The 109,791-nt window shown below is 65.0% G+C and carries 111 protein-coding genes and 1 pseudogene (2 of these 112 only partly in view); 62 read left to right on the top strand and 50 right to left on the bottom strand.

Features of this window, described 5'->3' with window-relative positions:
* From HNO51_RS03450 to aroQ, 6 genes are all read left to right on the top strand, one after another.
* A protein-coding gene (locus HNO51_RS03450; RefSeq protein ID WP_209538482.1) for an efflux RND transporter periplasmic adaptor subunit crosses the window boundary here: on the top strand, positions 1-971 show its 3' portion. Its footprint begins 241 nt before the window's first position; only the last 971 of its 1,212 coding nucleotides appear in the window; its start codon lies beyond the left edge, outside the window; the stop codon is at positions 969-971.
* Positions 972-1,070: 99 nt separating this feature from the next.
* Positions 1,071-4,244 (top strand): efflux RND transporter permease subunit, encoded by a 3,174-nt coding sequence (locus tag HNO51_RS03455; RefSeq protein ID WP_209538483.1) that lies wholly within the window; start codon positions 1,071-1,073, stop codon positions 4,242-4,244.
* Positions 4,237-5,715 (top strand): efflux transporter outer membrane subunit, encoded by a 1,479-nt coding sequence (locus HNO51_RS03460; RefSeq protein WP_242597193.1) that lies wholly within the window; start codon positions 4,237-4,239, stop codon positions 5,713-5,715. The genes HNO51_RS03455 and HNO51_RS03460 overlap by 8 nt, the downstream gene beginning before the upstream one ends.
* A gap of 294 nt (positions 5,716-6,009) precedes the next feature.
* Complete coding sequence (gene dbpA / locus HNO51_RS03465; protein ID WP_209538484.1) at positions 6,010-7,410, top strand: ATP-dependent RNA helicase DbpA; 1,401 nt, start codon at positions 6,010-6,012, stop codon at positions 7,408-7,410.
* Between the two features lie 17 nt (positions 7,411-7,427).
* Complete coding sequence (locus HNO51_RS03470) at positions 7,428-8,330, top strand: PA4780 family RIO1-like protein kinase (RefSeq protein WP_209538485.1); 903 nt, start codon at positions 7,428-7,430, stop codon at positions 8,328-8,330.
* A 53-nt stretch (positions 8,331-8,383) separates the two neighbouring features.
* Entirely contained in the window at positions 8,384-8,977 is a 594-nt protein-coding gene (gene aroQ, locus HNO51_RS03475) for a gamma subclass chorismate mutase AroQ (protein ID WP_209538486.1), read from the top strand.
* 12 nt (positions 8,978-8,989) lie between these two features.
* Here aroQ and HNO51_RS03480 read toward each other — a convergent pair whose 3' ends face one another.
* The 3 genes from HNO51_RS03480 to HNO51_RS03490 form a co-directional block, all read right to left on the bottom strand.
* Positions 8,990-9,769 carry a molybdopterin-binding protein gene (locus HNO51_RS03480; RefSeq protein ID WP_209538487.1) on the bottom strand — a complete coding sequence of 260 codons (780 nt, stop codon included), beginning with the start codon at positions 9,767-9,769 and terminating at the stop codon, positions 8,990-8,992.
* A complete protein-coding gene (locus tag HNO51_RS03485) occupies positions 9,753-10,622 on the bottom strand; it encodes a cytochrome b/b6 domain-containing protein (RefSeq protein ID WP_209538488.1) in 870 nt (289 codons plus the stop codon). The genes HNO51_RS03480 and HNO51_RS03485 overlap by 17 nt, the downstream gene beginning before the upstream one ends.
* A gap of 90 nt (positions 10,623-10,712) precedes the next feature.
* Positions 10,713-10,982 (bottom strand): hypothetical protein, encoded by a 270-nt coding sequence (locus tag HNO51_RS03490; protein WP_209538489.1) that lies wholly within the window; start codon positions 10,980-10,982, stop codon positions 10,713-10,715.
* A 203-nt stretch (positions 10,983-11,185) separates the two neighbouring features.
* Between HNO51_RS03490 and HNO51_RS03495 the strand changes: the two genes are divergently transcribed.
* A complete protein-coding gene (locus tag HNO51_RS03495) occupies positions 11,186-11,950 on the top strand; it encodes a response regulator transcription factor (RefSeq protein WP_111413070.1) in 765 nt (254 codons plus the stop codon).
* The gene (locus HNO51_RS03500; RefSeq protein ID WP_209538490.1) at positions 11,947-13,422 is read left to right on the top strand and encodes a sensor histidine kinase; all 1,476 of its coding nucleotides are present in this window, start codon (positions 11,947-11,949) and stop codon (positions 13,420-13,422) included. The genes HNO51_RS03495 and HNO51_RS03500 overlap by 4 nt, the downstream gene beginning before the upstream one ends.
* A gap of 15 nt (positions 13,423-13,437) precedes the next feature.
* On the opposite strand, the gene HNO51_RS03505 is transcribed toward HNO51_RS03500, so the two are convergent.
* Positions 13,438-14,187: an NAD(P)H-dependent oxidoreductase gene (locus tag HNO51_RS03505; RefSeq protein ID WP_209538491.1), complete on the bottom strand. Its 750-nt coding sequence runs from the start codon at positions 14,185-14,187 to the stop codon at positions 13,438-13,440.
* Positions 14,188-14,309: 122 nt separating this feature from the next.
* Between HNO51_RS03505 and HNO51_RS03510 the strand changes: the two genes are divergently transcribed.
* Both HNO51_RS03510 and HNO51_RS03515 read left to right on the top strand, forming a co-directional pair.
* Positions 14,310-15,350 (top strand): zinc-dependent alcohol dehydrogenase family protein, encoded by a 1,041-nt coding sequence (locus HNO51_RS03510; RefSeq protein ID WP_209538492.1) that lies wholly within the window; start codon positions 14,310-14,312, stop codon positions 15,348-15,350.
* 38 nt (positions 15,351-15,388) lie between these two features.
* A complete protein-coding gene (locus HNO51_RS03515) occupies positions 15,389-16,264 on the top strand; it encodes a LysR family transcriptional regulator (protein ID WP_209538493.1) in 876 nt (291 codons plus the stop codon).
* A gap of 4 nt (positions 16,265-16,268) precedes the next feature.
* Here the strand turns inward: HNO51_RS03515 and HNO51_RS03520 are convergent, their stop codons facing one another.
* Positions 16,269-17,081: an AraC family transcriptional regulator gene (locus HNO51_RS03520; protein ID WP_209538494.1), complete on the bottom strand. Its 813-nt coding sequence runs from the start codon at positions 17,079-17,081 to the stop codon at positions 16,269-16,271.
* Between the two features lie 94 nt (positions 17,082-17,175).
* Between HNO51_RS03520 and HNO51_RS03525 the strand changes: the two genes are divergently transcribed.
* The 3 genes from HNO51_RS03525 to HNO51_RS03535 all read left to right on the top strand — a co-directional run bounded on the left by HNO51_RS03525 (position 17,176) and on the right by HNO51_RS03535 (position 20,312).
* The gene (locus HNO51_RS03525; protein ID WP_209538495.1) at positions 17,176-18,378 is read left to right on the top strand and encodes an MFS transporter; all 1,203 of its coding nucleotides are present in this window, start codon (positions 17,176-17,178) and stop codon (positions 18,376-18,378) included.
* Positions 18,379-18,444: 66 nt separating this feature from the next.
* A complete protein-coding gene (locus HNO51_RS03530; RefSeq protein WP_209538496.1) occupies positions 18,445-19,248 on the top strand; it encodes an aminoglycoside adenylyltransferase family protein in 804 nt (267 codons plus the stop codon).
* Positions 19,249-19,304: 56 nt separating this feature from the next.
* Complete coding sequence (locus HNO51_RS03535; RefSeq protein ID WP_209538497.1) at positions 19,305-20,312, top strand: zinc-dependent alcohol dehydrogenase family protein; 1,008 nt, start codon at positions 19,305-19,307, stop codon at positions 20,310-20,312.
* On the opposite strand, the gene HNO51_RS03540 is transcribed toward HNO51_RS03535, so the two are convergent.
* Positions 20,309-21,118 (bottom strand): helix-turn-helix domain-containing protein, encoded by an 810-nt coding sequence (locus HNO51_RS03540; protein WP_242597194.1) that lies wholly within the window; start codon positions 21,116-21,118, stop codon positions 20,309-20,311. The genes HNO51_RS03535 and HNO51_RS03540 overlap by 4 nt on opposite strands.
* 115 nt (positions 21,119-21,233) lie before the next feature.
* On the opposite strand from HNO51_RS03540, the gene HNO51_RS03545 reads away from it, so the two are divergent.
* Positions 21,234-21,554: a DUF1330 domain-containing protein gene (locus HNO51_RS03545; RefSeq protein ID WP_209538498.1), complete on the top strand. Its 321-nt coding sequence runs from the start codon at positions 21,234-21,236 to the stop codon at positions 21,552-21,554.
* 15 nt (positions 21,555-21,569) lie between these two features.
* Here HNO51_RS03545 and HNO51_RS03550 read toward each other — a convergent pair whose 3' ends face one another.
* Positions 21,570-22,601 (bottom strand): AraC family transcriptional regulator, encoded by a 1,032-nt coding sequence (locus HNO51_RS03550; RefSeq protein WP_242597195.1) that lies wholly within the window; start codon positions 22,599-22,601, stop codon positions 21,570-21,572.
* Positions 22,602-22,742: 141 nt separating this feature from the next.
* Here HNO51_RS03550 and HNO51_RS03555 point away from each other — a divergent pair, with 141 nt between their 5' ends.
* The gene (locus HNO51_RS03555) at positions 22,743-23,927 is read left to right on the top strand and encodes an MFS transporter (protein WP_209538499.1); all 1,185 of its coding nucleotides are present in this window, start codon (positions 22,743-22,745) and stop codon (positions 23,925-23,927) included.
* 125 nt (positions 23,928-24,052) lie between these two features.
* Positions 24,053-24,256: a putative motility protein gene (locus HNO51_RS03560; RefSeq protein ID WP_197449660.1), complete on the top strand. Its 204-nt coding sequence runs from the start codon at positions 24,053-24,055 to the stop codon at positions 24,254-24,256.
* On the opposite strand, the gene HNO51_RS03565 is transcribed toward HNO51_RS03560, so the two are convergent.
* Together HNO51_RS03565 and HNO51_RS03570 are read right to left on the bottom strand one after the other, a co-directional pair.
* Positions 24,247-24,948 carry an aspartate/glutamate racemase family protein gene (locus HNO51_RS03565; RefSeq protein ID WP_209539160.1) on the bottom strand — a complete coding sequence of 234 codons (702 nt, stop codon included), beginning with the start codon at positions 24,946-24,948 and terminating at the stop codon, positions 24,247-24,249. The genes HNO51_RS03560 and HNO51_RS03565 overlap by 10 nt on opposite strands.
* Positions 24,949-24,999: 51 nt before the next feature.
* Entirely contained in the window at positions 25,000-25,701 is a 702-nt protein-coding gene (locus HNO51_RS03570; protein ID WP_209538500.1) for a DUF899 domain-containing protein, read from the bottom strand.
* A gap of 200 nt (positions 25,702-25,901) precedes the next feature.
* Here HNO51_RS03570 and HNO51_RS03575 point away from each other — a divergent pair, with 200 nt between their 5' ends.
* A complete protein-coding gene (locus tag HNO51_RS03575; RefSeq protein ID WP_209538501.1) occupies positions 25,902-26,801 on the top strand; it encodes an arylamine N-acetyltransferase family protein in 900 nt (299 codons plus the stop codon).
* A gap of 4 nt (positions 26,802-26,805) precedes the next feature.
* Here the strand turns inward: HNO51_RS03575 and HNO51_RS03580 are convergent, their stop codons facing one another.
* Positions 26,806-27,129 carry a hypothetical protein gene (locus tag HNO51_RS03580; RefSeq protein ID WP_197449663.1) on the bottom strand — a complete coding sequence of 108 codons (324 nt, stop codon included), beginning with the start codon at positions 27,127-27,129 and terminating at the stop codon, positions 26,806-26,808.
* 160 nt (positions 27,130-27,289) lie between these two features.
* On the opposite strand from HNO51_RS03580, the gene HNO51_RS03585 reads away from it, so the two are divergent.
* Positions 27,290-28,189 carry a LysR substrate-binding domain-containing protein gene (locus HNO51_RS03585; RefSeq protein ID WP_209538502.1) on the top strand — a complete coding sequence of 300 codons (900 nt, stop codon included), beginning with the start codon at positions 27,290-27,292 and terminating at the stop codon, positions 28,187-28,189.
* 50 nt (positions 28,190-28,239) lie between these two features.
* On the opposite strand, the gene HNO51_RS03590 is transcribed toward HNO51_RS03585, so the two are convergent.
* The 5 genes from HNO51_RS03590 to HNO51_RS03610 form a co-directional block, all read right to left on the bottom strand.
* The gene (locus HNO51_RS03590; RefSeq protein WP_197449665.1) at positions 28,240-28,437 is read right to left on the bottom strand and encodes a hypothetical protein; all 198 of its coding nucleotides are present in this window, start codon (positions 28,435-28,437) and stop codon (positions 28,240-28,242) included.
* 165 nt (positions 28,438-28,602) lie between these two features.
* Complete coding sequence (locus HNO51_RS03595; protein ID WP_197449666.1) at positions 28,603-29,214, bottom strand: cell wall hydrolase; 612 nt, start codon at positions 29,212-29,214, stop codon at positions 28,603-28,605.
* A 131-nt stretch (positions 29,215-29,345) separates the two neighbouring features.
* Entirely contained in the window at positions 29,346-30,326 is a 981-nt protein-coding gene (locus HNO51_RS03600) for an arsenic resistance protein (protein ID WP_242597196.1), read from the bottom strand.
* A complete protein-coding gene (locus HNO51_RS03605) occupies positions 30,323-31,387 on the bottom strand; it encodes a calcium/sodium antiporter (protein ID WP_197449667.1) in 1,065 nt (354 codons plus the stop codon). The genes HNO51_RS03600 and HNO51_RS03605 overlap by 4 nt, the downstream gene beginning before the upstream one ends.
* 72 nt (positions 31,388-31,459) lie before the next feature.
* Positions 31,460-32,203, bottom strand: a complete 744-nt coding sequence (locus tag HNO51_RS03610; protein ID WP_209538503.1) for a carbon-nitrogen hydrolase family protein — start codon at positions 32,201-32,203, stop codon at positions 31,460-31,462.
* A 189-nt stretch (positions 32,204-32,392) separates the two neighbouring features.
* On the opposite strand from HNO51_RS03610, the gene HNO51_RS03615 reads away from it, so the two are divergent.
* Positions 32,393-32,779 (top strand): gamma-glutamylcyclotransferase family protein, encoded by a 387-nt coding sequence (locus HNO51_RS03615; protein ID WP_197449669.1) that lies wholly within the window; start codon positions 32,393-32,395, stop codon positions 32,777-32,779.
* A gap of 19 nt (positions 32,780-32,798) precedes the next feature.
* Here the strand turns inward: HNO51_RS03615 and HNO51_RS03620 are convergent, their stop codons facing one another.
* Positions 32,799-33,467: a dihydrofolate reductase family protein gene (locus HNO51_RS03620; RefSeq protein WP_209538504.1), complete on the bottom strand. Its 669-nt coding sequence runs from the start codon at positions 33,465-33,467 to the stop codon at positions 32,799-32,801.
* A gap of 111 nt (positions 33,468-33,578) precedes the next feature.
* Entirely contained in the window at positions 33,579-34,091 is a 513-nt protein-coding gene (locus HNO51_RS03625; RefSeq protein WP_197449671.1) for an OsmC family protein, read from the bottom strand.
* Positions 34,092-34,256: 165 nt separating this feature from the next.
* Between HNO51_RS03625 and HNO51_RS03630 the strand changes: the two genes are divergently transcribed.
* The gene (locus tag HNO51_RS03630) at positions 34,257-34,997 is read left to right on the top strand and encodes a dienelactone hydrolase family protein (protein WP_209538505.1); all 741 of its coding nucleotides are present in this window, start codon (positions 34,257-34,259) and stop codon (positions 34,995-34,997) included.
* 401 nt (positions 34,998-35,398) lie between these two features.
* Here the strand turns inward: HNO51_RS03630 and HNO51_RS03635 are convergent, their stop codons facing one another.
* The 5 genes from HNO51_RS03635 to HNO51_RS03655 all read right to left on the bottom strand — a co-directional run bounded on the left by HNO51_RS03635 (position 35,399) and on the right by HNO51_RS03655 (position 38,511).
* Positions 35,399-35,647 carry a DUF2188 domain-containing protein gene (locus HNO51_RS03635; protein ID WP_209538506.1) on the bottom strand — a complete coding sequence of 83 codons (249 nt, stop codon included), beginning with the start codon at positions 35,645-35,647 and terminating at the stop codon, positions 35,399-35,401.
* Between the two features lie 103 nt (positions 35,648-35,750).
* Positions 35,751-36,365: a hypothetical protein gene (locus HNO51_RS03640; RefSeq protein ID WP_209538507.1), complete on the bottom strand. Its 615-nt coding sequence runs from the start codon at positions 36,363-36,365 to the stop codon at positions 35,751-35,753.
* 116 nt (positions 36,366-36,481) lie between these two features.
* Positions 36,482-37,498 (bottom strand): DUF2235 domain-containing protein, encoded by a 1,017-nt coding sequence (locus tag HNO51_RS03645; RefSeq protein ID WP_209538508.1) that lies wholly within the window; start codon positions 37,496-37,498, stop codon positions 36,482-36,484.
* Positions 37,499-37,646: 148 nt separating this feature from the next.
* Positions 37,647-37,916 (bottom strand): hypothetical protein, encoded by a 270-nt coding sequence (locus HNO51_RS03650; protein ID WP_197449675.1) that lies wholly within the window; start codon positions 37,914-37,916, stop codon positions 37,647-37,649.
* Positions 37,917-38,109: 193 nt separating this feature from the next.
* Positions 38,110-38,511 carry a RidA family protein gene (locus tag HNO51_RS03655; RefSeq protein WP_111413095.1) on the bottom strand — a complete coding sequence of 134 codons (402 nt, stop codon included), beginning with the start codon at positions 38,509-38,511 and terminating at the stop codon, positions 38,110-38,112.
* A 127-nt stretch (positions 38,512-38,638) separates the two neighbouring features.
* Between HNO51_RS03655 and HNO51_RS03660 the strand changes: the two genes are divergently transcribed.
* On the top strand, positions 38,639-39,232 hold the full coding sequence (locus tag HNO51_RS03660) for a TetR/AcrR family transcriptional regulator (protein WP_242597197.1): 594 nt from the start codon (positions 38,639-38,641) through the stop codon (positions 39,230-39,232).
* Positions 39,233-39,277: 45 nt separating this feature from the next.
* On the opposite strand, the gene HNO51_RS03665 is transcribed toward HNO51_RS03660, so the two are convergent.
* The gene (locus tag HNO51_RS03665; protein WP_197449676.1) at positions 39,278-40,195 is read right to left on the bottom strand and encodes a LysR family transcriptional regulator; all 918 of its coding nucleotides are present in this window, start codon (positions 40,193-40,195) and stop codon (positions 39,278-39,280) included.
* Positions 40,196-40,381: 186 nt separating this feature from the next.
* Here HNO51_RS03665 and HNO51_RS03670 point away from each other — a divergent pair, with 186 nt between their 5' ends.
* Positions 40,382-40,648, top strand: a complete 267-nt coding sequence (locus HNO51_RS03670; protein WP_197449677.1) for an EF-hand domain-containing protein — start codon at positions 40,382-40,384, stop codon at positions 40,646-40,648.
* A 115-nt stretch (positions 40,649-40,763) separates the two neighbouring features.
* On the opposite strand, the gene HNO51_RS03675 is transcribed toward HNO51_RS03670, so the two are convergent.
* Both HNO51_RS03675 and HNO51_RS03680 read right to left on the bottom strand, forming a co-directional pair.
* A complete protein-coding gene (locus HNO51_RS03675) occupies positions 40,764-41,114 on the bottom strand; it encodes a VOC family protein (RefSeq protein ID WP_209538509.1) in 351 nt (116 codons plus the stop codon).
* 103 nt (positions 41,115-41,217) lie between these two features.
* Positions 41,218-42,702, bottom strand: coding sequence for an SLC13 family permease (locus tag HNO51_RS03680; protein ID WP_242597198.1), 1,485 nt, complete (start codon positions 42,700-42,702; stop codon positions 41,218-41,220).
* Between the two features lie 266 nt (positions 42,703-42,968).
* On the opposite strand from HNO51_RS03680, the gene HNO51_RS03685 reads away from it, so the two are divergent.
* A complete protein-coding gene (locus HNO51_RS03685; RefSeq protein ID WP_209538510.1) occupies positions 42,969-43,808 on the top strand; it encodes a PhzF family phenazine biosynthesis protein in 840 nt (279 codons plus the stop codon).
* On the opposite strand, the gene HNO51_RS03690 is transcribed toward HNO51_RS03685, so the two are convergent.
* Both HNO51_RS03690 and HNO51_RS03695 read right to left on the bottom strand, forming a co-directional pair.
* Positions 43,805-44,272 (bottom strand): carboxymuconolactone decarboxylase family protein, encoded by a 468-nt coding sequence (locus HNO51_RS03690; protein ID WP_197449680.1) that lies wholly within the window; start codon positions 44,270-44,272, stop codon positions 43,805-43,807. The two genes, HNO51_RS03685 and HNO51_RS03690, sit on opposite strands and share 4 nt — an antisense overlap.
* A gap of 73 nt (positions 44,273-44,345) precedes the next feature.
* Positions 44,346-45,644 (bottom strand): NAD(P)/FAD-dependent oxidoreductase, encoded by a 1,299-nt coding sequence (locus HNO51_RS03695; RefSeq protein ID WP_209538511.1) that lies wholly within the window; start codon positions 45,642-45,644, stop codon positions 44,346-44,348.
* A gap of 165 nt (positions 45,645-45,809) precedes the next feature.
* On the opposite strand from HNO51_RS03695, the gene HNO51_RS03700 reads away from it, so the two are divergent.
* From HNO51_RS03700 to arsH, 4 genes are read left to right on the top strand one after another with little or no spacing between them, the layout of a single operon-like run.
* Entirely contained in the window at positions 45,810-46,700 is an 891-nt protein-coding gene (locus HNO51_RS03700) for an AraC family transcriptional regulator (protein WP_209538512.1), read from the top strand.
* A 31-nt stretch (positions 46,701-46,731) separates the two neighbouring features.
* Positions 46,732-47,151, top strand: coding sequence for a PadR family transcriptional regulator (locus HNO51_RS03705; RefSeq protein WP_197449683.1), 420 nt, complete (start codon positions 46,732-46,734; stop codon positions 47,149-47,151).
* Between the two features lie 49 nt (positions 47,152-47,200).
* Positions 47,201-48,367: an MFS transporter gene (locus HNO51_RS03710; protein WP_209538513.1), complete on the top strand. Its 1,167-nt coding sequence runs from the start codon at positions 47,201-47,203 to the stop codon at positions 48,365-48,367.
* Positions 48,364-49,110, top strand: coding sequence for an arsenical resistance protein ArsH (arsH, locus tag HNO51_RS03715; RefSeq protein WP_209538514.1), 747 nt, complete (start codon positions 48,364-48,366; stop codon positions 49,108-49,110). Before HNO51_RS03710 ends, arsH begins: the two co-directional genes overlap by 4 nt.
* 55 nt (positions 49,111-49,165) lie before the next feature.
* Here the strand turns inward: arsH and HNO51_RS03720 are convergent, their stop codons facing one another.
* Positions 49,166-49,885, bottom strand: coding sequence for an FMN-dependent NADH-azoreductase (locus HNO51_RS03720; protein WP_209538515.1), 720 nt, complete (start codon positions 49,883-49,885; stop codon positions 49,166-49,168).
* Positions 49,886-50,025: 140 nt separating this feature from the next.
* Here HNO51_RS03720 and gcvA point away from each other — a divergent pair, with 140 nt between their 5' ends.
* Positions 50,026-50,946 (top strand): transcriptional regulator GcvA, encoded by a 921-nt coding sequence (gene gcvA, locus HNO51_RS03725; RefSeq protein WP_209538516.1) that lies wholly within the window; start codon positions 50,026-50,028, stop codon positions 50,944-50,946.
* Here the strand turns inward: gcvA and sigJ are convergent.
* The 5 genes from sigJ to HNO51_RS03750 all read right to left on the bottom strand — a co-directional run bounded on the left by sigJ (position 50,941) and on the right by HNO51_RS03750 (position 54,458).
* A complete protein-coding gene (gene sigJ, locus HNO51_RS03730) occupies positions 50,941-51,813 on the bottom strand; it encodes an RNA polymerase sigma factor SigJ (RefSeq protein WP_209538517.1) in 873 nt (290 codons plus the stop codon). The genes gcvA and sigJ overlap by 6 nt on opposite strands.
* Complete coding sequence (locus tag HNO51_RS03735; RefSeq protein ID WP_209538518.1) at positions 51,813-52,145, bottom strand: putative quinol monooxygenase; 333 nt, start codon at positions 52,143-52,145, stop codon at positions 51,813-51,815. The genes sigJ and HNO51_RS03735 overlap by 1 nt, the downstream gene beginning before the upstream one ends.
* Before the next feature lie 125 nt (positions 52,146-52,270).
* Positions 52,271-52,708, bottom strand: a complete 438-nt coding sequence (locus tag HNO51_RS03740; protein ID WP_209538519.1) for a VOC family protein — start codon at positions 52,706-52,708, stop codon at positions 52,271-52,273.
* 189 nt (positions 52,709-52,897) lie between these two features.
* Positions 52,898-53,248 (bottom strand): antibiotic biosynthesis monooxygenase family protein, encoded by a 351-nt coding sequence (locus HNO51_RS03745; RefSeq protein ID WP_197449691.1) that lies wholly within the window; start codon positions 53,246-53,248, stop codon positions 52,898-52,900.
* 13 nt (positions 53,249-53,261) lie between these two features.
* On the bottom strand, positions 53,262-54,458 hold the full coding sequence (locus tag HNO51_RS03750) for a cytochrome P450 (protein WP_209538520.1): 1,197 nt from the start codon (positions 54,456-54,458) through the stop codon (positions 53,262-53,264).
* Positions 54,459-54,546: 88 nt separating this feature from the next.
* On the opposite strand from HNO51_RS03750, the gene HNO51_RS03755 reads away from it, so the two are divergent.
* A complete protein-coding gene (locus tag HNO51_RS03755; RefSeq protein ID WP_197449693.1) occupies positions 54,547-55,266 on the top strand; it encodes an ArsR/SmtB family transcription factor in 720 nt (239 codons plus the stop codon).
* On the opposite strand, the gene HNO51_RS03760 is transcribed toward HNO51_RS03755, so the two are convergent.
* Complete coding sequence (locus tag HNO51_RS03760) at positions 55,242-55,661, bottom strand: VOC family protein (RefSeq protein ID WP_197449694.1); 420 nt, start codon at positions 55,659-55,661, stop codon at positions 55,242-55,244. The two genes, HNO51_RS03755 and HNO51_RS03760, sit on opposite strands and share 25 nt — an antisense overlap.
* Before the next feature lie 301 nt (positions 55,662-55,962).
* On the opposite strand from HNO51_RS03760, the gene ada reads away from it, so the two are divergent.
* On the top strand, positions 55,963-57,138 hold the full coding sequence (gene ada, locus HNO51_RS03765) for a bifunctional DNA-binding transcriptional regulator/O6-methylguanine-DNA methyltransferase Ada (RefSeq protein ID WP_209538521.1): 1,176 nt from the start codon (positions 55,963-55,965) through the stop codon (positions 57,136-57,138).
* Here ada and HNO51_RS03770 read toward each other — a convergent pair.
* Complete coding sequence (locus HNO51_RS03770; RefSeq protein ID WP_209538522.1) at positions 57,033-57,587, bottom strand: Lrp/AsnC family transcriptional regulator; 555 nt, start codon at positions 57,585-57,587, stop codon at positions 57,033-57,035. The two genes, ada and HNO51_RS03770, sit on opposite strands and share 106 nt — an antisense overlap.
* Positions 57,588-57,654: 67 nt before the next feature.
* Between HNO51_RS03770 and HNO51_RS03775 the strand changes: the two genes are divergently transcribed.
* Together HNO51_RS03775 and HNO51_RS03780 are read left to right on the top strand one after the other, a co-directional pair.
* Positions 57,655-58,809, top strand: coding sequence for an MFS transporter (locus HNO51_RS03775; protein WP_234283605.1), 1,155 nt, complete (start codon positions 57,655-57,657; stop codon positions 58,807-58,809).
* A 29-nt stretch (positions 58,810-58,838) separates the two neighbouring features.
* Positions 58,839-59,180: a VOC family protein gene (locus HNO51_RS03780; protein ID WP_242597199.1), complete on the top strand. Its 342-nt coding sequence runs from the start codon at positions 58,839-58,841 to the stop codon at positions 59,178-59,180.
* A gap of 30 nt (positions 59,181-59,210) precedes the next feature.
* Here HNO51_RS03780 and HNO51_RS03785 read toward each other — a convergent pair whose 3' ends face one another.
* Positions 59,211-60,014, bottom strand: a complete 804-nt coding sequence (locus HNO51_RS03785) for a helix-turn-helix transcriptional regulator (RefSeq protein WP_209538523.1) — start codon at positions 60,012-60,014, stop codon at positions 59,211-59,213.
* A gap of 108 nt (positions 60,015-60,122) precedes the next feature.
* Between HNO51_RS03785 and HNO51_RS03790 the strand changes: the two genes are divergently transcribed.
* Positions 60,123-61,703, top strand: coding sequence for an MFS transporter (locus HNO51_RS03790; protein ID WP_209538524.1), 1,581 nt, complete (start codon positions 60,123-60,125; stop codon positions 61,701-61,703).
* Between the two features lie 32 nt (positions 61,704-61,735).
* Here HNO51_RS03790 and HNO51_RS03795 read toward each other — a convergent pair whose 3' ends face one another.
* The gene (locus tag HNO51_RS03795) at positions 61,736-62,767 is read right to left on the bottom strand and encodes an aldo/keto reductase (protein WP_209538525.1); all 1,032 of its coding nucleotides are present in this window, start codon (positions 62,765-62,767) and stop codon (positions 61,736-61,738) included.
* A 99-nt stretch (positions 62,768-62,866) separates the two neighbouring features.
* Between HNO51_RS03795 and HNO51_RS03800 the strand changes: the two genes are divergently transcribed.
* Positions 62,867-63,793 carry a LysR family transcriptional regulator gene (locus tag HNO51_RS03800; RefSeq protein WP_209538526.1) on the top strand — a complete coding sequence of 309 codons (927 nt, stop codon included), beginning with the start codon at positions 62,867-62,869 and terminating at the stop codon, positions 63,791-63,793.
* Positions 63,794-63,809: 16 nt separating this feature from the next.
* On the opposite strand, the gene HNO51_RS03805 is transcribed toward HNO51_RS03800, so the two are convergent.
* On the bottom strand, positions 63,810-64,427 hold the full coding sequence (locus HNO51_RS03805; RefSeq protein ID WP_197449705.1) for a TetR/AcrR family transcriptional regulator: 618 nt from the start codon (positions 64,425-64,427) through the stop codon (positions 63,810-63,812).
* 104 nt (positions 64,428-64,531) lie between these two features.
* Between HNO51_RS03805 and HNO51_RS03810 the strand changes: the two genes are divergently transcribed.
* Positions 64,532-65,272: an SDR family NAD(P)-dependent oxidoreductase gene (locus tag HNO51_RS03810; RefSeq protein WP_197449706.1), complete on the top strand. Its 741-nt coding sequence runs from the start codon at positions 64,532-64,534 to the stop codon at positions 65,270-65,272.
* A 52-nt stretch (positions 65,273-65,324) separates the two neighbouring features.
* Here HNO51_RS03810 and HNO51_RS03815 read toward each other — a convergent pair whose 3' ends face one another.
* Positions 65,325-66,029 carry an FMN-dependent NADH-azoreductase gene (locus tag HNO51_RS03815; protein WP_209538527.1) on the bottom strand — a complete coding sequence of 235 codons (705 nt, stop codon included), beginning with the start codon at positions 66,027-66,029 and terminating at the stop codon, positions 65,325-65,327.
* A gap of 160 nt (positions 66,030-66,189) precedes the next feature.
* On the opposite strand from HNO51_RS03815, the gene HNO51_RS03820 reads away from it, so the two are divergent.
* Both HNO51_RS03820 and HNO51_RS03825 read left to right on the top strand, forming a co-directional pair.
* Positions 66,190-67,119 (top strand): LysR substrate-binding domain-containing protein, encoded by a 930-nt coding sequence (locus HNO51_RS03820; protein WP_209538528.1) that lies wholly within the window; start codon positions 66,190-66,192, stop codon positions 67,117-67,119.
* A gap of 73 nt (positions 67,120-67,192) precedes the next feature.
* Positions 67,193-67,831 (top strand): LysE family translocator, encoded by a 639-nt coding sequence (locus tag HNO51_RS03825; RefSeq protein ID WP_209538529.1) that lies wholly within the window; start codon positions 67,193-67,195, stop codon positions 67,829-67,831.
* A 15-nt stretch (positions 67,832-67,846) separates the two neighbouring features.
* Here HNO51_RS03825 and trpA read toward each other — a convergent pair whose 3' ends face one another.
* Complete coding sequence (gene trpA, locus HNO51_RS03830; protein ID WP_209538530.1) at positions 67,847-68,692, bottom strand: tryptophan synthase subunit alpha; 846 nt, start codon at positions 68,690-68,692, stop codon at positions 67,847-67,849.
* A complete protein-coding gene (gene trpB / locus HNO51_RS03835; RefSeq protein ID WP_209538531.1) occupies positions 68,689-69,894 on the bottom strand; it encodes a tryptophan synthase subunit beta in 1,206 nt (401 codons plus the stop codon). Before trpB ends, trpA begins: the two co-directional genes overlap by 4 nt.
* Before the next feature lie 113 nt (positions 69,895-70,007).
* On the opposite strand from trpB, the gene HNO51_RS03840 reads away from it, so the two are divergent.
* A complete protein-coding gene (locus HNO51_RS03840; protein WP_209538532.1) occupies positions 70,008-70,904 on the top strand; it encodes a LysR family transcriptional regulator in 897 nt (298 codons plus the stop codon).
* Between the two features lie 76 nt (positions 70,905-70,980).
* Positions 70,981-75,318: a DEAD/DEAH box helicase gene (locus HNO51_RS03845; protein ID WP_209538533.1), complete on the top strand. Its 4,338-nt coding sequence runs from the start codon at positions 70,981-70,983 to the stop codon at positions 75,316-75,318.
* A 3-nt stretch (positions 75,319-75,321) separates the two neighbouring features.
* Here the strand turns inward: HNO51_RS03845 and HNO51_RS03850 are convergent, their stop codons facing one another.
* The gene (locus tag HNO51_RS03850; protein ID WP_162623035.1) at positions 75,322-75,480 is read right to left on the bottom strand and encodes a hypothetical protein; all 159 of its coding nucleotides are present in this window, start codon (positions 75,478-75,480) and stop codon (positions 75,322-75,324) included.
* Positions 75,481-76,000: 520 nt separating this feature from the next.
* Between HNO51_RS03850 and HNO51_RS03855 the strand changes: the two genes are divergently transcribed.
* The 6 genes from HNO51_RS03855 (at position 76,001) to HNO51_RS03880 (ending at position 81,867) form a co-directional block, all read left to right on the top strand.
* Positions 76,001-77,110 carry a TRAP transporter substrate-binding protein gene (locus tag HNO51_RS03855; RefSeq protein WP_197449714.1) on the top strand — a complete coding sequence of 370 codons (1,110 nt, stop codon included), beginning with the start codon at positions 76,001-76,003 and terminating at the stop codon, positions 77,108-77,110.
* Between the two features lie 121 nt (positions 77,111-77,231).
* Positions 77,232-77,756, top strand: a complete 525-nt coding sequence (locus tag HNO51_RS03860; RefSeq protein ID WP_197449715.1) for a TRAP transporter small permease subunit — start codon at positions 77,232-77,234, stop codon at positions 77,754-77,756.
* Between the two features lie 3 nt (positions 77,757-77,759).
* On the top strand, positions 77,760-79,085 hold the full coding sequence (locus HNO51_RS03865; protein WP_209538534.1) for a TRAP transporter large permease: 1,326 nt from the start codon (positions 77,760-77,762) through the stop codon (positions 79,083-79,085).
* 183 nt (positions 79,086-79,268) lie between these two features.
* On the top strand, positions 79,269-80,687 hold the full coding sequence (locus HNO51_RS03870) for a cache domain-containing protein (RefSeq protein ID WP_209538535.1): 1,419 nt from the start codon (positions 79,269-79,271) through the stop codon (positions 80,685-80,687).
* Positions 80,620-81,219 carry a response regulator transcription factor gene (locus tag HNO51_RS03875; protein ID WP_197449718.1) on the top strand — a complete coding sequence of 200 codons (600 nt, stop codon included), beginning with the start codon at positions 80,620-80,622 and terminating at the stop codon, positions 81,217-81,219. Before HNO51_RS03870 ends, HNO51_RS03875 begins: the two co-directional genes overlap by 68 nt.
* A gap of 99 nt (positions 81,220-81,318) precedes the next feature.
* The gene (locus HNO51_RS03880) at positions 81,319-81,867 is read left to right on the top strand and encodes an NADPH-dependent FMN reductase (RefSeq protein ID WP_209538536.1); all 549 of its coding nucleotides are present in this window, start codon (positions 81,319-81,321) and stop codon (positions 81,865-81,867) included.
* A gap of 82 nt (positions 81,868-81,949) precedes the next feature.
* Here the strand turns inward: HNO51_RS03880 and nfo are convergent, their stop codons facing one another.
* A complete protein-coding gene (gene nfo / locus HNO51_RS03885; protein ID WP_197449720.1) occupies positions 81,950-82,798 on the bottom strand; it encodes a deoxyribonuclease IV in 849 nt (282 codons plus the stop codon).
* 115 nt (positions 82,799-82,913) lie between these two features.
* On the opposite strand from nfo, the gene HNO51_RS03890 reads away from it, so the two are divergent.
* From HNO51_RS03890 to pdxR, 4 genes are read left to right on the top strand one after another with little or no spacing between them, the layout of a single operon-like run.
* Positions 82,914-83,537, top strand: a complete 624-nt coding sequence (locus tag HNO51_RS03890) for a LolA family protein (protein ID WP_197449721.1) — start codon at positions 82,914-82,916, stop codon at positions 83,535-83,537.
* A 17-nt stretch (positions 83,538-83,554) separates the two neighbouring features.
* Complete coding sequence (locus HNO51_RS03895; RefSeq protein WP_197449722.1) at positions 83,555-84,061, top strand: SRPBCC family protein; 507 nt, start codon at positions 83,555-83,557, stop codon at positions 84,059-84,061.
* Between the two features lie 59 nt (positions 84,062-84,120).
* Positions 84,121-85,128, top strand: a complete 1,008-nt coding sequence (locus HNO51_RS03900) for a GGDEF domain-containing protein (RefSeq protein WP_209538537.1) — start codon at positions 84,121-84,123, stop codon at positions 85,126-85,128.
* Positions 85,112-86,647, top strand: a complete 1,536-nt coding sequence (pdxR, locus tag HNO51_RS03905; RefSeq protein WP_197449724.1) for a MocR-like pyridoxine biosynthesis transcription factor PdxR — start codon at positions 85,112-85,114, stop codon at positions 86,645-86,647. The genes HNO51_RS03900 and pdxR overlap by 17 nt, the downstream gene beginning before the upstream one ends.
* A 4-nt stretch (positions 86,648-86,651) precedes the next feature.
* Here pdxR and HNO51_RS03910 read toward each other — a convergent pair whose 3' ends face one another.
* From HNO51_RS03910 to HNO51_RS03920, 3 genes are read right to left on the bottom strand one after another with little or no spacing between them, the layout of a single operon-like run.
* On the bottom strand, positions 86,652-87,398 hold the full coding sequence (locus HNO51_RS03910) for a GNAT family N-acetyltransferase (protein ID WP_234283602.1): 747 nt from the start codon (positions 87,396-87,398) through the stop codon (positions 86,652-86,654).
* Positions 87,395-88,006, bottom strand: a complete 612-nt coding sequence (locus tag HNO51_RS03915) for an FMN-binding negative transcriptional regulator (protein ID WP_197449725.1) — start codon at positions 88,004-88,006, stop codon at positions 87,395-87,397. Before HNO51_RS03915 ends, HNO51_RS03910 begins: the two co-directional genes overlap by 4 nt.
* 12 nt (positions 88,007-88,018) lie before the next feature.
* The gene (locus tag HNO51_RS03920; protein WP_197449726.1) at positions 88,019-88,483 is read right to left on the bottom strand and encodes a GNAT family N-acetyltransferase; all 465 of its coding nucleotides are present in this window, start codon (positions 88,481-88,483) and stop codon (positions 88,019-88,021) included.
* Positions 88,484-88,698: 215 nt separating this feature from the next.
* On the opposite strand from HNO51_RS03920, the gene HNO51_RS03925 reads away from it, so the two are divergent.
* Positions 88,699-89,613 carry a DNA-3-methyladenine glycosylase family protein gene (locus HNO51_RS03925; protein ID WP_197449727.1) on the top strand — a complete coding sequence of 305 codons (915 nt, stop codon included), beginning with the start codon at positions 88,699-88,701 and terminating at the stop codon, positions 89,611-89,613.
* The gene (ogt, locus tag HNO51_RS03930) at positions 89,597-90,124 is read left to right on the top strand and encodes a methylated-DNA--[protein]-cysteine S-methyltransferase (protein WP_209538538.1); all 528 of its coding nucleotides are present in this window, start codon (positions 89,597-89,599) and stop codon (positions 90,122-90,124) included. The genes HNO51_RS03925 and ogt overlap by 17 nt, the downstream gene beginning before the upstream one ends.
* 17 nt (positions 90,125-90,141) lie before the next feature.
* Here the strand turns inward: ogt and HNO51_RS03935 are convergent, their stop codons facing one another.
* Entirely contained in the window at positions 90,142-90,633 is a 492-nt protein-coding gene (locus HNO51_RS03935; RefSeq protein ID WP_197449729.1) for a MarR family winged helix-turn-helix transcriptional regulator, read from the bottom strand.
* A gap of 70 nt (positions 90,634-90,703) precedes the next feature.
* Here HNO51_RS03935 and HNO51_RS03940 point away from each other — a divergent pair, with 70 nt between their 5' ends.
* Positions 90,704-91,642, top strand: coding sequence for a DMT family transporter (locus HNO51_RS03940; protein ID WP_209538539.1), 939 nt, complete (start codon positions 90,704-90,706; stop codon positions 91,640-91,642).
* 15 nt (positions 91,643-91,657) lie between these two features.
* Positions 91,658-92,299, top strand: a complete 642-nt coding sequence (locus tag HNO51_RS03945) for a nitroreductase family protein (RefSeq protein ID WP_197449731.1) — start codon at positions 91,658-91,660, stop codon at positions 92,297-92,299.
* Here HNO51_RS03945 and HNO51_RS03950 read toward each other — a convergent pair.
* The 3 genes from HNO51_RS03950 to HNO51_RS03960 all read right to left on the bottom strand — a co-directional run bounded on the left by HNO51_RS03950 (position 92,296) and on the right by HNO51_RS03960 (position 93,578).
* Positions 92,296-92,607: a cupin domain-containing protein gene (locus tag HNO51_RS03950; protein ID WP_197449732.1), complete on the bottom strand. Its 312-nt coding sequence runs from the start codon at positions 92,605-92,607 to the stop codon at positions 92,296-92,298. The genes HNO51_RS03945 and HNO51_RS03950 overlap by 4 nt on opposite strands.
* A 102-nt stretch (positions 92,608-92,709) precedes the next feature.
* Positions 92,710-93,378 carry an FMN-dependent NADH-azoreductase gene (locus HNO51_RS03955; RefSeq protein WP_209538540.1) on the bottom strand — a complete coding sequence of 223 codons (669 nt, stop codon included), beginning with the start codon at positions 93,376-93,378 and terminating at the stop codon, positions 92,710-92,712.
* Positions 93,375-93,578: a hypothetical protein gene (locus tag HNO51_RS03960; protein ID WP_209538541.1), complete on the bottom strand. Its 204-nt coding sequence runs from the start codon at positions 93,576-93,578 to the stop codon at positions 93,375-93,377. Before HNO51_RS03960 ends, HNO51_RS03955 begins: the two co-directional genes overlap by 4 nt.
* A 61-nt stretch (positions 93,579-93,639) precedes the next feature.
* Here HNO51_RS03960 and HNO51_RS03965 point away from each other — a divergent pair, with 61 nt between their 5' ends.
* The 9 genes and pseudogenes from HNO51_RS03965 to sctV form a co-directional block, all read left to right on the top strand.
* A complete protein-coding gene (locus HNO51_RS03965) occupies positions 93,640-94,506 on the top strand; it encodes a LysR family transcriptional regulator (RefSeq protein ID WP_197449735.1) in 867 nt (288 codons plus the stop codon).
* Positions 94,507-94,715: 209 nt separating this feature from the next.
* The gene (locus tag HNO51_RS03970) at positions 94,716-103,529 is read left to right on the top strand and encodes a LysM peptidoglycan-binding domain-containing protein (protein WP_209538542.1); all 8,814 of its coding nucleotides are present in this window, start codon (positions 94,716-94,718) and stop codon (positions 103,527-103,529) included.
* A 30-nt stretch (positions 103,530-103,559) separates the two neighbouring features.
* Positions 103,560-105,128: an SAM-dependent methyltransferase gene (locus tag HNO51_RS03975; protein WP_197449737.1), complete on the top strand. Its 1,569-nt coding sequence runs from the start codon at positions 103,560-103,562 to the stop codon at positions 105,126-105,128.
* A gap of 463 nt (positions 105,129-105,591) precedes the next feature.
* Positions 105,592-105,792, top strand: coding sequence for a hypothetical protein (locus HNO51_RS03980; RefSeq protein ID WP_197449738.1), 201 nt, complete (start codon positions 105,592-105,594; stop codon positions 105,790-105,792).
* Positions 105,793-105,942: 150 nt separating this feature from the next.
* Positions 105,943-106,083, top strand: a pseudogene (locus tag HNO51_RS21235) (FHA domain-containing protein); the annotation flags it as partial.
* 447 nt (positions 106,084-106,530) lie between these two features.
* A complete protein-coding gene (locus tag HNO51_RS20945; RefSeq protein ID WP_234283598.1) occupies positions 106,531-107,157 on the top strand; it encodes a SctD/MshK family protein in 627 nt (208 codons plus the stop codon).
* A 37-nt stretch (positions 107,158-107,194) separates the two neighbouring features.
* Entirely contained in the window at positions 107,195-107,593 is a 399-nt protein-coding gene (locus HNO51_RS03990) for a hypothetical protein (protein WP_197449740.1), read from the top strand.
* Positions 107,590-107,922, top strand: coding sequence for a type III secretion apparatus assembly chaperone SctY (sctY, locus tag HNO51_RS03995; RefSeq protein WP_197449741.1), 333 nt, complete (start codon positions 107,590-107,592; stop codon positions 107,920-107,922). Before HNO51_RS03990 ends, sctY begins: the two co-directional genes overlap by 4 nt.
* Positions 107,919-109,791: the 5' portion of a type III secretion system export apparatus subunit SctV gene (sctV, locus tag HNO51_RS04000; protein WP_209538543.1), read on the top strand. Its footprint extends 335 nt past the window's final position; only the first 1,873 of its 2,208 coding nucleotides appear in the window; it begins with the start codon at positions 107,919-107,921; its stop codon lies off the right edge, out of view. The genes sctY and sctV overlap by 4 nt, the downstream gene beginning before the upstream one ends.

Raw genomic sequence — 109,791 nt, forward strand, 5'->3', positions numbered from 1 at the left:
GCGTGTCGGGCTACATCGAGAGCGTCAACTACACCGAAGGCCAGGAGGTCGAGAAGGGTGAGGTGCTGTTCGTCATCGATCAGCGCCCCTACCGCGCCGAGCTGGAGCGCGCCGAGGCCGAACTGCAGCGGGCCCGGGCGCATGCCGAGCTGGCGCGCAGCGAAGCCGCCCGGGCCGAGGCGTTGGCCCAGAGCCGCTCGATCTCGCGCGAGGAGCTGGACCAGCGGCGCGCCGCGGCGGCCACCGCCGAGGCCGACATCCTGGCGGCCCGGGCCATCGCCGAGACGGCCAGGCTCAACATGGAGTTCACCGAAGTGCGCGCGCCCATCGCGGGGCGTGCCGGCAGGGCATTGGTCACCCCGGGCAACCTGGTCTCCGAGGCCTCGCCGCTGACCCGGATCGTTGCCCTGGACCGGGTCCATGTGCACTTCCACAGCGACGAGCTGGCCTACCTGCATTACGACGCCATGGCGCGTAACGGCAGCCAGGCCAGTTTCCGCGAGGGCGGCATACCGGTGCGCGTGGGGCTGGCCAACGACGAGGGCTACCCCTACCGCGGCGAAGTCGATTTCGTCGACAACCGCCTCGATGCCGAGGCCGGCACCATTCTCACCCGCGCCGTGCTCGACAACAGCGAAGGCCGCTTCGCACCGGGCATGTACGCCCGCGTGCAGCTGCTGGCGGGCAGCGCCGAGGACACCCTGCTGATCGACGACAAGGCGGTGCTCACCGACCAGGACCGCAAGTACGTCTACGTGGTCGACGAGGAGGGGCGCGCCATGCGCCGCGACGTGCAGCTGGGGCGCATGGCCGACGGACTGCGTGTCGTCGCCGCCGGTCTCGAACCCGGCGACCACGTGGTCGTGAATGGCGCCCAGCGGATCTTCTTCCCGGGGATGCCGGTGGCGGCGGAGAGCGTCGACATGCGCGGCCAGGCCGAGGGAGGCAACGAGCTGGCCGCCACGCACTGACCGTCAGACTCCATTGCCCGATGTAACAGAACAAGCGCTATAAACCCTGAACGATCTTCGGCGCGGACGTGGCTGTCCGCGCCGGGAGGGAGTCTTGTCATGGATTTCGCCAAGTTCTTCGTCGACCGGCCGATCTTCGCCGCGGTGCTGTCGATCCTGATCTTCATCGCCGGTGCCATCACCATCCCGCTGCTGCCGGTCAGCGAGTATCCCGACGTGGTGCCGCCCACCGTGCAGGTGCGCGCGGTCTATCCCGGCGCCAACCCCAAGGAGATCGCCGAGACGGTGGCGACACCGCTGGAGGAGGCGATCACCGGGGTCGAGGACCTGATGTACATGAAGTCGGTGGCCGGCTCCGACGGGGTGCTGGCGATGACGCTGACCTTCCGCCCCGGTACCGACCCCGACGAGGCCCAGGTGCAGGTGCAGAACCGCGTCGCCCAGGCTCAGGCGCGGCTGCCCGAGGCGGTGCGCCGCCAGGGCGTGACCACCGACAAGCAGTCGCCCGACCTGACCATGGTGCCGCAGTTGATCTCGCCCGACGGGCGCTACGACAGCACCTACCTGCGCAACTACGCGGCGCTGCACGTGCGCGACGAGCTGGCGCGGCTGCCCGGGGTGGGGCAGGCGATGCTGTTCGGTGCCGGCGATTACGCCATGCGGGTGTGGATCGATCCCGACCGGGCCGCCGCGCGCGGGCTCACCGCGGGTGACATCATCGCGGCGATTCGTGAGCAGAACGTGCAGGTCTCGGCGGGACAGCTCGGCGCGCCGCCGACCCCGACCGCGTCGGATTTCCTCGTCTCGATCAACGCCCAGGGGCGCCTGACCACCGAGGAGGAGTTCGGCGATATCGTGGTCAAGGCCGGAGCCGACGGGCAGATCACCTACCTCTCGGACGTGGCGCGCATCGAGCTTGGCGCCGCCGAGTACTCGCTGCGTTCGCTGCTCGACAACCAGCAGGCGGTGGCCATCGGCATCTTCCAGGCGCCCGGGTCCAACGCCATTGCGCTCTCCGATGCGGTACGCGACAAGATGGGCGAGCTGGCCGAGCGCTTTCCCGAAGGCGTTGAGCACACCATCGTCTACGACCCCACGGTGTTCGTGCGCGACTCGATCAAGTCGGTGATCAAGACCCTGCTCGAGGCGGTACTGCTGGTGGTGCTGGTGGTCACACTTTTCCTGCAGACCTGGCGCGCCTCGGTGATCCCGCTGCTGGCGGTGCCGGTGTCGATCGTGGGGACCTTCGCCGTGCTTTACCTGCTCGGCTTCTCGATCAATACCCTGACGCTGTTCGGCCTGGTGCTGGCGATCGGCATCGTGGTCGACGACGCCATCGTGGTGGTGGAGAACGTCGAGCGCAACATCGAGGAGGGGCTCGCGCCGCTGGCGGCGGCCCACCAGGCCATGCGCGAGGTGAGCGGGCCGATCATCGCCATCTCGGTGGTCTTGTGCGCGGTGTTCGTGCCGATGGCCTTCCTCGAAGGCGTCACCGGGCAGTTCTACCGCCAGTTCGCGGTGACCATTGCCATCTCCACGGTGATCTCGGCGATCAACTCGCTGACGCTGTCGCCGGCGCTGGCGGCGATGCTGCTCAAGCCCCACGACGTGCCGAAGGACCGCCTGTCGCGGCTGATCGACTTTCTCTTCGGCTGGCTGTTCCGCCCGTTCAACCGCTTCTTCAATGCCAGCTCGCGGGGGTATCAGCGCGGCGTAGGGCGCAGCCTGCGCCGGCGCGGCGCGGTGTTCGCCGTCTACGCGCTGCTGCTGGCGGGCACCGGGGTGATGTTCCAACTGGTGCCGGGAGGCTTCATTCCCACCCAGGACAAGATGTACCTGATCGGCGGCGCCAAGCTGCCCGAGGGGGCCTCGCTCGACCGTACCGAGGCGGTGATCCGGCAAATGACCGACCTGGCGTTGGAGACCGAAGGCGTGAGTTCGGCGGTGGCCTTCCCCGGGCTCAACCCGCTGCAGTTCACCAACACGCCGAACACCGGCACGGTGTTCTTCGGCCTCGACCCGTTCGAGTCGCGTTCGCGCAGCGCCGAGGAGATCGTCGGTGAGCTCAACGGCAAGTTCGGCGCCATGCAGGAGGCATTCAGCTTCGCCTTCACCCCGCCGGCGATCCTCGGCATCGGTTCGGGGTCGGGCTTCTCGCTGTTCGTGCAGGACCGTGCCGGGCTCGGCTACGGCGAACTGCAGCAGGCCGTCGATGGCTTCAGCGGGGCGCTGATGCAGGCGCCGGGCATGGGCTACCCGATCACCTCCTACCAGTCCAACGTGCCCCAGCTCGACCTGCACGTCGACCGGGTCAAGGCCAAGACCCAGGGCGTGGCGCTGACCGACCTGTTCGAGACCCTGCAGGTCTATCTCGGCTCGGTCTACGTCAACGACTTCAATCGCTTCGGCCGTACCTGGCAGGTGATGGCCCAGGCCGACGGCGACTACCGCATGGACGTGGAGAACATCGATCGCCTGCGCACTCGCAACGCCTACGGCGAGATGGTGCCGATCGGCAGCATGATCCGCATCGACCGAACCTTCGGCCCCGATCCGGTGATCCGCTACAACGGCTACCCGGCGGCCGACCTGATGGGCGAGGCCGACCCGCGGATCCTGTCGTCGAGCCAGGCCATCGAAGTGGTGGAGCAGCTCGCCCCGGCAGTGCTGCCCGCCGGCATGAGCTTCGAGTGGACCGACCTGAGCTACCAGCAGGTCAACCAGGGCGGGGCGGCGCTGGTGGTGTTCCCGCTTGCCATCCTGCTGGTGTTCCTGGCGCTCGCCGCGCTCTACGAGAGCTGGACGCTGCCGCTGGCGGTGATCCTGATCGTGCCGATGTGCATGCTCTCGGCATTGATCGGCGTGAAGCTTACCGGCGGTGACAACAACATCTTCGTGCAGGTGGGCCTGGTGGTGCTGATCGGCCTGGCATGCAAGAACGCCATCCTGATCGTCGAGTTCGCCCGCGAGCTGGAGCTGCAGGGTCGCGGCATCGTCGAGGCGGCGCTGGAGGCGTGCCGCTTGCGCCTGCGTCCGATCATCATGACCTCGATCACCTTCACCGCCGCGGTGGTGCCGCTGATGCTGGCCGGCGGTGCCGGCGCCGAGGTACGCCAGGCGCTGGGCACGGCAGTGTTCGCCGGCATGCTCGGCGTGACCCTGTTCGGCCTGTTCCTGACCCCGGTGTTCTACGTCGCCCTGCGCAAGCTGGTCACGCGCGGTCAGGTCGAACCTCGCGACGCACAGCCTGTGGAGGGCGCCTATCATGCCTGATCTGGCCAAGCGCAAGAGAACCATGCGACACCTGCTGCCGTTGCCTCTCGTGCTGGCGTTGGCCGCCTGCGCGGTGGGGCCCGACTACCGCGCGCCGACGCTGCCCGAGCCCGCCGCCCTGGTGCGCGCCGAGCCGGAACTGGTGACGACGGAAGCCGTCGAGCGGGACTTCTGGCGCGGCTTCGACGATGCGCTGCTGAGCGAGCTGGTCGAAGAGGTCTTCGACGCCAACCACGACCTGCGCATCGCCCTGGCGCGCCACGACCGCAGCCTGGCGCTGCTGCGCCAGTCGCGCCGCGACCTGGCGCCCAGCGTCACCGCCGAGGCGGGCGCCGCCCATCAGCGCGCCAGCGCCGACCAGATGCCCGAGGCGACGCGCTCCCAGCGTGACTTCGAGAGCTATGATGCCGGCGTCGCCGCGCTGTGGGAGCTCGACTTCTTCGGCCGCGTGCGGCGTGCCGTGGAAGCCCAGCAGGCCGAAGCGGAAGCATCGGCCGCCGATGTGCGCGCCATGCAGGTGGTGGTGGTCGGCGAGCTGGTCGACCAGTACATGCGCCTGCGCGGCCTGCAGGAGCAGCTGCGCGTGGCCGAGGCCAATGCCGATTACCAGCGTGAGTCGCTGGAATTGGTGGATGCACGGCTGGAGGCCGGGCGCGGCACCGAGTTCGACAGCGTGCGCGCCCGGGCGCAGCTCGAGAGCACGCTGTCGCGCATCCCGGCGCTCGAGGCCGAGATCGCCGCCATCACCCATCGCCTGGCGGTGCTGACCGGCCGCGAACCCGCCGCGCTGGTCGCCCGGCTGGAGGCTCCGGCGCCGCTACCGGCATTGCCGGACCAAGTGGCGGCCGGGCTGCCCGGCGAGCTGCTGCGTCGACGCCCGGACATCGCCGCCGCCGAGCGTCGCCTGCACGCCGCCACCGCCAGCATCGGCGTGGCCACCGCCGACCTCTACCCGCGCTTCACCCTGAGCGGCCTGCTCGGTACCCAGGCCGCCAGCACCGGCGACCTGTTCGGCCGCGACAGCGAGACCCGGCTGGTGGCGCTGGGGGTGGACTGGTCGTTCCTCGACAGCGGGCGGGTGCGCGCGCGCATGGCGGCGGCCGATGCCGACGCCGAGGCCAACCTGGCACGCTACGAGCAGGCCGTGCTGCTGGCGCTGGAGGAGGCCGAGACGGCACTTGCCCGCTACGCCCAGTCGCTGCGTGAACGCGAGCATCTGGCGGCTGCCGCCGAAGCCAGCACCGAGGCGGCCCGACAGGCGCGGGTACGCTTCGAGGTCGGCGTGATCGACTTCCTCGAGGTGATCGACAGCGAGCGTTCGCGACTCGAGGCCGAGGATGGCCTGGCGCGAGCCAACGTGCGCGCTTCCAGCGCCCTGGTGGGGCTCTACCGGGCGCTGGCCGGCGGCTGGGACGAGCGCATGGACGAGCCGCGCCAGGCGAGTGAGGAACCTGCACTGACCTCCACCTGAGGAGGGCGAGCCCCTGGTTTGCCCTTCGAAGATGAGCCGGCATGGCGCCATGCGTCGTGCCGGCTCAACCTGTTCCATGTTCCGCGTTTCACGTTCTATGTAGCACGTTCCGCGGTACGGCCCCAGTAAGCACTCGCTGACTCGGCGCTGTCGATAGCACGATGCCGTCCGCCTTTTTCTGCTATGCTGCCTGCCTTTCCCCAGCAGACGAAGCCCGGCCTCGGCTCGTGCCTTCGCATTCACCCTCGCTTGCTTGCCGCTTCGGCAATCGCTCAGTCTCGCAGGTCCATTTCCGTGTCCGACTCTCCCAACGACGGGGCCTTTGCCTCGTTGCCGCTGGCACCAGAACTGCTGGCCAATCTCGATTCGCTCGGCTACCACGCCATGACGCCGATTCAGGCCGAAAGCCTGCCGCCGCTGCTGGCGGGCCGCGACGTGATCGCCCAGGCCAGGACCGGCTCGGGCAAGACCGCGGCGTTCGGCCTGGGGCTGCTTTCGCGCCTCGATATCTCGCGCTTCCAGGTTCAGGCGCTGGTGCTCTGCCCCACGCGCGAGCTGGCCGACCAGGTGGCCGGCGAGATCCGGCGGCTGGCGCGCACGCTGCCCAACGTCAAGGTGCTGACCCTGTGCGGGGGGGCGCCCTTCGGCCCTCAGCTGGCCTCGCTGGCGCATGGTGCGCATGTGGTGGTGGGCACCCCCGGCAGGGTGGAGGAGCACCTGCGCAAGGGCGCACTCGATCTCGCTTCGCTCGACACGCTGGTACTGGACGAGGCCGACCGTATGCTCGACATGGGCTTTCAGCCCAGCCTGGAGGCGATCGTCGGTGCGACGCCGGCCAGCCGCCAGACCCTGCTGTTCAGCGCCACCTTCAGCGACGAGATCCGACGCATCGCCGAGGGGCTGCTGCGTGATCCGGCCGAGGTGGCGGTGGCCGCAAGCCATGACGAAAGCACCATCCGCCAGCGCGTCTACCGGGTGGCCGACGAGGCGCAGCGCTTCGAAGCCCTGCGCGGGCTGCTGCTGCAACACCGGCCGCGCTCCAGCGTGGTGTTCTGCAACACCCGGCGCGAGACGCAGGAGGTGGCCGATGCCCTGTGCGAGGCGGGCTTCAGCGCCCTGGCGCTGCACGGCGACCTGGAGCAGCGCGATCGCGACCGCATCCTGGTACTGTTCGCCAACCGTAGTATCTCTATCCTGGTGGCCACCGACGTGGCGGCACGCGGGCTGGATATCGCCGCGCTGGATGCGGTATTCAACTACCAGATCGCCCGCGACCTCGAGGTCCACGTACATCGCGTCGGGCGTACCGGCCGTGCCGGCGGCTCCGGCATCGCCTGCACCCTGGTCAGCGAGAGCGAGGCCTATCGCCTCGAGCGGCTCAACGAATTCCTCGGCGAACCCCTCGAGGAGGCGCCGCTGCCGCCGCGCAACGTGCTGGCGCGGGACCCCTTCCTGCCGGAGATGGCGACGCTGCAGCTCGACGGCGGCAAGAAGCAGAAGGTGCGCCCCGGCGATATTCTCGGCGCACTGACCGGCGAGGGTGGCATCGAGGGGGCTCAGGTGGGCAAGATCAAGGTGCTGGAGCGCAGCGCCTACGTCGCCGTGCAGCGCGAGGTCGCCAAGGCGGCGCTCGCCCAGCTCGGCACGGGCAAGCTCAAGGGGCGCTCGTTCCGCGCCCGGCGCGTCAGCCGCTGAGAACAGAAGGAGGATAGGTGAAGGTACCCAAGCGATTGCAGCCGCTGATCGACGACGGCTTGATCGACGCAGTCGAGAGCCAGCTGATGAGCGGCAAGGAAGCCCAGGTCTTCGTGGTGATTTCCCACGGCGAGCGCCGCTGCGCCAAGGTCTTCAAGGAGGCCAAGCAGCGCAGCTTCAAGCAGGCGGTGCAGTACCAGGAGGGGCGTCGCGAACGCAACAGCCGCCGCTCGCGGGCCATGGCCAAGAAGACCCGCTACGGCCAGAAGGAGCAGGAGCAGGCCTGGCTCAATGCCGAGGTCGACGCCCTCTACCGGCTGGCGGCGGCGGACGTGCGGGTGCCGCAGCCCTATGGCTTCATCGACGGCGTGCTGCTGATGGAGATGATCAGCGATGCCGAGGGCCTGACCGCCCCGCGCCTGGACGACGTGATCCTGAGCCCCGAGCAGGCCCGCGAGTACTACGCCAAGATCCTGCGCGACGTGGTCAAGATGCTGTGCGCCGGCCTGGTGCACGGCGATCTCTCCGAGTTCAACGTGCTGCTGGCCGCCGACGGCCCGGTGATCATCGACCTGCCCCAGGCGGTGGACGCCGCCGGCAACAACAGCGCCGAGTGGATGTTCGAGCGCGACGTGGACAACATGCGCCGCTACTTCGGCCGCTTCGCCCCGGAGCTGCTCGGCACCGACTACGGCAAGGAGATCTGGGCGCTCTATGAATCCGGCGAGCTGCATCCCGAGAGCCGGCTGACCGGCTGCTTCGAGCATGACACCAGCACCGTGGACGTGGAGGAGCTGATGAGCGTGATCGACGATGTGCGCGAGGAGGAGGCCTATCGCCAGGGGGCGCGCAACCGCGGTGACGAACCCGGCGTCGAGGAGGCCGCCGAAGAGTGGCGGGAATCCCAGCGGGAGCGTTGAGCCGAATTGGAGTACCCTTTCGAAGCATCTCCAATAACCGAGCGAGGATCGCCATGTCGTTGCGTAAGACGTTGCCCATCCATCCCGGCCGCTGGCTTGTCGTTGCCTTGACCCTGCTGCTGGCAGGCTGCCAGATGCAGCCACCGGAGCCACCCGACGAGGACAAGGCGGCCATCGACCGCATGCTGGGGCTGATCGACGAGCGGCTCGACGTGTCGCCGCTGGTGGCCCAGTCCAAGTGGAACAGCGGTGCGCCCATCGAGGCGCCCGAGCGCGAGGCGCAGATCCTCGACCAGGTGGCGGAGGATGCCGAAGCCGCCGGCGTCGAGGAGGACTTCGCCCGGCGCTTCTTCGAGAAGCAGTTCGAAGCCAGCAAGCAGATCCAGCGCCGCCTGCACCATCAATGGCTGCAGGAGGGGCGTTCCCCCTTCGCCGACCCGCCCGACCTCGCCGAGGAGGTGCGCCCGGTGCTCGACCGCCTGACGCCGCAGCTGATCGAGTCGCTGGCCGACATCGAGCGTATCGCCGCGGTCGAGGGTTCGGGGCGCTATCTCGAACGGCGCGCGACAGAGCTGATTCAGGATGACTTCGACGGCGAACCGCGTGACGTCTCGATCCAGCCGCTGCTGGAGCGCCTGTCGCGGTAGTACTCGGCTAGCCTATATCCCCGCCCACCACTCGTAGCCGCGGTCCTCCCAATAGCCGCCCCGGCCGCGGCCGAGGTGGGCGAAACTCTCCACCAGTTCGATGCGCATCACGTACTTGGCCATCTTGTAGCCGAGCTGGCGCTCGGCTCGCAGTCTTATTGGGGCGCCGTTGGCAACGGGCAGATTGCCACCGTTCAGGCCGTAGGCCATCAGCGTCTGAGGGTGATAGGCCTCGATCATGTCCAGGCTTTCGTAGTACGCATCCCCGCCGCGGTAGCGGTCGGCACAGTGGAAGACCACGAAGCGCGCCTCGTCACGCACCCCGACCTGGGCCAGCAGGTCACTGAGGACCACGCCGGTCCATTGGCCGATGCAGCTCCAGCCCTCGACGCAGTCGTGGCGGGTGATCTGGGTACGCGAGGGCATGCTCCTCAGCTCATCGAGCGAAAAGCGTTGCGGACGCTCGACCAGCCCGTCGACCGTCAGGCGCCAGTCGCGGAAGCCGTCGGCCGCCAGGCGTCGGTAGGTTGCGTCCTGCGGGTCGGTCGTGCCGTTGGCGCGAAAGGTCGGCGCGATGTCCTCGGGCGAGTATTCACGGGCGAGGGATTCGCGCGAGGCCAGCAGGCGCTGGGCTTTCTGGGTCAGGGCACTGCTGGCATCGAACAGCCGGCCCATGGTGTCGCTGCGCGTCAGCCGGTCGCAGCCCGTCAGCAGGACGGCGGATGCGGCCAGCAGCGAGCGGGTCAGAAAGCGTCGACGGCGAGGATCGGTGGGTCTATTTTTGCTGTTCATCGGAAAGCACCTCCTCGCTCGCGGGCAGGCGATAGCGCCCGGTGATCATCGAGCGCAAGTTGTTGGCGACGCCGGAGACCAGCACCAGCACGATGTGGATCAGGAAAAAAATCACCAGGGCCAGGGCGCACAGGAAGTGGATCGTTCGAGCGCTCTGGCGGCCGCCGAAGACATCCAGCAGCCAGGGCCAGGCGGCATCCATGGTCGGTGACATGGTCAGCCCGGTCAGCACGACCAATGGCATGACGACGAACAGCACCAGCAGGTAGGCGAGCTTCTGCAGCAAGTTGTAATGGCGCGCTTCCTCGCCGCGCGGAAAGCGCAGCCGCAGGTGGTCGTAGAAGGACTGGCCGAGGGTTCGCCATTCCTGCCGACGCGGCAGCAAACGTCGCCTTAGCTGACCGCTGAGGACCAGATACGCCAGGTAGGCGAGCAGCATGGGAACGAAGACCCAGGCGGCGAGAAAATGCCACCCACGACCCGCAGACAGCCAGCGCGGGCCGGGCAGGGTGGCCCAGGCCGGGAAAGCGCGTCGTTCTCGGGCCTCATCCGGGCCGGAAACGCCCAGCACCCCGGTCGTATCGAAACGGTAGGGGCCGACCTGGGTGATGCCGCGCCACTCGCCGTCGTTACCCGTCGCGGCGTGAATCGACAGTGCCGGGTTGGCGAAACTGGAATCCTTGCCCCAATACAGGGCGGGATGGGCGTTGAAGATCTGCAGGCCACTCATCAACAACACCAACAGACAGGCGGCATTGACCCAATGCCACAGCCGTGTGAAGGCGCCATGTCGCTGGATGACCGTGGCAGCCTGGCCCCTGTTCGTACCGGTGAATGAGTCGAAGACACGCATCGCGGCACCCTCCTGCGAGCGAAGATCGAGAAAAATCGGCCGGTGGAGGGAAGGAATGGACGAGCACCGGCCGATACCGCGAGTCGAGCTTCACATGGCGTCGTCGTCCGACATCATGTCGTCGTCTTCCTCCATCATTGCGCCTTTCTCTTCCATGGCGTCTTCTTCCATCATTGCGCCTTTCTCTTCCATGGCATCGCTGTCCATGGCATCGCTGCCCATGTCATCGCCGGTCATGGCCTCATGCTCCATGCTGTCGCTTTCCATGGGCTCGTCGGCCAGGGCGACGGTCGGCAGCAGCAGCGCCGTGGCGAGCAGGGTGGCAAACAGCGCGGTCTTGGGACGGTTCAACGGGTTCATCGGCTTGCACCTCTTGTTCGGATTGGTTGTTCGGATTGGCCGTCGGTGATATGCCGGAGCGGCAAGGGTCACACTAGTCAGGCACTGCCATGGGTTCATCACGGAACCATCACGCCGTGGTATCTTTTTCCGTGATGATTTCGTGATGTAGCAGGGCCAGTGCCGTTCTAGAGTGGGCGCAGGCAACGGGCGGGAGTCTGGCGATGAGCTATCGAATCCTCTGTGTCGAGGACAATGCCGAGATCGGCAGGCTGCTCACCGAATCGCTGGCGGCGGCGGGGTATGCCTGTGACTGGGTTCGCGACGGCGAGGCGGCGCTGGCCCTGCTTGGTGCCGAGGCGGCGGGAGTACGCTATGACCTGGTGACCCTGGACCTGATGCTGCCCGGCGTGGATGGCCTGGAAGTGTGCCGCCAGCTACGTCGTCGCGACAGCCTGACGCCGGTGCTGATGGTGACCGCCAAGGCGGCGATCCGCGACGTGGTGGTGGGGCTGGAGATCGGTGCCGACGATTACGTCACCAAGCCCTTCGCCATGCCGATCCTGATGGCCCGGATCCAGGCCCTGCTGCGCCGCGGCCAGCGCCAGGCGCCCAGCGACGACGGCCTCGCCAGCACGCCGCCGCTGGTCTGCGGCCCGCTGGTCATCGATGCCGACCGGCACCGGGTCCAGCTCGATGGCAAGCCGCTCCAGCTCACCGGCAAGGAGTTCGCGCTGCTTTCGCTCTTCGCGCGCCATCCCGGGCGCAGCTTCAGCCGCGGCGAGCTGCTCGACCATGTCTGGGGCGAGGAATTCGATGGCTACGACCACACCGTGAACACCCATATCAATCGTCTGCGCAACAAGATCGAGGTCGACCCGGCCAGGCCGCGCTTCATCCAGACCGTCTGGGGGGTGGGCTATCGCTTCGCCGAGACACCGGAGGGCCAGGGCTCGCCGTCGTCCGCGCCGGGCGCCGAGCGCCCATGAGGGGGCTGCTGCGCCGCTGCGGGCGGCTGGGTCGTAGCCTCTATGCGCGCATCGCGCTGGTCTACCTGAGCAGCCTGTTGCTGCTGTCGGTGGCCACCGCCTGGATCGCCATCAGCCAGTTCAACCAGCTCACCCGGGAACTGCAGCAGCGGATGGAGATCGATCTCGCCAAGAATCTCGCCCAGGTCATGCAGCCGGCCTTGTGGCAAGGTGCCGGGAGCGACGCCGCGCGCGACATGGCCCGCCATATTCTGTCGATCAACCCCTCCTTGTCGCTGTATGTGCTCGACGAGCAGGGCAGGGTGATCGCCGACTACGCCGAGCCGGCCTGCGGGCTGGGGCGGCGGATCGAGATTGGGGCGCTGGAAACCCTGCTGAGTGAAGAGCCGATGCTGCCCGTGCTGGCGACGGCGCCCTGCGGTAGCGAACCGGGCATCTTCTCCGTCGCGCCCATCCAGCATGGTGAAGCGCGCCGCCAGGGCTTTCTTTACGTCGATCTCGCCAATGCCGGCCAGGCATCGATGTTCTCCATGCTGCGCACCAGCTCCATCACTCGCACCCTGGTCGCGGCCGGGCTGATGGCGCTCCTGGTGTCCGGGGTCTTCGGCCTGGTGTGGTTCGCGCTGCTGACCCGACGCTTCTCGCGCCTGACCACGGCGGTGCAGCGATTCGCCAACGGCGACTACGGGCAGCGCATCGCCACGCCCCGCGACGACGAGCTGGGCCGCCTGGCCAGGGCCTTCAACGACATGGCCGGGACCATCGAGGCACAGCTCCAGGCCATGCGCGAGACCGATCGCCAGCGCCGCGAGCTGGTTGCCAACCTCTCGCACGACTTCCGCACGCCGCTGACTTCGCTGCGCGGCTATACCGAACAGCTGCTGGCCGCGGAGACCGCCGACGAGGGCCGCCGGCGCATGCTGACGGCAATTCTCGACAATGCCGACCGCTTGACCCGTCTCGCGCATCAGCTCTCGACCCTGGCGCGGCTGGACGCCGACGACCGGCCACTGCAGTGCGAGCCGTTCACGCTGGCCGAGCTGGCCCACGACATCGTCGGCAAGTTCCAGCATCAGGCCCGCACGGCCGGCATCTCGCTGACGGTAGCCTGCGAGCCCTCGCTGCCTCGGGTCGAGGCCGATCTGGGGCTGACCGACCGGCTGTTGTCCAATCTGATCGACAATGCCCTGCGCGCCACCCCCGCCGGGGGCTGGGTGCGTCTCGACGCCGAAGCGTTGCCGGAGGGGGTGCGGTTGGCGGTGATCGACAACGGCGTCGGTATCCCCGAGGAGGAGTTGCCGCTGGTGACCCAGCGCTTCTACCGCACCCGGGCCAGCCTCGACAGGGGCGATGGCTCGGGGCTGGGGCTGTCGATCGTGCGCGAGATCTGCGAACGGCAAGGGGTGGCGTGGAAGATCGCCAGCGCGCCGGGGAAGGGCACCGAGGTGAGCGTCATCCTGCCCCGCGCGTGACGCTCACCCAGGCATTCACAGTCGCCAGGTCTCGGGATGTCCCGCTTTCAGCACGCCCTGCTCGTCCCAGTCGTCCCAGCCGGCGAAGGGGATCGGCGCCTCGCCGTCGAGCCCTTCCAGCCGCCGTGCCCAGGCGGCCTTCTCCGCTTCCAGGCGCTCACGGAACGCCGCCTCGTCCTGGTAGCTGAGCCCGCCGCCCTGCACCCCGTAGGTGACCTTGGGCGGCAGCACCCGCACCCCGAGGTAGTAGAGCGAATAGTGGATCGGCCACAGCAGCGCCACGATATGGCCGCTGCGGCCATGCCGGCTGAAAGTCGGCGCCGGGGCGCCGGTGGTCACCGAGAGCATCACCCGCTTGTCGGGGAAACGGCCGCGGTCGTAGCGCATGCGGCCGCTGTAGAGCCCACCGTAGACGAATACCCGATCGAACCAGCCCTTGAGCATGGCCGGCTGGGCGTGCCACCACAGCGGGAACTGCAGGATCACCAGGTCGGCGCGCTCCAGGCGTTCGATCTCACGCTTCACGTCGGCGGGCAAAAAGCCACCCTCGTAGGCGTGGCGCTGTTCGGTGAGGGGGAAGAATGTCTCGGGCTCGGCCCGTTCGCCGTAGTGGCCAGGCCGCTCCAGCGGATCGAAGCCTTCGGCGTAGAGATCCGAGACCTCGACACGGTAGCCTTGCCGCTGCAGGGTCTCGACGGCAACCTCCTTCAGGGCGCCATTGAACGAGCGCGGTTCGGGGTGGCAGAACACGATCAGGGCATGCATCGGAACCTCCGGAAGCGTTGAGTGCTTCGCTTCAGGCTATGCTGTACGTTGACTAACCGACATTCCCAAAGACTGACAATCGACTTTGCATATCTGAACATGCCTGCCAGAGAGGACCTTGCATGAAAGCCGTGGTCTACGAAGCCTTTTCCGCTCCACTGCAAATCCAGCACGTTCCCGACCCGACGCCGGAAGCGCACGGCGTGGTGGTCAAGGTGATGGCGACGGGCGTGTGTCGCAGCGACTGGCACGGCTGGATGGGCCACGACCCCGACATCCGGCTGCCTCACGTGCCGGGGCACGAGCTGGCGGGCATCGTCGAGGCGGTGGGCAAGGACGTGACGCAATGGCGCGTGGGGGATCGCGTCACGGTGCCGTTCGTCGGCGGCTGCGGCAGCTGCCCCGAGTGCTACTCGGGGAATCACCAGGTCTGCGACAGCCAGTTCCAGCCCGGCTTCACCCACTGGGGCTCCTTCGCCCAGTATGTCGGTATCCATCATGCCGACATCAACCTGGTGGCCTTGCCGGAGACGCTGGACTTCGCCACGGCGGCCAGCCTGGGCTGCCGCTTCGTGACCTCGTTTCGCGCCGTGGTCGACCAGGGCAAGGCATCCGCCGGGCAGTGGGTGGCGGTGCACGGCTGCGGCGGCGTCGGCCTCTCTGCGATCATGATCGCCAACGCCGTGGGCGCCAACGTGGTGGCCGTCGATATCTCTGCCGAGAAGCTCCAGTTGGCCCGCGAGCTGGGCGCGGTGGCCACCGTGAACGCGACCGAGGTGGCGGACGTTGCCGAGGCCGTCATCGAGGTGACGCGGGGCGGTGCCCACGTGTCGCTGGATGCGCTGGGGCATCCCACTACCTGTTTCAACTCGATCAGCAATTTGCGCAAGCGCGGCAAGCACGTTCAGGTCGGGCTCATGCTGGCCGATCACAGCACGCCGGTCATTCCGATGAGCAAGGTGATCGCCAGCGAGCTCGAGATTCTGGGCAGCCACGGCATGCAGGCCTATCGCTACGGCGCCATGCTCGACATGATCCGGACCGGGAAGCTCTCGCCCGAGAAGCTGGTTGGCCAACAGATCGACCTGGAACAGTCGATCAAGGCGCTGACGAGCATGGACGAGTTCCAGGGTGTTGGCGTGACCGTGGTCACCGAATTCTGAGACGGGAAACTGCCAGGCCGTGCTGATGGGGGCGCATCGTGAATGAGCAGTCGCTGCACTGGGACGACCTGCGTATCGTGCAGGCTATCGCCGAGGCGGGTTCGCTCTCCGGCGCCGGCCGGCGGCTGGGGGCCAGCCATGCCACGGTGTTCCGCCGCCTGAACGCCATCGAGCGGCGCCTGGGCGTGGCGCTGTTCGAGCGCTCGCGCACGGGCTACGTGCCGACCCCGGCGGGGGAGGACCTGGCCGCCACTGCTTCCCGGGTGGCGGCCGAGGTGCATGGCGCCGAGCGGCGCGTGGCGGGGCGTGACCTGCGCCTCTCCGGCGCCATCCGCGTGACCACCACCGACACGCTGCTGATGGGGCTGCTGTCGCCGATCTTTGCCGACTTCCAGCGCACGCATCCCGAGATCGTGCTCGAGGTGGCGGTCTCCAACCAGCTGTTCAACCTCTCCCAGCGCGACGCCGACGTGGCGGTGCGGCCCTCGCCCACGCCACCCGAGCATCTGGTGGGGCGGCGAATCGGCACCATCGCCCAGGCCATTTACGCCCGTTCCGATGGCGCCGCCGATGCCTGGGTCGGGCCGGATCGCCATCTGGGCTATGCCGCGCTCGACGCCTGGATGGCCGAGCAAGGAGCGAACGAGTGCTGCCGCTATCGCGTCGACACCATGTTCGGCATGCTGGCCGCCGCCCGCGACGGGCTGGGCCGTGCCGTGCTGCCCTGCTATCTCGCCGATGCCGAACCGACCCTTACGCGACTCGGCGAGCCGATCCCCGAACTTGCCACCGACCTGGGGCTGCTGACCCACCCCGACCTGCGCCGGGTGGCGCGCATCCGTGCCTTCATGGCCTTCGTGGCCGAGGCGCTGGTCGCCGACGAGCGCTTGCAGCAATCTCACGGCATGGAATAGCGACTCAACCGCCACCGGCCGGGCGGGAAAAGTAGCGCCCGGGGCTGACGCCGAGGCTGCGGCGGAAGGCGGCGATGAAGGCGCTGGGCGATTCGTAACCGACCTCCTGAGACACGGCCGTGACCGGGCGCCCTTCCGCTAGCATGGGCAGGGCGGCGAGCAGGCGGGCCTGCTGTCGCCAGGCGGCGAAGCCCATGCCGGTCTGCGCCTGGAAGCGCCGTGCCAGGGTGCGTGACGAGGCACCGACCGTGCGGCCCCAGGTGGCCAGGTCGTCCCGGTTGGCCGGGTCGTCGCGCAGGGCGGCGCAGATCCGCCGCAGAGCGGGATCGTCGGGCTCGGGGAGGTGCAGCGGCAACGTGGGCCCCTCGTGCAGCTCATCCAGCAGCACCGCGACCAAGCGTGCTCCGGCACCGTGGGCGGTCGCCTCGGCCGGCAGCTCCATCAAGCGCAGTATCAGCTCGCGCAGCAGCGGCGAGACGTTGACCACGCGCGGCTGGGTGGGTAACCCCGGTAGGCGCTCGTCGAGATAGAGCGTACGCAGCTTCACGGCCCGATGCATCAGCAGGGCATGCTCCAGGCGAGCCGGTATCCATACCGCGAGCTGGGGCGGCACTACCCACCATCCCGTCGGGGTGGATACCGTCATCACGCCGCGAGTGGCGAAGACGAGTTGAGTGCGCAGATGATGATGGCGGCCGGTGTCCCAGCCGGCGGGATAGTCGCAGGCATAGGGCTGTACCGGACCCGGGGCGCTCTCGATGCGCCGCTGCAGGGCTTCGCGTGAGAGGGGCAGGGAGTGGGCCAGAGTGTGAAGCATGTTGTCCATTACGCGATATATCTTGTCAGAATGGCGAGAGAAGTCGCCTCGCCTCCAGTTTAGCCTGAAAGTCCGGCAATCCTGGAGTCTGGTCATGAGCGGCAATCGCGTTCGGTTACTGTTCCTCAATGTGGGGCACGCCTATGCCCACTATTTCATGCTGATCCATCCCACCGTGGCGGTGGCGCTCGAGAGTCGCGGCCAGGGCGATTACGGTGCACTGCTGTTGCCGGCCACGGCGGGCTTCGTCGCCTTTGCCGCCTTCACCCTGCCGGCGGGCTGGCTGGGCGACCGCTGGAGCCGGCACGGCATGATGGCCGTGATGTTCCTGGGGCTCGGCGCGGCTTCCCTGCTCACCGCTTTCGCCAGCGGCCCCTTCCAGATGGCGGCAGGGCTGTTCCTCATGGGCAGCTTCGCGGCGATCTATCATCCCGTCGGCATCGCTCTGGTCGCGGAGAGCGGCGAAGGGGTTGGCCAGGCGCTGGGAGTGAACGGCGTGTGGGGCAACATGGGCGTCGCGGCGGCGCCGCTGGTGACCGGAGCGCTCACGGGCCTGCTCGGCTGGCAGGCGGCCTTCCTGATTCCCGGCGCGCTGTGCCTGGCGAGCGGTATCGCCTACCTGATGCTGGTACCGACCGAACGCGGTAAGCGTGGGGCGTCCGCTGCCGCCGCCGAACCCCCGGCAGCGGTGCCGGCCGCGGTGGCGCTGCCGGGCCGAATCCTCGCCTACCTGCTCATCACGGCGCTGATGGGTGGGCTCGTGTTTGCGGCCACCACCGTGGTGCTGCCCAAGGTCATGGAGGACGCCTTCAACGGTGGCGGGAATGGCCTGGTCAGCGCTGCCGGCCTGGCATCGATGGTCTTTGCCTGCGCCTCCGTGGCGCAACTCGTCACCGGCAGGGCCGTGGACAGGGTCTCGCCGCGGCAACTGATGCTGCTGCTGGCGCTGTTGCAGGTGCCCCTGTTCCTGCTGATGGGGCAAGCTGGGCAGTGGTGGGTCGTGGCGCTGTCGCTGGGGCTGATGATAACGGTGTTCGGCGTCATTCCCGTGCAGGACGCCATCGTGGCGCGCCATACCGCAAGCGACTGGCGGGCACGGGTCTATGCCGTGAAGTACGTGCTGTCGCTGGGCGTCGGCGCCCTGGTCGTGCCGGTCGTGGCCTGGGGGTACGACCCGGCCAGCGGCTTCATCCGGCTCTACCTGCTGCTGGCCGCCTGTGCCGTCGGCGTGGCGATGGCCGCGCTGCTGCTGCCGGCCCGGCGCTACGCGCAGGCGGCCCTGGGCGACAACGCATGACGTCGACCGCCGGGCGCCTGCTCTGGCAGAGGCTCGTGGCCTGGCAAGACGCAATGGAGATAACGAATGAAGCTCTCTTCCCGGGCGGCCGAACGGCCGCTACCCAAGGAGGCCGTGGCCGCCTTCGACATCATCGTTCGCGAGCTGGGCGAGAACGTGGTCGGCGTCTATCTGTTCGGCTCGGCGCTCACCGGCGGCCTGCGCCCCAATAGCGACGTGGACATGCTGGCGATCATCAGCCAGCCACCCGACGAGCCGGTGCGCCGGCGCTTGGTCGAGGCGCTGATGCGGGTCTCGGGTAGCCCTGCGAACGACGGCTCGCCCAGGCCATTGGAAGTGACGCTGCTGTGTCGAGAGTCGCTGGTGCCGTGGCGCTACCCGCCGAGAAGCGAGCTGGTCTACGGCGAATGGCTGCGGGACGAGTTCGCGCAGGGCCGCATTCCCCCGGCAACTACCGATCCCGACCTGGCGCTGGTACTGACCACCGCCAGGCAGGCGAGCCTGGCGCTGTGCGGGCCGGAACTCGCGGAGCTGATCGCGCCGATTCCCGAGGCGGACCTGCGACGGGCGATCGTCGATTCGCTGCCCGGCCTGATCGATGGCTTGCCGGGCGACGAGCGCAACGTGCTGCTGACCCTGGCACGAATGTGGATGACCCTCGAGACGGGAGAGATCGCGCCCAAGGACGTGGCCGCCGCCTGGGCCCTGGAGCGCCTGCCCGCGGAGCTTCAGACTGAAATGGCGCTGGCGCGACGCGGTTATCTTGATGGGGGCGTCGACGACTGGCCACAGCGTATGCCCCAGGTGGAAGCGCTGGCGGCCTATCTGCGGCGCGCCATTGCTTGCGCTTCCTCCGGCATGATGGACTAGTCTCTTGGCACTCTCAGTAAATGCCAAAGGCAGTGAAAAGATAGAGGAGTGCCGAGATGAAAGTGGTAACCCTGAAGAGCCCCGGCGGGCTGGACCAGCTGCAAGTCGTCGAGCGGGAGGCACCCGGTGAGCCGGGACCGGGCGAGATCCGTGTGCGCGTGCATGCCAGTTCGCTCAACTTCCATGACTACGGCGTGGTGTCCGGCAAGATGCCGACCGAGGATGGCCGCATTCCCATGTCCGACGGCGCAGGCGTGGTCGAGGCGGTGGGCGAGGGCGTCGAGGCGTTCGCCGTGGGCGATGCGGTGGTCTCGACCTTCTTTCCCTACTGGCTCGACGGCCCGGCGCGGGTCGGCGATTTCAAGACCACGCCCGGCGACGGTGTCGATGGCTACGCGCGCGAGCAGGTCATTCGCCCGGCCACCTGGTTCACCCACGCGCCGAAGGGCTACAGCCACGAGGAGGCCGCCACGCTGACCACCGCAGGCCTCACCGCCTGGCGCGCGCTGGTGGTGGACGGCCACCTCAAGGCCGGCGATACCATCCTCACGCTGGGCACCGGCGGCGTTTCCATCTTCGCCCTGCAGTTCGCCAAGGCGATGGGAGCGCGGGTGATCTCCACCTCGTCTTCCGACGAGAAGATCGAACGGCTCAAGCAGCTCGGCGCCGATCACACCCTCAACTACAAGGCCGAGCCGGAGTGGGGCAAGAAGGTGAAGGCGCTGACCGACGGCCAGGGCGTCGACCATGTGATCGAGGTCGGCGGGCCGGGGACGCTGCCGCAGTCCATCGACGCCGTGCGCATCGGCGGTCATATCTCGCTGATCGGCGTGTTGACCGGGCGTGGGGGCGAGGTACCCACCGCCAAGCTGATGGCCAAGCAGGCGCGCCTGCAGGGGCTGATCGTCGGCAGCCGCATCCACCAGCAGGAGATGGTGCGTGGCATCGAGGCCAGCGGTGTACGCCCGATCATCGACAGCCGTTTTTCTCTGGAAGAGATCGCCGACGCCTTCCGTCACGAGGAGGCGGGGCGCCACTTCGGCAAGATCTGCCTGTCCTTCTAGCCGGAGGAGGCCGCCGCCAGCTGCTGCAGCGCGTCCTGGGTGGCGGCATCCGCGGGGAAGAACGACTCGATGGCGAGTTCCTCCAGGGTGATGTCGAGCGGAGTGCCGAACACCGTGGTGGTGCTCAACAGCGACAGCACGCGGCCATCCGGCATGACCAGCTCCAGCGGCACGACGATGCCGCCGTGGCGCGACGGCGCGCTGGTCAGGTGGGGGCGAGCGCCGGCCGGCACCGGGTAGCCCTTCAGCTCCTCGCCGAGCGAGGCCAGCGCCGGGTCGGCGGTCGTCTCGGCCTGGCGCGCCAGTCGCTCGAGAATGTGGGCGCGCCATTCGCGGAAATTGCCGATGCGCGATGCCAGTCCACGGGGATGCAGGGTGAGCCGCAGCACATTGACCGGGGGATTCAGCAGTTCGGCGTCGATGCCGTCGAGCAGCCGCTCGAGCGGGCGGTTGGCCATCAGCAGGTGCCAGTGGCGGTCGACGGCCAGCGCCGGGTAGGGGGCATGGCTCGCCAGCAGCCGTTCGATCACGCTGCGGACCGTCTCGAATTCGGGAGCGTCGATGCCGCGTTCGCCGAAGGCCGGGGCGAAACCGGCGGCGAGCAGCAGCCGGTTGCGCTCGCGCAGGGGAACGCCCAGTTGCTCCGCCAGGCGCAGCAGCATCTCCCGGCTCGGCACGGCGCGTCCGGATTCGACGAAGCTCAGGTGGCGCTGGGAGATGTCGGCCTCGGTGGCGAGCGCGAGCTGGCTCAGCCGCCGCCGCTGGCGCCACGCCTTCAACAGCTGCCCGGGGGTAGGGGAGTCCATGGTCATGGCACCAGATTAGCGCCAAGCGATATGCCTGGCTATTACCTCGCAGGTAATCGCCAGGCTCTGCGCGGTGGGTGAAGCTGATGGCGAAACCCACCACAGGAGCATTGCCATGACCGCCTACGCCATCGCCCGCCTGCAGGATGTCACCATGGGTCCCGAGATCGTCGAGTACCTGGAGAAGATCGATGCCACCCTCGCGCCCTATGGCGGTCGCTACCTGATTCATGGCGGCCCCACCGAGGTGCTGGAGGGCAACTGGCAGGGTGACACGATCATGCTCGGCTTCCCCGGCCTGGAACAGGCCCGGGCCTGGTATCGCTCCGAGGCCTACCGGCGCATCCTGCCGCTGCGCACCGCCAACGCCGTGGGCGACGTCATCCTGGTGGAAGGCGTCGAGGAAGGGCACCGGGGCGTCGATATTCTCGGCTGAAGGACTCAGGCGCCATCAGCCTGGTTCGACGACCGAGCGTGCATACTCGCCCTTGGCTGCGGTAGCCCCCGGGGCAAGCGAGATCACGTTGGCGTCGGCCTCGCGCTGCTGGCGCAGGGCTCCGGGCGGATGGCCGTGGACACGTTTGAAGGCGCGGCTGAAGGCGGCCGCGCTGCCGTAGCCCAGGCGGTAGGCCACGGTTTCGATGGGTTGACGCTCGCGGCCGATCCACTGGGCCGCCAGGCGCATGCGCAGCTCGGTCACGTAGCGGTGCGGTGTCATGCCCGTTACCGCCAGGAAGCGCTCGGCGAACACCGAGCGCGAGCTGCCCATCTCGGCGGCGAGTTCCGCCACCGTCCAGTGGCGCCCCGGCTCGCGATGCAGCGCGGCGATGACGCGGCCCAGGCGCGGGTCGCGCAGCGCCTCGATCCAGCCGGTGGCATCGCCGCAGCCGCACTCCACCCAGCCGCGCACGATGAAGGCGGCCATCACGTCGGCGAGCCGCGCCAGGATGGCGGCATAACCCGCGCGCTCGCTCTTCGCCTCACGCTCCATCGCCTCGAGCATGGGCAGGATCTCGGGCTGGCGCTCGAGCAGGGTGCCCACGTACATCACCTCGGGCATCAGCGAGACCAGTGCATGCATGCTGCCCAGGTCGAATTCCATGCAGCCGCTGAAGGTCAGGGCGCCGTCGAGGGTGCAGTCCCTAGGGCAGGCGCGGATCGCGCTGACCGCCTCGCACAGCCTGGCGCTCTCGAAGGCGGTGACGTCCCGGGCCGGCTGGTCGGGGGAGGAGAGCAGGGCATGCAGGCCGCCGCGTGGCAGCAATAGCGCATCGCCCGTCGAGAGGGGATGCACGCTGCCGCTGGGGCTGCGCAGGTAGACGGGGCCGCGGGCCACGAAGTGGAACTGGGCCCAGCCCTCCACCTGGCCGAACTCCACCCCCAGCGGGGGCGAAAGTTGGATACGGCGATAGGCGATGCCGCGCAGGCGCATGCCGAGCAGCAGCTCGCTCACCAGGTCGCTGGGCAGTTCCGGTTTTGGCATCCTGGGCTCCTGTTACTGTAGGCATTCATCAGTTCCGGATGAATGATCAAGCATTCGAGAGTTTCTAGCATAGATCGTCCGGTCTGATCGCTCTAGTCTTCTCGTTCCTGACGAACGCTTCTCTAGGATAGGAGAACGAACATGAACGAGTTGGTACAGCGGGCACGGCCCGCTTGGGGGGCGGTCATCTCGATGGCCCTCGGCGTGTTCGGGCTGGTCACCGCGGAGTTCCTGCCCGCCAGCCTGCTCACACCCATGGCGGCCGACCTGGGCGTGACCGAGGGCATGGCGGGGCAGGCGGTGACCGCCACCGCGGCGGTGGCACTCTTGACCAGCCTGCTGATCTCCACCGCCACCCGGCGCATCGACCGGCGCCATGTGCTGCTGGGCTTCTCGCTGCTGCTGGTGGCCTCGAACCTGGTGGTGGCGTTTGCCCCCAGCCTGTCGGTGTTGCTCCTCGGGCGCGTGCTGCTGGGACTGGCGCTGGGCGGGTTCTGGACCATGTCGATCGCCACCGTGATGCGCCTGGTGCCCGAGGAGATGGTGCCGCGGGGGCTGTCGATCATGTTCAGCGGGGTCTCCGCGGCAACCATCGCCGCGGCACCGCTGGGCAGCTACTTCGGCGACCTGCTCGGCTGGCGCGACGTGTTCCTGCTGGCCGCGCTGCTCGGCGTGCTGGCGCTGACGGTGCAGTTTCTCACCCTGCCGCGCATGGCGCCGACCGGCCTGACCCGCCTGCGCACCCTGTTCGACGTGCTGATGCGGCCGCGGGTCGGCCTGGGCATGCTGGCCGCGGCGCTGGTCTTCACCGGTCACTTCGCCTTCTTCACCTACATTCGACCATTCCTCGAGACCGTGACCGGCGTCGGCGTGACCGGCGTGGCGACCATCCTGCTCGGCTTCGGCGTGGCCAATTTCGTGGGTAACTACCTGGGTGGCTGGATGGTCGAGCGCAGCCTGCGCCTGACCATGATCGCGATGCCGCTGCTGATGGGCACGCTCGGGGTGGCACTGGTGGTGCTGGAAAGCACGCCGGCTACGGACGCTGCGCTGGTGGCAGTGTGGGGGCTGGCCTTCGGCGCCATTCCGGTGGCGTGGTCGACCTGGCTCACCCGCACGGTGCCCGACGAGGCCGAAAGCGCCAGCGGCCTGCTGGTCGCGGCCATCAACCTGGCGATCGCCACCGGGGCGGCAGCGGGGGGACTTATCTTCGACCTGGGCGGAGCCCTCAACGTGTTCGCCGCCAGCGGTGCCGTGCTGCTGCTGGCCGCGCTGATGATCCTGATGGGCGTAAGGACACGGCCACTGGCGAGTGCCGGAACCTGAAAACCGCTTCAACAGGAACACTGCAGAATGAGTGCGGCCCGCTTCGGCGGGCCGCGTTTTTGCCATCGCCTCCGTTAGCTGTTAGCGTGGCTTGACAGAAGAACCAAAAAAATGGAGCAAGCCACATGGATTCAGCCGTCAACGCCATCGTCGGCCAGTCGATGATCATGCAGCAGGCCCAGGCCGCGCAGCAGGTGCAGTTGGAGGTCTACAAGGACGCCCTGGACATGCAGAAGGACCAGGTTGCCGCCGTCATGGCCTCGGCTTCACTGCAGCCACAGCTGGCCAATGAAGGGATGGTGGGTACTCACATCAATACCTACGCTTGATCCTCCAACGCCCACTTCACTGCCTCTTCGGCGTGTATGGCCGTGGTGTCGTAGAGCGGCACCGCGGTATGGCGCTGCTGCACCAGCAGGGCGATTTCGGTACAGCCGAGGATCACCGCCTCGGCACCCCGCTCGCGTAGCGAGGCGATGATCTCCAGGTAGCGCTGGCGCGATGTCTCCTTCACCTGCCCCAGGCACAGTTCGGTGTAGATCACCTCGTGCACCAGGTCGCGCTGAGCCTCATCGGGCACCAGCACCTCGATGCCGAAGCCTTCGGCGATCCGCCCCTTGTAGAAGTCCTGCTCCATGGTGAAGCGGGTGCCGAGCAGGCCGACGCGACGAATGCCGTCGGTGGCCAGGCGCTGCGCCGTGGCATCGGCGATATGCAGCAGCTGGATCGAGACCGCTTCAGCCACCTGCGGTGCGACCTTGTGCATGGTGTTGGTGCCGATCAGCAGGAAATCCGCACCGCCGGCTTCCACGCGGCGGGCGGCCCGGCACAGGATCTCGGCAGTGGCATCCCAGTCGCCGGCGTGCTGCAGCCTTTCGATCTCGGCGAAGTCGACGCTGTAGAGACACAGCTTGGCCGAGTGCAGTCCGCCCAGGGCGGTTTTCACCCCTTCGTTGAGCGCCCGGTAATAGCTGACGGTGGATTCCCAGCTCATGCCGCCGAGCAGGCCGATGGTCTTCATGGTCATGGTTTCCCTCTGTTGTCGTTGTTTCCTGGCTCGCCGTACGCGTGGTCACGTCTCGTACTCGTCGTGGCGCCGGTTCCACACGTAGGGCGGCGTTTGCGGCCAGCCGGGGGGCGAGTCCTCCCAGGCTTCCTGGCGTCCGTAGGGCGTCAGGTCCAGGTAGGTCCATAGGCTGCCCAGGTACTCCACGCCGCGCTTGCCGCTGAAGTAGGTACGATACACCCGCTCGCCGTCGCGCAGAAAAACGCTGATACCATGCCGCTCGCCGCGGTCGGTGCCGGGGGCGTCGCAGTGGCAGCTCGTCACGCCCATGTCCTGGTTGAAACGGCTGTTCAGCGACGAATACCACGTCGGGTGCTGCCAGCCCATGCGCGCCTGGTAGCGTATGAGCTTCTCCCGTGGCGCCCGGGAGACCAGCACCAGGGTGGTATCGCGGGCGTTCAGATGGGCGGGGTGGGTCATGGCGTCCACCACCCAGGAACAGCCGTCGCAGCCGGCCTCCCAGTCGGGCCCGAACATGAAATGATAGACGATCAGCTGGCGGCGCCCCTCGAACAGGTCGAGCAGGGTGGCTTCCCCCTGCGGCCCGTCGAAGACGTAATCGGTACGCACCTCGGTCATCGGCAAGCGGCGCCGCGCGGCGTTGAGCCGGTCGCGCTCACGCGTATGGGCTTTTTCACGAGCGATCTGTTCCTCCAGAGCGCTGCGCCACTTCTCTTCGGAGACGATGGGGGGAAGCGGTGAGCTCATGGCACGACTCCTTCCGTTCTTGTATTGAGGCACTCGGCAGCTTGTCATCAAATAGGCGCCGTAGCCATGAACAGTCAACCTCCTGCTCAGATGGCCTGTGGCTATGGGAGCGATTGGGCTTTCTTGGCTTTACCTCAAGCAAGGTTGAGGCGTTAGCCTGCATGACAAAAGGTTGCCCTTCGAAGAAAAAGGAGAACGACATGCAGGCTGTATCGACCACCCAATCGCTCCACGAATCGGCCCGGTGGGAGACCCCGGCGCTCGATCTCGAGGCCTACCTGGCCCGCATCGACTATCGGGGGCCCCTCACGCCCAGTGTGGAGACTCTCAAGGCCCTGCAGCAGGCGCACCTCGCCGCGGTGCCGTTCGAGAACCTTGATGTCGTCACCGGCGGCGAGATCCGTATCGACCTGGAAAGCCTGCAGGACAAGCTGGTCCGGCGCCGGCGCGGCGGTTACTGCCATGAGCACAACACGCTGTTCGCCACGGTACTGGATCGGCTCGGCTTCGAGGTCGCGGGGCGCAACGCGAGAATGCTGATGGGAGAGGATGCCAGTGTCGTCACCCCGCTCGGTCATACGATGCTGGTGGTAACAGCGGAAGGCCGCGACTGGATGGTCGATGTCGGCGTCGGCAACGTCGGCCCGCGTGAGCCGATCCTGCTCGAAGTGAACAGCGAGGCGAGCCATGGCCCCTGGGAGTATCGCCTGGAGCGCTCGCCGCTGGGATACTGGCTGCTGCGTCATAAGCGCCTCGGTGAGTGGTTCAACATCTACCAGTTCAGTGACGAACTCACCTATCGCGCCGACTCCGCCGAATACAACTATCTGGCATCTCATCATCCCGCATCGCCCTTCGTGCGGCGAATCGTGGCTCAGCACAACGGCGCGGAGGTAAGGCTTGCGCTGACCGACCTCGAGCTGAAGACTTTCCGCCCGGGTGAGCCACCGGAGCTTCGGCGGATCGCTGCCGGCGAACTGCCCGGTGTGCTGCGCGAGCGCTTCGGCCTGGCATTGGCACCGCAGCAGGAGCGTCTCCTGCTGCGGCGCGCCGAGGCGCTCGCCGAGACCTCCTCCGAAGGCGAGCAGCTCGGTACCTGAGCGGTCAGCGCCGCTGTTTCGCCTTGCGCTTCGCCCGCCGCTGCTCCAGCGCCTGCTCGGCATCCTCCTTCAATGGCAGGCGCGAGGCCCACAGGATGTCGTCTCGGCTGTGGCCCATGTCCTCGAGCATATGGTCGTCGTAGGCCAGCAGATGCAGGAAGCGCTGGCGAAACCGCCGCCGGCGCCGGTACTCCTGCCACCTGGTTTCGAGTGCGTGGATCAGCCCCAGCGGGGGCATGGCCGGCATGAAGAAGTCCGGCTGGGGCGGTGGGGTGGGGCGTTTGTCGAACTCCGTGCGCGGCTGGCGTAGCGGCTCGTACTGGCTCATGTCGCACCTCCTGACGGGCAGCCGCCGTCGGGCGGTTGCCGTGAAGATTCACGTTGAAAGGAGGGTCGCGACCTCTTGAAGGAGAGCTTGGCTCGGCTTGATAGATCAATCCAGCGAAAAGGTCTACATTGTCCTTTAAGGAAAATTGAAGGATATAGACATGACGCAACCCGCCGCTCCCCCTGCCGACAACTGGCAGGCTTCGACACCGCTGCTCGATACCGACGTGCTGCGTACCTTCGTGGCGATCGCCGAATGCGGCAGTTTCACCCGGGCCGCCCGGCAGGTATTCCGCACCCCTTCGGCGCTCAGCATGCAGATCAAGCGGCTGGAGGAGACGCTCGGCCAGGCGCTGTTCATACGCGAAGCCCGCCAGGTGCGGTTGACCCCGGAGGGCGAGGTGCTGCTCGGCTACGGGCGGCGCCTGCTCAAGCTCAACGAAGAGGCGGTCACGCAGTTCCTGGCGCCCAGCGTATCGGGCCGGCTGGGCTTCGGTACCACCGACGACGTGGGCACGCGTATCCTGCCCGGTGTACTGGCGCAGTTCGCCCGCTCGCATCCGGCGGTTCAGGTCGACGTGGTGGTCGGCAGCAGCCGGGAGATGCTCGCCAGGCTGGATGCCGGCGAACTCGACCTGGTACTGGTCACGGCGGGCAATCCCGGCCAGGAAGCGCGCGGCGAGATCGTCCACAGCGAGCCGCTGGTATGGGTGGGGAGGGAAGGCGGCGTGGCCGCCCGGCGCTCGCCGCTACCGGTGGCGATGGCACACCAGGGCTGCGCTTGGCGCGGCATGGCGCTGGAGGCGCTGAATCGGGCCGGCATCACCTTTCGCATCGCCTATTCCTGCGAGCACTGCGCCGGCCAGGAAGCCGCCATGATTGCCGACCTGGCGGTCTCCCCCTTCCCGCAGAGCCTGGTCCGCCCGCCGCTGCGGCGTATCGACCCCGACCTGCTGCCGCCGCTGGGGGAATACCAGCTCACGCTGGTCAAGCGTCCTGGCGCCAGCCAGGCCTGCGAGACGCTGGTGGGGCATGTGACGGCGGCATTTCGCAGCTATTGAGCGAGAAGCGAGCCGGTAACCCGGGCCGCGGCGTCAGGGCGCTTGTACGATCAGGCGTGCTCGGTACGGAGACGGTTGAGCTGACGCTTGATCTCCGCCCGTTCCAGAATCAGCAGGTCGAGCAGTTCGTCCCGCTCTTGCCGGTTCAGGCCTTCGTCGCTCATCAAGCCATCGAGCAGTGCCTCGATATCGGCTTCATGCAGGGTATCGGAAACGGCGGCGGAGCGCGGGATCAGTGAAACGAACATGGGTGCGTACCTCCAAAGCATACTGGCCCTGACGGGCTACCTTATTGTCGTTTTACGAGTGAGTTCTGGTTCTTGTAACTTCCATGGTGGTTTCTCACGGCGCGCTGCGTCAAACCGAAATCGGCCATGAATCGCAACGCTTTGGGCATTCGGGCGAGAAAACCGTCACTCCGGGGTGCCATTGGGTCGGTAGAAGATGAAGGCCTCGGTCTCTGAGGTCAGCAGGTATTCGTTCGCCCACGGCGGATGAACGGTACGGTCGTGGAAGTAGAGCGCCCCGTCGGTATGGTCGGGAAGTTCCTGATTGAGAGCCTGGCGCGCGACATCCTTGGCCACCTCGTAGGCGTCGCCTTCCACCACCTCATCGGGCCGGCCGTCGCACCACCAGGAGAACTGACACGGGCTCTGCTCGGAGCCCTGCTTCACCACTTCACAGACGGTATTGGGAAACTCTTCGCTGGCCAGGCGGTTAATCACCACGTTGGCCACCGATTCCATGTCGAGGCCCGGCACTCCCTTCGCTTCCCAGTAGATGGTACGTGCCAGGCAGGTGATCGGCTCCTCCAGCGGGTCGGTGCCCTCGGGGTCGACGACCTCCACCTCCTGCTCGCTGAGCGGTTCCACCGGCTGGGTGACCTCTACATCGGGCGCTACCACCTGCTCCAGCACCTCGGCCTTGCGTTCGGCCTCGTCCGCCTGTGGCGCGGGGTTGATGACCGCCAGCGCGGCCATGGGCAAGGCAAGGAGGAACCAGCCGACGGAGCGAAAGGGAGACATGGCGAGAACCTTTGGTATCGTTATGGGGTGGTTCCATTGCGTAACGAAGCGGCACGCCGCGTAACGAGTATAGTTGTCCGGAACGGCTCGTGCGCGCGGCCATGGAGGCCCATGCCCCCTGCCGGCGCGGATCAGCGAGCCGAGGGGAAGAGTCCTCGCGGCACCCACCACAGGAACAGCGCCATGCCGATGAGCTCCACCAGCGACTGGAACACGATGGCCACCACGGCTGGCTCGTAGGAGGCGGGGAGCGCAAGGGCCAAGGGCAGCACGACGAAGGAGTTGCGCGTGCCCAGGCTGAAGGCCAGCACGCGCCCTTGCGCTGTGGGCAGCCTGAACACGCTGGTCAGCACACGAGCCAGCAGTGCCGCAGCAACCAGGAAACCGACAAAGGCCAGCAGCAGCCCGCCGAGAAGGGGTAACGAATCGGCAACGGCACCGACCTGGGTAGCGGCGATGCTGAACACCACCAGGCCCAGCAGCGGCACCGGCAGCCACCCCAGGCGCTCGATGCCGGCTTCACGCCTGGGCTGCCCCTGAGCCCAGGCTTCGGTCACGAAGGCCAGCAGCAATGGCAGCACGATCAGCCCGGCAAAGGCCAGCAGCAGTTCACGCTGTACCATGGCGAGACGCAGGTTCTCGTCCAGGAACAGCCAGAGATAGACGGGCAGCAGCGCGATTTGCAGCAAGAGGCTGACCGGAGCGAAGGCGATGGCGTGCTGCGTCCTGCCGCCGCCCAGGTGGGAAAAGGTGATGAACCAATCCGTGCAGGGCACCAGCAATACCAGCAGCATGCCCAAGCGGATAGCCGGCTCGTGGGCGAACAGGTTTGCCAGCCCCCAGGCTACCAAGGGTAGCAGCAGAAAATTGCCCACCACCGCGGCTGCCATGAAGCGTGTATCGCGCCATGCGCCGCGCAGCTGCGTCAGCGGCACCTGGGTGAAGGTGACGTAGAGCAACGCCCCCAATAGCGGCCACAGCAGCGACTCAAACGCGTCGACCCGGTTTGGCCAGGCGGCACCCAGCGCCAGGCCCATGGCGATGAATGCCAGGTAGACCAGGACCTGATACTTCTCGAGCGTCTGGCGAGTCAAAGCCGGCGGTCTTCTCATGCCCTCTTCGTTGTACGCCGCAGTTCGGGCACTGCCAGCACGGTGAGCGTCAGGCCGGTGATCGGCAGCACGAAGTAGAGCATCAGCGTGCTGAAGCCGGCCAGGGCGTCGTGCTGGGTGGCGGCCAGGATCAGGTAGGCGGTGTAGGCCACGTAGTAGCCCAGCAGCACGGCGCCCTCCCAGCGGTTGATGGCGCTGGCGGTGAAGCAGATCGGCAGGCAGGCGACGGCCACGGCGAGCATCACCGGAATGTCGAGGCTGAGCATGGCGTCGGTCACGGCAATGCCGGCGGGGGCGATCAGCCCGGCCAGGCCGAGCACGCCGAGCAGGTTGAAGATATTACTGCCGACCACGTTGCCCACGGCGATGTCGCGCTGACCGCGCAAGGCCGCGACGATCGACGTGACCACTTCGGGCAGCGACGTGCCGGCGGCAACCACGGTCAGGCCGATCACCTGTTCGCTGACGCCGAGCCAGGTGGCCAGCACCACTGCCGCATCGACGAATAGGCGCGAGCCGGCCACCAGCATGGCGAGCCCACCCGCGACGAACAGCACATCGATCCCCCAGTGGCTGCGCGCCGACTCGCTAACCTCCGTCTCGGCGGGCTCCGACTGACGCCGCCCCTGCCACAGCAGGAAGCCGGTATAGACGACCAGCCCCAGGAACAGCAGCCCGCCGTCCAACCGGCCGATGCTGCCATCCAGCGCCAGCAGCAGCATGAGCAGCGAGATACCGATCATCAGCGGAATATCCAGGCGGATCAGCTGTTGGGCCACCGCCAGCGGCACGATCAGCGCCGAGATGCCCAGGATGAACAGCACGTTGAAGATGTTGCTGCCCACCACGTTGCCGATGGCGATGCCCGCCTGGTCATCCAGGGCCGCCTTGATACTGACGACGAGTTCCGGGGCGCTGGTGCCGAAGGCCACCACGGTAAGCCCGATGATCAAGGGGGAAATGCCCACTTGCAGGGCCAGGCGAGAGGCGCCCCGAACGAGGCCCTCCGCGCCCGCGATCAGCAGTACCAGGCCGAGAGCCAAAAGCAGCAGCGTCACCATTCGTGAGCTCCTTGTCTTGTCGCAGTGGAGCGCCCGGCCCCGGTGGGCCGGCGCAAGGAATCGAGGAGGATGCTAGGCCGCCGGCGCGGCCAGCATGAGCATGCGGCTGGCGAGTGTCGCGGTATCCAGCAGCAGCATGGCTTCTTGCTGGCCATCGAGCGTAGCGACCTGCTTGCCCCTGTCGATCCAGGCCGCCGAGCGGCCGCCGCCGGTCTCTCCGTCGCAGGGGCCGATGCAGTTGGCCATCAGGATCGTCATGGCGTGCTCGCGGGCGAAGGTGGCGTAGTAGGCATAGGCCTCGTCCATGCGCGGCGAGAGCTTTGCCACGCTGGCGAGGTACACGTCCGCGCCAAGGCTTGCCGCCGTGGCGACATGATCGGGCTGCAGCGATTCATAGCAGATCGCCAGGGCCAGGCGGTGTTCGCGGGTTTCGATCAGCATCGGCCGCTCGCCGGCCGAGAAGTAGGGCAGCTCGTCGTCGTGCAGCCGCTGCTTGGCATAGGCCTGGCGGCCCAGGTGGGGCTGGAACACTACCATACCGATCTGCGGCTTGGTCGAGGTGACCAGCGGCAGCCCGGCGGCGATGATGATCCCATGGCTGTCGCTCAGTCGCTGAAATGCATCCAGCCGCGGATCCTCAACGTGGGTGGCCAACGCCCTGGCCAGCGAGGGCTCGTAGCCGGTCAGCGAGAGTTCGGGAAAAAAGATCAGCTCGGCATCGTGCGCTGCTGCCCGCTCGACGAATTCGACATGACGCTCCAGGTTGGCCTCGATATCGCCCGTCACGCAGGCGTACTGCACGGCACAAAGCTTCATCGGCTCGCTCCCTCTGGCCCGGCTCTCAGCTAAGCGTACTCCATTTTGCCGTTGGAAAAATGACCGTTTATCGTCGATGACGGCATGTCGGCCGGCAGATGGCCAGCCGGGTCGTTGTGGCTTCTTCGTCGTGAAAAAACGCTGGGTTAGACTGCAAGCAGAGATCGTTGCAGCAAGGAGTCAAGCTGGATGTTTGCACCTGCGTACTCCATTTCCCGCACGCCGCTGGTGGCCGTCTACGGCACCCTGAAGCGTGGGCTGCGCAACCACCACTGGCTGGAAGGGGCCGACTTCGTGGGCAGCGACCGGCTGACCAGCGCCACCCTCTACGATCTCGGCCCCTTCCCCGGGGCCAAGCCCGAACCCTCGCGCGGGGTCGAGGTGGAGATATACCGCATCGATGCCAACCTGCTTACCGAACTGGACAGGCTCGAGGACTTCCGCCCGCGCCAGCCGCACGCCGGGCTCTACCACCGTGCCATTCACGCCACCACCTTCGGCCCCGCCTGGCTCTATCTCTACAATCCCGAGGTTGCCGGCCGTACGGCGATCCGGCAGGGCGGGTGGTGGCCATAACTTAACGTAGTTAACCTACCTAGCCCTCCCGCTGCATCTTCTCGCGCCGTGCCACTTCCGCCGCCGTGGGTGGGTCCATGGCAAAGTCGCCGGTCTTCACCGCGCCGTCGCGTTCATAACTCGCGATCACGATGCCATTGGGCGACACCCGATTGGCGACGAGCTTGAATGCCGCCGCCTGGGCGCCGTCGTCAAACAGCTTCTTGCCTTGCCCCAGCACCACGGGGCAGATGAACAGCTTGAGTTCATCGACGAGATCGTGCGCAAGCAGCGTGTGGACCAGCTCGGTGCTGCCCTGGGTAACCAGCGCCGGCCCATCTTCCTGCTTCAGCCTGGCAACATCGGCCGCCGCGTCGCGCAGCGCTACCGAGTCTTTCCAGGTCAACTCCAGGCCCTTTCGGGTCGCCACGTACTTCTTGATCGAGTTGAAGGTCTTGGCGATGGAGTCGTCCGGCCCTTCCTCGGCGTAGGGCCAGTGCGCAGCGAAGATTTCATACGTCTTGCGCCCGAGCAGCAGGTCGAACGGCTGACCGAACAGCTTGTCGATCTCCTCACCGAATACCTCGTCCACCAACGGCGCGACCCAGCCGCCATGGCGGAAACCTCCGGTCGGGTCTTCCTGCGGCCCGCCGGGCGCCTGCATGACGCCGTCCAGGGAAACCATGCCGCCAACGATCACTTTACGCATCTGCTCATCCTCGTGGTTTGCAAGTTCAGCCAGTATTCGAACGAGCTACGTAGGAATCGACAGGCTTGCGATGAACGGCGGCGACGGCTTGTTGAGTGTGAGGTATAACGCTCAGTCCGTTGCGCGTTTGCGAGCAACCGACAGCGCCGGGGGATGTGCCAGCGTTTGGTAGACAACGCAGTACCGCTCCGTCAAACGCAGGAGAGTGTCGAGCTGCTCTTCCGAGGCATCGGTGTCGAGGGTGACCTGCAGCCGAATGCTCTGGAAGCCCACGGGCACTTCCTTTGCCACGCCAAGCGTTCCACGAAAATCGAGATCGCCTTCCGCCTGGAGCGAAGCATCTCGCAACTCGATGCCGAGCGAGGTGGCGACGGCGTTCAGCGTCACCCCGGCGCAGGCCACCAACGCTTCGAGCAGCATGTCGCCCGAACACGCGCTCTGACCGCTCCCGCCCGTGGCGGGATGCAGCCCGGCCTCGACGAGCGCCTTGCCCGTCTCGATCTTGCAGCTCACACCTTCACCGAGACGCCCTTGCGCGCGCAGAGTGATCAGTGCGGCATCCGGTACCTCGCGATAACGCTCCTTCAGAGGCGTCTGGACGGAGCGCAACTCTTCAGCCTTCATGACACTCTCCTCATGCTCGTTTTGGCGGCACGGCAGCCGTCGATGCCAGCTGTCTCAAACACCTCAATCAAAATAGGCTAAGGTACTCGAGCCGGCCAAAGGCGGATCTTTGGCACATTCGTCCCTGACAAAATCCCATTGCCATCGACCAACCCGGAGCCCGCTATGTCTCGCGCTATCGAAATCCCTGCCGCCGACGGCACCATCGACGCTCAAGTCTTCACGCCCGGGAACGCCGACCGTCCTCTTCCGGCCGTGGTGCTGTTCACCGATATCGGCGGCCTGCGCCCCTGCTATCACGAGAAGGCCCAGCAACTCGCGGACAACGGCTATGCCGTGTTGATGCCCAACATCTACTATCGCGATGTACGCGGCCCCGTCGTGCCGGAAGGCAAATCCTTCCGCGACCCGGACGTGCGACCGATATTGTTCGGGTATGCCGGCCGCCTCACACCCGAGGCGCTATCCCGCGACTTCACCGCGCTGCTGACATGCATCGACAGCGAGGCCGAGTTCGCCGACGGCAAGCTAGGCGTAGTGGGCTACTGCATGACCGGCGCCTTCGCGCTGCGCATGGCGGCCGAGCACCCCGAGCGCGTCGCCGCCGCGGCCGGCTTCCACTCGGCCAACTTGGCCAAGGCCGACGACCCGAACAGCCTCGTGCACGTGGTCTGCACCATCGGGGGGCGCGTCTATCTCGGCCACGCCGACAATGACGAGCTGCTACCCCCCGACCAGATCGCCCGCCTGGACGAAGCCCTGGCCAAGGCCGGCGTGCACTTCACCACCGAACTCTACAAGGGCGCCGCCCACGGCTTCACCGCCAAGGACGCCCCGAGCTATGACGCGACCGCCGATGCGCTGCATCACAAGCGGTTGGCGTTGTTGTTGGAGGAGGTGTTGTAGAGGGCGGTCCCGTTTGATCGGTGGCCCTGTGGGGTGGGCTACGGCATGGAGATGTCAGAATATAGCTTTCCCTATTCGCTCGGTCATGAGCAGCAGCTCAGTCGAAGCTGGCATTATGTTACCCATCACCGGAGCAAAAAATGGCGCAGCGCAACAATTTTTGCTCCGGTGATGAATTGAAATGCTTTACCGATTGTGACATGCGCGGGAACAGGTAAAGCATCCATCTACTTCTCGATACATCATGCGAGCTTTTGCAATAGCCTCAGCGCACGTGGAGAAATATCCCAGGTATGTTCTATTAATAGGGAAGTAAGTGCAACCTTCCTTATGTACCTCATGCTCACCTGTTAGTTGCGCACGGTCATTAACATAGTAGTGGTTCATTTTTATCACCTTTCTCAGTGTTCTTTGTCTCTTGGAGGGTTGGGGTCCTTGCCAGGGGGAATGGTATCCTTGCTGCGAATCTTTCCATCGCGTCCCTTAGTGGTAAGCTCACCGCCGCCAGATTTCTTTAACATTTCTCGAGCCGATTTTTCAGCTTCCTTCTGTGTACGATGTACGCTACCAGCTCGGTCTGCGTCATTTCTCTTATTCTCCCAACTTCCATCAGGACGTCGAGACACCGTTCTATCTCTACCTTTGCTCATGCGTACCTCCTCTTATAATGTAGCTTCAGTGTAACCGGGCGGCATAGGAATCTCAGCGTAAAATTGGTCAGATGGAATCTGATGTTAAAGTTTTGGCAGCTTTTTAAGTGGGGATGTCATCCTCCTTCTTTTCGCGCTGCATGGTGGCTAGCTTAAGGTTGTTGTTTATAGCACGAAGCTCGTTTCTAATTTCCTGTATAGTTGTTTTGTTCGGTCCCTTGAGAGCATCGACTATCGCTTGGTGAGCACTTGTTCGCGTCGGCATGCCTTTAAGGTGACTAATTGAAAGAATAAATGAATCGCTGGCTTTACGCAGTATGCCGAATGGGTTGCGAAATTTATACGAAGCTTTGACCTCCAGTCCTACCCCAAGCTTGCTTTCTAGGCCGGAATACTGACCACCATTGAATACGTAGCGCTGCCCAGCCGATACGGCAGGAAAGCCATGCTCTGGAATGAAAAAACCATCCTTTTGCGGCTTCTCGATACCAAACCAATTGATTGGTAAAGGCTCTGAGAATGTCACCTCTATAGCGCTGCCGCCACCAATGTTCTCTACAACAAGATCAATGAGGGAAGGTATGTCGGGGTTTGGCTGGTAATAAATCAAGAGCTGAGGTTGTGAACCTCTGAGGACAGCTAAGTAAGCGATCCATACAGCAAGGAGAGTTGCGAGCGGGCTCACTATGTACGCAATAATCTGGGCTAGCAGTGACACGATACCTCCCGAATATGTATTGACGCTTGGCAGAGATTAGTCAGTACACATTGTATGAACACTCTTATGGCATTATCTTGCATGCCCACTTCGGGCCAAAAGCCGCTAACCACCCCTCATCCCACCAACTCCACCCGGTCCCAATCCCCACCCACCGAGTCGAGCAGTTGGCTCAGTGCCGGGCTTTGGTAGGTCACGTGCGGATCTTCCCAGCGCAGGCGTACGCTCTGGTGCAGGCAGGGTTCGGGGGTGCGGTGCTGCGAGCGGCGCATGATCTTGTAGAAGCCCTTGTACTCGTCGTGCTGCCTGCCGCTGTGGCGCGGGTTCATCGAGGTGAGGAAGTGCGGTTCGAAAGTGAGGCCGAAGCGTTCGGTCTCGGTGGCCATCCATTGTCCGGCGTAGTCGCCGAGTTCGCGCTGTGGATAGCCGCCGCCGATATCGGTATGCACGCCGGCGAACCACACCTGCTTGAGATCGATGCCGGGCTTGGCCGACCACAGCGTGGGTTCGAAATCCTGGCGGTTCTCGTCGATGGAAACGGCATGGCGGGCGTGGCGGATGATGCTGCTGGGTTCGGTGTCGTGGAACAGGTAGCGCTCAGTGCCCAGGGTGCCGAGGAACGGGGCGGGAATGCCGAGTGCGCCGACGGTATCCCACACGCCGATGAATTCGATCTCGGTTCTATCCGCCACGGCGTAGGCTCGGCGAAAGTTGGCGGCTCTGTCGCCATTCGGGGCCGAGCTTCGGGAGCGTTGACGGTAGAGTACGTAGGCTTCCGGGATGCGGTCAGCGTAAAGGCGCAGCAGGATGCCGCAGTTACGAATGAGCCCGGCGAGGGAGCGCACGGTATAGGCGCCACGGCTGAAACCGAACAGGAAGAGCTGATCGCCGGGCTCGTAGTTGTGAACGATGAAGCGATAGCAATCGGTGATGTTCTTGTCGATACCGGCGCCGGTGGCACCGCCACGAATGCTGTCTCCCTCGGTGCCAACGCCCCAGTCGTAATAGACGACCTGCTTGGTGCCGGCTTGACAACAGGGGGCGATGCCGCGGGCCAGGCGCAGCACATGCGTGGGTTCGTCACTCTCGGGGCACTGCCAAGTGCCGTCCGCGCAGATGACGATGCGCTTCATCCCACTCCCTCCCCGCGTGCTTTTTTACTAAACGTAAACACATTGTTTCGGGTGTGCCACGCCAGTACGCCTAAAGATGACTCTAGTCAGCGCAATTGAGGATATGGCTTACGCTTTGTAGTAAATCGCTTACAACGTTGGATGAAGATCACTCGTCATACGAGTCATCTGTGCGCGGTGCATCAGGTAGCTGCGCATCCAGCGATTGGCGGTACTTGATGCAGCCTTTCATGAATTCCGGCCATTCCGGTACCACGGGGACCGGGTCGGTCTTGTCGGGCAGTAATGCCCACAGGGCCGGGTGATGCCAGCAGAGGTCGTGCCCGCTGCAGTCCCGGTGTTCGCGGATTCCCTGGCGGAGCCGTTTGGCTTCTTCGATCAGTTCCTCTCGTGTCATCCGTTCGAGGTCTTCGTCCATGGGAGCCTCCATAGGGTTTTCCGATCGCTCACAGTCCCATTCGGCGAGCGGGGTTTACCCTGATCGGTCAGGCACTGCCTGCCGTGAGTGATGCCGCTCGCTGCAGTATTGGTTAGCGTGCCGAGGCCTGCAATCGATGAAAGCGCACCGCCCCCGTTCCGGCAGCGGTGCGTTCCTGGTGGGAGGCGTGGCGTTACGCCGCTGGCGCGGGAATCCGTGCGATCACCTTGATTTCAAAGTCGAAGCCCGCCAGCCAGTTGACGCCGACGGCGGTCCAGTTGGGGTAGGGCGGTTGGCCGATTTCCTTGGTGCGAACCCTGTCGATCGCTTCCCACTGGGCGGCGGGATCGGTGTGGAAGGTGGTCACGTCGACGATGTCGTCGAAGGTGCAACCGGCGGCTTCGAGAACGGCCGAGAGGTTGTCGAAGGCAAGCTGCACCTGGTTTTCGAAATCCGGCTCGGGGGAGCCATCCTCACGGCTGCCGACCTGGCCCGAGACGAACAGGAAGTCGCCCGAGCGGATGGCCGCCGAATAGCGGTTGATCTCGTAGAGTGCCTGCCGTCCGGCAGGAAAGACTGCATCGCGTTTAGCCATCGTGCTGCTCCGGTGGGTAAAATTGATATACGGGCCGTATGTGATTATGCTGGCACATACGCGGCGTATGTCAATACGCATACGGCGCGTATGTGAAAAACTTTTGCAAGCGATGTCAGGAGAGGGTGTGGCGACGAAACGTGCGCAGATGATGGAGGAGACCCGGGCCAAGCTCATTCGAGCCGCTCGGGAGGCCTTCGCGACCAAGGGCTATGCGGCGGCTTCTATGGACGACATCACCGCCGATGCGGGGCTGACGCGAGGGGCGCTGTATCACAATTTCGGGGGCAAGAAGGGGCTGCTGCAGGCCGTGGTCGATCAGATCGATGCGGAGATGGTGGCACGGCTGATCGCGGCCCAGGAGCAGGCGCCAAGTCCGTGGGAGGGGCTGCTGGCGGAGGGCGTGAGCTATATCGAAATGGCGCTGGAGCCGGAAGTCCAGCGCATCATGCTGCTGGATGGGCCGGCCGTGCTCGGCGACCCTTCGCAATGGCCCAACCAGAATGCGTGCCTGTTGCGCACGACCCAGACCATTCAGGCGCTCATCGAGGAGGGCACGGTCAAGCCGGTGGATGCGGAAGCCGCAGCCCGGCTGATCAACGGCGCGGCGCTCAACGCCGCACTGTGGATTGCCGCAGCCGACGAACCTCGTGCCGTGCTACCGAAAGCCGTCGAAGCGTTCCGGCAGCTCACGGCCGGCCTGCTGCAAACCGAGCGCTGAGCGGCGAGTCTCCAGTCTTCAGGTATCGTACGCGGCTAGAGGGCGCTACCCGGTCTCCACCGAAAGCTTGCAGGGGATGGCCTGGGCAAGGAAGTCGATCAGCGCCCTCACCGAGGGCACGAGCCCCTTGCGATGGGAGAAAACCGCCTGGATCGTGCCGTAGGGGGAGCGCCATTCCGGCAGCACGTGTACCAGTTCCCCCTTGGCGAAGCTCACCCGGCAGATATGGATGGGCAGCAGCGCCACGCCTAGCCCTTGGCACGCTGCCGCGAGCAGCATATCGAAGTTGCTGCACATCAGCCGGGGGCGAAGGGCGATTACGCGTGTCTCGTCGTTCGGTCCCGTCAGCTCCCAGCGAACCTCGTCCGTTTCGCTGCCCATCGAGAGCGTCGGCACCTCCGCGAGTTCGTCGATGGTCAGCCCCCGCTTGCAGGCGGCATGCACGGCGGGGCTGACCGCCATCACCAGATGGTTCTGGCCCAACGGCCGCATGATCAGCGAGGCATCGGTCATGTCCGGCCTGCTGCGCACGCGGATGGCCACGTCGAGCCGATCCTCGATCAGGTCGGCGCGCCGGTCGAACACCTGCATGTGCACGCGAACCTTGGGGTAGGTCTTCATGAAGGCCGGCAGGACCTCCTCGATGAGGTTCTGGAGCAGGCCCTGCGGACAGCTCAGTCGCACGATGCCGTTGGGCTCCGCGTGGGCCTGGGCCACTACCGTTTCCGCCGCTTCGGCGCCGGCCAGCATGGTCTGGCAGTGCTCGTAGAAGGATCGCCCTACATCGGTGGTGCGAATCTTGCGGGTCGAGCGCTCCAGCAGGCGCACCTTGAGCCGCTCCTCCAGCCGCGCGATGCGCTTGCTGAGCGTTCCCTTGGGCACGCCGATATGACGCGAAGCCGCCGAGAAACCCTGATACGTGACCACGGCGTGGAAGTAGTAGAGGTCGTTGAGGTCATGCATTGCATCGCTACCCCGTGGGAGCCGGCGGCTTAATGTTCGTTTCCCTGAGGAAACGATGAGTTGGAAAATGTGGGTCTAGTGCAGGAATTGGTGGCCTATAGAATACAACCATCGGTCGGCATTCAGGAACCCGTCGTGACGAGAATGCCGCACTTCACTCCCTGTATTGGAAACGAGAGAGATACCATGAAAGCAAAATCCGCACTGTTCCTCGCCTTGGCCCTGACCTCGGGTGCCGCCCTTGCCGAAATGGGCGCCGAAGAGCTGGTTCCGCCCAGCGCTTCCTCGTCCGCTTCCGGCCAGAACGGCTTCGAGCAGCTGGATCAGGATGGCGATGGCCGCATTTCTCGTGAGGAGGCCCGGGAGGCCGCGCTGCCGGAGGCCTTCATCATTCTGGACCGCGACCATAACGGCGAGATCTCGCGTCAGGAGTTCAACTTCCGTCCGCGCTGATCGATTCGCCCTGTGTGATTGTCGCCAACGCCCGTCTCGATAAAGGGAAGAAGGGAGGCCCAGTGCCTCCCTTCCTTGTTGCTTGTCTTCTTGTGGCTTGTCTTTGGCCGTCCGGTCATTCGTGCTCGAGGATATTGACGAGCTTCCCGAACGGGTCACGGACGTAGAAGCGCCGCACGCCCCAGGGCTCGCTGGCCGGGCCGTATTCGATGGGGACACCTGCCTTCTCGCAGCGTGCCAGCGCTGCTTCGATATCGTCGACTTCGATGGAGAGATCGGGCACGGGTGTCCCCGAGCCGCCTTCGCTGCCGAAGCTCACCTGGACCCGCATCGTTTCATCCGAACCGTAGGTTCGAAACCAGCCGTGATCCATGAGCAGGTCGAGACCCAGGATGTCTCCATAGAAGGCCGCCGCCTTGCCGAGATCCGATGTCGCCATGTTGGCCATGATGCGTTTGACTTTCATGTGCCACCCCGATGCTTTTTTTGTGGATTCCTTAACGTTGCGGTGCCTCCCCGGGTACGGCTCTACGCTGGAAGCGGCTTCCGCTGTACTCCTGTTACCATGATCAGAACTGCAGCCCCAGCGCAAAGCCGCCGAGCAGATAGCAGAAGGTGGTGATCAATACGATCCCGATCAGGTTGAGAACGACCCCGCCCCGTGCCATCTGGGCGATGGTGACCGCCCCGGTGCCGAACACGATGGCGTTGGGTGGCGTGCCGACCGGCAGCATGAAGGCGCAGGTCGCGGCGAAGGCGGCCGGGATCAGCAGCGTCATCGAGTCGGCGCCGATGCCCACCGCCACGCCCCCGAGCACGGGGATGAAGGTCGCGGCCGTGGCCGTGTTGCTGGTCACTTCCGTGAGGAAGAGCACGATGGTGGCCACGGCGGCCACCAGCAGCAGGATCGGCAGCACCTCGAGCCCGGTGATCTGCTGACCGAACCAGCTGTCCAGGCCGGTGCCCGCGACGGCGCCGGCGAGGCTCAGGCCGCCGCCAAACAGCAGCAGTACCCCCCAGGGCAGCCCGTCCTCGGCATCCTGCCAGCTCAGCACCATCTGGCTGCGGCCTCTCGCGGGCAGCAGGAACAGGACAATGCCGGCGGCGATGGCGATGGCGGTGTCATCGAGATTGCCCAGCGGCCCCAGCCACTGACCCACCCCGGGGATGTTGCCGAGAACGCCGGGTACGACCCACAGGAATGCCGCCGAGCCGAAGACGAGCATCACCATCTTCTCGCCCTGGCTGAGCGCGCCGAGCTTGCGGATTTCCCCCTCGATCATCTCCTTTCCGCCGGGAATCTCCGCAACGCTGAAGCGGTAGAGCACCCGGGTCATCAGCACCCAGCCCACCAGGATGAAGGTGAAGGCCAGCGGCACGCCGAGCATCATCCAGTCGAGAAAGCCGATGCTGCGGCCCAGCTCGTCGGCCGCATAGCCGGCGACGATAGCGTTCGGCGGGCTGCCGAGCAGGGTGCCGAGGCCGCCCATGCTGGCCGACCAGGCGATCGCCAGCAGCAGGCAGGTGCCAAAGCGCTTGATGTTCACGTCCTGGATGAAGTCGACGTGGCCGGCGCGGTGATGGTCGTGGCCGGCGGCGGCCGTCTCGGTGGATTCACCGCTGCGCTCCGCGACCAGGGCCAGCACGGAGAGCCCGATCGGCAGCATCATCAGCGTCGTGGCGGTATTCGAAACCCACATCGACAGAAACCCCGTGGCGAGCATCATGCCGAGCACGATCCGGTGCGGCGAGACCCCGACCCGGGCCAGCGTCAAAAGGGCGATGCGGCGGTGCAGGTTCCACTTCTCCATGGCGATGGCAATCAGGAAGCCGCCGAGGAAGAGAAACACGATGGGGCTGGCGTAAGGCGCCGTGGCCTGGGCGACGGTTCGCTCCGTCAGCATCGGGATCAGCACGATCGGCAGCAGGGCGGTGGCCGAGAGGGGGATCGCTTCCGTCATCCACCAGACCGCCATCAGGGTGGCGATCGTCGCGACCCAGCGTGCATCGGAAGAGAGCCCTTCGGCATTGCCCATGGCGATCCAGACGATCAATGCCAGGAGCAACCCGAAGGCGCGCAACCCCCATGTCAGCCTGGCCGATCGTCCCCCAGATTCCCTCTCATCGGACGTGTCCCCATTCTCATCGGTTGGTCGACGTTGATCCGCCATGCTAAGTCTCCTTTATTTCACTAATACAGCTCCCTTCCTGGAGCGTAGCCAAGAGTACAGGACACGGCCTGAACAGGTCGCGGTGCGCCATTGTGTTCCCCCCCGTTTGCCCCAAGATGGGAAGAACCCCTTCACACCAGGAGCTTCCCATGAGCGGCACTCTCTTTCGCCTGGCGGCGTTTACCGATGATCCCAGCGGCGGCAACCCCGCCGGGGTGTGGCTTGGCGAGGCGCTGCCCGACCCGGCGGAGATGCAGCGGATCGCCGCCGAGGTGGGCTATTCCGAAACTGCCTTCATTGCCCCGGCCGAGGGCGAGCGGCGCATTGTGCGTTACTACAGCCCCCAAGCGGAAGTCAGCTTTTGCGGCCATGCCACGGTGGCCAGCGGCGTGCAGATGGGACGGCTGAGCGGGGCGGGTACTTACCTGCTGGAGACGGCGGTGGGCGAGGTGATGGTCACCGTCAACCAGGTGGAAGAGGAGTGGCAGGCCTCGCTGGTGTCGGTCACGCCGGAATTCCGCCCCGCCGAGCCGGCGCTGGTCGAGGAGGTGCGTGAACTGCTCGGCTGGCAGGCCGAGGAGCTCGACCTCGAGATCCCGCCTGCGCGGGCCTACGCCGGGGCCTGGCACCTGGTGCTGGCGTGCAAGACAGAGCAGCGCCTCGCGCGGCTCGAATACGATTTCGAGCGGCTCAAGGCGCTGATGCTGCGCGAGGGCCTGACCACGCTGCAACTGGTGTGGCGCGAGAGCGAAGCGCGCTTCCATGCCCGCGACCCGTTCCCGGTGGGCGGCGTGGTGGAGGACCCCGCCACCGGCGCGGCGGCCGCGGCGCTGGGTGGCTACCTGCGCGATGCGGGCCTGCTCCAGGCGCCCGCACAGTTGACGATCCTGCAAGGCGAAGCGATGGGGCGGCCCAGCCGTCTGCAGGTGGACATTCCCCTCTCGGGCGGCATCGTCGTGACCGGACAGGCGGTGTCGCTCGAAGCCTAATCGTGATCGCCGGCCTGGTAGCTCCCGGCCTCTGCGCCGAAGCTGATCGACAGGCGGTTCCAGGCATTGATGGTGCAGATCGCCAGGGTGAGGTCGGCCAGGCCCTTCGCGGAGAAGTGCTCGCGGGTGGCCGCGTACAGGGCCTCGTCGATGCCGTTGCCGGCGATCAGGGTATTGGCCTCGGCCCAGGCCAGGGCAGCGCGTTCGCGCGGGGAATAGAAGGGCGTTTCGCGCCAGGCGCTCAGGCCGTACAGTCGCTGCTCGGTTTCGCCGGCCTGGCGGGCGTCCTTGGTATGCATGTCGATGCAGTAGGCGCAGCCGTTGATCTGCGACACGCGGGTGTAGACCAGCGCCAGCAGGCCGTCGCCAAGTTCACCCGCTTCCGCTGCCTGGTGAACGTGGTGCTGCAGGCCGAGCATGGCCTTGAGGCCGGCGGGGCTGGCGGCGTAGTAGTTCATGCGCATGGGTGAGGCTCCGTAAGGGTTGGAAGCCCCACCCTAGCGTGGCGGTTATCGCCTCGATTGTAGATTTTCGACCTCAGTGCAGCTTCATGCGCGGACGGATGAAGCGGTTGAGTCCGTCCGAGAGCAGGATCAGCGCGGTCTTGGCCGTGCCATGGATGGCGCGCTGGTGCATGCGGTAGAGCGAGGCATAGAAGAACTTGGCCAGGCGCCCCTCGATGAACAGGCTGCGCGCCGAGGCGCCACGCATCAGGCTGCCGATCGCCTCGAAGTGGGCCAGCGAGATGAGCGAGCCACGATCGCGATAGCGGAACGGCTTGAGCGGGCCGTTATCGAGCCGGGCGAGCAGGTTCTTGTAGAGCCGCTGGGCCTGCTGGTGGGCGGCCTGGGCCCGCGGCGGTACCACGGAGCCGTCCGGCTGCGGGCAGCTGGCACAGTCACCGAAGACGAAGATGTTGGGGTCGTCGACGCTTTGCAGCGTCGGCTCGACCTTGATGCGCTGGTTGCGCTCCAGCGTCAGGCTCAGGCCGCGCAGCATGTCGGGCGCCTTGATCCCGGCGGCCCAGACGTTGAGGTCCGTTTCGATGCGCGCTTCGTCGGCGGTGACGATGGCGTTCTGCTCCACGCATACCACCCGCGTGTCGGTGTGTACCTGCACGCCGAGGCGTTCCAGTTCGGTGCGCACGGCGCTGCGAATGCGTTCGGGCAGGGCCGGCAACACGTCCGGTGCGGCCTCGATCAGGTGGACCTCGAGGTGGCGGCTGTCCATCTCGGTGAAACCGTAGCTGTGCAGCATGCGCGAGGCGTCGTAGAGCTCCGCGGCCAGCTCCACGCCGGTGGCGCCGGCGCCGACGATACCCACGGTCAGGCGCGGGTGATGCCGCCGCTCGGGGTCGCTGTAGCGCAGGAAGGTATTGAGCATGTCGTGGCGGAAGGCTTCCGCCTGGGCCGGGCTGTCGAGGAAGTGGCAGTGCTCGGCGACGCCGGGGGTGCCGAAGTCGTTACTCACGCTGCCGAGCGCCAATACCAGCAGATCGTAGTCCAGGGTGCGGGCAGGCAGCACTTCCTCGCCGTAGTCGTCGAGCACCGGGGCCAGACGCAGCTGGCGGGTGTCGCGGTCGAGCCCTTCGAGCGTGCCGCGCTGGAAGCGATAGCCGTTCAGCTGGGCGTGGCTCTGGTAGGAGATCTCGTCGATGCTGGAGTCGAGCGCCCCGGTGGCGACCTCGTGCAGTAGCGGCTTCCAGATATGGGTCGAGTTGCGATCAATCAGTGTGATGTCGGCCCTGCCGCGCCGCCCCAGGCGCCGGCCGAGGCGCGTGACCAGCTCCAGCCCGCCGGCGCCGCCGCCGACGACCACGATTCGCGTTCTGTCCATTGAGTGCTCCACTAGGATGAAAGATGAGGTAATGGGAAAATGGTCCCCCTACTCTACAACTGGACGATGAGCAGAGTTGGACTTTTTGCTTATCTACCTGCTGGCTCGGTACGCTCCGAAGGGGCCGCCCAGGGCGGCCCTGCCTTCCACTGAGAGGGGGCGAACGTGGATGCAGTCCTTCAGCCTGCCCTGGCTGACCGCACCGGGATTGGAGATTTCCGGCCTGTTGCGCCGGCGCTGACTTCCGGCCTGTCGTTCGAGTGCTTCGCGCCCGGCGCTGCGCTGCGCCCCTACGTGCAGTGCTACTGGCGGGCCCGTGGAGTCAACGTCGGCGGGCCGGCAAGCGTGGAGCACCTGCATCCGGATGGCGCCGCGGGGTTGCTGTTCAACTTCGGCGCTGCGCTCGAGCGCGACGGCGAGCGGGTATACGGCGCTTGCTGGATCGACGGCCCCAAGCGGCGCACGGCCAGGCTGGCGGTAGGTGGCGCGCTCGACCTGCTGGGCGTTCGCTTCCTGCCGGGCATGGCATTTCCCTTCCTTGGCGAGTCCCTATCGGCCCTGGCCGGCGGGGAGCTGACGCCTGCCGATTCCCTGCACCGGCTCGAACTCGAGGCGCTGTACGAGCGGCTGCTTGAGACACCTGCTCTGGCGGGGCGTATCGCGCTGCTGGAGAATTATCTTACTGAGGGATTGCAGCGACACGGCGCGCCGGAAGTGTCGGCCCTGATGGCATCGCTTGCCTGGCTGCAACGCCGCCAGGGCCAGGCCAGTATCGCCGCGCTGGTGGCGGCGCTGCCGTTCGGCCAGCGCCGCCTGGAGCGGCTGTTCCAACAACATGTTGGGCTTTCGCCCAAGCGCTACGCCCGTCTGCTGCGTGTCGCCCACAGTCGCAAGCTGATCAAGCAGGGTGGGGCGACAATCTCGCTGACCGATACCGCCTTCGCCACCGGCTACTTCGACCAGGCCCACTTCATCCACGACTTCAAGGCCGTGACCGGCCTGACACCGGGCGGGTACCGCGAGCATGTCAGACGGCGAGGGTACGGTCGCGCTTGACGCCTCGATCATCGAGGTATAGGTTTCCACCATGACCAAAGCGAAACCCGAAGCGGCTACCGGCCGCCGGATTCCCGACTACAGCGACCCTTCCTACTGGCGCGGCACGATCAAGATGTCGCTGTCGAAGTTCTTCGTGCTCAGCGTACTGCACCGCAAGCCGATGCACGGCTACGAGGTGGTGCAAGCGGTGGAGAAGAGCACCAACGGCTGCTGCAGCCCCTCGGAGGGCACGGTCTATCCGGTGCTCAACGAGTTCGAAGCGGGGGGCTACCTCTCCGCGACGAACGAGGTGGTGCAGGGGCGCTCGCGCAAAGTCTACGCGCTAACGGAGAAGGGGCGGGACGCCTTTCAGGTGGCGGTGGACGCCTGGCTGGAGGCCACGGACTGCATCGTCGAGAGCCGTCGAATGGCCGCTGGGGCAGCGAAACGGGAGGAGCGGGAAGCATGAGCGCGGCGCGTTTTCTCAGGCCCATATACCTCGATGATCGAGGTAGGCGGTGAGCTCGCGCAGCGGTGTGGTCGTCGCCCTGGGCATTTCCCAAACGCTTGCCTGGGGCTCGACCTACTATCTTCCGGCCATCCTCGCCGTGCCCATGGCGCGAGACCTCGGCCTTGCCACGGGTACGGTATTCGCGGCCTTCTCCTCGGCGCTGGTGGTATCGGCCGTGCTGGGGCCGGCGGTGGGGCGGCGCATCGACCGCTTCGGTGGGCGCGATGTGCTGGCGGCCTCGAGCCTGGTGTTCGCCCTGGGCCTGGTGCTGCTGGGTCTGGCGGATGGAGCCAAGCTGCTGTGGGCGGGATGGCTGGTGATCGGCGTCGGCATGGGCATGGGGCTGTACGAATCGGCCTTCTCGACCCTGGCGGGGCTCTACGGACGCGAGGCGCGTGGCCCCATCACCGGCATCACGCTACTGGCGGGCTTTGCCAGCACCGTGTGCTGGCCGATCACCGGCTGGCTCAACGCCGAATTCGGCTGGCAGAACGCCTGCTTCACTTGGGCGGCCATACACTTGTTGCTAGGCCTGCCGCTCAACCGCCTGTTGATTCCTTTTGGCATCCAGCCACCCGCGCCGCGTGGCGAGACGGCAACGGACGAAGAGGCGAACTCGACCTGGCTGCCCATGGCGCTGCTGGCTTTCGTCTTCGCCGTGACCTGGTTCGTCAGTACCGCCATGGCGGCGCACCTGCCGTGGCTGCTGCAGATCGCCGGCCTCTCGCCTGCTGCTGCCATTGCCGCCGCGGCGCTGGTGGGACCGGCCCAGGTGGCGGCGCGCCTGCTCGAATTCTCGCTGCTGCAGCGCTTTCATCCCTTGCTTTCGGCCAAGCTGGCGGTGGTGGCGCATCCTATTGGCGCGCTCGGCGTGATGACGCTGGGGGCGCCGCTCGCCACGCTGTTCGTGCTGCTGCACGGCGCCGGCAACGGCATTCTCACCATCGCCAAGGGTACGCTGCCCCTGGCCATTTTCGGCCCCCACGGCTATGGCCTGCGCCAAGGGGTGCTGATGGTGCCGGCACGCTTCGGCCAGGCGATGGCGCCGCTGGCCTTCGCCCTGCTGATCGAGCGCTTCGGCACCCAGGCGCTGCTGTTTTCATCTGCCCTGGGGCTGGCCGCCCTGGTGGCGCTGCTCGTCCTGCAAACCCACGCCCTGAAGGAGGCGACATGAGGCTTCGCACGCTCAACGACCCCGATGTTCTGCCGGCCCTCGACGAGCGCTTCGCTCTGCGGCAGCCCGGCCAGGGCCTGCCCGATCCGCTGGGCCATCCGCCGCGCATCCTGCTGCTCTACGGCTCGCTGCGTGAGCGCTCCTATTCGCGTCTGGCGGTGGAGGAGGCCGCGCGGTTGCTGCGCCATTTCGGCGCCGAGACGCGGATCTTCGATCCTTCCGATCTGCCGCTGCCGGACCAGGTGCCGGGCGACGACCACCCGGCGGTGCGCGAACTGCGCGAGCTGGCCATATGGTCGGAGGGACAGGTGTGGTGCAGCCCCGAACGCCACGGCCAGATCACTGGCGTAATGAAGACCCAGATCGACCACCTGCCGCTGAGCATGGGGGCGGTGCGGCCCACCCAGGGGCGCACCCTGGCGGTGATGCAGGTCAGCGGCGGCTCGCAGTCGTTCAACGCGGTGAATACCCTGCGCCTGCTGGGGCGCTGGATGCGCATGTTCACCATCCCCAACCAGTCGAGCGTGCCCAAGGCGTACCAGGAGTTCGACGAAGCCGGGCGCATGCGACCCTCGCCGCTCTACGATCGCATCGTCGACGTGATGGAGGAGCTCGTGCGCTTCACTCTGTTACTGCGCCCCCACGCCGAAACGCTGGTGGACCGCTACTCGGAGCGCCGCGAAGCGGCCGGCGCCAAGGCCGACCCGGTAACCGACAAGGCGGCGGTCAGCCAGGCCTCATAGCGGTGACATGCATAACGGGGCGCTAGGCGCCCCGGTGTTCGGCCATTGAGTGCCCTCAGGCCGGCTGTAGCTGGCGCTTGGCCGTAACTTCACTGTGCAATTTCTCGACCAGCCGGTCGATGCGCACCAGGGCGCTTTCGGTCGAGTCCGCCAGCGCCTCGCCGCCTTCCTCCTGGTGCTCGATAGCAATGCTGTGAAAGCCGCCGATGCCGATGAACTGCAGAGCGGTGCGTGCGCCCGGCTCAAGGTGGTTGAAAGCTGCCAAAGGACCTTGCGGGTCGAAGCCGAACCCACCCCGCGATGAGAGCAGCACCGCATGTCTAGGGCGGTCGGCCAGTAGGGGCACGTAGTGTTCCAGCGGGACGTAGGGGTGGGCTCCGTATTGCATGTCGAAATCGACCGTACGGCTGATGCGGACGACATTGTCGATCCAGGCCTTGAACGCGGCCGGAGGACCAAAGTTGTACAGGGGAGCACCAAGCACCAGGATGTCGGCCCGTACGACTTCGTCGACCAAGGCATCGCTTTCGGCAAGCACGGCTTTCATTGCCTCTGTCCTTTGTTCAGCTGGTGTGAATTCCGCCTCGATCCACTCGACGCTGGTCAATGGAGGCGGGTTGGCGCCGATGTCGCGATAGACGACCTCGGCATCCGGCTCCAGAGTGCGCCAGCGGGAAACGAAGTGATGGGTCAGCCGGCGGGTATGCGAGCCGTGGTCTTGGCTGCCGGCACGGCCGGGGCGTGGGCTGGCATCGAGGTGAAGTAGGCGCGTCATGGGCTTTCTCCTTCGCTGGGTGTAGGATCTATTGAATGAATTGTTCTCAGCCTTGCTTGTGGCTCGTTTCATATAAGCCTGAAGCCAGGTAGAGCGACAAACGACGATTCTTTTTCGATATCGGAAAATAAAACTCAGCCATGATGCCGCGACGACTCCCTTCGCTTTCCGCCCTGCGCGCCTTCGAGGCGGCGGCGCGCCACCTCAGTGCCAAGCGCGCCGCCGAGGAACTCTCGGTCACGCCGACGGCGATCAGCCACCAGATTCGCCAGCTCGAGGAGAGCCTGGGCGTGGCCCTGTTCGTGCGGCGGCCGCGGCAGCTGGTGCTGACGACTCAGGGCCAGTCGCTGCTCACGGTGCTGAGCGGCTCCTTCGATGCCATCGCCGAGACGGTGACCAAGCTTCGCCGGCCGCCGTCGCGACAGCCGGTGACGCTCTCGACCACGCCGGCCGTCGCCTCACGCTGGCTGTTGCCCTGGGTCTGCCTGCTGCGCGACGCCCACCCGCAGATCGACCTGAGCATTCAGGTTTCCCACCAAGCAGTTGCCCTGGACGGCGTCGTTGCCGACATGGCGATTCGCTATGGCGAGGGCCCCTGGCCCGGGCTCGTCGCGGAGAAGCTGTTCGACAATGTCTTCGTGCCCGTCTGCAGCCCCATGCTGAAGCTGCGTGAACCGGCTGAACTGGTGCATCACACGCTGCTGCATTTCTCTTCGCCCGCACCGCTGGACTGGGCGGCCTGGCAGCGCCAGGTCCAGGTGCCGGGGCTCGACGTCAGCGCCGGGCTGATGTTCTCCGACGAGACCCATGGCATCACCGCCGCCCTGGACGGTCAGGGCATAGCCCTGATGAGCCGGTATCTGATCGAGGAGGAGCTGCGCCAAGGGCGCCTGGTACAGCCATTCGGCCCCGAGGTTAAGGCCGCTCCCTTCCAGCTCGTCTACCCGCCTGAGCGGCTCGAGGAGCCGGCCATCGCCGCCGTGCGCGAGTGGATCATCGGGTTGCTGGATACCCAAGCCAGAGAGAGCGGCTGCCGTGCGATAGTCGAGCGCCAGTCATGACGTCAGCCGCGCCAGCTTGTCGGGATTGCGCACGATGAAGATATCTGTCGCCTGGCCTGAGCGGTCGTAGCCGAAGGTCACCGTCGCGACGACATTTCCCTCTCTGCGCATCATGAAGCCGCAGCCCCCGTTGATGTCGGCCTCGCGCCATTCATAGTCGGCCCAGTACTGGCTCAGGCGGCTGGTCAGGAAGCCGAGTACCGCTGTCTGGCCGAGCAGCGGTTCGAGCAGGGTGGGCACCTTGCCGCCGCCGTCGGCACTCAGGCGAATATCGGCCGAGAGCAGATTCGCGAGCCGTGCCGTGGCGCCTTCGGTGATGGCGAGCCGGAAGGCCTCCAGCAGTGCCTGCTGGCGTTCCCGCGGTGGGGTGTGCCGTTCCTCGGCGGTTTGGAGGTTGCTTCGTGCCCGGGATACCAGCTTGCGGCAGGCCGGCTCCTTGATCTCGAGCATGGCGGCGATCTCGGTGTAGGGCGTGTCGAAGATCTCGTGTAGCAGATAGGCCGCCCGCTCCTTGGGCGAGAGGCGTTCCAGCAGCAGCAGGAAGGCGGTGGATAGAGAGTCGGCCAGCTGCATGCTGCGTTCCGCATCGGATACGGCAGCGGTCGGGATGGGCTCGGGCAGCCAGGCGCCGACGTACTCGACCCGAGCCCGGTGGGCGCTGCCCAGCAGATCGAGGCAGCGTCGCGTGCAGGCCGTGGTCAGCCAGGCGTGGGGCGTATCGATAGCCTCACGATCCGCTGCCTGCCACTTGAGAAAGGTGTCCTGCACCGCATCCTCGGCGTCGGCGCGCGAGCCGAGAATGCGATAGGCCAGCCCCAGCAGCATGGGGCGGGCCTCTTCGAAGTGAAGCAGATCGGCGGAAGGCATCAGGCTGTCTCGGAAACCGGAGCCGCCTTGTCCTTGGCCCAGGCCACGGTGGCAGCATGAATCTCGGGCGGATGAGCCAGCAGGGGCGTTACCGCGGCGACATAGGCTTCGTATGCCGGCCCCTGCATGAAGGCCTGTGCATCCGCACCATCGGCGTAGCGCTGGAAGACACGGATCGTGTTGGGATCGCCATCATCGTAGCAATAGAAGTAGGCGTCGTGGACCTGGCGCTCCTGGATGCTCGGCATCAGGTGAGTCTCCCACACGCGCCGTACCTCTTCGCGCTTGCCGGGGAGTGCCTTGTGCTTGATGAAAAGCGTGCTCTGGTTCATGTGTCGCTCCTGAATCGGTCGAGAGATGAAGGCCGAGTGGCCGTCACTGTCATGACGATTCAGGAGCGGGACTTGTGACAGGGCAGGCTAATCCATCGCTTCCTCTTGCTGCGGATGGAGCGGCCTTAGGCGGCGGCCTGCTGTTCCTTCTCGTAGTTGATCATCCAGGCAACGCCGAACCGATCCACCAGCATGCCGAAGCGGTGCGCCCAGAAGGTCTCCTCTAGCGGCATCTGCACGGTGCCGTTGTCGGCCAGCGCATTGAAGATCCGTTCGGCCTCCTGCACGGAGTCGACGCCGATCGCAATGCTCGCCCCCTTGATGCCTTCGTAGGGCGCAGGGCTGCAGGGGGAGTTGTCCGACGCCATCAACAACTGGTCGCCAATACGCAGTCGTGCATGCATGACAAGATTGCCGGCTTCTTCGGGTATCTCCATGCCTTCGCTGGCAGGCATTTCGGCATAGGTCGCCATAGCCTCGAGCTTGGCGTCGAAGCAGCGCTGGTAGAACTCGAAGGCTTCGCGACAGTTGTCGTTGAAGATCAGGTAGGTGGAAAGCTGCATGGTGGGTCTCCAGGAGAGTTATTTGTTGGTGATACTCCCTTCGTCGATTCAACGTAGACGATTTCGACACGCACCGATCATTTTCTTTCTGCCAGACGTTGGAGGCGGGCGGCCTGCTGGTCCTAGCTCAAGAATGAGCGCAGCTACCCGGTAAGTAAGGGCTTACCGGGGCGCTGTCATTTCTAGCCGTCAGGCCCTGTCATGACGCTCGCGGCTATCGGCCGGCGCCTGGTCGCGTTCGTGCATGCCGTAGTCGCGCAGCACCGTAGCCACGCGCAGGCGATAGTCGTCGAAGACCACTTCGCGGCCCTGTGTCTGGGCCGTGCGGTGGCGCTCGAGCTGGCGCCACTGGGCGACGGCCTGCTCATCGCGCCAGAAGGAGAGCGAGAGGATCTTGCCCGGTTGGGTGAGGCTCTCGAAGCGTTCGATGGAGATGAATCCGTCGATCTCATCGAGCAACGGACGCAGGCTGGCGGCGATATCGAGGTAGTGGTCTCGGCGGCCGGACTTGGGGATGACTTCGAAGATAACGGCGATCATGGCGGCTCCTGATTCAGGCAGTTGAGGATAACGTTACATGGGACGAGCGAAACAGCGGGATGCGGGCATTGAGCGATTCGCGATACATCACCTCGCCGGCCAGCGCCTCGAGCGAGACACCCGAGCGCAGCAGCTCTGCTACACCCGCCTCGGCGATGGCCAGGGCAAGCGTTTCACCGGGGCATGCGTGGCGCCCCAGGCCAAAGGTAAAGCAGTGCTGCGACTGGCGGGCCGGATCGAATCGCTCGGGGTCGACATGACGGGCTGAATCGCGGTTGGCCGCAGCAAGCAACACCAGGATCGTGTCGCCTGCTTGCATCGACTCGCCGGCGATGATTTCGTCGTAAGCGACAAAGCGTCGCGTGTTCTGAATCGGTGCGTCGTGGCGCAGCACCTCCCGCAGCACGGCAGGCAGCAGCGTTGGCTCTTCGCGGACTCGATGATGAAGATGCGGCTCGCGTCCCAGCGCCATCAGCGTATTGCCGATCAGCCCCGCTGTGGCGTCATGGGCCTGTAGCAGGAAGCCGATGACGTTGGCCGTGATCACTGCGCTGTCGATGCCTCGCGCTCTGGCCTGGGCAGTGAGCTGCGTCAGGAGACTGGGCGATGCCGCAGAATGGGTCTCGAGGAGCCGTGCTGTCATGGCTTGCAGTTCGCGTGCGGCGTGCTGGCCCCTCTCCATCTGGGTAATTGTGGTGCCAGGTGCGATGCAGCGCGCCAAATCTCCTGTCCAGCGCGCCAGCGCCGGCCACTGGTCGGACGAGAAGCCAAGCAGGGCCGCGACGCTGTATGCGGGCAGGCGCAGGGTGAACTCTGTCAGGCCAGCGGGCTCGAGCGGAGCGATTTCCTCGAGCAGATAGGACGCGCAGCCCCTGCTCTGGTCTGCTATGTGGTCCTCTTCGAGCGTGGCGAGCGTCGTCGTAACGACCTGCTTGAGCGGGCAGTGCGACTCGCCATCGGTCATCCTGACCAGACTGCCGAAGAGTTTACCCGCCGGCGTGCCCTGCAGTGCCGTTGGCACCGGCTCGTTGGTTGGGCGCACGCGACAGCCGTGATGTTCCAGCACGGCGGCAACAGACTTGGCGGACGAGGCGATCCACATGTTGAGCCCGCTGTCCCAATAGAGCGGATGCTTCTTCACCAGTTTGGCGTAATAGGAGTAAGGGTCATGATGCGTGACGGCCGTCAGTGGGTTGTCTGGCGTAGTCATGGGTGGCTCCGAGCCGTTGTCTGATCGCTCGATTGTGCTGCGTTGGCCTATGCTTGTCAGACAGAAACAGTTAGGTGGAGAGCTAACGATGGTTGAGCCGGATCTGTCACGCCTAGCCCGCACCATTGGCGACCCGACCCGCATGGGTATGCTCGCCTTGCTGATGGAAGGGCGGGCATTGACCGCCAAGGAGCTGGCCTACGGCTGCGGCGTGCAGCCGGGCACGGCGACTGAGCATCTCAAGCGACTGCAGTGCGATAGCCTGATCGAGTCGACGACCCAAGGGCGGCACAAGTACTACCGGCTGGCGTCGGCTGAAGTGGCGCATGCCGTCGAGGCGCTGATGGTGGTGGCCAAACCGATGAGAGTGGTGCCGCCCTGCAGGCGACCGGCCGGCGCGCTGGGGGCTGCGCGATTCTGCTACGACCACCTGGCCGGGGAGTTGGGCACACGGCTGACGGCAGTACTGCTCGAAAGGGAGTACTTGGTCAAAAATGGCGAGGCCATGGACGTGACGGAGCGAGGCAAGGCCTGGTTTGCCGACTTCGGTATCGATGTCGCTACTCTGCGCAAGCGCCGTCGACGTTTCGCCTACCCCTGCCTCGACTGGAGCGAGCGGCGCGATCATCTTGGTGGTGCGTTGGGGGCCGCCATGACCGAGCGCATGCTGGAACTGGGCTGGATCGGCCGGCAGAAGCACTCGCGGGTGGTGAGCATCAGCGAGCTGGGACATCGGGCGCTGACGAGTGAGTTCGGGTTCGTGATCGATGCGTCGCCGACTGATCAAGCGGTCGCGATCTCGTCGTAACCTCTGTTGAGGAATTGCACGAAACAAAAACCGTGGCCGAAAGGGTCGGCCATCAGCGCCAGCTTGCCCCAGCGATCGGTGACGATGGGCTGCTCCTGGGTGGCGCCGGCGGCGATGGCGCGCTCCACTGCAGCCTCGATATCCTCCACCACCACGTCCAGATGTACCGGCGTCCAGTGACGCGTGTAGTGGCGCTGCGCGCCGGGCACGGGCTCTCCTGCGGCATAGGCCGCTGAGCCGGTGGCCTTGGCCAGCAGGTAGATCGGCGCCGGGCCGCCGATCAGTTCGGCACCGTCATCGCCGAAACGGCGGCCGACCTCGAGGCCAAAGGCGTGAACGTAGAAGTCGATTCCACGCTCCAGGTCGTCGACGTCCAGGTTGACGAGAAAATCCATGCTCTCTCCTCCCAACGTGCCAGGTCGAACTGGCAGCCAAGGATTAAGCCCTACCCAGTGAGTAAGTGCTTACCGGGGCGGTGGCTGTGCCTGACAGGGTAGCAGTGCGTTTGAGGATAAGCCCTCACTCCGCTTATTGCCGCCAACAATCCTGATGCGCTGACGGTGCTATGCTGCGAATGTTGCGGAAATGCTTCGAAGCGTCGGGCCTGTTTTGAAAGCAAGAGACGGAGTGTGCCAGGCGGCTACCGGGCTCATCCTGAACTCACGGAAAACGCTGAGCCCACCGTGGAGGTCCGCCATGATCGAGACAACCAGCGACTCACTTGCTCCCTTCGATTCCGATGAGGCGAAATGGACGGCGGTGCTGGCCCGCGACACGTCGGCGGATGGCGCTTTCGTCTACGCGGTGCGTACCACCGGCATCTATTGCCGTCCCACCTGCCCGTCGCGCCGGCCACGCCGCGAGAACGCCGAATTCCATGCCGATGCGACGGTGGCGGAGCGAGCCGGCTACCGGCCTTGCCAGCGCTGCCGCCCTCAGGATGTCTCGTTGGCTCAGCATCATGCCGAGAGCGTCGCCCGCGCGTGTCGGCTCATCGAAGCCGCCGAGGATCTGCCTTCTCTCGACGAACTGGCACAGGCCGCGGGGTTGAGCCGCTTCCATTTTCACCGTGTGTTCAAGTCGGTCACTGGCCTCACGCCCAGGGCCTACGCCGTCGCCCGGCGGGCGGAGCGCGTACGCGAAGAACTCGCCAGTTGCGAAACGGTCACCGAGGCGATGTACGAGGCGGGCTTCAACTCCAGCGGACGCTTCTATGCCGGTACCGATCGCATGCTCGGCATGACGCCCAAGCGTTACCGTTCAGGAGGGAAAGACATGGAGATCCGCTTCGCCCTGGGGGAGTGCTCATTGGGCACCATACTAGTGGCGAGCAGCGAGAAGGGCATCTGCGCCATTTCCCTGGGCAGCGATCCGGAGCAACTGCTGCAGGAGTTCCAGGATCGTTTCGCCAATGCCACCCTCATTCCCGGAGGGAAGGATTTCGATGCCTGGGTGGCCCAAGTGGTGGGTTTCGTCGAAGCGCCGGGCCTTGGGCTTTCGCTGCCGCTGGACATTCGTGGCACTGCCTTTCAGCAACGGGTCTGGCAGGCGCTGACCGAGATTCCCGTGGGCACCACGATCAGCTATGCAGAGTTGGCGGAACGTATCGGTTCTCCCAAGTCGGTGCGTGCCGTGGCCAGGGCCTGCGCCTCCAACCCCGTTGCGCTTGCCATTCCCTGCCATCGGGTCGTACGCAGCGATGGGGCGCTTTCCGGGTATCGCTGGGGCGTGGAGAGAAAACGCACGCTGCTCGGGCGGGAGTCGGTTCAGCCCGACACGTCCCCGGGTGGCGCCACGAGCGGAGCCTCCTCCAGTGCCGAGGTGATCCCCGCCTGCGGAGTGCGCTCGAGAAAGGTCGATAGCACCACATAGCTGCGCGTGGCTTTCACGCACGGCAGGGCATAGAGTCGGGCAAGCAGTCCCTCCAGCGCGCGACTGCTGGCGCAACGTACCTTGAGCAGCATGCAGGCGTCGCCAGCGACCGAATGAATCTCCTCGACCTCAGGCAGCGCCGAGATCGCCAGCAGTTCCTTGGTCTTGCCCCATCCCGTGGAGTCGACATGCACGAAGGCGAGAAACGGCTTGCCGGTGGCGGGGCCATCCAGTACCGCCACCGTGCTGCGGATGCGACCCGACGCGCGCAGCCGCTTCACCCGTTCATGCACCGCCGGCGCCGAAAGGCCGGCGCGATGACCCAGCTCGGCATAGCTAAGCCCGGCATCCACGGCCAGCTCACCTAATATTTTTCGGTCGAAGGCGTCCAGGGGGCGGGGCTCCTGGCCCTTGTCCCGAACGGCTTCTGTATTTTCAAGGTTAGGCATTTCTGCAATTGCTCCGAATGAGATTCCTTTCTTCAATACTAGTGACGAATTTCATCTGGAGCTAGCCGTGATCAGTCGCCGTCTGTTACTCCTGACCTCCGCCATCGCCGTGATCGGTGCCAACTCGCTGGCGCTGAGCCCCATTGCCGCCACGGTGGCGACATCCTTTCCGGGGCGCAGCGCCGCCGACGTGGTAACGGCCGCGGCCCTCTATGGCCTGGCCACGGCATGCAGTGCGCTGCTGCTGGCGTCGCTGAGCGATCGCATCGGTGCCGAGCGTGCCTTGGTGCGAGCGCTGCTCGGGCTGTCGGCTTCCCTGGGCGTCGCTGCGCTCTCGCCGGCACTGTGGACGCTGGTTGCTGCCCAGGCGCTGGCCGGCCTGGCGGCGGGCGTGGCGTTGCCGGCGATCTATACCCTCACCGCTCAGGTGGCCGAAAAGGGGCGCGAGAGCCAGACCTTGAGCTTCGTGCTGACGGGATGGACGCTGAGTCTGGTGGTCGGCGTCGGCCTGGCGGCGCTATTGGCCGACCTGCTGCACTGGCGTGCCGTCTTCTCTCTATTGGCACTGGCTGCCATCGGGTTGGCACTGGGGGTTTCTCGCTGCCACGATTGGGGGGCGAGAACGGTCGGTGAGGCGCCGAGCTCCACCCTGAAGGCCCTGCGTATTCCCGGCATTCACTCGGTATTGCTGAACGTCGCGGCCTACATGACGGCGTTCTACGGCTTGTACACCTATCTTGGCCCGTACCTGGGTGAGGTGCTGCAACTCCCCGCATCCTTCGCGGGGCTGGCCATCGCCGTCTATGGACTGGGCTTTGGCGCCGCCGCGCCGTTGGGTCGGCTGGTCGACCGCTACGGCGCCACTGCTGCCGCTTGTGTGACCTTTGCCGGCCTGATGCTCGTCTACCTGGGCTTGATGGCGGCTGCCGCACTTCCGCCGGTACTGCTGGGGCTGTGTCTTGCCTGGGGCGTGGCCAATCATCTCGGCTTGAACCTGCTAATGCGCCAGCTTGCCGAGATCGATCCGGCGCAGCGGGGTGCCATCATGGGGCTGTATAGCGCCATCACGTATTTGTGCGTGTTTGCCGGCGCGCTGCTCTATCGGCCGCTCTTCACTCACTTCGGCTTTGCCGCCTGCGCCTGGGCCTCGGCAATGCTGGTGCTGCCGGCCCTGGGCTGGGCGCTGGGGCAGTGGCGCAGGAAACAGGCGGCATTGGAGTAGCGAAGTCATTGACGGAAAGGAGCTTGAAAATGATTGCCTACACCATGGTCGGAACCAGGAGCCTGGAGAGAGCGCTGAAGTTCTACGATCCACTTTTCGCTGAAATGGGCTGGGATGTCTGCTGGAAAGACGATTCCTGCATTTCCTATGGCAAAGAGAACGACCTCGACTTTCCCAGGTTTTTCGTCGGCTATCCCTTCGATGGTCAGGAAGCCGGAGTGGGGAATGGCACCATGACGGCTTTCCAGTTCGCCGAACCGGAGCAGGTCGATAGTTATACCGAATCGCCATCGAGCACGGCGGCAGCGATGAAGGCGCTCCAGGCTACCGGCCTCAGTATGGCGAAGGTTTTATGCGGCTTATGTTCGTGATCGCGATGGCAATAAACTGGCTTTTGTCGTTTACCCCGATGAGGTAGATGAAGGGAAATAAACCACCATCCTGAGATGCCGATGCTCGTCCACCAGTAGCGTGGTATGTTCGTACTTCTGCATAGTCGAGTCGGCGTCGAGAAGCGTGCCGATGCCGTAGCGATAGGCTTCATGATTGGGCTGCTCCCACCAGCGGCGAAAATCCGGCGACAGCTTGGCGAGCGCTTCTGTCAGCTCCTGCATAGCGGGGTCTTCGGGGGCGGCGGCCGAGTCGCAGCGGAACTGGGCCAGCAGGCGGGAGGCGTCCTGGCGCCAGTCGGGGAGGCGCCTGCGCAGCGCCGGGTCGGCGAACAGCAGGCGCATCATGTTGCGCTCACCGGGCTCCCTGTCGCTGAAGCCGAGCAGGACATCGGCGATGGCGTTCCAGGCGATGATGTCCCAGCGCAGGTTCATCACATAGGCGGGCCTTGGCATGTCGTCCATCAGCGTCTGCACCAGGGGCGGAATTTCCTGCCACTGGTAGGCCTCCACCGGCGGTGGGCGGCGATGGGCAAGCAGGAACAGGTGGCAGCATTCGGCGTCGTCGAGCTTGAGCGCCTTGGAGACTCGCAGCACGAAGCTCTCCGAGACGTTGATATCGCGCCCCTGCTCGAACCAGGTGTACCAGGTCAGTCCTACCCCGGCGAGGGTGGCCACCTCTTCGCGACGCAGCCCGGGGGTGCGGCGTCGGCCGGTGGAGGGCAGGCCGACGTCGGCCGGCGTCAGCTTGCTGCGATGATGGATCAGGAACTCGGTGAGTTCGCTGCGGGTTCTGTCGAGGCTGCGCCCGGTCATGGCAATACTCCAGGCAGTTACCTCTAGTAATAGGATAACTGGCTATATTGTAACCCTATCAAGATGCACCAAGACTACCATGCCAACCCTATGGAAAGGAGGCATGGCATGGTTTCCCTCGATGAAGGTTCACGTATCGCCCGGCAGCGTGCGGGTTTCAAGGAATGGGCCGGCCTGGCGGTGTTGGCGTTGCCTACCGTGCTGCTCGGTCTCGATGTCACCATTCTCTATCTGGCTTTGCCCGCCCTGGCGGCGGACCTGCAGCCGAGCAGTACCCAGGCGCTGTGGATCATGGATGCCTACGGCTTCATGATCGCGGGCTTTCTGATCACCATGGGTAACCTGGGCGACCGCATCGGCCGTCGCCTGCTGCTGATGATCGGTGCCGTGGCCTTCGGCATCACCTCGGTGATCGCCGCCTACTCCACTAGCGCTGCCATGCTGATTGCCGCCCGAGCAGTGCTTGGCGTGGCCGGCGCGACGCTGATGCCATCGACCCTGGCGCTGATCAGCCACATGTTCGGTGACGTGCGTCAGCGCGCCCTGGCCATTGGTGTATGGGCCACCATGTTCGCCCTGGGCATGGCGCTGGGGCCGGTGGTGGGCGGCGTGCTGCTGGAGCGCTTCTGGTGGGGCTCGGCCTTCCTGGTGGCGGTGCCCGTGGTGGCCGTACTGCTGATCGCGGCGCCAATCCTGCTGCCGGAGTATCGTGCGAAGCGCAGTGGGCGGCTGGATCTCACCAGCGTAGCGCTCTCGCTGGCGGCCGTGCTGCCGGCGGTCTACGGCATAAAGGAGCTCGCCAAGCTGGGGCTCGAGCCCGTTCCGCTGCTGGCCCTGGCGCTGGGTGTCTTGATGGCACTCGTTTTCGTGCGCCGCCAGCAGCATCTGGACGACCCACTGCTCGACATGCGGCTGTTCGGTAGCCGTACGTTCAGTGCCGCGCTGATCGTATTGCTAGTGGGGCTGGTCGGCGTGTCCGGCGTGATGCTGCTGGTGACCCAGTACCTGCAACTGGTGGCGGGGCTCACGCCGCTGGCGGCGGGGCTCTGGATGGGGCCGCCTGCGCTTGCGATGGTGCTGGCAGGCATCGTGGCGCCGCTGGTAGCTCGCCGCATTCGTCCCGGCTACGTGGTGGGCGCGGCCCTGGCACTCTCCACGCTGGGCTACTGGCTGCTGGCCGCCGTCGAGGTGGATGCCAATGGGGTCGGCATGGCGATTGCCGGATTCTCGCTGGTCTATCTCGGCCTGGGGACCATCGCTGCCCTGGGCACCGACCTGGTGGTGGGCGCGGCACCGGCGGAGAAGGCTGGCTCGGCCTCGGCCATGTCGGAGATGGTGCAGGAGCTGGGCGTGGCGCCGGGTGTGGCCATGCTCGGCAGTCTGGCCACCTTCGTCTATCGCGCCCAGGTCAGCGCGACGATGGCCGATGGCGAAGCTGCCGAGGCGGCGGGCGTCGTGGAAGAGAGCCTGTGGGCCACCGTGTCGGCCGGCGAGCGCCTGCCCGCAGGCGTACTGCTGGAAGCCCAGCAAGCCTTCACCGCCGGGCTGAACGTGACCGCCACGGTGGGCGGCATTGCCATCCTGGCGCTGGCGGTGGTCTCCATCGTCAGCCTGCGCCATGTCGGCGCGATAGGTGAGAGCACACTCAGAGAATCCGCGGATGGGTGTGGCTCTTGTTCCACACTTTAGTGGCCGCTTGGTCGAGCGATTCGAACAGGCCTTTATACGGGAGGTGGATTGCGCTCGGCGAACTGGCCATTCCAGTAAGGGTAGTAAGGATAAGGCGGCGTCACGCGGCTGGCTTCGTCGAGCCGCCTTGTCTGCTCCTCGTCGAGCCGCCATCCGCTGGCACCCAGGTTCTCGCGCAGTTGGGCTTCGTTGCGCGCACCGATCAGCACGCTGGAAACCGTGGGGCGGCCGAGCAGCCAGTTGATGGCTACCTGCGGGATCGACTTGCCCGTCTCCTCGGCGATGCCGTCGAGCGCATCGACGATCCGGTACAGGCGTTCGTCGTCCACTGGGGGCGCGAAGCCGGCAGTTTCATGTAGCCGGCTGCGGTCGGGAAGCGCCTGACCGCGTCGAATCCTGCCGGTCAAACGCCCCCAGCCGAGCGGGCTCCAGACGATCGCTCCCAGGCCCTGGTCCTGCCCCAGCGGCATCAGCTCCCACTCGTAATCGCGCCCGACCAGCGAGTAGTAGGCCTGGTTGGCGACGAAGCGGGAGTAGCCGTAGCGTTCGGCCACCGCCTGGGACTTCATGATCTGCCAGCCGGAGAAGTTCGAGACGCCGAGGTAGCGCACCTTGCCGGCGCGCACCAGGTCGTCCAGCGTCGCCATCACGCTCTCCACCGGCGTCATCGCATCGAAGTGGTGAAGTTGAAGGATGTCGATATGGTCGGTATCGAGCCTCTTCAGCGCTTGGTCCGTCGCCTTGAGCAGATGGTGGCGAGAGGCGCCGACGTCATTCGGCTCGTCGCTCATGCGCAGCGTCAGTTTGGTGGAGAGAACGACGCGATCGCGCCTGCCCTTGATGGCGGCCCCGAGAATCGACTCGGACGCTCCCTCGGAGTAGACGTCGGCGGTATCGAACAGGTTGATTCCGGCGTCGAGACAGATATCGATGAGGCGGGTCGCCTCCTTGACATCGGTGTTGCCCCAGGCGCTGAACAGCGGCCCTTTGCCGCCGAAAGTTCCTGCGCCCAGCCCGAGTGACGAAACCTTGAAGCCCGATTGGCCAAGATAGCGATATTCCATGGTTCGACTCCTGTCGGTGGATTGCCGAAGGAGCATAGAACGTTGCGCTTTCAAGATAACCGGCTTAAAACAATAGAGACATTCAACAAGACATTGATAATGAGCCGAGTCGACGACCTCTCATTGTTCCTGCGTATCCTCGACCTGGGGTCGATCAGTGAAGCGGCGCGCAGCCTGGACCTATCCGTGGCCGTCGCCAGCCAGCGCTTGAAGCGCCTCGAACGCGAGCTCGGCGTGCGCCTGCTGCAACGCACCACCCGGCAGCTACGGCCGACGCCGGAGGGCAGGAGCCTGGCCGAACAGGGGCGCGAGGCGGTGGAGGATCTCGAGGCACTGATGAGCGGGTTGCACCAGTCGACGCGCGAGGTCACGGGCACGCTTCGCCTGACCCTGCCGCCTACGTTTGGCCGCCTGTATGTTTCCCCGCTGCTGCCCCGATTCTTGCGCCGGTATCCTCGGCTGCGCCTCGATCTCGACCTGTCCGATCAGCGCAGGGACATCGTGGGGTCGGGGTTCGACCTGGCCATTCGCATCGGCTCGCTAGCGGATTCCAGCATGGTGGCACGCCGGCTGGCCACGAATCGCCGGGTGCTATGCGCCTCTCCCGCCTATCTGAAGCGCCACGGCATTCCACGCACCCCCGAGGAGCTGACCCGGCATGAGTGTCTGGTATTGACCGGTGGGGAGGTGGGGGCCGGCACTTGGCGCCTTCGGGACATCAACGGTGAGTGGTTCGCTGTCAAAGTGGATGGACGCATCCGTAGCAGCCAGGGCGAACTCCTGCGCGACGCCGCGGTGGCGGGGTTGGGCATCGTGCAGCACTCCACCTGGCATGTATGCGACGACCTGCAAGCCGGCCGATTGCAGCAGGTTCTCTCGGACTACGCATTGCCCGAGACGGGCATTCATGCGGTCATGCCGCAGCGTCGCCTTGCGCCGCCGAGGGTGCGCGCCTTTATCGACTTCCTCGTCGAGCAATGGGAGCCTGTGCCGCCCTGGGAACGGCATAAAGAAGACACCAGATAACCGGGGCGCTGATGCTCTAGGCTTGCTGTGCGGAGCCGGTGAGTGCGTCCCAGCCCGCCATGGCGCAGTCGGCGATCGCCAGCAGCGTTTCGCGCGAGGCGCCGTCGCGGGCCTGGATCGACATGCCGTGTTGCAGGGTGACGACGTAGTTGGCCAGTGCGCGGCAGTCCGTCGAGGCGGGCAGCTCGCCTTCCTCGACAGCTCGCTGCAGGCGCCGTTCCAGCAGGTAACCGTTCGACTGTCGGTAGGCTTTCAAGGCATCGCAGACCTGGGCGTTGGCACCCTGCATCTGCGGCGCGGCAAGCACGATCATGCAGCCACGTGGAGAGGGGCCGCGGGTGAAGGCCACGGCCGTGGTGCGCAGTACCTGTTCGATGGCGGCGCGCGCCGTCGGTGCCGTTTCCACCTGCTCCCAGATACCGCTGCCTTCCGTGCGTACGTAGAGTTCCACCGCTTCCTGGAACAGCACCTCCTTGCTGCCGAAGGTGGCGTAGAGGCTGGGTGCGTTGATGCCCATGGCACGGGTCAGATCGGCAAGCGAGGCGTTGTCGTAACCCTGGACCCAGAACACTTCCATGGCCCGGCGCAGGGCCTCTTCCCTGTCGAAGCGGCGGGGTCTACCACGCTGGGGCATGTCTTACTCCTTTTTGTATCGATGACTACAAAATATCTTGACAGTTGCGTGCATGTCTAGCCATCTTGATTTTTGTATCGATCACTATATAAATGGAGTAAAGCATGCAGCGACTGAACGGAAAGACAGCGATGATCACCGGTGGCAGCCGCGGCATCGGTGCCGCCATCGCCCGGCGTCTGGCGGCGGAAGGGGCTGGCGTGGCGGTCACTTACGTCAACGGCGAGGCTCAGGCGCAGTCGGTCGTGGATGGGATCACGTCCGCAGGCGGCCGGGCGGTGGCCATCCGCGCGGATAACGTCGATGCCGCAGCGATCGAGGCGGCCGTGGAGCGCACGGTAGCCGAGCTGGGCGGGCTCGATATCCTGATTAACAATGCGGGAATCTTCCTGACTGGAACGATCGAAGAGGCCACGCTGGAGGAGCTGGACCGCACCATCGCGGTCAACCTGCGTGCCCCGGTCGTGGCGGTGATGGCGGCGGCGGCCCATCTTCCGGAGGGCGGACGCATCATCACCATCGGCAGCAATCTCGCGGTTCGAGTGCCCTGGCCCGGCATCAGCCTTTACGCCATGAGCAAGGCGGGCCTGGTGGGGCTGACCAAGGGCATGGCCAGGGATCTTGGAACGCGTGGCATCAACGTCAACATCGTGCACCCAGGCTCTACCGATACCGATATGAACCCCGCCGACGGCGAACTCTCCGACCCCCAGCGTAGCTTGATGGCCATCCCTCGATATAACGAGGCCGACGACGTGGCCGGCCTGGTGGCTTGGCTGGCCGGCCCCGAGGGCCGATCGATAACCGGGGCGGAGTTTACCATTGATGGTGGTGCCAATATCTAAGAACACTCGACTCTGACTAGCGTGCCGGCTTGCCGCCGGCACGTAGGGTTCATCATGCCGGGTTGAAAATTCGGCTGGTCGTATCCAGCTTTTCCGTTAGCTCTGCCACCAGTGCCTCGATGTCTTGCTCGGCCTGGGCCAGCGAGGCCTGCAGGTGCTCGCCGCCGAACTCGTCGTATTCCACGGCGACAGTGTGCACGTCGTCGATACCCAGGTAGCCGAATACGGTGCGGATATGCGGCTCGACGTGGTTGGCCTGGGCCATGCGCTCGCCTGGCGCGTAGCCGTAGTCGCCCCGGGCGCTCAGCACCACCAGGCGCTTGCTCATCTCGGTTAGCATCGGCCAGTAGGGCAGCCCCTGGCGCGAGCGATCGAAGCCGAAGGTGCGCCCCACCCGCACGATGTTGTCGATATAGGCCTTGAAGCCGGCGGGCACGCCGAAGTTGTACATCGGCACGCCAGCAACGATTACATCGGCCTCCAGCAGTTCGTCGACCAGCGCGTCGCTCTCGGCCAGGACGTCGTGCATCCAGGGCTCGCGCGTCTCCGGCTTGGTGAAGGCGGCATGGATCCACTCTCCGCTGACGGGGTGAGGCGGGTGTTGGCCCACGTCGCGATAGAGAATGCGATCGCCGGGGCGGGCCTTTTGCCATTGCTCGACGAAGCGGGCGCTGAGACGACGGGAATGGGAGCCGTGGGAGTCGATCCCGGAACGGCCGGGACGGGCACTGGCATCGATGTGAAGTAGCGTGGTCATGAGCGTCTCCTGACAAGTAGAATTCAACTTGGTTGGTGCGTGGAAGACAGCATCGACCCATGATAAATGGCTGACAAACGACCATTTCTTGTGGGATGAAATAGATGAGCTTGTCTATGATGGACTTGGCCCTGGCTGGGTTCGCCATGAGGAGACGCCAGTGAATCGACGCACGCTGCCGCTATCGCAACTGCGCGCCTTCGAGGCGGCGGCGCGCCACCGTAGCTTCAAGCAGGCCGCCGAGGAACTGGCCGTGACACCGGCGGCCATTAGCCACCAAGTGCGCGAATTGGAGGCGTTGCTGGGTGTGGCGCTATTCGAGCGGCGTATTCGCCAGGTGGTGCCGACAGCAGCCGCAGAGCATCTGTTCCCGGTACTGCGCCGTGGTTTCGACTCCTTCGCAGAGACCTTGGAAGCGCTGCGTGAGCAGGGCAACAGCGGCAGCGTGACGCTCTCCTGCACGCCGGCCTTCGCCAGCCAGTGGCTGTTGCCGCGGCTGGCCGATTTCAATGCCCGACACCCCGATATCGACTTGCGCATTAACGCCAGCGAAGTGCCTCTGGACCTGTCGCGCAGTGCATCGCTGGCGATTCGCTACGGCATGGGACCCTACCTGGGGCATGAGGCCGAGGTGTTGGCCGAGGATACCTTTGCCCTGGTGGCCAGCCCGCGGCTGGCGCTGGCGGGGTATGGGGATCTGCAGACGGTGCGGCATATCGTCTTCGACTGGTACAGCTCGTCGCTGGGGCTGCCCTCGTGGCAGCACTGGTGCCAAGCGGTGGGCGGCACCACTGCCGACTTAGGGGCGAGCTTGACCTTTTCCGACGAGAGCCATGCCATCCAGGCCGCCATCGCCGGCCAGGGAGTGGCGCTGCTGAGCCTCACGCTGGTGAAGGCGGAACTCGAGAGAGGCGTACTACAGGTGCCCTTCGGGCCGAGGTTGCCGGGACTGCGCTATCAGCTGGTTCGGCATCGGCGTTTTGCCGGACATGCCGAGCTGGAGCAGGTCGCGGCGTGGCTGCGAGGTGCTTTTGCCGGGATGGCCAGCGAGCAGAGCGATGCTGCAAAGAGGGGGCCTGCCCATCATTGATTTTTCTTGTCGGGTGCCGAGGTGCGGCGCATCCTGACATGCGTCGATGACAAGAGATGACGAGGAGAAAGCCGTGCTGCCGTTGTCCGATCTGCTGCTTTTCGCCCTGGCCGCCTTGGTCGTGGTGCTGACCCCCGGGCCGAACATGATCTACCTGATCTCGCGCTCGATCTGTCAGGGGCGGGCCGCGGGCGTGATCTCGCTGTTCGGCGTGCTGGCCGGTTTCCTGGTGCACATGCTGGCGGCGGCCGTTGGCTTGACCGCGCTATTTCTCGCCATACCGCTGGCCTACGAGGTCCTCAAGTGGGCTGGCGCGCTGTACCTGCTCTTCCTGGCCTGGCAGGCGGTCAGGCCAGGCGCGCGCTCGCCCTTCGAGGCGCGCGCGCTCCCTGCGGATCGGCCTCGCAAGCTGTTCCTGATGGGCTTTTTGACCAACCTGCTCAACCCCAAGATCGCCGTGTTCTACCTGGCGATCTTCCCGCAGTTCGTCTCGCCCGAGCATGGCCCCGTCTTTCTCCAGAGCCTGGTGCTGGGCTTCACCCAGATCGGGGTGAGCTTCACCGTCAATCTGGCGATTGCCCTGTCGGCGGCGGGTATCGCCGGCTGGTTTCAGCAGCGTCCCACCTGGCTGGCCGTGCAGCGTTACGTCATGGGCGGCGTGCTGGCCGGCATGGCGGCCAGGCTGGCTGCGGAGCCGCGGCAGGGCGTCTAGGTTCCCAAGCCAGCATTACGCGTTGGCAGCCCGGCGCACGCCTGCGGCCAGTTCACGCACCAGGCCATGCACTGCCTCGACGGCACCATGTCGACTCTCAGCGCTTTCGATGCCTTCCACCAGGGCCGAGCCGACCACCACGGCGTCACTGAATCGGCCAATCGCTTGCGCTTGTTCGGCAGTGCGAATGCCGAAACCGACCGCAATCGGCAGGTGGCTCTGCTCGCGCAGCCGGCCCACCATACGCTGGACATCCTGTAGCGGCGGGGCGCTACCACCCGTGATGCCATTCACCGAGACGCAATAGAGGAAGCCCGAGGCATTCTCCAGTACCCGGGGCAGCCGCTTGGCGTCGGTGGTTGGGGTGGCGAGGCGGATGAAGGCAATACCGTGCTCCCTGGCGGGCAGGCACAGCTCGTCGTCATGTTCGGGCGGCAGGTCGACCACGATCAAGCCATCGATACCGGCATGGGCCGCATCGGCCAGGAATCGCGCCACGCCGTAGCGGTGGATGGGGTTGTAATAGCCCATCAGCACCAGTGGCGTTTGCGAATCCCGTTGGCGGAAGGCGTGCACCAACTCGAGCGTCCGGGTCATGGTTTGTCCGCCCTCCAGGGCGCGTAGCGCTGCCTTCTGGATCGTGGGGCCATCGGCCATGGGATCGCTGAACGGCATGCCGATCTCGATCACGTCGGCACCTGCCGCGGGCAGCCCCTGGAGGATTTCCAGCGAGGTCTCGAAGTCGGGGTCGCCGGCAGTGACGTAGGTTACCAGGGCCGGCCTGTGTTCCGCCTTGAGCGCGGCAAAGCATGCATCGAGGCGAGTGGCGGCGTTCACGGGGTTCTCCTTGGCGGCGTTCATTGGAAGTTCTCTCCCAGGTGTTGGGCGACGCTCATCATGTCCTTGTCGCCGCGCCCGCTCAGGTTGACCACCATGAGGTGGTCGCGGGGCAGCGACGGCGCGCGCTTGGCGACCTCGGCCAGGGCGTGGGCCGACTCGAGCGCGGGAATGATCCCTTCCTGACGGCAGCAGCACTGGAACGCCGCGAGCGCCTCGTCGTCGGTGATCGAGACGTACTCGACGCGCCCCTGCTCATGCAGCCAGGCATGCTCGGGGCCGATACCGGGGTAATCGAGCCCGGCGGATATCGAGTGAGCATCGATGATCTGGCCATCCTCGTCCTGCAGCAGGTAGGTGCGGTTGCCGTGCAATACGCCGGGCGCACCGCCGGTGAGGCTCGCCGCGTGCAGGCCGGTCTCGAGGCCCTTGCCACCGGCCTCGACGCCGATCATCTGGACCGACTCATCAGCGAGGAAAGGGTGGAACAGCCCCATCGCATTCGAGCCGCCGCCGATGCAGGCGACGAGAGAGTCGGGTAGGCGTCCTTCCTTCTCGAGAATCTGCGTGCGGGTCTCGCGTCCGATCACCGCCTGGAAGTCACGCACCATGGCGGGGTAGGGGTGCGGTCCGGCCACGGTGCCGATGATGTAGAAGGTGTCATCGACGTTGGTCACCCAGTCGCGCAGCGCCTCGTTCATCGCATCCTTGAGCGTGCCGGTACCCGTCGTCACCGGAATGACCTCGGCGCCGAGCAGCTTCATGCGAAACACGTTGGGCTGCTGGCGCTCGATGTCGGCCGAGCCCATGTAGACGACACAGGGCATGCCGAAGCGTGCCGCGACGGTGGCAGTGGCGACGCCATGCATGCCGGCGCCTGTTTCGGCGATGATGCGGGTCTTGCCCATCCGCTTGGCGAGCAGGATCTGTCCGATGCAATTGTTGATCTTGTGAGCTCCAGTGTGATTGAGCTCCTCGCGCTTGAGATAGATCCTGGCGCCGCCAAAGTGCTCGGTAAGACGCTCGGCAAGGTAGAGCGGGCTGGGCCGGCCAACGTAATCGCGCTGGAAGTAGGCGAGCTGGCGCTGGAATTCGGTGTCCTGCCGGGCCGCATCGTATTCGCTCAGAAGCTCACTGATCAGCGGCATCAACGTCTCGGGGACGAAGCGTCCGCCGAAGCGGCCGAACATGCCATGAGCATCGGGCTGCATCGAAAGGTCGGTCATGGAGTACCTCGAAGGGTCAGGGAGCTTTCGATGAAGCTAGCGCAGGCAGGCGGGGCAAAAAATCGATAAGATGGCTGCTATATGTGAGCCAGGATCACAGATCGATGCACTCCATGCCTTCTCTCAGCGCACTGCGCGCCTTCGAGGCCACCGCGCGGTTGGGTAGCGTCACGGCCGCGGCGAATGAACTCAGCGTGACTCACGGTGCGGTCAGCCGTCAGCTGCGGAGCCTGGAAGAGCATTTCGGCGTGGCGCTGTTCACCAAGGCGGGTCGCGGCCTGCAGCTCACGAGTCACGGGGAGCGGCTGCAGCACGGCGTTGGCGAGGCGTTCCTGCGCCTGCGAGACAGCTGCGCGCAGTTGAAGCGTGACGTCGAGGCGGCGCCGTTCATCCTGGCCTGTCCGGGTAGCCTCCTGGCACGCTGGCTCATTCCGCGCCTCGACCAGCTTCATCGTGCGCTGCCGGAACTCAAGCTGCATGTCGTCGCCAGCGAGAGCGAAGCGACCCCGGGAAGGGACGAGGTCAGCGCAACGCTGACGTTTGCTGAACCGCCATGGCCGGCCGACCTGGAGGTGATCGAGTTGGCCGCGGAACACATCGGCGCAGTGGTGAGCCCGCAGCTGGCCGCCCGGTTCGATCCCCAGCGGCCGGCGACACTGTTTGACGCCAAGCTGCTGCATACCGCCTCGCGGCCTCAGGCCTGGCCGCACTGGGCGCGTGCACATGCGCTCGATTCGGCGCGTCTCGACCGGGCGCTGGCCGAAGGGCAGGGCTTCGATCATCTCTATTATCTGATCGAGGCGGCAGTGGCCGGATTGGGGGTGGCGATAGCGCCCCGGCTGTTGGTCGAGGACGAGCTGCGTCAGGGGCGGCTGATCGCACCGTGGGGCTTCGTCGAGACGCCCGCCCGGCTATGCCTGTGGCTTTCCCCCACTGACAATCGAGGGTACCGCGCTCGGCTCATCGAATGGCTCGAGCGTGAGCTGAACGACACGCTCTCTTCGCGGTAACCGGCGACTGCTCCGGGAACATCGCGTATCTCCCCGCACTCGATTACGTTGTAGGAAAGCGATCTCCGGAGCGCCCATGCCGCTCGACGTCTTCCATCCCGCTGTCAGCCAGTGGTTCACACGCGCCCTCGGTGTGCCCACCGAGGTCCAGGCGCGCGCCTGGCCAGCCATCGGCGATGGCGGCCATGTGCTGATCGCCGCCCCCACCGGCTCGGGCAAGACGCTGGCGGCGTTCCTCGCCGCCATCGATGGCCTGGTGCGCCGTGGGCTCGACAGTGAGCTGCCCGACGAAACCGTGGTGCTCTACGTCTCGCCGCTGCGCGCGCTCTCCAACGACATCCAGCGCAACCTGCAGGCGCCGATTCGCGGCATCGCCGAGGGGCTTTCGGCCGAAGGCCGGGAGGCGCCGGAGATACGCGCCTGGGTGCGCACCGGGGATACCACCTCGTCGGAGCGCGCGCGCATGCGCAAGCGTCCGCCGCATATCGTGGTCACTACGCCGGAGTCCCTCTACGTGCTGCTCACGTCAGACTCGGGGCGGCGGATGCTCTCCAGCGTGCGCACGGTAATCGTCGACGAGATTCATGCGGTGGCCGGCACCAAGCGCGGCTCGCACCTGGCGCTGTCGCTGGAGCGGCTGGCCGGGCTCACCGCGCGCCCGCCGCAGCGCATCGGGCTCTCGGCGACGCAGAAGCCGGTCGAGGCGGTGGCCGCGTTCCTTACCGGCGGCAGTGAGTGCACCATCGTCGACACCGGCCACGTGCGCCGGCGCGACCTGGCCATCGAAGTATCCGGCTCGCCGCTCACTGCGGTGATGGCCAACGAGGTGTGGGAAGAGGTCTACGACCGCCTGGCAGCGCTGGTGAGAGAACATCGCACCACGCTGATCTTCGCCAACACCCGGCGGGTCTGCGAGCGTGTGGCGCGCCACCTGGCCGACCGGCTGGGGGATGAGTGGGTGACCTCGCATCACGGCAGCCTGGCCCGCGAACACCGCCTGGACGCCGAACAGCGCCTCAAGCAGGGCACGCTGCGTGCGCTGGTGGCCACCGCCTCGCTGGAACTGGGCATCGACATCGGCGAGGTGGATCTGGTCTGCCAGCTCGGCTCGCCGCGCTCGATGTCGGCCTTCCTGCAGCGGGTGGGTCGCTCCGGCCATGGGGTGGGGCGCGTGCCCAAGGGGCGGCTGTTCCCACTGACCCGCGACGATCTGGTGGAGTGCACGGCGCTGATGGGCGCGGTGCAGGCCGGCGAGCTCGATCGGCTGCACATTCCCGAGGGGCCGCTCGACGTGCTGGCCCAGCAGATCGTCGCCGAGGTCGCCGGGGCGGGGGAAACCGAGGAGAGCGAGCTGTTAGCACGCATCCGCTCTGCCTGGCCCTACCGTACCCTGAGCGAGGAGCGCTTCGACGCGGTGGTGCAGATGCTCGCCGACGGCTACACCACCCGGCGCGGGCGGCGCGGGGCCTACCTGCATCGCGACCGCGTCAACGGCCGCCTGCGCCCGCGGCGCAATGCGCGGCTCGTCGCCCTGACCAACGGCGGGGCGATCCCCGACCACTTCGACTACGACGTGATCCTGCAGCCCGAGGAGATTCGCGTCGGCACCGTCAACGAGGATTTTGCCTTCGAGAGCATGCCGGGCGATATCTTCCAGCTCGGCAACCAGGCCTATCGCATCCTCAAGCTCGCCACCGGCAAGCTCTACGTCGAGGACGCCCGCGGCGCACCGCCCAGCATCCCGTTCTGGTTCGGCGAGGCGCCGGCGCGTACGGAAGAGCTCTCGCAGGCGGTGTCGCGGCTGCGCGAGGGGATCGACCGGCAACTGGCCGAAGGCGACGAGGCCGAGGCCCAAGCGTGGCTGGAAGCCGAATACGGCCTCACGCCCGATGCCGCCGAGCAGTTGGTGCGCTACCTGGCCGTGGCGCGGGCGGCACTCGGTGTGATTCCCAGCCAGCGCCACCTGGTGCTGGAACGCTTCTTCGACGAGGCCGGCGACATGCACCTGGTGCTGCACTCGCCGTTCGGCTCCAAGCTCAACCGCGCCTGGGGCCTGGCGCTGCGCAAGCGCTTCTGCCGCAAGTTCAACTTCGAGCTGCAGGCGGCAGCGCTGGAGGACAGCATCGTGCTGTCGCTGGGGCCGACCCACAGCTTCCCGCTTGACGAGGTGTGGAGCTATCTCAACGCCAGGACGGTGCGCGAGGTGCTGATCCAGGCGCTGCTCGATGCGCCGATGTTCGGCCTGCGCTGGCGCTGGAACGCCTCGGTGGGGCTCGCCGTGCCGCGTACCCGCAACGGTAAGCGGCGCCCGCCGCAGCTGCAGCGCCAGGACTCCGAGGACCTGCTCTCGGTGGTGTTTCCCGACCAGCTCGCCTGCGCCGAGAACCTGGCGGGGGCGCGGGAGCTGCCCGATCATCCGCTGGTCGACCAGACCCTGCACGACTGTCTGACCGAGGCCATGGACATCGACGGCCTCGAGCGCCTGTTGGCGCGCCTCGAAGCCGGCGAGATCGCCGTCAGCGGGCGCGACCTGGCGGTGCCCTCGCCGCTGTCGGAAGAGGTGGTCAACGCGCGCCCCTACGCCTTCCTCGACGACGGCGCCCAGGAGGAGCGGCGCACCCTCAGCGTGCGCACCGGCGGCGCGCTCGACGTGGCCGAGGCTGCCGCCTCGGCGCGCTACGCTCCCGAGGTGGTCGCCCGGGTGCGCGAGGAGGCCTGGCCCGCCCCCCGCGATGCCGACGAGCTGCACGACGCGCTGGTCGTGAGCGGCTTCATCGCCGGGCGCGAAGCCGCAGAGGAGTGGCGGCCGTGGTTCGACACGCTCGCCCGGGACAGGCGTGCCGCGGTCGTCGCGCCACCCGACGGCGAGCCGCTGTGGACGGCAGCGGAACGCCTCGGCGAGCTGCTGGCGCTCCATCCCGGTGCCAGCGTCGAGCCGCCCATCGAGGCGGCGGGCGAGGCGCCGGAAACCCCCGACGAGGCACTGACCGAGCTGCTGCGCTCGCGGCTCGAGACGCTGGGGCCGGTCACCGCGGCCAGTCTCTCCACGCCGCTCGCCATTTCGCTCGAACGCACCATGGCGGCGCTGGCACGTCTGGAGGTCGAAGGCTTCGTGCTGCAGGGAAATTTCCTAGGTGGCAGCGAGGTGGCCTGGTGCGAGCGGCGCCTGCTGGCGCGCCTGCATCGCTATGCCATCGACCGCCGTCGCGCCGAGATCGAGCCGGTGAGCATCCAGCACTACCTGCGTTTCCTGCTCGACTGGCACGGCCTGACCGAGCCCCCGCAGGGGCCGGAGGCGCTGGCCGCGGCGGTGGAGCGGCTGGAGGGCTTTCCCGTGGCGGCAGGCGCCTGGGAGAGCGACGTGCTGCCGGCGCGGGTGGCCGATTTCTCGCCGCACATGCTCGACCAGCTGCTCGCCAGCGGACGCTTCATCTGGCTGCGCCTGCTGCCACCCAGAATCGCCGAGGGTGACGAACGCCAGCGTCCCGGTCCGCTGCGCAACACGCCGGTCGCGCTCATCGATCGCCAGGCATTGCACGACTGGCGTCAGGCGGTGCCGGCCCCCGAGCTGGAGGAACTTCCGCTCTCCGGCGGGGCCCGCCGGGTGCTCGAGGCGCTGCAGGGCGGCGGGGCCATGTTCTTCGCCGACCTGCTCGGCCCCGCCCACATGCTGCGCACCCAGGTGGAGGAGGCGCTGGGCGAGCTGGCCTCCTGGGGGCTGGTCACCTCCGACAGTTTCACCGGCCTGCGGGCGCTGATCGCCCCGGCCAGCAAGCGTCCGCCCATCGCCGCGGGCGGGCGTCGGCGCAGGCGCTATGCGCCGGGAGTGGACGCCGCCGGGCGCTGGTCGTGGCTGCCGGCACCCGAGCGTGAGTCGCCCATCGGGAAGCGTCGCATCACTACCGACATGGAGAGCCTGGAGCATATCGCCTGGGTGCTGCTGGAGCGCTACGGCGTGGTGTTTCGCCGTGTGATCGAGCGTGAGCCGGCATTGCCGCCCTGGCGCGAGCTGCTGTATGTCTACCGCCGCCTGGAGGCGCGCGGCGAGATCCGCGGCGGGCGGTTCGTGCAGCAGTTTGCCGGTGAGCAGTTCGCCCTGGCCGAGGCGGTGGGAGGGCTCAAGGCCATGCGCCGCCGGGAGCCGGACGGCACCCGCGTGGTGGTGGCTGCCGCCGACCCGCTCAACCTGGTGGGCATTCTCACGCCCGGCACGCGGTTGCCGGCGGTGTCGGGCAATCGCCTGCTCTATCGCGACGGTGTGCCGGAGGCAGTGCTGCAGAATGGCGAAGTGCACTTTTTCGAGACGCTGCCCTCCGAGGCGAAGTGGCAGGTGCAGCAGCTGCTGCGGCGCGGGCCGGGGCATGAAAAACCCCCGACACCAGAGGTGCCGGGGGCTGCGATATCGATGCGGTGACGTTCAGTCGTGCCGCGAGCGATTCCGGTAAGAATCGCGTTCATGCTCCTCGATACGCACTTCCTTGCGGATGGGGTGCCTCTGCTTCTCGCTCGCAGCGTAGGCCAGAGCCAATAGCGCCACGGCGGCCACGCTCACGGTCAGCATTTCGATGATACCCATGTGCATGTCCTCCTGCGGGTGAATGGGGCGACCCTCGGGACCTCACTGTCCCTACGAGAGGCGTGCCTGTCACTTGAGGGTGGCAGTTTTCTCGCCGGCCGACAAATGCTTTGACCCGAAGGAGTGGACTAAGTTTTAACGCTTCGCTGGTTGGTCGCCGAACCCTTGCGCTCTGGCGCTCCGAGCGCCTCCTCTCGCTCGACGCTTCGTTCGGCCCCTGGCTTGGAGCCGCATCGCTATTGCTTTTTTGACGGCTTTGGTGAAATATATTTCCAAATATATACTTCTGGCTAATACCCTGGCGGTTTTACGTAATTCTACGGATGCAATATCCGTATGGATAACTAAGGGATAACTGCAGGAAAATTTACGCAAGCCTCCGGATTTATTTTATTTCCCTCCGTTTTATTCTCCCCAGGTCAGTTCGCTGACCAGCTCAAGTTTCACTTATTAAAATAAACAAGGGCGTGGATCGATCGCTCCTTGAACGTCATCGAGCCCGCCGGGAGAACGTATTTCCATGAGCGTCAACAGGCGTAATTTCCTCAAGTACGGAGGTGCTGCCGCGGTGGGTACCGTGATGGCGCCGAGCATCGTCAAGTCCCAGGAAACCTTCAACTGGCGCATGACCACCAGTTGGCCCTCCGGTTTTCCGTTCTTTCAATCGGGACCGGGTTCCGCCACGGATTTCGCCAAGCGGGTCGAAGAGATGTCCGGTGGGCGTATCCGCATCCGGGTCTACGGCGCCGGTGAACTCATCCCTGCCTTCGACGGTTTCGATGCGGTATCGCGCGGGCAGCAGGTGCAGCTGAACCATGCCTGCTCCTACTACTGGGCGGGGGAGTCGTTTGCCGCCCAGTACTTCACCACCGTGCCGTTCGGCATGACCTTCCAGGGCTTCAATGCCTGGCTGGCCCACGGCGGCGGCTACGAGCTGTGGAAGGAAACCTACGAGCCCTACAACCTGATCCCGCTGGCCGTGGGGTGTACCGGGGCACAGCCGGTGGGCTGGTTCCGCGAGCCGGTCACCAGCGTGGCGGATTTCCGTGGCCTGAACATCCGCATGCCGGGGCTGGCCGGGGACGTCTACAACGCCATCGGCGCCAATGCCCGCCTGCTGCCCGGCGGCGAAATCTTCTCGGCGCTCGAGCGCGGCGCCATCGATGCCGCGGAGTGGGTGGGCCCCTACCTGGATCGTGCGCTGGGACTGCACAACGCGGCCAAGCACTACTATTCCTCGGGCTGGCACGAGCCTTCCACCACCACCGAGGTCATCGTCAACAAGGAGGCCTACGAGTCCCTGCCCAGCGACCTGCAGGCCGTGCTTCACAACGCGGCAGCGGCCTGCAACGTCACCTCCCACACCTGGCTCGAGGCGCAGAACGGCGAGGCTCTGGACGACCTGGTCAACAACCACGGGGTGCGCTTCGAGACGCTGCCCGACGACGTCATCCGGGCCCTGTTCGAGGCCACCCGAGACATTCTGGCGACCGAGGCCGACAAGGACCCGCTGGTCAAGCGGATCAATGACAGCTTCTGGGAATTCAAGAAGAAGCACGACGGCTGGCAGATCAACAGCGAGGCCGTGTTCGCCAACACCATCAGTCGTTACGGCCAGGGCATGATCTGACCCGGCCCGACCCTCGGCTCCGGTTCTCGTAGCCGAGGGGCTTTCCCGACCCGCCTTGCAAAGGCGACCTCTACCTCGCTTCAGACGTCCACCGGGGGCCAGCCCGGGGGAGGGAGATTGCATGCTGCGTTTCTGTATTTCGCTCGAGCGCCTGCTCGAGCGCATCACCGGCCTGGCCGGCTTCATCGGCTGCATGGCCATGGTCATCATGGTTGCCCTGATCTTCGGCAACATGCTGAGTCGTTATGCCCTGGGCCTGGGCGCGGTATGGGCCCAGGAGCTGGAGTGGTACCTGCTGTCGGTCATGGCGATGATGGGCATCGCCTACGCCATGAAATTCGACGATCACGTGCGCGTGGACATCCTGTCGAGCCGCTTCAGCCCCGTCGGCACGATGTGGCTGAACCTCATGACCGCACTCCTGGTGGCGCTGCCGTGCGCGCTGCTCATCATCCATTACAGCCTTCCCTTCGCCGAGACCGCGTTCCTCCGCGGTGAGCGCTCGCCCAACTCGTCCGGCCTTCCCTGGCGCTGGATACCCAAGGCGCTGGTGATCGTCGGCTTCGTCTTCGTGGCGACCGAGTCGGTTCGCCAGGCGCTGGAGAACGGCAGGCGCCTCGTCCAACACTACGCTGGGAGAGCCTGACCCATGCCCCTGGAATATTACGCGCTGGCCATAATCGTCGCCTTCTTCGTGCTGGTGATGACCGGCATCCCGGTGGGCTTCGTGGTCGCGTTCGTCGGCTTCGTATTCGGCTTCATCGGCTTCGATGGCTGGCTGTTCGAGCTGCTGCCGTCGCGGATCTACGGCGTCGTGGCCAACTACACCCTGCTGGCCATACCGCTGTTCGTGTTCATGGGCGTGATGCTGGAACGCTCGAAGATCGCCGAGCGCATGCTCGACGTGATCGGCCACCTGTGCGGGGGCCTGCCGGGCGGCATGGCGTTGGCGGTGATCATCGTGGGCGTGCTGCTGGGCGCGGCGACCGGCATCGTCGGCGCGGCCATCGTCACCCTGACGCTGATGGCGCTGCCCACCCTGGTGCGCCGCGGCTACAAGAAGACGGTGGCGTGCGGCACCATCTGCGCCGCCGGCACCCTGGGGCAGATCATCCCGCCCAGCCTGGTGCTGCTGGTGCTGGCCGATATCATGAACCTTTCCGTCGGCAGCCTGTTCGCCGCGGCGCTGGTGCCCGGCCTGCTGCTGGCCGGCATGTACCTGGCTTACCTGCTGCTGCTGGCCTTCTTCTTCTCCGCCGACGTGCCTGCCATCGACGAGCAGGAGCGTGCCGCGGTCTCCAAGAGGGAGCTGGGCATGGATTTCCTCAAGGTCGTGGTGCCGCCACTGCTGCTGATCTTCGCCGTGCTGGGCTCGATCATCGGTGGCGTGGCCGCGCCCACGGAGGCGGCCTCGGTGGGGGCCGTGGGGGCCCTGCTGCTGACGCTCGTTTCCGGGCGCATGACGCTGCCGGTGCTCTCCGAGACCGTGAAGACCTCCCTGCGCATCAGCTGCATGATCTTCTTCGTGCTGATCGCCTCGCAGGTCTTCGCCCTGGCGTTCCGCGGGCTGGACGGGGAGTTCTTGATCGAAGCAATGTTCGAATGGGTGCCGGGCGGCATGTACGGCACGCTGATCTTCATGCTGCTGCTGATCTTCTTCCTGGGCTTCTTCCTCGAGTGGATCCAGATCTCCTACATCGCCGTGCCGCTGTTCCTGCCCTTCCTGGCAAGCCAGGGAGACATGTCCATGGTCTGGGTGGCGATCCTGATCGCCATGAACCTGCAGACGTCGTTCCTGACGCCGCCCTTCGGCTGGTCGCTGCTGTTCATGAAGGGGGTCGCCCCGCCGGGGATTACCACGGCAGATATCTACAAGGGCGCCGTGCCTTTCGTGCTGATCCAGATCCTTACCCTGGCGTTGATCATCGTCTTCCCCGACGTGGTGCTGTGGTTGCCGGCGGTGGTAGGATGGTAAATCACCCCGAGAGTTGTACTCGAGTTTGAATCAGGCCCTGCCAAATCTCGTTCGTATCGGGGTCGGCGGGGCTTTCGGGGCACAAAATAATAATGCATCAGGTAGACGCCAGTGTTCACTTTCAGAACCAAGTTGACACTGCTTACCTTGCTCCCTCTGTTGGTTCTCATCGCCGGTGTGACGGTGTTTGCCATCCATCAGAGTGCGCGTTTGAGTGGGGTGCAGTCGGAAATACTCAAGGAGGGGTTGCTAGAAGCCAAGAAGGCGGAACTGAAGAACTACATGGAGCTCGCCTATACGGCGATCCGAGATATCTACGAAGACCCTTCCTTACCCCGAGACGTGGCGCAACGCCACGTGGCGGAGGCGTTTCATCGGATGGAGTATGGCTCCGATGGCTACTTCTTCGTTTATGACTACGACGGCCTGAGCATCGTCCATCCACGGCTGGATCACCTGGTGGGGCAGAATCTGTGGAACTTCCGCGACGAGGACGGAAAGCTGCTGATCCAGAGTCTCGTCCAGCGCGCCCGGGAGGGCGGGGGCTATACCGAATACCGCTGGGACAAGCCTTCAGGCGGCGAGTCGGTGCTCAAGCTGGGCTACTCCATCGGCATGGACGAGTGGGGCTGGATGGTCGGCACCGGCCTCTACCTGGATGACATCGAGCAGGTGGTCGGCCAGATGGAGCGGCACATGGTGGGAAACGCGCGCAAGACCATCCTGCTGATGGCGTTCTTTACCGTCTCCTGCCTGCTGGTCATCGCCGTGATCGGGCTTGCGGTCAACCTGAGCGAAGCGCGGGTGGCCAATCGCAAGCTGGTCAGGATGGCCCAGAAGACCTTCAGCTTCCTGGAGAAGGAGCGGCGGCGGATCTCCCGCGAGCTGCACGACGGGATCAACCAACTGCTGGTGTCGGCACGTTTCAAGCTGGAGCGCATCGATGACGCCCTGGGCCGTGGCGACCACCTGGATGCCTCCTCTTCCCTGGCTGCGGCCGATCGCATCCTCGAGACGGGGATCCAGGACCTCCGCCGGCTGGCCTATGACCTGCGCCCGAGCGTGCTCGACGATCTGGGATTGGTCGCGGCGCTGGAGAGCCTCTGTTCGGGCCTGGTGGAACGCAAGCCGCTGCAGCTTCATTTCGAGTCGAACATTGACAGTGGTGAGTGCCAGCCGGTGCTGGCAACGGCGCTGTATCGCATCACGCAGGAGAGCCTGCACAACATCGAGAAGCACGCCGGCGGGGTTCGCCTGGTCAGGGTGAAGGTATTGCGGCGTCGCGGCTGGGTGTATCTGGAGATCGCGGACGATGGCGAAGGCTTCGCCTGGCATCCCGATCAACGCCGCGAGCAGGATGGCACCGGCATGGGGCTGCGCAACATTCAGGATCGGGTCGACCTGCTGGGGGGACGCCTGACCATCGAGGCGGCACCCGGCAAGGGCGTGCGTATCAGGCTCAAGGTGCCGTTCCAGCGTGTTGCCGGCAAGACGAGCGGAGAGAGAATCGATGGGAAGGTCTATACGCGTACTTTTGGCGGACGACCATCCGCTGGTGCTGGAGGGGCTGCGCTACCGGTTGGAGGCGCAGCAGGGCGTTGATCTGGTCGGGGTGGCCAATTCAGGCCAGGAGCTGCTGGCACTCGCCCAGACGCTGCGGCCGGACGTGGTGGTCACCGACATCACCATGCCCGGCCTGTCCGGCCTCGAAGCGTGCAAGATCCTGGGCGAGACCTGCCCGGACATCCGCGTGCTGGTGCTGACCATGCATGACAACGAAGAGTACATCCGGCGCGCGGTGGCCTGCGGGGCCGCCGGCTATGTGCTGAAGGACGCTTCCGCCGAGCAGATGGTGTTTGCCCTGCGCGAGGTGGCGAGCGGGCGCAGCCACTTCGGTTCCAGCGTTTCCCGGGTGCTGCTCGAGGAGAAGGAGGGAAGGCTGACCCAGCGCGAGACCGACATCCTCAAGCTGATGTTCGAAGGCATGAGCAGTCGCGACATCGGTGAGGCGCTGGCCATCAGTACCCGCACGGTGGAGTCGCATCGCAGCAATATCTACCGCAAGCTCAACACCAACTCGCTGGCGGGCCTGTTTCGCTACGCGATGCGCCATGGGCTGATCGAACTGGAATAGCCAAACCCTATCGAAACCATTGATACGTTGGTCTTTGACCTCAACTTTGCTTGACGTCGTATCGTTCATCGCATCTTCATCCAGCCAGGAGAACCAGCAATGAACGATGCGATCAAGGTGGCCGTGATCTATGGCAGCGTGAGGGAAGGGCGCTTCGGCGACACCGTGGGGCAGTGGGTCGTGAAGCAGATCCAGCGCCGTGAGGCGTTCGCCCCCGTAGTGATCGACCCTGCCGCCGAGCCTGCTTCGGCGTTCGCCGAGCGTCTCGACGAAGCGGATGCCTTCGTCGTGGTCACGCCGGAATACAACCACTCCTACCCCGCCGCGCTCAAGGCGCTGATCGACGCCTACAAGGCGGAGTGGCAGGCCAAGCCCGTGGCCTTCGTTTCCTACGGCGGCGCTTCGGGAGGGCTGCGTGCGGTGGAGCACCTGCGCCATGTCTTCGCCGAGCTGCATGCGGTGGGCATTCGCGATGGCGTGATGTTTCCCAACGCCTGGGAGCAGTTCGACGAGCAGGGGCAGCCGTTGCAGGCCCAGCGTTATGAGCGCGGCATGCAGACCGTACTGGCGCGGCTCGCCTGGTGGGCCGAGACCCTGCGTCAGGGCCGGGCGGAACGCGACTATGCCCAGGCAGTCATGCTGGATTGAGCGGCGCGAGGAGAGCCGGCGCGCCATGCGCGAGCGCGCCGTGGCAGCCGGCCGGGAGCCCACCTAGCCGGGGGGCAGCACCTCAGCCGTCTGTCACCTGGGCGCGTAGCCAGGCGATTTCCTCGGCCCAGATCTCGGGCTCGATGGTTTCCAGCACCAGCGGGATCTCGTCGATACGCGGGTCGCGCATGATGGTGGTGAAGGCATCGAGGCCAATGTTGCCCTGCCCCAGGCTGTGGTGGCGGTCGACGCGGCTGGCGTATTCGCTCTTGGCGTCGTTGAGGTGCATGCCGCGCAGATACTCGAAGCCCACCACCTTGCCGAACTCGTCGAGGGTGGCCGTGCAGGCCTCGGGCGTGCGCAGGTCGTAGCCGGCGGCGAAGGCGTGGCAGGTGTCGATGCATACGCCGACCCGCGACTTGTCGTCGACCTGTTCGATGATGTCGGCCAGGTGCTCGAAGCGCCAGCCCAGGTTGGTGCCCTGGCCGGCGGTGTTCTCGATCACCGCGACGACGCCGCGGGTCTCGGCCAGGGCATGGTTGATCGAGTCGGCGATGCGGGTCAGGCACTCGCTCTCGCTGATTTTCTTGAGATGACTGCCGGGGTGGAAGTTGAGCAGGGTGAGACCGAGCTGCTCGCAGCGCTGCATCTCGTCGAGGAAGGCGGCCCGCGACTTCTCGAGCCCCGCCTTGTCCGGGTGCCCCAGGTTGATCAGATAACTGTCATGGGGGAGGATCTGCCCGGGACCGAAGCCGTGCTCCTCGCAGGCGGCGCGAAAGGCCTCGACGGTGGCCTCGTCGAGGGGCTTGGCCCGCCACTGACGCTGGTTCTTGGTGAACAGGGCGAAGGCGTCGGCACCGATCTCGACGGCACGCACGACGGCCTGGTCGGGTCCGCCGGCGGCGCTGACATGGGCTCCGAGGTATTTCATCTGGCCTCTCCATGGTTGGCGTGCCACAACGATAGCATGCGCGGCCAATCCGTGTGCCGCCTCGCAGATGCCTGGGCCCTGCTAATCTCAAGGGCATGAGGCCGAGGAGAACCGTATGCTGATGCTCATGCTGGTGGCATTGAGCGCCCCCATCGAGGAGGATCCGATCGCCGCGGCGCTGGCGCGCATCGAGGCGCTGGCGGGGTATCGCCTGACGTTGCGCAGCCAGGGCAGCGGCGGCGAGGAGGTCATTCGCTACAGCTACCAGCGGCCCGGCTATGTGCGCATGGACATGGAGACGCCCTATCGCGGGGCGGTGCTGATCTACCGCCCCGATACGGGCAAGGTCCAGCTCTGGCCCTTCGGTTCGCCCGGCAGGCGCCCGGGGCTCTCGCTGCGTCCCACCAACCGCATGGTGCGCAGCTCGCGCGGGCATCGCGTGGATCAGTCGGACGTCGGCACGCTGCTGCGCAACGTTCAGCGATTGCAGCAGCACGGCAGTGCACGCCTGCTCGGGCCGACGGAACTCGAGGGGCACCCGGTGCAGCACGTGGTGGTGGAGGCCGAGCCCGGCCGGGCCGTGCACGAGGTGGCGCGCTACGATCTGTGGCTGGATGGCGAGACGCTGTTCCCACGCCGCGTGATCAGCTACGACCGGCGGGGCGAGCGCCTCGAGAGCGTGCACCTGGAGGATGTCGAACTCGAGCCGACCTTCCCGCCCGATCACTTCGCGCCCTAGACCCCGGCTGTGCAATCATGGCGAAATTCGCGTTCGACACCACCTGGGCCCTCGATGCCCCGGTCGAGGCCGTGTTCGATGCCCTGGCCGACCCGCTGCACTGGCCCGACTGGTGGCCCGGGCTAGTGGAAGCTCGCCAACTCGAGGCCGGCAACGAGCAGGGCATCGGGCGTATCCAGCACTTTGTCTGGAAGAGCCGGCTGGGGTACTACCTGCGCTTCGACATTCGCATTACGCAAGTATGCGAACCCAGCCTGATCGAGGGTGAAGCCAGTGGCGACGTGACCGGTTTCGGCCGCTGGCAGCTGCACGGCGAGAAGGCGGGCACTCGGGTTCGCTATCTCTGGCAGGTTCGCACGGTACCGACCCGCCTGGGCTTGCTGTCCTGCATGGCGCGCCCTCTGGTGGTCTGGAACCATCACGCCATGATGCGCGATGGCCAAGCGGGGCTGGCGCGGTATTTGGCAAGTCTTGCTCCATCCAGATGCAAGAGTGGGCGGTTAGCGTCGAGAGAGCGTTGGTAGAGACACTAGAGTAGCGGTATGCTGCATCCAACTTGTCTCGAAAGTGTCGCAGAGATGCCATGAAGGGCTCGCAGGGCAGAATCGATCATGAGCGGCTATCCGGGGAGGCGCATGGCTGCTTTCCCGTCGATCCCTGTGCCGAGGTCCGCCGCGAGCTCGAAGAGGCTCGCGAGGAGATCGCGAACCTGAAGCGTACTCTGGAGCGCATCCAGCATATCGCCCGGCTGGGCTACTGGCGGGCCAGCCTCAAGGCCAACGAACTGTTCTGGTCGGAGGTGATCTACGACATCTTCGGCGTCGATCCCGACACCTTCACCCCCAGCATCCGGGCGTTCAAGGCCATGGTGCATCCCGAGGACCTGGAAAGCGTCGAGGCGAGCATGCTCCGCGCTCAGGAGCAGGGGCAGCACGACGTCGTGCATCGCATCGTGCGGCCCGACGGTGAGATTCGCTGGGTCCACGAACTCGCCGATTACGCTCCCGAGGGTGATGACCAGATCCTGATCGGCACCGTGCGCGATATCACCGAACAGAAGAAGCTCGAGCTGCGCCTGCGCCAGCTGTCGCGCACCGATGAACTCACGGCGCTGTTCAACCGCCGCTACTTCATGCAGCGGTTGGTTCAGGAACTGGCCCGCTACCGTCGTTACGGCAGGCCCACCTCGGTGGTGCTGTTCGACTTCGACCACTTCAAGCGCATCAACGATACGCATGGCCACCCCGCCGGCGACCAGGCGCTGGTGAGCGTGGGCAAGTTGCTGCGCGAAAAGCTGCGTACGAACGATATCCCGGCGCGTCTCGGCGGGGAGGAGTTTGCGCTTCTTCTGCCCGAAACCAGCCTCGAGGAAGCCGTGGGCGTGGCGGAGAAGGTGCGCCAACTGGTAGAGAAGCAGGAGTTCGAGTCGGAGCAGGGCCACCGCTTCGGCGCGTCGATTACCTGTGGTGTGTCGGCTTTCCAAGGCGCCGAGGAGACGGTGGAAGCTATCCTTCATCGCGCTGACCATAACCTTTACAAAGGCAAGCGAGCCGGGCGCAATCGGGTCGTGGCGGATGAACCGGGTCGCTGAGGGCGCGGCGCCACGAGCAAGGCCCCGCCTGGAACGCGCCGACTGGCTGGCCGATGCGCTGGGCCTGGCGCTGGGGGAGCCGTCGAGCCAACCCTTGTCCAGCCGTCTCTATCACACCCTGCGCGAGTGGATCCAGGCGGGTCGGCTGACCAGCGGCCAGCGGCTGCCTTCGACCCGGCAGCTGGCCCGCGAGCTGGGTCTGGGGCGCAACACGCTGCTGGCCGCCTTCGATCAGCTGCTGGCCGAGGGGTTTCTTGCCACCCGCCATGGCGCGGGCACCTTCGTTGCCGACCTGCCGTTCCATCACGTGCAGACGGCCGCGACGAACGGTGCCACTCCAGCGTCTTCCTCGCGCGCTGGTCCCCCGCGGCTCTCTTCACGCGGCACGGCACTGCTCGCCTTCTGCCACTCCCGAGAGGGGCGCTATTCCGCCTTCGTTCCCGGCGTGCCCGCGCTGGATCGCTTCCCCCATGCCGAGTGGCAGCGGCTGCTGCGGCATCACCAGCGGCGCATGCCGTTGGACTGGCTCGACTACCAGGCCCAGGGGGGGGTGCCGGCACTGCGCGAGGCGCTGGCCGACTACCTGTCGCTCGCCCGCTCGGTGCGCTGCCGCCCCGAACAGATCCTCATCGTGCAGGGCGCCCAGCAGGGCTTCGAGCTGATCGTGCGGCTGCTGAGCGACAGCGGCGACGAGGTGTGGATCGAGGAACCAGGCTATCACGGTGCCCAGGCCTGCTTCATGGCGGCCGGGCTCGCCATGACGCCGGTGCCGGTGGATGGCGAGGGCATGTGCATCGAGGGGCTGCCCGGCTCCCGTGACCCGCGACTGATCTACGTCACGCCTTCGCATCAGTATCCCAGTGGCGCAACCATGAGCCTGGCCAGGCGGCTGGCGCTGCTCGAAGTCGCCGAACGATACGGCGCCTGGATCGTGGAAGACGACTACGACAGCGAGTTCCGCTACGGGCAGCGGCCCGTTGCCGCCCTGCAGGGGTTGGTGGATGACTCGCGGGTGATCTACGTGGGCACCTTCAGCAAGGTCATGTACCCCGGCCTGCGGCTGGGCTACCTGGTGCTGCCCGAGGCGCTGGTGGGGCCCTTTCGCCGTGCCAATGCCCGGCTTCATCGCGAAGGCCAGTACGCCGTGCAGGCCGCCGTGGCGGAGTTCATTGTCCGCGGCCATTTCTCGCACCATATCCGCCGCATGCGTGACTGCTACCGCCGGCGTCAGGCGCTGCTGCGCAAGGCGCTGGCGCCGGCGGTGGCCCGTGGCCTGCGGCTATCCGACGGGCAGGCCGGCATGCACCTGGTCGCCTGGCTCGACGAGCCCGAGCACGAACGCATCCTGATGGAGCGGGCTGCGGGGCAGAGGATCTTGCTGTCCCCATTGTCGAGTTACTATCTCAACGCCCCCGGCCACCCCGGCCTGGTACTGGGCTATGCCGGCAGCGTCGAAGCCGAGATCGAAAGGGCAGGCCACTGGCTGGCTCAGGCGTGGTGTGAATTGGCAGACGCCTAGTCGTTCAGCGGCACGTCTGCGTCGACAGTGAGCTTATCTGTCTGCCCTCTCCATCGAAGTTTTCCGGCGCAAGCCAGCGTTCCAGGCGTGTCTCGACGGAAGGCCACTCGCCGTCCAGCAGCGAAAACCAGGCGGTGTCGCGACTGTGTCCATTCTCCACTCGGTGCTGACGGAACACTCCCTCGAAGCGAAAGCCCAGCCGCTCGGCGGCACGCCGCGAGGCGGCGTTGAACGCATCGCACTTCCACTCATAGCGCCGGTAGCCCAGCGCGAAGGCGTGGCGCATCAGCAGCAGCATGGCTTCGGTGGCTGCCGGCGTGCGCCGCAGCGCTGGGGTGAAGTGGATGTGGCCGACCTCGATGCTGCCGTGCTCCGGCACGATATTGAGGTAACTGGCCAGCCCCAGTGCCCGCTCGTCAGCCACCGTGACGATGGCGTAGAACAGCGGGTCGTTGCTTTCCGACCGTGCCTTCAGCCAGGCGCGGTACTGCTCGGCATCGGCGAACGGCATGCCGCCGGAGTAGGTCCAGCGTGCCGCCGGGCCATCGTGCAAGCCCTCGCCCGGCATCATGAAGGCGGCGTGCAGCGCATCGGCATGGCGTTCGGCCGCGAGCGGCTCGAGGCGAACCCTGCGGCCCAGCAGCGGTATTCGATCCGGCCGGCGTGCCGGCTGCCAGTCGGGCAGGGCGGCGCCGACCGGTTGGCCAAAGTCGTTGTGGCTCATGTTGTGGCTCACGTCGGCCAGGGTCATGACATGCTCTCCTCATTGGCCAGTTGTTGCATGTAACGCCACAACTGGCGTGCCTGCGGGTCGCGGCTCTCGGCCAGGGCTGCCTCGACGCCGGCCTGGTCAGCCTCAGAGCGCTGACGGCCTAGCTTGGCCTTGCCCACCAGCGTCTCGATGGGCAGGCGAAAGCCGACCACGCCGGTCTGCATCTTCTCCAGGTAGCCTGGCTCACGGGACAACGAATCGAGCAGGGCGGGCTCAAAGTGCGCCAGGCTGCGATCGAGCAGTTCACGCGTGGCCTCTGTCCCCAGCAATTCGAGGGTACCCGTGGCGTGTACGGCCAGGTAGTTCCAGGTGGGCACGGCTGGCTGACTGGCGTACCAGGCCGGTGAGACATAGGCATGGGGGCCGCTGAAGATCGCCAGCGCCCGATTGCCATCGAGCGTTCGCCAGTGCGGGTTGGCTCGGGCGAAGTGGCCGTAGAGCGTGCCCTGCTCGCCTTCGCTGCGTTCCAGCAACAGGGGCAGGTGGGTGGCCTGCAGGTCGGCGCCGACCAGGACGGCGAAGCCGTGGCGCTCGATCAATTCCCAGGCCTGATTGCGCCCGAGCTGCATTGAAGGGGGAGCGTACATGGTGCCTCCGGGTCAGCCTTGGCTCGCTTGCGAATCGAACAGCAGTCCGTAGTGGTAGAAGGTGGTGTCGCGCTGCCAGCCGAGCGATTCGTAGAGTGCCTGGGCGGTGCGATTGGTGATTTCGGTGGCGAGTTTGAGGTGAGCAACGCCATGGCTTTCGGCCAGTTCCCTGGCGGCCTGCATCAGGGCGCGGCCGACACCGCTGCGGCGCGCCTCGGGCGAGACGAACAGATCGTTGAGTAGCCATAACGGCGCCAGGCGCACCGTGGAGAGCAGGGGATAGAGCTGAACGAAGCCCTGCAATTCTCCTTGCGGCCCTTCGTGCACCAGGACATGCGAGTCGCCGCGCGACAGGCGTGCCTGCAGGAAGCGCCGGGCGCCTTCGAGATTTGGCTCCTGGCGATAAAATTGGCGGTAGCCATCGAGCAGCGCGCTGAGCGGCTCCAGGTCGTCGAGGGTGGCAGGGCGGACGGGCATGGTGGGCACCTCGCGTTGGCGGTAGGGGGTAACCCAGTGTGAAGCGAGGATGGTTCCTTGCTAAGAGCCATTTCAAGGGTGTTTTGGAGAGCCACTTTTTCTGCCATTCAGGTCCGAAAACCGGCAGACAATGGCTGCGCCCAGGCTAGAATGGAGCCATGGACCTCTCGACCGAAACCAACCGCGCCAATGATGCGACTCGAATGACCGAGTCAATGTTGCGCTTGTCTTACCGCCCCCCCTATGACTGGCACGCGGTGCTGGCCTTCCTGGCCCGGCGGACGATCCCGGGGCTCGAGCGCATCGACAGCGAGGGGTATCACCGAATCTTCCGTCTGGGCGGAGCGCTAGGTCGCGTCACGGTGCGCCACGCGCCTGAAGAGAATGCGCTGCGGGCGTCGGTCCGGCTCTCTTCGCGTGAGGCCCTCCCGGAGGTGGGTGAACGACTGCGGCGGCTCTTCGATCTCGAGGCCGATCCTGTGGCGATAGGCCGTAAGCTCAGTCGCGACGCCACGCTGGCGCCACTGGTGGCGCAGCGCCCGGGGCTTCGCGTGCCGGGCGGATGGGATTCGTTCGAGGTCGCCGTGCGCGCCATCCTCGGTCAGCAGGTCAGCGTCGATGCGGCCACGCGGCTGGCCGGCCGGCTGGTCGAGCGGCTGGGGGAACGCTTGGAGGGGCAGGCTGGAGTCGGCCTGGAGCGGCTATTCCCTGCGCCCGAGCGGTTCACTTTCGATGAGATCAAGGCGCTCGGCATGCCCGGCGCACGCGCCACCGCCCTGGTGCGGCTGGCAGACACCTACCGCGAGCAGCCACGGTTGTTCGAACGGCGCCAGGATCTCGACGAGACCGTGGCCCACCTTTGCGCCCTGCCAGGTATCGGCGAGTGGACGGCGCACTACATCGCCATGCGCGGCCTGCAGGAGAGTGACGCCTTCCTGCCGAGAGACGTGGCGCTGCAGCGGGCGCTGGCACAGCAAGGTCGGCGCCCCACGCCGCGCGAACTGCTGGCGCGCGCCGAGGCCTGGCGGCCCTGGCGCGCCTATGCCGTGATGCACCTGTGGCAAGCCGATGCGGCCACCACGACGGCAGCAAAACCGCAACGGGAGAAACGCAATGCGACTCTGGCTTGATCGACTGCCGTCCCCCGTGGGCGAGCTGCGACTGGTCGGCGATGACCAAGGCGCACTGCGCGCGCTGGAATTCGACAGCCACGATGAACGGCTGCATCGTCTGCTGGGGCGTCACTATCGCCACTACGAGCTCGTCGAGGGCTCGGCGCCAGAAGCCATACGTCAGGCGCTGGAGGCCTACTTCGACGGCGATCCGTCCCACCTCGATGCGGTGCCGGTGGCCACCGGCGGCACCGAGTTCCAGCGCCTGGTGTGGCAAGCGCTGCGCCGGATTCCGGCCGGTACCACGATCAGCTACGGCGAGCTGGCGGCGAGGATAGGGCGGCCTGGTGCCAGCCGCGCCGTCGGCCTGGCCAACGGCGCCAACCCGGTGGCCATCGTGGTGCCGTGCCATCGGGTGATCGGTGCCAACGGCACCCTGACCGGCTATGGCGGCGGGCTGCCGCGCAAGCGCTGGCTGGTGGAGCACGAGCGGCGCCAGCTGCAGAGAGACCTGTTTACACTCGCGTAGCGGCCTGTGCCACCAGCTCAGGTCTCATCGACCAACCCCTCCAACAGCTTGCTCAATAGCTCACCCAATGCCTGCTGTTCCTCGCGGCTGAGAGCGGAAAGCATTCTGGCCTCGTTCTCCACGTGGCGGGGCACGACTCGGTTCATCAGTGCCAAGCCTTCCTCGGTCAGCGATACCAGCGTGCCGCGCCGATCCTCGGGATTCGGCGAGCGCACGATCAGGCCCGCCTTCTCCAGGCGATCCAGCCGACTGGTCATGCCTCCCGACGAGACCATCAGTGTCTCGAACAGCTGCGTCGGCCCCAGGCGGTAGGGGGCTCCCGAACGGCGCAGCGTGGCCAGCACGTCGAACTCTCCCAATTGCAGGCCGTACTCCTTGAAGAAGGCCTGTAGTCGCTCCTGGGCGAGCAGTTGGGTGGTCTTCAGATAGCCCACTACCTCCATCGGCAGCAGGTCGAGCTCGGGCATCTCCCGTTGCCATTGGGCAATGGCTTGCTTGACACGATTCATAGGCGCATTTATCTTTCCATCAAGATACTTTGTGTCGAGAATCTTTTCCCGCGCTGAACAGGAGCCGATCATGACCAACTCAACCAAGCCACGCAACCGCACCGGCTGGTACGCCCTGGGTTGCCTGCTGCTGGTCGGCAGCCTGCTGGCCCTGTCGCTGGCCGTGGCCAAGCTCGCCGACGGTGCCGGTGCTCCACGCCTGAGCTTTCTCATGGCGGCCGTTTTCGTTGCCGGCGCACTGCTCCTGGCACTGGCTGCCCTGCGGCGCCAGCCGATGAAGCTCGACCGCCGCATCGTCGAGTACGCCTTGGTCTCGGGCGCCCTTTTCGCGCTGCCCAATGCGCTGGGCTTTCTGGCGGTGCGCCACGTGGGGGCGGGATTCGTCTCGCTCAGCTTTGCCTTCCCGATCCTCGTCACCTGGGTGCTGGCGGTGGGGCTCGGCATGGAGCGCATCAGAGCGCTGCGGCTTTCCGGCGTGCTGCTGGGGCTGGCGGGCGGGGTGTTGCTGGCGTGGGCCAAGGCGGGTGGCATGCAGGGGGCCCAGGGCTGGGTGGCTTTGGTGCTGACGATTCCGCTGATCATCGCGCTGGGCAACATCTATCGCACCCTGCGCTGGCCCGACGAGGCGGGGCCGATCTACCTCGCTGCGTTGATGCTGCTGGGGGGCGCCCTGGCGCTAGCCCCCTTCGTGCTGGCGTTCGAGGCGCAGCAGTTCGGTCAACTGGTCGGCTCGACAGGGGTGCTCAGCCTGCTACTTGCCGAGGTTGCCGTCTTCACCGTGCTCTACGTCTTCTACTTCGTGCTGCAGAAAATTGCCGGCCCCGTGTACCTCAGCCAGATCGGCATGGTGGCGGCCCTGGTCGGCACGCTGATCGCCGTCTCGCTGTTGGGCGAGGCGGTGCCGCCCTACCTGGGCCTGGCGGGGGGGCTGGTGATCCTCGGTGCGGCTCTTTTCCACCGCGGCGCTGCGCGCCGTGACACGACTCCGCCTGCCACGGCGGAAGCCTGACCACAGGAGAATCCCATGTCACTCATGGAAGCCCTGCACTGGCGCTACGCCGCCAAGCGCATGGACGGAAGGCAGGTGCCCCGGCGCACTCTCGATACCATTCTCGAGGCAGCGAGCTTGGCGCCGTCGTCCTACGGTCTACAGCCCTACAGTGTGCTGGTGGTGGAAGACCCGACGCTGCGCGAGCGGATTCGACATGCTGCGTGCGACCAGCCCCAGGTCAGCGAATGCTCCCACCTGTTGATCTTCGCCGCCTGGGCCGAAGTGGACGGCCGGCACGTGGATGAACTGGTGGCATTGACCGCCGCGGCCCGCGGTATCGACCCGGAGGAGTTGGAAGGGTACCGGCAATCGCTCCATGCTGCCGTTGCCGGCTTTGCCACCCCTGAGGCACGTCACCAGTGGGCGGCCCGACAGGCCTATATCGCCCTGGGCACGGCCTTGACCGCCGCGGCAGCGGAACGGATCGACGCCTCACCGATGGAAGGGTTCGACCCGCCCGCCCTGGACGCCCTGCTGGGCCTCGAGCAGCAGGGCCTGCGTAGCGTGGTGCTGCTGGCGCTGGGCTATCGCGACACGGCGCAAGATCGCCTGGCCGGGCAGGCCAAGGTGCGCTGGCCCAGGGAGCGCTTCGTGCTGGTATGGGACGGGGCCTAGACGCTGCCCTCCTTCTCGACCACCAGCACCCGGGCTTCTCCCAGCGGGCAGGCGACATGTTCGGTGCCTACCGAGGCGAAGAAGATGTCGCCCACCTCCAGCAGTCGGGAATGCTCGACGCCCCCGCTGCGATAGCGCATCTCCACCTGGCCATCGAGCACCACGAAGACCTCCTCACCGTCGTTGACGTGCCAGCGGTAGGGCCGGTCGGTCCAGTGCAGGCGGGTGGTGATGCCGTTCATGCTGGCGATGTCCTTGGCGCCCCAGGCGCGCTCGGCGGTGAAGTCCCGGCTGCGGGTGATTTCCATGAGGCTGTGTCCCTCGCGCTACGATATAATTTTCCGGGCGAACCCCCGAAGCCATTATGCTCGGCGAATCGGTCGTTTTGCCATCCTTGACGTTGCCGGCGTTCAGGATGGGATTCGAGCCGCCCGCTGGGAGAGCGCCAGGCTTTCTGCGAGTTGCTCCGCCTGCAGGCAGGCGTGTCGTCGCGCTTCGCCATCGACTTCGCTGCCAAAGAGAGTCTTTTCCACGATCACCGACTCGATATCGGTAATGCCGACAAATTTCAGCCACATCTCGAAGTATACTTTTTGGTAGTCGTATTCTTGCGATGGCGTAAACGAATCGTTGGCGTAGCTCAGCCCCCTGGCATAAACCACGATGGCTTTCTTGCCAGTGAGCAGGCCGCTGAATCCAAACTCGGGGTCGAAGGAAAACAGGATATCCTTCTGCGATACCAGATCAATGAAGTGCTTGAGTTTATAGGGTATGCCGAAATTCCACAGCGGCATCGAGAACAGCAGAAGGTCGGCCTCGTGCAGGTGGGAAGCGAGCTGACGCAGACGGTCCCAGGCCTGTTGCTGAGCTGGCGTCAGCGGTGTGCCGGCTAGTCCGGCGTACTTTGCTGTCATGGCGCTGTCATCGAATTCGGGTAGGTCCATCTCCCAGAGGTCGAGATGTTTCACTTGGACCTGGGGAGAATAATCCCGGTAGTGAGATATGAAGCTCCTCGCGACTTCCAGCGATGCAGAGCGCTGCTTGCGGGGTGAAGATGAAACGTGCAGGAGAATTGTCATGATACAAATAACCTCACTTTGGTTGTTGTCTTCTTTATGCCAGCACCTCCGAAAGGAAAAAATAAATCAAATAGTGTGATGGTATTTATAATGAACCAAGATGATACTTTTTTCTTAACTCTGCTACTCTGGATGAGGGGGCGAAAGAGCGGCTTGAGGCAGCTTGAAGAGGGCGAGGCAATCATCAGGCGGCGTGTCATGACACGCCGCCTGATGATACATAAAAAATGAAAGCCATATTTATCATGGAAAGATATGCACATGCTCGATTTGCTTCTCCTGAGGAGTTTCGTTGCCGTCATCGATGAAGGCAGCTTCACTCGCGCCGCCAACCGCCTGCACCTGACCCAGCCGGCCATCAGCGGGCACCTGCGTCGTCTGGAGGCCCAGGTCGGCAAGCCATTGCTTCGGCGTACGACGCGTGCCTTCGAAGTCACTCCCGATGGCGAATGCCTGGCCGCCTATGCCAGGGCCATCCTGGCGCTCAATCGTGATGCCATGACCCAGCTTTCCCGTTCCACCTATCAGGGCAACGTGCGCCTTGGGGTCGCGGAGGACTGCGTCAGCGCCCCGCTGATGCGAGCACTCAGGGAGTTCATGGAAGACAATCCGCAGGTCGAACTCGGCGTGAGAGTCGGCATTCCCGGCGACATGATCGTGGCCATGAAACGCGGCGATGTGGACATGGTGCTGGGCGCTCAGTGCGGCTCCCACGAGCCAGGCCGGCTGTTGTGGCATGAGCCGCTGGTCTGGGCCTGGGCCGAGCGCTGCCCCGTGCGCTTGCCTTCGCCACTCCCTCTGGCCCTGTTTCCGGAGGCCTGCCCCTATCGCGAAGCTGCCCTGACCCAGCTGGCGTTGGCCGGTGTCCCCCAGCGCATGGCCATGCTCTGCACCAGCGGAGCCAGCCTGCGCGCGGCGGTCGAGGGTGGCTTCGCGCTGGCACCGATGCCGGAGAGTCAGCTCGGACCGGGGCTGGTCGCCCTGGCGGAAGAGCACGGCCTGCCACCGCTGCCCGAGGCCGAGTTCATGCTGATGACCAACCCTTCGGGCGATCAGAGTGTCCTGGCTGCCTTGGCGGAGCGCATCGACGAGCATCTCTGCCCCGCGCCCATCGCGGAGCCGGTCTAGCACCGCAGGCCTGACAAAAAACAATAGCGTGACCCACAGCTTGTGTCCTCGTCATGGAGGAGAGAACAACAATGGTGAGGCTTAGCAGTATATTTCGGTTGGCCGCCAAGGCCTCGACCGGGAGTGAGTCGATCTTTGCCAATGCGATTGTCAGGGCTGCAGCCAAGCCGCGCCCGCCCAGCCCGGCGGCGTTCACGCCGCAGCAGAGCGTGACGACACCGCAATGGAACGCTGGCACAACCTTTCATCCGGTTCAGGCCACGAACAGCGCGTCTTTCCCGGGCTATGGCGTCTATTCACCGGCATACCTGGAATCATTGGCGCTGCTTCCGGACCTCAACCAGGACGAACCATATCTGTTTCCGGACTTGGCGCCGGAAAACCTTGCCCCGGAAGGAGGCGAGGACCCCTTCCAGAACGTGCATACGGTCGAGCCGGTGGACAATGTCGAGACCGACGACAACGCCGCTGCTGAGGCGGCGGAGGGAATCGTCGACGACGTTTCGTCGGGCAAGAGCCTCGAACTGATTGCCGAGGAGCAGGGGCTGAGCCGACAGGAACTGGTCGAAAAGCTGGAAGCCGCTGGGTTGGAAGTCGAGACGACGGAGCCCGAGGGCGAAACGGGGCGTACCACTGTCATCACCGATCCGGAAACGAATGACACCCTGGCGGAGTACGAAGAAGTCGAGCTGGCGAATGGTGGCGCAGTCGAAACTTTTACCAATGAGGATGGTGACACCGTCAGGGTCGTCATTGATGACGAGGGCAATCGCACGATACTGGAAGAGGGCCAGGAGACGACCCGGGAGGGGATCGACGGGATCGCCGAGGACGTCTCCGAGGGCAAGGGCCTCGACCAGATTGCCGAGGAGCGGGGGCTGACCCGCGAGCAAGTGATCGCCCAGCTCGCGGCTGCCGGCTATGCGGTCGAGTTCGAGACCAATGAGCTGGCCAATGGTGGGGAGCAATACACCACTAGAATCGTCGATGCTGAAGATGGTGAAGAGGTGATTGCGAGTTACAGCTCCGGGCGAGGTACCGGAACCTCTTCAGTTTATATCGACGCCGAGGGCAACGAGGTCAACCGGACCGAATATGGCAACGGCACGGTGATCGAAACCGTGATCGATGCGGACGGACGTGAAACCAAGACGACCACGGTGGCGGAGAACAATGGAGAAGCCATCGAGTATGAAGTCCAGGATGGTGACTATCTGATCGCCATTGCCGAACGCTACGGTGTGACGCTGGAGGAACTCGAGGAGAGTAACCCTGAACTCTTCGATTCGCCTCGCGACCCCAACGTCATCCACGAAGGCGAGACGGTGATCATCGAGGGTGCCACGCAGACGACGGTCGAGGTGACCGACAACGGTTATACCCTGACCACCTCGCCGGATGGGAGCATGACACTGCGGCGCGACGAGGATGGCCTGGAAGTCGATATCGAACCCGCGACGCAGGAGGAATCGCTCACCGAGCTGTTGATGGGGCTGGACGGCGACTCGGACGAGGAGCAGGCCCTCCAGGGAATTCTCGAGAGTATCCTGCTGGGTAGCGAGGAACTGGCCCGCATCGAGGAGCTGGAAGACGAGCTCGCCGGATTGGAGGAGGAGACCCAAGCCGCCATCGACGAGATCCTCGGGGACGAAGGTGACGCGGACGAGGTCATCAAACCCGCCTCCGATGCGGCTGGCGATAATCCCGGTACGCCACCGGACGAGGCGGCGCCCTCCGGCGGGGAGTGGGAGGCAGTGCGGCGCAACGGGGTATGGGTTTGGGTGGATGCCGAGCTCGTCGAGGTGGTCGAAGCGGAGGAGGCGGCACGTCGTGCCCGTGACGAGGCAATGACCAGCGTCCTGCAAAGACAAGCGGAGCTGGATGTCTACGCCCTGGACCCGGAGCACGAGGAGGCCTGGAACAATGCCCTTGAACGCCTCAACGCCGCGGGTGAGGCTCATGGTGTCTACTGGGAACTGCCGGATCCGGATAGCGCTCTGGAAGAGGCACAGGAACGGCTGGAGGAGATCACCACGTGGATCGAGTACCTCGATGCCGAGCGCGAGTGGCAAGAATTGCAAGAGGAAGCGGAGGACATCGAGGAGCGTCTGGTCAAGCTCTATGAAGAGGACGAGGAGTATGCACGGTATTTCGATGAGGATGGTTACGAATATACCGTGAGCCGCGGCCGGGCCGGCTCGAAGACAGAACATACAGGCGAGCTGGAGAATCAGGAAATTATCGAGCGGGATGGCCAGCTCTATTTGGTCAACACCTACGAGAACATGGACGAGGAGGTTGAAGTCCCGCTCACTTATGCCCCGGGCGACGCGCCAAGGGAGCGCCCTGATCGGGCGCGTGGGCTAGACCGTGAGTGGGATGAGCTGATGCGTGGGGGCGACTCCCTCGAGTTGGCCGATATCAAGCAGGACGCGCTCGCTGCCGAACGTGAAGAGAACCCGCACTATTTCGAGGAAGGCGGATACGAATATGAAGTGACGTCTCGGGGGCGAGGGGGGCGAAGCACTCGGGACAGGCATACCGGCGAGTTGATGGCGCAGAGCGTTATCGAGCGTGATGGGCAGCTCTGGCTGGTGAATACCTATGCCTCCGAGGAGGTTGAGATCCAACTGACCTATGCCCCAGGAGAGTCCGGTCGTACTGACGCGCAGCAACAGGTAGATGGGGACTGGGCGCACTGGAAAAGGGAGCGGAATGCCTCGGCAGACGGCTTGGTCGATGTTACGGAGCGCTATAACGAGGCGAAGGAAGACTATCAGGAGATGCGCGCCGAGCAGTTCGCTGAACAGCGCGAGAGTCTCGAGGGCGAGAATGGTGAGATTGCCAATGCTCAGCAGACCCTCGACGATGCTGAGGAACGGCTCGGGGAAGGCTCGCTGGTGTCTGACGGTGAGGATACTGTACCGATCGAGCGAGACGGTGAAACCTGGTACGTGCACCCGGAGGTGGCCGCAGCCCACGAGGTATTGAACGACGCCGAGGAGCGGCTGGCGGAATATTCGCGACTCGAGGAGGCGGCACTCGAGGCCTATCGGGAACGGCACCCGGAGCGCTTCGGCGACAACTACCGCTACTATGATGCGAGCCGCGATCCTCGGGGAGAGGGTCGCATGCAGTCTGCAGGACGGTTCAGCGAGAACGACGTCACTGTCACTGTCGAGGACGGCCAGCTCCATCTGACCATCGTCTACGAAAACTACACACTGGAAGATGAGCTGACCTATACCCCCGATGAAGCTCCGGAGTGGATGGAGCGTACCGAGGCAGAGCAGCAGCTTGATCGGCAGTGGGCGGACTGGATCGCCGAAGGCAGCCTGGAGGAGGCCAGGACGGCCGTAGCGGAGGCTCAGACATCCTATGACGATACCGTCGAGGAGTATGGCCTTGGCGGGACGGAGAAGCTCACTGGCTCCCTGCCCGATGACGTGGATCCGGTGCTGGTGCCGATCATCAATGAAGAGATGGGAGAGGGGATGCGCTGGGTGCATCCCGAAGTGGCGGCGGCGCAGGAGGAATTGGCGCTGCTCGAGGAGCAGCGTGACTCTCTCGAGGCGGGGGAGTGGCACGCACGAATGGAAGCCTATCGTGCTGCCCAGCCGTCGACCTGGCAACTGCTCGACGGCGGGACCTCGGCCGGGCCGGCACAGGAAGGGCCAGGGCCCGCAGAATCCTGGCAGTGGGAGGATGACTACCTCGAACTGGAGGGAGGGTATCTCGAGGCCCAGCAGCACCTCTCCAATAGTCGCGAAACGCGAATCCTCACTCAGTTGGGCATCATGCGGGCCGGCATCTCGTTCATGGAGAAAGCGCCGGAAGACTGGAAGGAACAGCATCCGGAGTTGAATCTAGCCGATGAACTGGACCTCCTTGAAAAGGAGGCAAAGGTCCTAGGAGAGGCTTTGGACGAGAACGCTGACTACCGACTAAACATTGAGAGGGCCAGTCGGTTCAACGCGCACCTGCTGGAACAGGAGGAGGCGCATCGCCTCGATCCGGACAACTCGCCGGAGATTGTCACGGCATTCAGGGATCAGGAGGCCGATGAGGCGCGTGTCGAGGCGGGTTTGGACAACCTGCCGGAGGAGCGTGTCATCACCATCGACGAGGAGCTGGACGAAAACCTGAGCGCGGTGCTCGGGACGGACGACGCTGAACTGATCGACCCGGTGGCCGACCAAATCCGTGAGCTTGGCGATAAGGGAGACGAGGTCGAGATCATCCCGATTCTCTATCAGGAGAGTGGCTCCACTTACGATACAGCCCTGTTCCGCATGGGCGAAGACGATACCCACCCTTGGCTCATCGATGACAGTGGCAGCCGCTATCGCAACTTCGCGGACTTCCAGTACAACAATTACCTGTCCGAAGATGGCCAGGTCTATGTACCGGAGAACTTCGCCGAGATCGCCGATATCAGCGGCGACATTCAGTACGAGTGGCAGCAGGCCCGCGAGAAGAGCTTCACCGAAGAGTGGCTCGACCCGGTGATAGGCATCGGTACCGGAGTTGCCACTCTGCTGTCCTTTACCCCAGCGGCGCCCATAGCTGCCCCTCTTGCCTACGCAGGAGGGGCTTACTTTGCCGCGCGTAGCATTGACAACCTGGCCAATATGAAACGCCATGGCCGCTCCTGGGCGAGTGCGGAAGGCCTGATGCAAGGCGCCATGCTGGCGACGTCCGTGCTGCCGATGGCATCGAGCGGCTTGCGTTTTGCCGGAATGACAGCACGCGGAGTCGAGGGAACGGTGGCGGCGCGCACCAGCATTGGGGCGTTCAATGCCCGCCGACTGAATCCGACACATCCGCACTATTCACCGAACTACGCCTATGCATCGCAGATGCTCTCGCAGCCGGGCGGTGTCTTTGCGGCGGCGCGCTGGTCAGACGTGGGCGCCATGGGCATCGGCGCACCGCTACTGGGCCACTCCGGCTACAACCTCGTAATGCACTGGGACGAAATGTCAGGTCTCGAACTGACCGAGGCGGTGACGGGGGTTGCCAGCGGTACCTTCGGGACCGGCATGGGGTACCTGGGGCTGCGGGCCTCGTGGCCGAATCAGGGGGGGGCGAGGGAGCAAGCGCCTCCTACCTTACCGCAAGGGGAGGGAATATCTGCTTCTTACCAGAATAACCATGATACCGGTGCAAGGAAAAGCAGCCTTACACGGTTCCGGGATTTCATGTGGGATTTCGTCCAGCAGAACCCCGTGCGAGGGGATGACCGAGGTATCTTTAGAATTCCCTTCTGGTCCAAGAAAGAGAATCAGGGGGCAGCCGCCATCCGTGAGGAACAGGGACTTCCGCCTTGGGTCAATGATGCCGATGTTCAGGCAGCTGCGGCCCTGAAGTCTCTTTCACCTGAAGAAATAGCAGCACTGAGCGGGAAGGAGCGACTAAATATCGAGCCGTGGCATCTATTGCTGCTCTCACCCGAACAACTAAAGGCCTGGCCAGATCCTCCGAATCCAACAAGGAAGTTAAGTTTTGACGAGTGGCATGAACGGTCACGATTAGTGCTGCTGAAGAATACGGCAATGGCTCTGTTGGAGCCTACCGTGATCAGGCCTAGATTGGCTGGTCTCATGGGTGAGGTAACGCCAAGCCATACGGAGGCAACAGCTGTTTTTCGCGGAGATACGCGTGGTCCAGACGTGATTTTCTTGCCCGGCTTCCAGCCAAGAAACCCATCCGATCCTCACGGAGGCGTCTCTACCAGCCTGTCAGCGAGAAAGGCTCGGTGGTGGGCAAGCGAGAGAGCGAGTGATAGCGATACATGGGTTTATACAATAATTAGTGACGTATCAGATGGTGAGATATTTCAGTCGCTACCTGCCAGGCCGAAGAATAAGACTACGCCTCAGCGGGAAGCCGATATCAATAATTATGAGGTCAGGTTTTCGCAAGGTATAGCCGGGCAAGACATCTTGTCTGCCCGGCGTGTTGATTCCGAGGGTAACTACGTTGGTCCTCCTGTCTATAACCCTGGCTTCAAGGACCCTGCCAGGCTTCCGGCATATCTCAGTGCGGAAGCGCTGCAAGGAAGTCAGGCGGTTCGGGGGGTCGATCCAAAAACGGAGCGAGACCTGACAGCGCAATTTCCTGCTCACGACCATTTCACTCCAAGGGTTCTTGGCCACCCGCCTAAGGATGTCTCGAATATCTACATACAGCCCGACATCGGTCCTCGACCACGAGGAGACGAGGCGGGTGTGCAACATAAGACCCACATCCTCTACCGAGATCCGGAAACTGGCGAAGCCTTCGTCATGCCCTGGATGCGGGGCGCATCCCCAAACCACGTGCCTGGTACGCAGCAGACCGCAACGCCACCGCAGGGGCTCGCGAGGCTTTATCGACTCGGCGATCTGGATGCACTAAATCAAGCATCGAGTGATGGCACTCTACCGGCGGATCACTATGTTCATATCGTTCGCTCATCCAATACCGGGCTCGACGACGCCACATATTTTATCGATGGCGGCACCGTGCCCAAGAGTGGTCGCATTGATGAGAACGGACATCTCCGTTGGCCCTCGAGCCAGAAGGGGCAGCCAGTCACTCTTTCCTTGCATGACCAAGGGAATGGGCGGCAGACGGTACGAATCGAGGATGCTACGGGTAGTGGAGCCTCTCCTCGTGAGGTGACCGCTAAGAATGGCGATATCTTCATCGTCGTAAGCAGTGACCGTGTCACCGAGACCAGGGCGCAGATACAGGGAGGAGGCCTGCCCTTCGCCGTCTATAGTGGCAATGGGCTCTGGAGTGTGTCGTCTACCGTGTCGGCGGGTCAACCGTCAACGGCAACACCTAATGCGGCGCCTAATGCACGGCAACAAGGTACGACGCCACCCCAGACGGCACACCGGACACAGCAAAATGCGACACCATCTCAATCGACACCAGCGAGTGGTAGGGTATCCGTCAGCGGGGGCCCCCAAGGCCCGGTCGTACAGATACACGGTCTGGGAGATGGCTGGACGTCAGTCGTAGGAGAATCCTCTCGAAAGATTTGGCACTCGCCCTATGACCGTAAAGCGAAGAAGCAGGCGCTTCCCGAGACTACCTTGGTGCGTCGCAGCGTACTCGAGCAGGCCTTGGCCCCGGAGGATGTGGCCAAGCTGCCAAACGGTCCTTATGTGAGGGTCTCTTTGGTAGCCGGCTCTCACGGGAGCGGCCAGGTCCACGCCACACCTGCGCACGCTACGGGTAATGATAGTTCGCCAGCGCGTCGCCGCACGGCCCGAGGCCTTGCAACTGCCTTGGTGGGAGGTTCCCTGTTCGGGGGACATAGTGCTGCTGCCCATGGCTGGACCGGCGATGTGCTTAATCGTGCGGCCTCTCCGGAGTCTCCCGCACTTCTCCTCAACGGATTGGGTTTCGTGACGCGGGGAACCCTCAATTTCTTCAAGGCTCGTTTCGACGAAAAGATCAGAATTAATCACGAGGCACTTGAACGAGGCGAGGTCACGGCGGAACTGCTCAACTGGGAAGCCAGTCGCATCATAGCCTCTCGTAGGGCCCTGAATCTCAGCAAGGAGCAGGTCGCGAGAATCGGCACCGTGACGGAGGAATTTTGGGCACGCTACCAACTGCTGCAGGAACTGCACGTTAATCAAGCGAGTGCACAGCGGGGTTGGACGGAAGATGCCAGGATGCTAGCACTCAGACAATCGGCCAGTCTTTATCGAGAGCAGCTGAAAAGAGTCGCTGGGGCGGAGGCCCTGACCGTTAACCCACTGGATCCCCGCACCGTGAGGGGAGTGATATTCAATAGCAGCATATTAGCGACACACTTGGTCAATGATGTGGTGTCCTGGCAGTATCTTCAGAATCAATGGAGTAACGGAGAGCTCTTTAGCACTAACCTGCTAGACGTTACCGGCAACCTCGGGTTGGCAGGCTTTCTTGCCGCCAACGTCGTTCTCGCCGGTAGCGCAGCGGTCAAGGTGGGTACGGGGCTGGCGCGTGTTGATCTGAAATCCCTGCCACTGATCAACAAGTTGACCGGTACCAGCACGGCTACTGGGTCGTACTTCTACGGCATCATGACGCCGCCATGGGCCGCATACACCATGTACTCTGCTGGAGATGCCATTGCCAACGGCCACTGGTTCGCTGCCGGAGTCCATCTGGCCGCACTCCCTTTCCAGATTGGTCTGTCCTATTACGGTATCAAGGGACTGCGTGATGATGCCATTTCCATGGTGCAGGCATGGAAAGGAGGCCAGGATCCCAGCAGATCCTGGCCGATTCGGTTGCTGTATCCAATGACCACCATCCCCATGGCGGCATTGACCGGCACCGAAGCTTACAACCAATTCATGCAAGGCAATCATCTTGCGGGCACGGCCCTGGCGGGTGGCACTCTCATGCAGATGTACTTCATCGATCTTGCGAGCAGGCGGCTCAACTGGAGGGATGCGGATGTGCGTCATGGGCCATTCCGCCGCTTGACCGATGACAACCGCTTGGCAGCGGATGGGAATCGTATCTGGGCTGGCGTGGGCTTGACACTCGCCGGAGGCATGTTAATTCCTGGTGCTTTGATTGATTTGCGTGATTATCTGGAAGACAAGGAATTGCTGCCGGATTGGGAGTGGTTGATTGCGGATCTCGAAGATGATGAAGAATCCGGAGACTCTCCTGCCACGGAAGATGTGTCGGGGCGGTCGGAACAGGAGTTTACCTCGCTAAGTCCGGAGCCGACTCAGCAGCCAAATGATGGAGGGGGGCGTCATGAAGAAGAGCACGAGCACTGGTCTGCCCGGTCTTGGAGACCTTCTACCCACACCGCAGACATTCAACGGCGCACCAACCCGGCTCTCGAGGATCAGGGACATGACTGGGTTGAGGTCGAGTCACACTTGTCGCTGGGAGGCATTGCCATCAGCCGGGGGCACGATGTCGCAGAAGTGGTAGAGCTCAACCTGGGCCATATCGCTGATCCCAGTGCTCTGCAGCCTGGGGACAGGGTCTATCTGCCAAAACGGGAGATGGCTTAGCGCTATCGAGACCACTTGGAAGAGCGATTGATGAACTCACCCGTTGCCAATAGTCAAGCGGATCCATATCCGGCGCTGGGGTTACGGCTCGATCCTCGCTTTGTCGGGGGGTTGATCGAGTATGTCAGGGCGAGAGGGGGAATTCCCTTTGCCGAGTTCATGGATCGCTCTCTCTATGGGCTCGATGGTGAAGGGGGGTATTACAATTCGGGAGTCGTTTCGATCGGCAATGCGAGCAACGACGATTTTGTCACGGCACCGGAGCGAAGCCGTTACTTTGGCCGTACGCTTGCGAAAGCGCTGGTCGATATGCATACGGCAATGGGCCGTCCCGGGCGCTTTGATGTGATTGAGATGGGGGCTGGTAATGGGACACTGGCTCGCGACATCATCGAAACCTTGAAGATCGAGCATATCGAGCTTCATGACGCTCTTCGCTATACGATTGTCGAGCGCAGCCGGGCCTTGATCGTGCGTCAACAGCGCGTCCTGGCGGGGCGGCCGCGGGTCCGCTGGATTCACGCAAGCGCAGATAGTTTGCCGTTGCGGAAGGTTCGAGGCGTGTTTCTCTCCAACGAACTCCCTGATGCCTTTCCGGTGCACCGTGCCGTGGTTCGGCATGGGGAGCTCAACGAAATTTACGTCACCGTCGATTCGCATGGGAACTTCAGCGAAGAGGAGCGATCGCCGAGTGCGGCTCTCGCCGCCGTGCTTATGGACCTGAATAAGGTATTCCCGATCGCTGCACAGCCAGAGGGCGAGCGGCTGACGGTCAATATCAGGGCCATACACTGGATGCGCGAGCTAGGAATGGCTCTCGATGAGGGCTATGTGCTGACTTTCGACTACGGAGGGCCGGGCGCCATCAGGAAGGCCCCCTATACCGTCTTTGACTGGGAGCAGTATCCCTTGGAGATAGGGTACCAATATCCCGGTGTGGTCGACATGACTTCCCATGTCGATCCCATTATCCTTTCCAAGGTCGGAGCTGGTGAAGGGCTGGAACCCATAGCTACCACTAAAGCGCCTCAGGGGGTATATGCCCAGCCTGTATTTCTTCAGGCGTATGGATTGAGGGAAAGCCTGCGTAGAGAGAAAGATTCCATCAAGCGAAATAGAGGCTTGAGGCTGTTGGGAAAGGATTATTCCAATTTCTTTGCCTTGGTTCAGAGAAAAACACGCCAGATTTCATGCCCTGACAAAAGCAACGACCAGAAAGGACTCCTTTCTGGGGAGGCGCCAGTTCGACAGAAAGAAGGAGTTCATGTCTATCGCCTTGGTGACATCCCGGCGCTGAATGACATATCGCGGCGAGGAGAGTTTCCGGCTGGATACTACGTTCATTTCATGCGTCTTCCCAACATGGATGTCAATTTGTCGTCGTTCCGCCGGGGCAAAGTAATCTGTAGTGGGTGTGTCGGAGAGGATGGTCGTATCCTCTGGCCCGATGGCCTAAGGGTGCGTGCTGCTCACGATACATACATCGTAATTACTCCTTTCTCGGCATCTGAGATGGAGAATCGCTTGGTTCATGGCGGGAACGTCGCCAGCTGTGGACCATATGCACAGGGTTGCCTGCTTGGCGAGGCTAAGCAATAGCAGAGGGGTCGCTGTTCGGAGGGGTACGTTGGGCACGTCGCCACCATGGGCTAGGGTGGCGCTACAGGATTTTTTCGAATTTCTGCACTTTTTCAGAGCTTTATTTCTGTGCGCCTGGTTTTTTCTGAATTTAGTAGTATTGGCTAAAGAAAATTTCTTTATTTCATGGCGCATGGAAAACTTAATTGAACTGTAGCTTTTGTGTGGTTGAGGGGGATTTTTAACAATTCATTGCGAAGCATTATTGTATTTCTCAGTATGCTTTATATGTTTATATCACGCATCTTTATAAATAGCATTTAGTCGTTTTTCCTCCTTTTTTTCATTGCACTGGCTGTTCGTTTGTCTATGATTTGGTGGAGTGGCACTCATGAGATCTAATTCTGTTTTCTCGACGTGATGATAAGAGTTGAGGAGCCAGGTAGCCGCTGCTCAGATTTTCCATCCTAAAAGGAGACATGGCATGGCGATCTTCAAGGTCAAGGAAAAGAAAGAAAACGGGGATGTTCCCGGGGCTGGTGGTGCCGGTGGCGGTGGCATCGACGTCCAAGAGTTGAAGAACGTCTTCGACCAGGCCGCCAAGAAATCGATGGAGGTCAGCAAGGTCAAGACCGAGGGTAACACTGAGGTCGATACCGCCAGGGCGGCTCGCCCGAACAATTGATGCGGTCACGACGGACGCTGGCGGGGCACCAGCGTCCGTTCGTGCTTGAAGTTCAGCTGCGCATTGCTGCTGTCATGTCTCGGGATGGGGCCCGGGCATGGTGGCATTTGATGACAGGTGGCATCCATGGCTTCCGTGACTTCGTTATTGATGCCGACGACCGAGGTGTTCTCCACCCTGGAAGTAAGGAGCGGCCTTCATGCGGGAGTGGCCGTGCCACTCGAACAGCCGGTCTGTCGTATCGGCTCCGCGACCGGCTGTGACGTAATACTGAGCGATGCCGACGTTGCCGCTGAGCATGTCATTCTGCGCTTTCACGCGCGGATGGTGGCCATCGAGGCGGTCGGTGGCGCTATCGAGGCCAACGGTAAACTGCTGGCGCAAGGCACCGGTTGGCGTACGCCCTTGCCGGTTACCCTTGTTGTCGGTGACGTGAAATTTGCACTTTCGCGCCCTGAGCTGTCGCTTCCGCCAGCCCTGCAGAGCGCCCAGCGAGGGGTGGGCATGCTCCAGCGTCGTGTGCAGGCGAGCGTGCCCGTAGTAAGGGAAGCACTGAGGCGTCGGCTTGCCCCTTTGCGAGTTGCCCTGCAGCGCTTCGCCTTGCCAGCGGTCCTCATCCTTAAAGTCAGGCTGGTGTGGTTGTGGTCCCGCGTCGAGCGAGCCACTGCTCCTGTAAGGCAGCGCCTCGGTGCCTGGCTCGCGCCGTTGGGAAGCTTCGTTTCCCGTCAATGGCGTCGCGTGCCGATCCCGGCGCACTGGCGCCACCGGCTGGCCCAGGTGCGCCAGTCGCCGACGCGTGTCCTGGCCAGTCGCAGCACCGCGGTGACGGCGCTCTGCACGACCCTGGCGATCATTGGCATCTACCAGCTCGTTGGCGTCGGCACGGCAGGGGCCAGCATCTCGGCCAGTGCGCTCCATACCACGGGCATGTTGCATCCACAGGCTGCCGAGGCGGCCCGCTCGCTGATGGTCGTCGATACGCCACCCGGCGAGGCGCTGGCCCAGCGGCTCGCCGAGGTCGGTCTGGAGGGGCTGCAGGTCCGGGATGCCGGCAATCATCTGGTCGTGGCCGGCGAGTTCCCACCCGAACGCTATGACGAGTGGCGCGACGTGCAGCTCTGGTTCGACCAGCACTATGGCGGTAGCCAGCTGCTGATCAGCGAAGCCCGTCCGCAGCTGTCGACCGATTCGCCGGCCCTGCAGTTCCAGGCGGTGTGGTTCGGTGAGAATCCCTATGTCGTTGGCCCCCGGGGTGAACGCCTCTATCCCGGTGCCGCCCTGCAAGAGGGTTGGGTGCTGGCAGAGATCGCCGACAACCGCGTCACGGTACGCCGTGGCAACGACGAATTCTCCCTGACGCTGTAGCGGAACGCTGCCGGCCCCTTGCCATGGAGGCGACGCCATGAGAGTCACCGCCGATCGTATTCATGACGATCCTCGTCTTCGCTCCAGCGCCGGGACGGTGCCCCATGTCGGCGAGGCCGGCGGCAGCAAGCCTGTCGATCCGGAGCGACAAGCCGATTTCGCCAGGGCGGTGGAGGGCAGCCAGGCGCGTCGCCAGCAAGGCGGCACACTGCGCGAGCAGATCGAGCGCCTGGCGCTGCCCGTTGCCGGCGACCCTTCGCTTTATGCCGATGAGCGCAGCATCGGACTGCTGCAGCACGTGGTCGATGCGGTGTTGCCCGAGATGGATACGCAGGCCGAGGTCGTCGAGATGGCCGCGCAGCTGATCAATGAGGAAATCGCGCAGCGCCTGGAGTGGGCCGAACGACGCGCCGAGGCCGAGGAGCTCGAGCCATGAGGGATGGCGACCAGGGAGCGGCGGAGCTGTTGCACATGATGGGGCATCTTTATCTCAAGAGCGGCGAAACGAAGCGCGGCCTGGTGCTGCTGCTGATCGCGGTGCATGTCGCCCCCGAACATGCCGGCATCCTGCACACGCTGGCCCGGGCCTTCATCGCGGTGGGCGACACCTCGAGGGCGCTCGACGCGATAGAACACCTCGAGCGGCTACAGGGAGCCTCGCCCGGTCTGGTGTTGCTGCAGAGCCGGGCACTGTGGGCGGCTGGGCAGAAGGACGAAGCCCGACGTCGTTTTCGCGATTACCTGCAGCAGCGGGGGAATGCATGAGCGCGGTCCTGGCAAAGCTCAATCTCCTTGCCCAGCGAGCTGCCCAACGCAGCGACGTGGTCATTGCGCTGTTCATTGTGCTGGCGGTGGTCATGATGATCATCCCCTTGCCGACGACGTTGGTGGATGCGCTGATCGGCATCAACATCGGTTTCAGCCTGCTGATCCTCGTCGTGGCGTTCTACATCTCGCACCCGGTCGAGTACTCCTCGCTGCCGCCGATCATCCTGCTGGCCACGCTGTTCCGCCTGGCGCTTTCCATCACCACCACGCGGCTGATCCTGCTCGATGGCGATGCCGGGAAGATGGTGTCGGCGTTCGGCAATTTCGTCATTGCCGGTGAGGTAATGATCGGCCTGGTGGTATTCCTGATCATTACCGTGGCCCAGTTCCTGGTGATCACCAAGGGCGCCGAGCGGGTCGCCGAAGTGGCCGCCCGCTTCATTCTCGATGCCATGCCGGGCAAGCAGATGAGTATCGACAACGACTTGCGCAACGGCGATATCGAGCAGGCCGAGGCGCGTAGCCGGCGTCAGCGGCTGGAGCAGGAGAGCCAGCTCTACGGAGCGATGGACGGTGCGATGAAGTTCGTCAAGGGCGATGCCATTGCCGGGCTGGTGATCCTGTGCGTCAACCTGATCGGCGGCCTGTCGATCGGCATGGTCAAGCGGGGCATGTCGTTCGGCGAGGCGGTGGACACCTATTCGCTGCTGACGGTCGGCGACGGGCTCGTGGCCCAGATCCCGGCGCTACTGATCGCCGTCGGCGCCGGTACCGTCGTGACGCGGGTCAGTTCCAGTTCCGGCCATAGCGGTGACCTGGGCAGCGAGATCGTCGGCCAGCTCGGCAGGAGTGCCCGGGCGTTGGGATTGACCGCCGTCATCCTGTTTTTCGCTGCCTTTATCCCGGGGTTCGCTTCCGGGGTGTTCCTCACCTTGGCGGCTGGGTTGGGTTTCGCAGCCTTCGTCATGCATCGCCGGGAACGCAGCCTGGTGGCACAGGTTGATGCCAGCGGGGAGCTGTCCTCCCCGGCACCCCTGGCGGCTGGCGCCGCTCCCACTCCCACTAGGGAAGCGGCAACGCCGGCTGACGAGGAACCCGCGCCGAACGCTGACACTGCACCGGAGGCGGGTGGATCACATCGTGTGGTGCTGTGCCTGTCGGCCTCGCTAGCCGATGGGTTGTCTCTCGATGCCCTGCGCTGGGAGCTTGACGATGCGCGCCGCCGTGCCGGGGCAAACCTGGGAATCGAGATGCCGGGCGTCGGCCTGCGCACCGATGCGGAGCTGGAAGCCGATCATTTCGCCATCGAGCTCGACGAAGTCCCGATCACGCAGGGGGAGCTCCCCGCCGAGCGGGTGCTGCTCGACGACGACCCCGTGCACCTGGAGCTGCTGGAGGTCGAGGCCGCCGAGCATCCGTCGCCGTTGGGGCGGCACTCGGGGCACTGGGTGGCTGCGCAGGAGGTCGAGCGTCTGGATGAGGCCGGGATCGGCTATCGCAGGGCCGATCAGGTGTTGTGCCTGTGCCTGGAGCGCACTCTGGCCCGCTATGCCGGCGAATTCGTCGGCATCCAGGAGACCCGCACATTGTTGTCGCGCATGGAGCAGGACTATGCGGAGCTGGTGGGCGAGGCGGTGCGCGTGGTCTCGCTGCAGAAGATCTCGGACATCCTGCGCCGCCTGGTGGACGAAGGCATTCCGCTGCGTGCGCTGCGCACCATCCTCGAAGCAGTGGTGACCTGGGGCCCCCAGGAAGCGAACGTGCCGCGGTTGACCGAGCGGATTCGGGCCGCCCTGTCGCGCCAGATCTGCCATCGTTTTGCCCGCGCCGATAGGGTACTGCCGGCCTGGGTGGTGACCCGCCAGC

It is taken from the genome of Billgrantia sulfidoxydans (assembly GCF_017868775.1).
In the GTDB taxonomy this organism is placed as follows: domain Bacteria; phylum Pseudomonadota; class Gammaproteobacteria; order Pseudomonadales; family Halomonadaceae; genus Halomonas; species Halomonas sulfidoxydans.

Bases quoted from the DNA above. Each gene is read 5' to 3' on its own strand.
- HNO51_RS03455 (WP_209538483.1), top strand. From the start codon at position 1,071: ATGGATTTCGCCAAGTTCTTCGTCGACCGGCCGATCTTCGCCGCGGTG.
- HNO51_RS03460 (WP_242597193.1), top strand. From the start codon at position 4,237: ATGCCTGATCTGGCCAAGCGCAAGAGAACCATGCGACACCTGCTGCCG.
- aroQ (WP_209538486.1), top strand. From the start codon at position 8,384: ATGTCGTTGCGTAAGACGTTGCCCATCCATCCCGGCCGCTGGCTTGTC.
- HNO51_RS03480 (WP_209538487.1), bottom strand. From the start codon at position 9,769: ATGAACAGCAAAAATAGACCCACCGATCCTCGCCGTCGACGCTTTCTG.
- HNO51_RS03485 (WP_209538488.1), bottom strand. From the start codon at position 10,622: ATGCGTGTCTTCGACTCATTCACCGGTACGAACAGGGGCCAGGCTGCC.
- HNO51_RS03490 (WP_209538489.1), bottom strand. From the start codon at position 10,982: ATGAACCCGTTGAACCGTCCCAAGACCGCGCTGTTTGCCACCCTGCTC.
- HNO51_RS03495 (WP_111413070.1), top strand. From the start codon at position 11,186: ATGAGCTATCGAATCCTCTGTGTCGAGGACAATGCCGAGATCGGCAGG.
- HNO51_RS03500 (WP_209538490.1), top strand. From the start codon at position 11,947: ATGAGGGGGCTGCTGCGCCGCTGCGGGCGGCTGGGTCGTAGCCTCTAT.
- HNO51_RS03505 (WP_209538491.1), bottom strand. From the start codon at position 14,187: ATGCATGCCCTGATCGTGTTCTGCCACCCCGAACCGCGCTCGTTCAAT.
- HNO51_RS03510 (WP_209538492.1), top strand. From the start codon at position 14,310: ATGAAAGCCGTGGTCTACGAAGCCTTTTCCGCTCCACTGCAAATCCAG.
- HNO51_RS03520 (WP_209538494.1), bottom strand. From the start codon at position 17,081: ATGCTTCACACTCTGGCCCACTCCCTGCCCCTCTCACGCGAAGCCCTG.
- HNO51_RS03525 (WP_209538495.1), top strand. From the start codon at position 17,176: ATGAGCGGCAATCGCGTTCGGTTACTGTTCCTCAATGTGGGGCACGCC.
- HNO51_RS03530 (WP_209538496.1), top strand. From the start codon at position 18,445: ATGAAGCTCTCTTCCCGGGCGGCCGAACGGCCGCTACCCAAGGAGGCC.
- HNO51_RS03535 (WP_209538497.1), top strand. From the start codon at position 19,305: ATGAAAGTGGTAACCCTGAAGAGCCCCGGCGGGCTGGACCAGCTGCAA.
- HNO51_RS03540 (WP_242597194.1), bottom strand. From the start codon at position 21,118: ATGGACTCCCCTACCCCCGGGCAGCTGTTGAAGGCGTGGCGCCAGCGG.
- HNO51_RS03545 (WP_209538498.1), top strand. From the start codon at position 21,234: ATGACCGCCTACGCCATCGCCCGCCTGCAGGATGTCACCATGGGTCCC.
- HNO51_RS03550 (WP_242597195.1), bottom strand. From the start codon at position 22,601: ATGCCAAAACCGGAACTGCCCAGCGACCTGGTGAGCGAGCTGCTGCTC.
- HNO51_RS03555 (WP_209538499.1), top strand. From the start codon at position 22,743: ATGAACGAGTTGGTACAGCGGGCACGGCCCGCTTGGGGGGCGGTCATC.
- HNO51_RS03560 (WP_197449660.1), top strand. From the start codon at position 24,053: ATGGATTCAGCCGTCAACGCCATCGTCGGCCAGTCGATGATCATGCAG.
- HNO51_RS03565 (WP_209539160.1), bottom strand. From the start codon at position 24,948: ATGAAGACCATCGGCCTGCTCGGCGGCATGAGCTGGGAATCCACCGTC.
- HNO51_RS03570 (WP_209538500.1), bottom strand. From the start codon at position 25,701: ATGAGCTCACCGCTTCCCCCCATCGTCTCCGAAGAGAAGTGGCGCAGC.
- HNO51_RS03575 (WP_209538501.1), top strand. From the start codon at position 25,902: ATGCAGGCTGTATCGACCACCCAATCGCTCCACGAATCGGCCCGGTGG.
- HNO51_RS03580 (WP_197449663.1), bottom strand. From the start codon at position 27,129: ATGAGCCAGTACGAGCCGCTACGCCAGCCGCGCACGGAGTTCGACAAA.
- HNO51_RS03585 (WP_209538502.1), top strand. From the start codon at position 27,290: ATGACGCAACCCGCCGCTCCCCCTGCCGACAACTGGCAGGCTTCGACA.
- HNO51_RS03590 (WP_197449665.1), bottom strand. From the start codon at position 28,437: ATGTTCGTTTCACTGATCCCGCGCTCCGCCGCCGTTTCCGATACCCTG.
- HNO51_RS03595 (WP_197449666.1), bottom strand. From the start codon at position 29,214: ATGTCTCCCTTTCGCTCCGTCGGCTGGTTCCTCCTTGCCTTGCCCATG.
- HNO51_RS03600 (WP_242597196.1), bottom strand. From the start codon at position 30,326: ATGAGAAGACCGCCGGCTTTGACTCGCCAGACGCTCGAGAAGTATCAG.
- HNO51_RS03605 (WP_197449667.1), bottom strand. From the start codon at position 31,387: ATGGTGACGCTGCTGCTTTTGGCTCTCGGCCTGGTACTGCTGATCGCG.
- HNO51_RS03610 (WP_209538503.1), bottom strand. From the start codon at position 32,203: ATGAAGCTTTGTGCCGTGCAGTACGCCTGCGTGACGGGCGATATCGAG.
- HNO51_RS03615 (WP_197449669.1), top strand. From the start codon at position 32,393: ATGTTTGCACCTGCGTACTCCATTTCCCGCACGCCGCTGGTGGCCGTC.
- HNO51_RS03620 (WP_209538504.1), bottom strand. From the start codon at position 33,467: ATGCGTAAAGTGATCGTTGGCGGCATGGTTTCCCTGGACGGCGTCATG.
- HNO51_RS03625 (WP_197449671.1), bottom strand. From the start codon at position 34,091: ATGAAGGCTGAAGAGTTGCGCTCCGTCCAGACGCCTCTGAAGGAGCGT.
- HNO51_RS03630 (WP_209538505.1), top strand. From the start codon at position 34,257: ATGTCTCGCGCTATCGAAATCCCTGCCGCCGACGGCACCATCGACGCT.
- HNO51_RS03635 (WP_209538506.1), bottom strand. From the start codon at position 35,647: ATGAGCAAAGGTAGAGATAGAACGGTGTCTCGACGTCCTGATGGAAGT.
- HNO51_RS03645 (WP_209538508.1), bottom strand. From the start codon at position 37,498: ATGAAGCGCATCGTCATCTGCGCGGACGGCACTTGGCAGTGCCCCGAG.
- HNO51_RS03650 (WP_197449675.1), bottom strand. From the start codon at position 37,916: ATGGACGAAGACCTCGAACGGATGACACGAGAGGAACTGATCGAAGAA.
- HNO51_RS03655 (WP_111413095.1), bottom strand. From the start codon at position 38,511: ATGGCTAAACGCGATGCAGTCTTTCCTGCCGGACGGCAGGCACTCTAC.
- HNO51_RS03665 (WP_197449676.1), bottom strand. From the start codon at position 40,195: ATGCATGACCTCAACGACCTCTACTACTTCCACGCCGTGGTCACGTAT.
- HNO51_RS03670 (WP_197449677.1), top strand. From the start codon at position 40,382: ATGAAAGCAAAATCCGCACTGTTCCTCGCCTTGGCCCTGACCTCGGGT.
- HNO51_RS03675 (WP_209538509.1), bottom strand. From the start codon at position 41,114: ATGAAAGTCAAACGCATCATGGCCAACATGGCGACATCGGATCTCGGC.
- HNO51_RS03685 (WP_209538510.1), top strand. From the start codon at position 42,969: ATGAGCGGCACTCTCTTTCGCCTGGCGGCGTTTACCGATGATCCCAGC.
- HNO51_RS03690 (WP_197449680.1), bottom strand. From the start codon at position 44,272: ATGCGCATGAACTACTACGCCGCCAGCCCCGCCGGCCTCAAGGCCATG.
- HNO51_RS03695 (WP_209538511.1), bottom strand. From the start codon at position 45,644: ATGGACAGAACGCGAATCGTGGTCGTCGGCGGCGGCGCCGGCGGGCTG.
- HNO51_RS03705 (WP_197449683.1), top strand. From the start codon at position 46,732: ATGACCAAAGCGAAACCCGAAGCGGCTACCGGCCGCCGGATTCCCGAC.
- arsH (WP_209538514.1), top strand. From the start codon at position 48,364: ATGAGGCTTCGCACGCTCAACGACCCCGATGTTCTGCCGGCCCTCGAC.
- HNO51_RS03720 (WP_209538515.1), bottom strand. From the start codon at position 49,885: ATGACGCGCCTACTTCACCTCGATGCCAGCCCACGCCCCGGCCGTGCC.
- gcvA (WP_209538516.1), top strand. From the start codon at position 50,026: ATGATGCCGCGACGACTCCCTTCGCTTTCCGCCCTGCGCGCCTTCGAG.
- sigJ (WP_209538517.1), bottom strand. From the start codon at position 51,813: ATGCCTTCCGCCGATCTGCTTCACTTCGAAGAGGCCCGCCCCATGCTG.
- HNO51_RS03735 (WP_209538518.1), bottom strand. From the start codon at position 52,145: ATGAACCAGAGCACGCTTTTCATCAAGCACAAGGCACTCCCCGGCAAG.
- HNO51_RS03740 (WP_209538519.1), bottom strand. From the start codon at position 52,708: ATGCAGCTTTCCACCTACCTGATCTTCAACGACAACTGTCGCGAAGCC.
- HNO51_RS03745 (WP_197449691.1), bottom strand. From the start codon at position 53,248: ATGATCGCCGTTATCTTCGAAGTCATCCCCAAGTCCGGCCGCCGAGAC.
- HNO51_RS03750 (WP_209538520.1), bottom strand. From the start codon at position 54,458: ATGACTACGCCAGACAACCCACTGACGGCCGTCACGCATCATGACCCT.
- HNO51_RS03755 (WP_197449693.1), top strand. From the start codon at position 54,547: ATGGTTGAGCCGGATCTGTCACGCCTAGCCCGCACCATTGGCGACCCG.
- HNO51_RS03760 (WP_197449694.1), bottom strand. From the start codon at position 55,661: ATGGATTTTCTCGTCAACCTGGACGTCGACGACCTGGAGCGTGGAATC.
- ada (WP_209538521.1), top strand. From the start codon at position 55,963: ATGATCGAGACAACCAGCGACTCACTTGCTCCCTTCGATTCCGATGAG.
- HNO51_RS03770 (WP_209538522.1), bottom strand. From the start codon at position 57,587: ATGCCTAACCTTGAAAATACAGAAGCCGTTCGGGACAAGGGCCAGGAG.
- HNO51_RS03780 (WP_242597199.1), top strand. From the start codon at position 58,839: ATGATTGCCTACACCATGGTCGGAACCAGGAGCCTGGAGAGAGCGCTG.
- HNO51_RS03785 (WP_209538523.1), bottom strand. From the start codon at position 60,014: ATGACCGGGCGCAGCCTCGACAGAACCCGCAGCGAACTCACCGAGTTC.
- HNO51_RS03790 (WP_209538524.1), top strand. From the start codon at position 60,123: ATGGTTTCCCTCGATGAAGGTTCACGTATCGCCCGGCAGCGTGCGGGT.
- HNO51_RS03795 (WP_209538525.1), bottom strand. From the start codon at position 62,767: ATGGAATATCGCTATCTTGGCCAATCGGGCTTCAAGGTTTCGTCACTC.
- HNO51_RS03800 (WP_209538526.1), top strand. From the start codon at position 62,867: ATGAGCCGAGTCGACGACCTCTCATTGTTCCTGCGTATCCTCGACCTG.
- HNO51_RS03805 (WP_197449705.1), bottom strand. From the start codon at position 64,427: ATGCCCCAGCGTGGTAGACCCCGCCGCTTCGACAGGGAAGAGGCCCTG.
- HNO51_RS03810 (WP_197449706.1), top strand. From the start codon at position 64,532: ATGCAGCGACTGAACGGAAAGACAGCGATGATCACCGGTGGCAGCCGC.
- HNO51_RS03815 (WP_209538527.1), bottom strand. From the start codon at position 66,029: ATGACCACGCTACTTCACATCGATGCCAGTGCCCGTCCCGGCCGTTCC.
- trpA (WP_209538530.1), bottom strand. From the start codon at position 68,692: ATGAACGCCGCCAAGGAGAACCCCGTGAACGCCGCCACTCGCCTCGAT.
- trpB (WP_209538531.1), bottom strand. From the start codon at position 69,894: ATGACCGACCTTTCGATGCAGCCCGATGCTCATGGCATGTTCGGCCGC.
- HNO51_RS03840 (WP_209538532.1), top strand. From the start codon at position 70,008: ATGCCTTCTCTCAGCGCACTGCGCGCCTTCGAGGCCACCGCGCGGTTG.
- HNO51_RS03845 (WP_209538533.1), top strand. From the start codon at position 70,981: ATGCCGCTCGACGTCTTCCATCCCGCTGTCAGCCAGTGGTTCACACGC.
- HNO51_RS03850 (WP_162623035.1), bottom strand. From the start codon at position 75,480: ATGGGTATCATCGAAATGCTGACCGTGAGCGTGGCCGCCGTGGCGCTA.
- HNO51_RS03855 (WP_197449714.1), top strand. From the start codon at position 76,001: ATGAGCGTCAACAGGCGTAATTTCCTCAAGTACGGAGGTGCTGCCGCG.
- HNO51_RS03860 (WP_197449715.1), top strand. From the start codon at position 77,232: ATGCTGCGTTTCTGTATTTCGCTCGAGCGCCTGCTCGAGCGCATCACC.
- HNO51_RS03865 (WP_209538534.1), top strand. From the start codon at position 77,760: ATGCCCCTGGAATATTACGCGCTGGCCATAATCGTCGCCTTCTTCGTG.
- HNO51_RS03880 (WP_209538536.1), top strand. From the start codon at position 81,319: ATGAACGATGCGATCAAGGTGGCCGTGATCTATGGCAGCGTGAGGGAA.
- nfo (WP_197449720.1), bottom strand. From the start codon at position 82,798: ATGAAATACCTCGGAGCCCATGTCAGCGCCGCCGGCGGACCCGACCAG.
- HNO51_RS03890 (WP_197449721.1), top strand. From the start codon at position 82,914: ATGCTGATGCTCATGCTGGTGGCATTGAGCGCCCCCATCGAGGAGGAT.
- HNO51_RS03895 (WP_197449722.1), top strand. From the start codon at position 83,555: ATGGCGAAATTCGCGTTCGACACCACCTGGGCCCTCGATGCCCCGGTC.
- HNO51_RS03900 (WP_209538537.1), top strand. From the start codon at position 84,121: ATGAAGGGCTCGCAGGGCAGAATCGATCATGAGCGGCTATCCGGGGAG.
- pdxR (WP_197449724.1), top strand. From the start codon at position 85,112: ATGAACCGGGTCGCTGAGGGCGCGGCGCCACGAGCAAGGCCCCGCCTG.
- HNO51_RS03910 (WP_234283602.1), bottom strand. From the start codon at position 87,398: ATGACCCTGGCCGACGTGAGCCACAACATGAGCCACAACGACTTTGGC.
- HNO51_RS03915 (WP_197449725.1), bottom strand. From the start codon at position 88,006: ATGTACGCTCCCCCTTCAATGCAGCTCGGGCGCAATCAGGCCTGGGAA.
- HNO51_RS03920 (WP_197449726.1), bottom strand. From the start codon at position 88,483: ATGCCCGTCCGCCCTGCCACCCTCGACGACCTGGAGCCGCTCAGCGCG.
- HNO51_RS03925 (WP_197449727.1), top strand. From the start codon at position 88,699: ATGTTGCGCTTGTCTTACCGCCCCCCCTATGACTGGCACGCGGTGCTG.
- ogt (WP_209538538.1), top strand. From the start codon at position 89,597: ATGCGACTCTGGCTTGATCGACTGCCGTCCCCCGTGGGCGAGCTGCGA.
- HNO51_RS03935 (WP_197449729.1), bottom strand. From the start codon at position 90,633: ATGAATCGTGTCAAGCAAGCCATTGCCCAATGGCAACGGGAGATGCCC.
- HNO51_RS03940 (WP_209538539.1), top strand. From the start codon at position 90,704: ATGACCAACTCAACCAAGCCACGCAACCGCACCGGCTGGTACGCCCTG.
- HNO51_RS03945 (WP_197449731.1), top strand. From the start codon at position 91,658: ATGTCACTCATGGAAGCCCTGCACTGGCGCTACGCCGCCAAGCGCATG.
- HNO51_RS03950 (WP_197449732.1), bottom strand. From the start codon at position 92,607: ATGGAAATCACCCGCAGCCGGGACTTCACCGCCGAGCGCGCCTGGGGC.
- HNO51_RS03955 (WP_209538540.1), bottom strand. From the start codon at position 93,378: ATGACAATTCTCCTGCACGTTTCATCTTCACCCCGCAAGCAGCGCTCT.
- HNO51_RS03960 (WP_209538541.1), bottom strand. From the start codon at position 93,578: ATGACACGCCGCCTGATGATTGCCTCGCCCTCTTCAAGCTGCCTCAAG.
- HNO51_RS03965 (WP_197449735.1), top strand. From the start codon at position 93,640: ATGCTCGATTTGCTTCTCCTGAGGAGTTTCGTTGCCGTCATCGATGAA.
- HNO51_RS03975 (WP_197449737.1), top strand. From the start codon at position 103,560: ATGAACTCACCCGTTGCCAATAGTCAAGCGGATCCATATCCGGCGCTG.
- HNO51_RS03980 (WP_197449738.1), top strand. From the start codon at position 105,592: ATGGCGATCTTCAAGGTCAAGGAAAAGAAAGAAAACGGGGATGTTCCC.
- HNO51_RS03990 (WP_197449740.1), top strand. From the start codon at position 107,195: ATGAGAGTCACCGCCGATCGTATTCATGACGATCCTCGTCTTCGCTCC.
- sctY (WP_197449741.1), top strand. From the start codon at position 107,590: ATGAGGGATGGCGACCAGGGAGCGGCGGAGCTGTTGCACATGATGGGG.